The organism is Hymenobacter sp. AT01-02 (genome assembly GCF_000961955.2).
In the GTDB taxonomy this organism is placed as follows: Bacteria; Bacteroidota; Bacteroidia; order Cytophagales; family Hymenobacteraceae; genus Hymenobacter; species Hymenobacter mucosus.
On sequence record NZ_JZIR02000002.1, the window covers coordinates 1 to 115,343 of the forward strand.

A 115,343-nucleotide genomic window follows, 5' to 3' on the forward strand; every position below is an offset into this window, starting at 1 on the left:
CCCGGTCAGCTAGCTGACCGGGGCTTTTTCTCGTTAGTAAGCTTAGTTTGTACTCTGTATAGCACTTCTCATGACCTCTGTTTCTTACCGCACGCTGTTTATCGTCTTACTTGTTGGCTTGGGGCTAATGTTACTGGCTAGCTACCTCAAAACCCAGCAGATAGCTGCCGCTGGTATAGTGGTGCTCATGGGGCTAGTGGTGCAATTTGTGGCTGGCGTGCTGATGATCTGGAAATTCGCCAGCCGCTTAGATAAGTCGGAGGACTGACAAGTGGAGGTAACGCCCGGTAGCGCCTGCATGCGGCTAGTGCATACTAGCTGCTCTGGGTGGCACTGCTTCCGCTAGGTTATTCTTGCGCTACGGCCACCACTGGTTGGGGCTTGGGCTTCCGGCTTACCAGGAATACACCGACGAAAATGAGCAGGGCTTGTACGGCCTTAGCCGTGGTAAGGGTGTCTTTGCCCAGGCTTACCGCAATAAGCACGGCCAAGGCCGGCTGTAAGTAGATATAAGCCCCCAGCAGGGCCGGAGAAGCGTATTTCAGTGCCCAGTTGTTAAGCAAGTAAGCCAAGATGGTCAGGCAAATGACCATATAGAGAATGGCAGCCCAGATGCTAGGTGGAAAGTTGGCGTAGTCGGGTTGCTGCACTTGCTGCCAGCCGGCCGGTACGGCCAGCACCGCGCCTACCAGAAAGATGCGGGCCAAGACCGTAAACGGATGGTACTTCCGCATCAGGGGCATTACCAACACCAGGTAAATGCCGAAGGCAGTAGCATTGAGCAAAATGAATAGGTTGCCTAGCATGGTGTCTTGGCCTGGTGCCGCCGCAGGGCCGTGCCCGCGGCCCAAAATAATGAGAGCCGCCCCAAGGCCCGCTACGCCAAGACCCAAAACGCGCGGCAAGGTCATCTTCTCGCCCAGCAGTACCACCGAGGCCAGCACCGTGATAATGGGGGCTACCGTTTGAATAAGCGACGCATTAATGGGCGAAGTGAGGTTGAGGCCGGAGAAGAACAGCAGCTGATTGAGCCCGATGCCCAGCACTCCGCAGGCAATGGCCCGCAGGTTATCGGCGCGGCCGCTAATACGGTCTTGGGGCGCTACAATGCGGCTTACAACGCCAAAAAACAGGGTGGCGCCCACTATGCGCAGCAGCACCAGCCCGAAAGGACCCATGTAGCGCGGCATCACGTCTTTCGAAATACTGTAGTTGGCGGCGTAAATAAGGGCCACCACAAACAAGGCAGTGTGAACCCGCAGAGCGTTCTTCATGAGCAAAAAATAGGGCGTGGGCAGCGCGCCTGCACCAAGCAGCAAAGAGTTCGTAGAACTCGTAGGAGTACCAACCCGGTGAACTAGCTTGCCAGGTCTGCTTTCACTACAGCGAAGGTACTCCGACCTTTGTCATTCTGCGCAGCTTTGTTGCGGCGCTGGCTCCCTAGCCGCTGGCTTCCTATTTCCTTTCCCATGTCTATTGGTTCTCTTTTCGATTCTGACCCGACGCCTACCCCACCGCAGCCTGCGGGTCCTCGTCCGGGTGCTCCCCTCGCCGAGCGAATGCGCCCCCGGTCCTTGGAGGAGTACGCTGGCCAGCAGCACCTTATTGGGCCCGACGGCGTGCTTCGGCGCTACCTCAACGCCGGCCGCCTTCCCAGCCTTATCCTGTGGGGCCCGCCCGGCGTAGGCAAAACCACGCTGGCCAACCTGCTCGCCCAGGAGCTGGGGCAGCCCTTTGCTTCCCTGAGCGCCGTGAATGCCGGCGTGAAGGACGTGCGCGACGTCATTGAAAAAGCCAAGCGCCAGCGTGGCACAGTGCTGTTTATTGACGAAATTCACCGCTTCAGCAAAAGTCAGCAAGACGCCCTGCTGGGGGCCGTGGAGCAGGGCATTGTTACGCTCATTGGGGCTACCACCGAAAACCCTTCCTTTGAAGTTATTCCTGCCGTGCTGAGCCGGGCGCAGGTATATGTGCTAGAGCCCCTGAGCAAGGAGGTGCTAATGAGCCTGGTGGATAAAGCACTGGCCGAGGACGAAGTGCTCAAGCAGAAAAACGTGCGCATGCAGGACTACGGTGCCCTGCTCACCATCAGCGGCGGCGATGCGCGCAAGCTCCTCAACCTACTCGATATTGTGGTGGAGGCCAGCCGCCCCGACCCCAAAACCGGCGAAATCGTCATCACCGATGAGGGCGTGCAGCAACTGGCCCAGCAGCACCTCGCGCGCTACGACAAGGGCGGCGAAATGCACTACGATGTTATTTCGGCCTTTATCAAAAGCATCCGCGGCTCCGACCCCAACGCGGCGCTGTACTACCTGGCCGTGATGCTGGAAGGAGGGGAGGACCCCAAATTTATTGCTCGTCGCCTGCTCATTCTGGCTTCCGAAGACGTGGGCAACGCCAACCCCAACGCGCTGATGCTGGCCCAAAGCTGCTTTCAGGCCGTAACGGTTATCGGCATGCCGGAATCGGATATTATTCTCGGTCAGACGGTAGTGTACTTGGCTACTTCGCCCAAGAGCAATGCCAGTTACAAAGCCATTCGGGAGGCGCGCGCTACGTGCGGCAGCACGGTCCTGCGCCCGTGCCCATCCCCCTGCGCAACGCGCCCACCAAGCTGATGAAAGAGCTGGGCTACGGCAATGAGTACCAGTATTCTCACGACCATGCCGGCAACTTTGCTTACCAGGAGTTTCTGCCTGACCAGCTCAGCGGCACCGTGTTCTACCACCCCGGCGACAATGCGCAGGAACACAAAATGCGCGAGCGGCTTCAGCAGTGGTGGGGCCAGAAGTACGGCTACTAAACTACCCGTCTCGGTGGAGTGGCGCAGTTGAGCGGGGCTTTCTAGCGCGGTTTTATCCTGCTTTCACCGCCCAAATGTGCCTGTTGGTTGAATAGGCGGCAGGGCACTCCAAAAGCCTTTACATTTGTTTAGAGACCAAACGCGCTATTTCTTTTTCAATGAGACAATTCTTTAAGTATGTGCTGGCCACCATCACCGGCATATTCATTCTCGGCTTGCTGAGCATTATTCTGCTGGTTGGAATAGTTGTCAGCCTAGCTTCTTCCGACAAGGAAGTAACCGTAGCTAGCAACTCCGTACTGGAGCTTACCCTCGACAAACCCCTGGGTGAGCGGAGCTTTGATAACCCATTGTCGGGCTTCACGGGCGGGCAAGCTAGCAGCATCGGGCTAGATGAGCTGAAGGCAACCATTCGCCGCGCCAAAGAAGACGAGGATATCAAGGTATATTCCTGAACCTAGAGCTGGTGCAGGGGGGTATGGCTTCCCTGGAGGAAGTGCGCCAAGAACTTGTCGACTTCAAGAAGTCGGGTAAGTTCATTGTTTCGTACACCGATGCGCAGTCGGAAAAAAGCTACTACCTCGCTTCCGTAGCCGATAAGCTGTACCTGAACCCTCAAGGCACGCTGGAGTTCAATGGCCTCAGCTCCGAGACCATGTACTACAAAAACCTGTTCGATAAGCTAGGGGTGCAGGCACAGATCTTCCGGGTGGGCTCGTTCAAGAGCGCCGTGGAGCCGTACTTCCGCACCAACATGTCGGACTCGGCGCGCCTGCAAACCAAGTCGTTTTTGACGTCCATCAACGATGCTGTGCTGGCTGATGTGTCCAAAGCTCGTAAGCTGAGCCTGGGCCGCGCCAAAGTCATTTCCGACTCCATGCTGGTGCACAACGCCGACGATGCCAAGCGCTTGGGCCTCGTGACAGACCTAGGGTATTACGACCAAGCTACCGACTACATGAAGGGTAAGCTGGGCGTAGCGAAAGACAAAAAGCTAAGCCTGATTAGCTTAAGCGACTACTCAAAAGGGGAGGATACGGATGCCGAGCTGGGTAGCAACCGCATTGCGGTGGTGTACGCGGAAGGCGACATTGTAACGGGCAAGGGGGGCAACGAAAGCATTGGTAGCACCCGCTTTGCCGAGGCTATCCGCAAGGCCCGCCTCGACGATAAAGTGAAAGCAGTAGTGCTGCGCGTAAACTCGCCCGGAGGGTCTTCCCTAGCTTCCGACATCATTTACCGCGAGGTGATGCTAACGAAGAAGGTGAAGCCCATCATCTGCTCTATGTCTGATGTGGCGGCTTCTGGGGGCTACTTCATTGCCATGGGCTGCGACACCATTGTGGCGCACCCAACTACCATTACGGGTAGCATTGGCGTGTTTGGAGTACTGCCCAACATCGAACCCTTCCTGCGCGACAAGATTGGCGTAACCACTGACCGCGTAACGACGGGCAAGTTCTCCGACTTTCCTACCATCACCCGGGCCCTCACTCCCTTCGAGCAGCAGCAGTTTCAGGCGGAAATCAACCGCATCTACGCCGACTTCACTACTAAGGCCGCTGCGGGCCGCCATATGCCCGTGGAGCGTCTGCGCCGCTTGGCCTCGGGCCGGGTATGGTCGGGTTCCGAAGCCAAGGCTCGGGGTCTAGTTGATGTGCTCGGCTCGTTCGACGATGCGCTGCGCATTGCGGCCCGCCGTGCCAAGCTGAAAGAAGGTGACTACAGCATTCAGAAGCTGCCCCGCCAGAAAAGCTTTGCCGAAAACCTGTTCACTTCCTTCAGCGAAGAAGCCCGCCTGCACTTCGTGAAGGAGGAAATGGGACCCATGTACCCACTGTACAAGCAGTACAAGACGCTCAGCCAAATGAACGGCGTGCAGGCGCGGATGCCGTTTGAGATGAATGTGCAGTAGCTCGCCTCGTGCATAACTAGAAAGGTGGCTGGTACGGTACCAGCCACCTTTTTTATGTACCTCGTAGTTCATAGGGTAGTACTACCTTGCAAGCCCAACCTCAACTACTCTCCATGCACGAACTTCACGAAGCCGCCGCTTACCTCCGCCAACGCCTACCAGACTTCCAGCCCGAAGTAGGCATTATTTTGGGTACGGGCTTGGGTGCCCTGGCCAAGGAAGTGGAGGTGCACCAGTCTTTTTCGTACGCCGATATTCCCCATTTCCCGGTATCAACGGTAGAAAGCCACGCGGGTAAGTTGCTAGCCGGTATGCTGGCAGGCAAGCGGGTGCTAGTGATGCATGGCCGCTTCCACTACTACGAGGGCTACACTATGCAGCAGGTAGTGTTTCCGGTGCGCGTGATGAAGCTGCTAGGTATTCAGAAGCTCTTCGTGAGCAATGCCGCCGGTGGCCTGCATCCCGATTTCGACTACTCCGACCTGATGCTGATTGAGGACCACCTCAACCTACAGCCCACTAACCCCCTGATCGGTAAAAACTTTGACGAGCTGGGTCCTCGCTTCCCCGACATGATGGAGCCCTACGACTTGGGCCTGCTCCGGTTAGCTGAGGAGGCTGCCCAAGAGCTAGGTCTAAGCCAGTACATGCGCCGCGGGGTGTACGCCAGCCTCTCCGGACCCATGCTGGAAACTCCTGCCGAGTACCGCTACCTGCGCACTATTGGCGCCGATGCGGTAGGTATGAGCACCACCCCAGAAGTTATTGCCGCAGTGCAAATGAGCTTGCCCGTGCTGGCTATATCCGTCATCACCGACCTAGCCTCGCCCGGCAAGCTCAAGAAAGTGGACATAGCCGACATTCTGCGCACGGCGGCCGTAGCCGAACCCCGCCTTACGGCGCTGTTTCGGCGGGTGCTGGAGCGCCTGTAGTACGCTAGATGGTGAGCACAAAAAAGGCTGCTACGTATGCGTAGCAGCCTTTTTTGTGAGAGTATAGGAAGCTATAGAGTAGGCTTGAACAGATACATCTCGGTTTTTCCATCTTTGCCAGCGCGCCAAAAGAATAGCGAGTTAACAGTGGCACTTGCTATGGTGTACTCCTGCTCAGTGCCCTTGTGGTCTGTAAGGTGCAGGGTGCGATTTTCGGTGCCCATGAGCATCCATTTGCCCTTGAACTGCGTGCTGTCTTGTAGCAAGGTTTGTACGTAGCTACCATCCGCTTGGAACCGTATGGAGTACCGGTCCTTGATATCGGAACCGATGGCAGTTTTGCCCGAGGTAGTGGCCGAGTTCAACCACCACGTGTTCACTTGGCTTATGGAAGCAGGTATGAAAGGCTCTTGGGGTGGTGGCGTGCAGCCACACGGTCTAGCGTCTTCTTGCTTTTCGCAACTGCTCAATGAAAGACTGCCCACCACAAGGAGGAGGGCCGGGAGGAGGGTAGTAATAGTACGAGACATACTAACATGAATAAAGATGGATAGGTAATAAGGTGAGCCTAGCCGCAATCAGAAAGTTGCCTGCCGCTCGAAATTTATTTCTACCGCACAATGATGCGCTGCCGCTGGTAGCTCAGCACGGTGAAAACGCCAATGCCACCCTCTACCGTACTACGGACTGCAGAAGGCTGCGCAAACGGGTTGCCGTTGGCATTGCGTGCTTCCTCTACCGATTGCAAAAACTGAAAATAGGGCTGGTTGAGGTGGTAGAGCGTGACAAACAGCGTGTCATTTGTTTGGAACTCGTAGCTCGTGCCCAGGGTATAGTTGGTGCCATTGTTGAGCCGGTCCTCAATAGTATATTCCACCTCCGGGTCGGTAGCCACAGTGCTCTTGTGAATCTGGAAGCGGTAGAAGTCGACCGTATTGCCAGGGTCTCGAAACTGGGTGGTCACGTAGGCTTTGCGCTGCTCCCCACTCAGGTCATTAAACTTCCACTCTACCTTGTCGATGGGCACAATGGCGGGCATGGTGGCCGAGCCCGTAACCCGGCGACCCTGGGTGTCATAGGCCTCCAACTGAAAGGTTTGGCCCGGTGAGGCACTAATGCGGCTGCGCCCAATGTGCGTGTAGGCCTTTCCGGTAGCTAGGTTAATACCGGGCTTAAAGTCCAGGGTATCGTGGCGGCCCGAGGGCAGGGTAAGTACCACTTTCACATCCTGGGGGATTTTTGGCGTCGGTTCAGCGAGGTAAGAGCTGCTTTCCGTCACCGACATGCGCGGTACTCGGTTAGGCTCTAGGTAGCACTCTACCACCAACTGGGCGGGGTAGGCTGGCAGTTCTACGTCAATGTCTTTCTGCAAGCCGCAGCTCGCCAGCAACACCCCCGCCAGCGTGTAGCCTAAGCCCCGCCGCGTAATCATCGGCGCTAGAGTTTGGAAGATCGACCTAGTGAGCATGCGGGGTGCTTAAAATTTGAAGTTGTACGTCACCGAGGGGATGACTGGAAACAGGGACACCTGGCGGGCACGGTAGCTCGTCACGGTATTAGTGGATTTGTCCTTCACTTGGTCGAAGTACACGAAGTACGGATTGCGCCGGTTGTAGGCATTATACACGCTGAAGGTGAAGTCAGACTCGCCTCCTTCACGCAGGGGCTTTACCTTGTATACCAGGCCTAAGTCGAGGCGGTGGTAGGGAGCCAGGCGGTAGGTATTGCGTTGGGGGTAGATGGGCACTGCTGAGGCATCGGAACCGTAAACATCTTGCAAGACGAACCGGCCCAGGGGTAGGGTAGTAGCTTGCCCAGAAGTGTAGACCAGGGAGCCCGTGAGCTGAATCCGGTGATTGAGCCGGTGCAGGCCTACCACCGTAAGGTTGTGACGCCGGTCGTAGTTGGGGTAAAACGGGTTGCCGTTGTTGATGCCCGCCGTGCCTCGCTGGGCCGGAAACTGCCGTTTGGTCCACGACAAGGTGTAGCCAATCCAACCGGTGGTACGGCCCGTTTTCTTCTCCACGTAAATTTCGTTGCCGTATGCCCAGCCCCTGCCGAATAGAAATTCCGAGTCCAGGTCGGGGTTCACAAATAGCTGTGCGCCGTCTTTGAAGTCAATTTGCCGTTGCGCCCACTTGTAGTATACCTCGTTGGTGAGCAAGTAGCGGCCGTTGCCCAGCAAGAAGCTCACGCCGGTAGCTACCTGCTGGGAGCGTTGCGGTTTCACCGACCCGCGCGAGGGGTACCAAATATCCGTTGGCAGCGAAGCCCCGGAGTTTGACACCAAATGCACATACTGGTACATTAGGGCGTAGCTGGCTTTGAGGGAAGTGCGCGACGTAAGCGAGTAACGGCCCGATGCCCGTGGCTCTACCCCAACGTACCGGTCACTACCGCTTTGAAAGCCGGAAAGGCGCACCCCATAATCCAGTTGTAGCTTATCGGAAGCGCGAAAGTTGTCTGACGCGTACAAGCCTGCTTCCTGCCCGCGGTAGTTAATGTTGGAGCCCAAGTTGAGGGAGCCATCCTCGGCACCTGCCCGCAGGCGGCCCGTACCAAAGCGGTGGTCAGTAAGGGTAGCGCCAAATTTTACCGCGTGTCGGTCGTTAAGCGCGTAGTCGAAATCCGTGCGCAAACTCAAATCCCGGATGTCAGAGGCTAGGTTGAAGCTAAACTGATCGAGGGCGTTGCTGATGTTGTACTCGTAGCGCGTAATTGCTGCCGTCGTGTTTACATACAGGCGCCGGTTGAACACGTGGTTCCACCGCGCTGAGCCAACGGTATTCCCCCAGTTGAAATTAAAGTCGAACCCGTTTTGTGAGCCAAACCCAAACACGTCGCGCCCTAAGTAGCCCGTAATAAATAGGTTGTCTTTGGCTCCCAACTGGTAGTTTACCTTGGCGTTGAGGTCATAGAAATAGTAATCGGGGATGGGGTTGTAGTCGTCCTGCCCCTCATTAAGCTTGTTGATCTGGCGCGTAAACACGTCGAAATAAGTGCGGCGCCCCGATAGCAGCCACGAGCCCTTTTTGTTGGGTAGCGGGCCCTCCAACGTCAGGCGGGAAGAAATCAGACCCAGGCCGCCGCTGACTCCCAGCTTCTCCGGCTCCCCCGGCCGCATCTTCACATCGACCACCGACGATAGCGCCCGCCATACTGAGCCGGAAATCCTCCCTTGTACAAGTCCACGCTTTGCACGGCGTCGGGGTTGAACACCGAAAACAGCCCGAATAAATGGCTTGGATTGTATACCACGGCATCGTCCACCAGAAACAAGTTCTGATCGGCGGAGCCACCCCGCACAAACAGGCCACTAGTACCTTCGCCGCCATTTTGCACGCCCGGCTTCAGCTGCAACGTTTTCAGCAGATCTACTTCCCCGAAGAGGGCTGGTAGCAGCTTGGCTTCCCGGGTGGTGAGGCGCTCCAAGCTCATCTGCGTGGTTTGTAGCTTCTGCTCTAGCGTACCCGAGCCTTGTACCACTACCTCTCCTAAGGTATTAGTAGCTTCGGCTAAGTTGAAGTTTGTCCGCTGATTGCGGGTAAGGGTGATAGTCTGCGGCTGATTTTGGTAACCAATAAAAGAAGCTACTACCTGCTGGGGCCCGCTGGGTAGGGTGAGCACATAGTAGCCTTTGTCGTCGGTAGTAGCGCCTAGGCCCAGGGAAGGAGCCGCCACGGTAGCGCCGGGCAGTGCTTCACCAGTGTTTGCCGCCCGAACGTAGCCGCTTATCGTGTATTGCACCTGCGCCCATACGGGAGCCGGCAACAGCATAAACAACAGCCCTGATAAACAGATAATAAACCGTAGAGTCATCGGCAAAAGGAAGGGTAGCAGGGCAAAGGTAGCCCTGCCTAGCCCAAACGCGGGAGCCGAACAGTTAGTTTATCAGCAGGGGATGTGGCAAGTAGTACTGGTAGCGGTTGGCTACTGTAGCACGCCTTGCACTACTTGGCTAAGCTGGGCGGCGGGCACTACACCTGCCTGGCGCCACACGGGCTGGCCCTTGTGAAATAAAATCAGGGTAGGAATGCTCTGCACCCGGAATTGCTGGGCCGCGGCTTGGTTACGGTCAACGTCGACCTTGACAACTTTGAGCTTTCCTTGATGCTGAGCGGCAACCTGCTCCAGGATGGGGGCCATGGTCTTGCAAGGGCCACACCAGTCGGCGTAAAAGTCAACTAGCACGGGCATACCAGGACTATTAATCAGCTCAGAAAACGACTTTTTAGCCATGAGGCGAGAATGCTAAGAGTGAAACAACGCAGTGTTTCTGTACGCAACTGCCCGCAAAAAGAGTCATCCTACACGTAGTTTCACCGCACAAAAAAGCCCGACGCTGCAACGTCGGGCTTTGGGTAATGAAGTGAGTGAAGGGAAAGCAATTTAATTTTTCCCTACCAAGGTAACATCATTCGCGACTTCAGAAAAATTAAAACGGCCGCCAACTACTTTTTTTCCGCCTACGTGGCACTCCCAGGTGTAGCGGCCGGGTTTTGCTTTGGCCGCTTCGCCGGTTTCGGTTTTGAAATAATCTGCCTCTGCCGGCTCCGACGGGAAGATTACGTCTATGCCGTGCTGGCCGGTAGGGATTTGCTTTGTCAGCGCGTATTCCTTGCCAGTAGTTTGATCGATGACGATGAACTTGGCAGAATAGGTGCCGAGCTGTCCAAACTTATCCATCACTCCTAGCTTAACATACGCATCAGTTGACACCAGCCAAGTTTGGGCGTGCGAGGTCGACGGCTTCAGCACAAGCAGGGCTAGCAGCAAACCCGCTACCCGTAATACACGCGAAAAAGAGAAGGAAGTAGAAATGGGCATACGCAAAATGGAGAAAGTGAAAAATCAAAAGATATAGAAGGTGCAACCCCTTCGTCTACATAGCCGGAAAAAGAGATGAACAAACCATACTCACCGCTCCTTCAAGTAGCCATATACCTGGCCTGCAACCAAATATAGAAGTAAATCGGAAGTGCTAACAAAACTTTGTTCTCTTTTTTGTTCAACCTTTATAGTAGAATACTAATTCTTGGTAAAAGAACATTTTAGTATTTTGCCATCAAGCTCGCTTTACGATGACTAGGCGCCGCGCAGCCCCACCCATAGCTACTTTGGTGGGGTCAACTCCTACACACTGTGAGCTTTGCCAACGCGAGGTTCGGCACGTATCACGTCACCACCTGGTGCCGCGCGAGGAGGGCGGGCGGCACGGCCCCACCGTCGATTTGTGCCAGCCATGCCATAGTACTGTTCATTTGCTGCTGAGCAACCGAGAGCTTGCCCGGCGTTACGCTACCATTGAAGCATTACAGTCGGCGGAGGAGCTACAGAAATACTTGCACTGGATTCGTAGGAGCCGGGTTGAGCATATTTCAAATCGGCGCGGCAAAAAGCTCCGAGGTTGAGGGCACAGACTACATTTGCTGGTATACAACGTACTCCCTAAAGTAGGGGTACTTCATATCTCGTTTTTGAAAACTTTTGTTCCTTTCCGACAGCTGCGGCAGCAGCCAACCATAGTAGTAGACAGTACGGGCCTGGGAGCTACCCTAACCCTGGCGCATTGGCGCGGCGCCGCTACACCCGAGGCACTCCGCGACGATACCAGCGCAGGTTCGGCCTTGCGGGCGTTGCATGCCCCCCACACACCAGGCTGGAAGCCTGGGCCGTTACGGCCAATCACTTTGATGTGGATGGGTTTGTGGGCGTATGGGCGTTGCTACATCCGCAAGCGGCTGTGCAGTACGAAGAGTTGCTGCGCTTGGTGGCTACCCTCGGCGACTTTCGGGAGCTGGATTGGCAGCACCCGCTCGCCGACCAGGCGCTAAAGCTAGTGTGCTGGCTTAATGCTGAGGAAAAAGCCCGTTTCTACGAGCCCTTTGGGGCGCCTGCCCGGCGGCGGCGGGAAGATGAGGCATCGGCCGAGAAGTTTGAATGGTTTCTGCCCCGTTTCCAGGCCGTGCTAGAAGACCCTGAGGTGGGCCAAGCGAGCTGGGAGCCGGAATATCTGCGCGTGCGCCAAGCACTAGAGGTAGTGCACAGCCCCGCTACCATCCGTACCAGCTACCCTGCTATTGGTCTGGTAGTAGTGCGTACGCCCGAGCCCTTGCCGTATTACGCGTTGTTCGGGCCCACTGCTGGTGCTGATATGGTCCTGAGCATCTACGATGGACAGCGCTACGAGTTTGAGTACAAGTACACTACCTGGATTGACCTGGAAAGCCGACCCACACTACCCCGACTCCCGCTGGATACCTTAGCTGCTTGCCTCAACGAATTAGAACAAGGCAGCCGCCGCTGGACCTTTGACGGAATTACCGACACGGGGCCACTACTACGCCTGGGTGGAAAAGGCCTCACGAAGGCCCAGCGCTACGCCGACCCCGACCAGCGGCCGATTTATTCGTCTTCCATTTTGCCCCAGCAAGTGGAGGATGAGGTAGTCCGCTTTTTCGAGAGCCGCTACGCCACCATCACACCGCGTCGCTACTGGAGCTGGGCCGAAATTAGAGCTGCGGGCACCCCGGAATAGGCTATTGCTCCCGCTATAGCTCCTCCCCAAAGCCCACAATTCGGAGGGAGCTGATGCCGCCGGCGCCTTTCCGCACGTTGATCTGAGTGGTGACGCGCTCCTTCAGCGCCTCCACGTGCGAGATGATACCAATGGTTTTGCCCGTGCCTTGCAGCAACTCCAAGGCCGAAATAGCCACATCCAGCGCATCCGGATCAAGGGTTCCGAAGCCTTCATCAATGAACAACGTATCGATTTGGGTTTTGTGACCGGCTAGCTCCGAAAGGCCGAGTGCTAAGGCCAAGCTCACCAAGAAGCTTTCACCCCCCGACAGCGAATTCATGGAACGGGTGCTGCCGGCTTGGTACTCATCCTGCACCAGTAAATCGAGGTGCTCATCGGGGTTGCGTAGGATGCGGTACCGGTCGGTGAGGCGGTGCAGGTGGCGGTTGGCCAAATCTACAAGGCGGGCGAGGGTAAGGCCCTGGGCAAACTCACTGAACTTTTTTCCGTCGGCAGAGCCAATTAGCTCCGTGAGCTGGCGCCAGCGCTGGGACTCTTGTTGCTGCTTGTCTAACGCAGCTGCCAACGACGCGTGCCGTTCCAGGCTAGCCTGGTGGTCGTGGAGACGTTGCTGGCGCTGCCCTAACTGCTGGTTGAGCGTGGCTATTTGCTGGTTAGCGGCGGCAAGTTGCTGCTCAAGTGCTTCGAGCGGCTCGGTGGTAAGATTCCGGGCCTCTTCTGCCGCTAGCTGCTGCGTAGTATCCTGAATAGTCTGCTCTACCAGAGCTACTTCCTGTTCGTAGCGGCGTAGCTGATCTTGCAGGGTAGTAACCTCGGCAGTTGGTAAAAGCAAGGCAGGTAGCGTGGCAGGGTCGGGGTTGAGGCCTGCTGCGGTTAAGGATGCTGTAAGGGTAGTATGGCGGGTAGTTTGGGCCTGCTGTTGCTGCTCAGTGTCTTGCTCGTGCTGGCGCAGGCGAGCCGTGGCTACTGAGTGCGCGGTTTCGTGCTGCTGCGCTTGCTGCTCGGCCTGCTGGCGGCGTGCATCAGCAACCCGAACGGCCTCGTCAAGCTGTTGCCGCACGCGGGCTAGGTCGGCATCGGGGAGGAGCTGCTCGCGCTGCTGCTGCTGGCGCATAATATCCTGGTGCTGATCAACAAGGCTTTGCTTACGGGTGCGCAGCCACGTTTGCAGGTCCTGCTGATCGTCCGCTGCCTTTTTTGCTTCTACACTCACTCCGCTTAGCTCTTGTTTGGCTTCGTTGAGCCTACGGTAGTAGTCGTCAAACTCAGCAATACGCTGGCGGGCCGTTTCCATAAGCGCCCGGCCATTTTCGCCCGTGAAGGGTAAGCCAAAGCTTTGCGCGTGGCTTTGAATCATTTCCCGAGCGGGCTGAAGCTGGTCTTCCGCGTCGCCCAGCTCCTTTTCCAGTTGGTGTACTATGAGCGCGTAGTCCTGTTGCTGGTGGCTGGTGGTTTGCTGCTGCACCATGGCCTGATGGGCACGCTGCTGGGCCGCGGCCACCTGGTCGCGCAGTTCGCGCAGGGTGTGCACCAGGGTCTTCACTTCCTCAGCTGCGGCTTTCTCAGCTGATTCCGGTAGCAGCTGAATGGTGGCGGTAGGGGCCGCCGCGGGTTCCGGGCCTGCCTGCTCCAGCATCGTTACGTAGGTATTCAAGCGGTTGAACCGGGTTCCTAAAGCTCGTACGCGTTGGCTAAGGTCCTCCTCGCGTTGCCGGTCGCGCTGAAAAGAGTCCTCGCTTACGCCCAATACACCCGCCATATAGGGGTGTTCGGTAGCGCCGCATACGGGGCAGGGCTGGCCCGCTTCCAGCAACGCGCGCGTATCGGTGTGGGAGAGAATAAGCTGCTGCATTTGCAGGCTGCGGCGCAAATCGTCCCAGTGCTGTTGCTCGCGCTCCTGCTCCTGTTGTAGGCTGCTAATATGGAAGCGCAGGCGGTGCAGCCATACGGTGCGGGTGCGGGTGGTTTGCTCTTGCTGCGCCACCAGGCGAGCCAACTGCTGCTGGGCAGCTTCCACGGCCTCTTGTTGGGTGCTGGCATCGGCGGCGGCTTTCTGCTGACGCTGGCGCGCTTCCGCCAAGCGCTGCCGCAACTGCCCTAGCTGCCCTTTCAAGTGCTCCCAGTGCTGCAAGCTAGCCGACAGTTCGGGTAGAGAAGAAGATAGCTCGCTCACAACGGCGTTTACAAGCAGCCATTTTTCTGCTTCTGCTACATGCTCACGCAGCACCTGCTGGCGCTTACCTGCGTGCTCGGCCGTTGCCTTTAGGCGCTTGCATTGCTCGTTCTTGTCTTCATACTCTGTCTTCCCTTGGGTGAGAACCCGCCGCGCCTCCGTGATACGCAAGTCGAGTTGCTCGGCTTCGCGTAGCTTGGGCTCTTGAGTTTCTTTAGTGGCAGTAGCCTGCTCGTGGGCCTGGCGGGCCGCTAGGCGGGTTGATTCAGCAGTAGCTTGCCGGTCAGCTAGCTGGGGCAACTGTTCGCGCAGGCGGGCTGCTTCGTGGCGGAGGTGGGTTAACTGCTCATCGGCTTGGCGAAGCAGGGCATAGTCCGTTGCAAAAGGAGCGGCTTGCTGATGCAACGCCAGACGCTGGCGCAGGGGGGCGAGCGAAGAAGCCTGGGCGGACAGCTGCTGCCGGCGTTGTTGGGCCGCTTGCTGGCGCTGGCGCAAGTCGGCTAGCTGGCGCAACCATAACCGCGCTTCTTGCTGGCGCTGCTGGGCAGCCACAATGGTGCTGAGCTGTTGTTGCAGGTCACCAATCTCGCCTTCCAGAGCCAGTACATCCTCCGGGGAAAGCAACACGACGCCCGCCAAGCCTTGGCGCAGCTGCTCGGTCCGCTGATTTTCCTGCTTGGCCCGTTCAAAAGCCGCTTTGGAAATATCAGAGTACTTCTTCGTGTCGGTAATTTTCTCCAGCAGCTGAGCCCGCTCGCCCGCCGTCGACTTCAAAAACCGGGTAAAGTCGCCCTGGGCAAGGAGTACGGAACGCAGAAACTGTTTGTATTCCAGCCCGCTGAGTTCGGCTACGCGAAAGGGTACTTGGCGCTTCATGGTTTCCAGAAACGGCCACGATACTTCCCCGTCCTCGGCCACTTTCCGCTCGCTAAGCTCCATGCGAGGGTCTTGCAGCTTGCCGTCGGCGCGCTTGCGGGCGCGGTACTGGCCCCACTTGGAGCGGTACTGCTGGCCATTTACCTCAAACTCTACTTCTGCCCAGCTTTCCCCCGTGCCGTGGCTCATTACCTGCTCGGGGCCGCTGCCTTCGTGGCGCGGAACCTGCCCATATAGGGCCAGCGTAATGGCGTCGAGAATGGTGGTCTTGCCCGCGCCAGTAGGACCAGTAATAGCAAACAGCCCCGATTCTGACAAGGGAGCATTGCTAAAGTCTACCTCGTGCTCCCCGCGTAGGGAGTTTAGGTTAAAGAAACGGACGCGGAGAATTCTCATAGGGCAGAAGCGGCAGCTTGCGCCGAAGAAAAAAGTCGCGGCGCGGCCGAAATATGGGACAAGTTACGGGTTCGGGGCAGGGTTACAGGCTTTCCAGCAGCTCGTCGAAGGTGCGCAGTAGCTCAGCGCGGCCGTGCTCAGGCTCGGTTTCCAGGCGCTGAGCAAACACTTCGCGCTCGGTGAAGTCGTGCAGGCTGCGGGTGAGGGGCTCGTCGGCCGCTTCAGTTTCACCCAGGGCGCGCAGCTTTACCAGCCGGAAGTGGCGGCGAGCCAGCACTTCCACCTGCTTGCGGTCTAGCTCCTGAATTACTTTTAGTAAGGCTTCTGCCACTTCTAGCTGGGTCAGCTCGGAGTGAATCTGCACATCTGCCCAGGCTGGCAGCAGGTAGCCCGCGTTATCATACGTTGTAAGGCCCTGCGTAACTTCTTCCAGGGAGCCATGAAACCGCACGAGGCGCCGGGCACCCGGTACGGGCAGCGAGTCGAGGGTTAAAAGCTTGCCAGCGGCAAATTCCAGCAGCAGCACTTCCTTAGGGTGGTCTACCTCTGAGAAGGACAGGGGGATAGGGGAGCCCGAATACCGAATGTGTTCCCGGCCGCCCACGCGCTGGGGGCGGTGCAGGTGCCCTAGGGCCACGTAATCAAATACCGTTGGGAAATGGTCAGCCGTAATCTGGCCCAGGTTGCCCACATGAATGGTCCGCTCCGAGTCGGAGGGGGCTGCCCCGGCGGCGTAGAGGTGGCCAGTGGCTACTACGGGTAGGCCCGTGTCTTTGAGCTGCCATACGCGCTCTACCTCCGCTATGCGGGCGTAGTGGTCGGCAATGCCTTGTTTGATGCGGGCTTCCCGATCCTCAGCTGTTTCGCCGGGTACTGAGAGGCGCACATCCCGGTCGCGCAGAAAAGGGATGGCGCACACTACTAGGCCGGGGTTGCCGGCAGCATCATCCAGCACCAGCACCTGGTCTTCAAAGCACTCCGGCACGCAGCCTACCACGTGCACGTGCAGGTGGCGCAGCAGCCGGGCTGGGGCATTTAGCGTAGCGGGCGAGTCGTGGTTGCCGCCGACCACCACAATATCGCGACAGCCGGTGCCACGCATGTTCAGCAGAAAGGAATAATACAGCTCTAGCGCTTGGTTGGAGGGCGAGCCGGTATCAAAAATGTCGCCGGCTACTAGCAGCACTTCCACGCGCTGCTCGCGCACTGTAGCTACCAGCCACTCCAGAAAGTGACGGTGCTCATCGGTTCGTTCGTGGCCGCTAATAAAGCGCTGGCCCAGGTGCCAGTCGGCGGTGTGTAGTACGCGCATAACTACGAAGATACTTCGGCCCGCCGGAAGAAGAAAGCCCTGCGCTGCGCGGCCGTGGCTACCTAGCTCGCAAGCAGCCAGCAGCGTCTACTTCAACGGCTACTGTTCCAAATAGTGCGCTTGAACTCGGCCGTGCTAAAGTCTAACCCATTTACTTGAGTATTACCCCACAAGCCACCCAAGTATCCTACAGTGTTGCAATCTTCGTCCAGCACTTCGGAGCTAGCATCGGCAATGCAGCTGCCGGGGATAAACAGATACACCGTTTTACCCTGAAAGAAGTATTCTCGTACGCTAGCTCCTTCCTTACAGGGAGATTCCTCCGTCACCTTATTTATCCTCTGCCGGATGCAGCTAGGGGTCCCTTTTGCTACATCTGTTTTGTCGCAGGCAGTGAAGGTAAAAAGAAGGCTGGTGGCTAGTAGCAATGAGTAGGTCGTCTTCACAGGGCGAAAAGATTTGTAGTAGTCGTAGGCCGTAAAACAAGAATGACCAAGGCAGCTGCCTTGGTCATTCTAAGAGGTCATATAAGGCGCAAAGGTTGCACTACCTCGTACTAGGTATCGGTAGGCTAGGTGTGCGCTGGTTGCGGCTGAAAGGTGGAGATGGCCTCACCAAGGTCAAACACCTGTACCCCCGGCAGCGCTGCCTCCAAGATGCTGGCTCCCGCTGCGGAGCGGTAGCCGCCAGCGCAGTGCACCAGCACGGGCTTATTTGTAGTAGGCACTTCGTGGGCTCGTTCGCGCAGCTCGGGTAGCGGAATCAGTAGCGCATTGTCGAAGATGGGCTGCTGAGCTTCGGTGCGGTTACGAATATCAACGATGGTGAAGTCCTGGGGCCGGTGACGAACGTGCTCCACATCAATGGTTGGACTAGTAGCGGACAGCTCGCGGGGCGTAAGCAAAGCCCCTTTGATGGTAGTCTCATACCCAATCTTAGCCGTTTTGCGAATTACCACATCAAGGGCAATTTGTGAGTCGGCAATGAGGTAGAACGGCTCGTCCGGGCCCACAATGGAGCCCAGCCAGGTTTCAAACTTGCCGCCATCCATGAGGTTGATGGCGCCAGGCAAATGGCCCGCGCGGAACTCGGCGGCCGGGCGAGTATCAATAACTACTACCCCAGGTTCTAGCGCCGTGCCGGGCTGCAGGCGTGGTACCGCCCGAATGCTGTCTTCGAAGGGTAGGGCGCCGTGTTTGTTCAGCAACACATCATGCCCGAAGTACTTAGGCATGAAGGGCTGATCTTCGAGCAGCACTTTAATAAACTCGGCCTGCGACATAGGCTGAAGCGCATAGTTGGTTTTCAGCTCTTTGCCAATGGTGCTGTCGAGGTCGGGGGAGGTAGTCTTGCCACAAAGCGAGCCGGGGCCGTGCGCCGGGTACACACGCGTAGTGGCGGGTAGGGTCATGAGCTTCTGGCGGGTAGACTGATACAGCTGGGCGGCCAGGTCTTGGCGGTTGTGTCCGCCCACAGTGCCATCTTCCCGCAGATCGGGGCGGCCCACGTCGCCCACAAATAAGGTGTCGCCAGTAAAGACGGCGCGCGTTTGCGCAAGGTCGTCGATCAGCAAAATGCTGATGGAATCGGGGGAGTGACCGGGCGTGTTAATGGCGTGCAACTCCACCGTGTTCAGGACAATACGGTCGCCCTCGTCAAAAGGCTGGTGTTCGTAGCTGGCCTGTACCAGCTTACTTACATAAATAGTGGCTCCTGTTTCCTGGGCTATTTCCAGGTGGCTGCTCACGAAGTCGGCGTGGGGATGCGTTTCGATGACGGCAACAACCTTGGCGTCGTGCTCATCGGCGAAATCATAGTACTGCTGAGGGTCGCGGGCCGGGTCGATAATGGCTACTTGACGGCCGCTGCGGATGGCGTAGCTCGCGTGAGCTAAACCCTTGTCGTAAAACTGCTGAATCTGTACCGACGCGGTACTACTGGGCAGAGGACTCATGGGGTGGTAGATGTAGTGGCTGCCTACCCGTCAGCTCAACTGATACGGGAGGCATATTGTCAAATATAAGCAGGTGCTGGTTTTTCGCTACTGCTATTTGCGCCGGGTACTATGAATTGTGCTGGCTACTGTTGTGATACTGAGCCTGATTTGGATACAACTAAAAAGCTGGAATGTTCTAGTAGCCGGTACCTCGTAACGCATAAATAGGTAGTGACTGAGGTAGAATGCTGTCCACTAAAAAAGCTCCGGCCGCACAGGCCGGAGCTTTTTTTACTTAATGGTACGAGTAAGATGAAGGCAGCTTAGCTCTTCATTTTAGCTTTCATCTTGCCACCTTTCATCGTGTCTTTGCGCTTGTCCATTTTTTGGTCGCGTATTTCGGTGTATTTCGTAGCCTGGGCGGGGGTAAGTACGGCATTCAGCTGTGCGTCATACTTCTCGCGGGTGGCTTTCATCTGTTGCATAGCAGCTTGGCGGTCGGTGCTAGCAGAGGCGTTGGCACGCATTGTTTTTGTTTCCTGCGCTTCAGCCAGGGCAATAGCCCGCACCTGGGCTGTCTGATCGGCCGACAAGCCGATCTGTTTGGTGAGGCGTTGGGCCTGCCTATCAGCGTGCTGCTCAGGCGTCATGTTCATGCGCCCCCCGTCCCGCTGGCCCTGGCGGGCACCCAGGGTAGTGGGGGTTGTAGCAGTTTGGGCAGTAGCAGTGCCAGCCGTCAGAAAAGCAACGGCGAGGATGGCAAGCATCTTTTTCATGAGCAGAGAGTCTTTGGAATGGAGGTATGCTGGTTGGATAGTCGAGCCTACGCCAGGTTTAATCTGGCTCTGCAATTCAAGCCAGCAACCGTAGCGCCAATGCATGCACTCAACAGAAACGGCTATATTCGGGCCACGTGGCTGCTTGCAGGCGGCTGTCGTTGCCATTTTTACACCTCACACCTCTCTTTTTTTACTCCTTCATAACCTGTATGGCAAATATTTTCGCCAAAAAACCGCTGTCCCAGCTGCTGGGCGAGGCCAACTCCTCCGGAGAAGGCTCGCTAAAGCGCACCTTGGGCGCGGCTAACCTCGTGGCTCTGGGCGTCGGGGCTATTATTGGAGCCGGCCTATTCGTGCGCACGGCGGCCGCTGCCGCCCAGGCTGCCGGTCCGGGCGTAACGCTGGCTTTCATTGTGGCCGCCATTGGCTGCGCCTTTGCCGGGCTGTGCTACGCCGAGTTTGCGGCCATGATTCCAATTGCTGGTTCGGCGTATACCTACGCCTACACTACCATGGGCGAATTTGTAGCCTGGGTAATTGGCTGGGCCCTGATTATGGAGTACGCCCTGGGGGCAGCCACTGTAAGCATTGCCTGGAGCGAGTACCTAAATAAGCTGCTGGAGGTGTTTGGAACCCGAATACCCTTTGAGTTGTGCCACGCGCCCAGCGAAGGGGGCTGGCTAAATCTGCCTGCCCTGTTGGTAATCGTGGCCCTGAGCTTGCTCCTAATCAAAGGCACCCAAGAATCGGCTACGTTCAACTCCATCATTGTGGTGGTGAAAGTGGCTATTGTGCTGGTGTTCATTGCTATCGGCTGGCAGTTCATCAACCCTGCCAACCACACCCCCTACCTGATTCCGGAAAATGCCGAGCCCGTGCGCAACGCCGCCGGCGAAGTAGTGCGCGAGTACACTGACTGGAACAAGCATGGCATTTTCGGCATTCTGGGTGGCTCGGCCATCGTGTTCTTCGCCTTTATTGGGTTTGACGCCGTATCGACGGCCGCACAAGAAGCCAAGAATCCTAAGCGCGACATGCCCATTGGTATTCTCGGCTCTTTGGCCGTCTGCACGGTGCTCTACATCTTGTTTGGCCACGTGCTGACGGGCGTGGCTAACTGGCGCGAATTTGCTGACCCTGCTAAGGGCGGTGAGGCGTCAGTGGCTTACGCTATTAAAGAGCACATGCCCGGTTACGAGTGGCTTTCCACGGCCGTAACGGTGGCTATTCTGGCCGGCTTCTCGTCGGTAGTACTGGTGATGCTGATGGGCCAGAGCCGCGTGTTCTTCTCCATGGCCAACGATGGCCTGATGCCCAAGGCTTTCTCCGAGCTGCACCCCAAGTTCCGCACCCCTTATAAGTCGAACTTGGTGCTGCTAGTGTTTGTAGGCGCGTTTGCCGCCTTTGTGCCTGGCTCCTTGGCCGGCGACCTGACCTCGTTTGGTACGCTGTTGGCTTTCGTGTTGGTGTCGGCGGGCGTATGGATTATGCGCAAAACCGATCCGGCGCAGCCCCGTCCGTTCCGTTCGCCTCTCTCAAATCCTTCGTTCCCCTTCGTGCCTATCATGGGCATTCTAGTATGCCTGGCCATGATTGCTGCCCTCGATACCTTCACGCTGAAAGTGGCCATGGGCTGGATGCTGTTGGGCTTTGTGGTGTACTTCCTGTATGGCAAGCGCAACTCTAAGCTGCAGCAGGGCATTGTAGTAGTACCCAAGGAAATGGAAGAAGAAGCCTTCATCAAGCCAGACAGTAACAATCTGTAGGCTTTACCAGCAAAATCTGCTTAAAAAAGGCTCCGTTGGACTATCCAGCGGAGCCTTTTTTTGCGAGTAGTACCCTGGCATTCTACCTAGCCGAATGGCTATTTCTTAGCGGCTGAGGTGGCTTTTACTTCGCTTTGCAGCTTTAAAACCCGGTCGCCGTTTTCTTGCACAATAAGAAAAGCCGGGTTATCGGGGGTGCCGTGGCGAGTAATTTCGGCCCCCTGCAGCTTACGGGTTACGCTTTCCTTGTGGGTTTCTTCAATTTTGCCAGTAGCAGTGCCGGTTCCGTACTTCCAGCTGACGTTGGTGCCTTTGCGCATGAGTAGGTAAGTGAAAGAGTGGAGAATAATGCACATACTGATGAGGTATGTACAAGGTTGAGGCAAGGTGCTGCAACCTACTGTAGCTGGTGGTTTCTTTCTTTACATTTGGCAGTAGGCCTTTGGCTCTACCACCTGCACGCTAGCCTTTCTACATATTTCCTGAACTCTACCCTGTACTCTTATGCGAATTGACCTGCGCCAGCTAGGCCTGGCGGGCGGCCTCTTCATGGGCAGCCTTTCGGCTGCGTATGCACAGTCGGCTACGTTTCCACGCAACGGTGTGTACGATGATCGGCCCGGCCTGTACGCCTTCACGCACGCTACCATCTTCACCGACTACAAAACCCGGGTCAACGACGCCACTCTTATTATTCGGGATGGCAAAGTGGAAGCCGTGGGTACCAAGGTTAAAATTCCAGCCGGTGCCGTCGTTCAGGACCTGAAGGGCAAGTTCATTTACCCCGGCTTCGTAGACCTGTACGCCAGCTATGGCGTGCCCGAGGTAAAAACTCTCGAACGCCGCGGCCGCCGCGGTGGTCCGCAGTTTGAAAGCACCAAAACCGGCGCCTACGATTGGAACCAAGCCGTGCACCCGGAAGTAAACGCGGCGGAGCTATTTGCGGCTAATGATGAGCAGGCTGATGCCTTGCGCAAGTTGGGCTTTGGGGCGGTGCTTACCCACCAGCCCGATGGCATTGTGCGCGGCACGGCCGCCCTGGTAAGCCTGAACACCAACCGCCAGGAAAACGAACTGATTCTGCAGGATCGAGCAGCCACGGCCTACTCGTTCGATAAAGGCACTAGCACCCAGGACTATCCCTCTTCTCTGATGGGGAGCATTGCGCTGCTGCGCCAAACCTACCTCGACGCCGACTGGAACCAGCGCAACCCCACACGGGAGCAAAACCTATCGTTGCGGGCCCTAAACCAGCAGCGCAGTTTGCCGGCTATTTTTGAGGTGCGCGACAAGCAAAGCGCCTTGCGGGCCGATAAAGTTGGTGATGAGTTTGGCGTGCAATACATTCTGAAGGGCCGCGGCGACGAGTACCAGCGCCTACCCGACATTCAGGCCACGGAAGCCCCGCTTATTGTAAGCCTCAATTTTCCCGATGCCTACGTGGTAGACGACGTGTACGATGCCATACGCGTGCCCTTGCAAGACCTGAAGCACTGGGAAATGGCCCCCGCCAATGCTGGGCTACTTGCCAAGGCCGGGGTACCCATTGCCCTAACCGCCGCCGACCTGAAAGACAAGAAGAAGTTCTTGCCCAACCTGCGTAAAGCCATTCAGTACGGCCTAACTGAGCAGCAGGCATTGCAAGCGCTTACGGCTACTCCCGCTTCCTTGGTAAAAGCTCAGGATAGGGTAGGGGCCTTGAAGCCGGGCATGCAAGCTAACTTCCTGGTGTGCTCTACCCGCCTGTTTGCCGAAGACAACGTGATGCTGGACAACTGGGTGCAGGGGGTGCGGTACCAGCTCAGCGAAATTCCCAACGACTACCGGGGAGTGTACACCCTGAAGCTGGGCAACCAGCCCGAAACCAAGTTGCTGCTGGCGGGCAAGCCCGAAGCACCCGAGCTGAAGATCGTAGCCGCCCCCGGCGACACCGTGAAGGGCAACCTGACAGTGTCCGGCGACCTGACAACCATTGTGTATAACCCAACTCCGAAGAAGAAGGGCAGCGGCTCCGTGCGGCTGGCTGGCTACTACACTCAAGAGGGGCGCGTGTTTCAAGGCGACGGCCAACTGCCCGATGCTACTGCTATTAAATGGAGTGCCCGCCGCCTAGACGAAGCCAGCCGGGCCGCTCGCCGCGACTCAGCCAAGGCGCCCGAGCCGGTGCAGCTAGGGCAGTTGCAATTTCCATTTGTAGCCTACGGCCGGCCGGCTCTACCCACCCAGCAAACGGTGCTTATCAAGAATACAACGGTATGGACCAGTGAGGCCGCCGGCAAGCTGGAAAATACCGACGTACTGCTGCAAAACGGTAAAATTGCCAAAATTGGCCGCAACCTTTCCGTGCCTAGCGGTGGCCGCACCGTGGATGGCACCGGCAAACACCTCACGCCCGGCATCATCGACGAGCACTCCCACATTGCCATTTCGGAAGGCGTAAACGAAGGTACCCAGTCGGTAACCAGTGAGGTGCGCATTAGCGACGTGGTAGATGCCGAGGATGTGGATGTGTACCGCGACTTGGCTGGCGGCGTAATAGCCGCACAGCTACTGCACGGTTCGGCTAACCCTATTGGTGGGCAGTCGGCGCTGATTAAGCTGCGGTGGGGCCAAACCGCCGAGCAGATGAAGATTCAGGGAGCGCCGGGCTTCATCAAGTTTGCCCTGGGCGAAAACGTGAAGCAAAGTAACTGGGGCGAGGCCAACGTGTTGCGCTTCCCCCAAACCCGCATGGGCACCGAGCAGGTGTTTGTAGATGCCTTCACGCGGGCAAAGGAGTACGAGCAGCAGTGGAAAGCCTGGAATAAGCTAAGCAAAGCCAAGCAGAGAAAAGGCGAAGCCCCGCGCCGCGACTTGGAGCTGGAGGCCCTAGTAGAAATTCTCAACGACCAGCGCTTCATCACCTGCCACAGCTACGTGCAGTCAGAAATCAACATGCTGATGAACGTAGCCGACCGCATGAATTTTAAGGTGAACACCTTCACCCACATTCTGGAAGGTTATAAGGTGGCCGATAAGATGAAAGCACGTGGCATCAATGCCAGCACCTTCTCCGACTGGTGGGCCTACAAAAACGAAGTGCGCGACGCCATTCCGTACAACGCGGGTATCATGCACGACGTGGGCCTGAACGTGGCTATCAACTCCGATGATGCCGAGATGAGCCGTCGCCTCAATCAGGAAGCCGCCAAAATGGTGAAGTACAACGGGCTGTCGGAAGAAGAGGCCTTGAAGCTGGTAACGATTAACCCGGCCAAGATGCTGCACCTCGACAAGACGATGGGTAGCATCAAGGAAGGGAAGGATGCCGACGTAGTGCTGTGGAGCGATAATCCGCTGAGCATCTACGCTCACGCTGAGCGCACGTTTGTGGATGGCCGCTTGCTATTCGACGTGGAAAGCGACCAGCAGATGCGCCAGGATATGCAGAAGGAGCGCCTGCGCATTGTGCAGCTGATGCTGGCTGCTAAGAAGGGTGGTGCCCCTACCCAAGTCCCAACCGCTAGGCCCACCAAACACTACCACTGCGACACCCTAGGCGAGGCCAAGGAGCTAGACCAGTAAATCAGCCAGATTAGTGCTCTACTCAGTGCGATACTCGGCCGTTCAGCTCAGGCTCCCGCGCGTAGGTGCCGCCTTGCGCTGCAACGGCACTTACGGGAGTACCCTCCGCACAAACGGCCCAGACAACTAACGACAACACTTCCATGAAGCATATTCTTCTTTCCCTAGGTCTGCTAGCGGCCACCACTGCCGCGGCCCAGGTGCCGGCTCCGGCCCCGCCCCAAAGCAAACCTGTGCTACTAGTGGGCGGCACCTTGCACGTAGGCAACGGCACGGTAGTGCCAACGCGGCCGTAGCATTCGACAAAGGTAAAATAACGTACGCTGGCGCCCAGAGCGGCTTTCAGCAAGACAAAGCAGGCTACGAGGTAGTAGACGTGAACGGTCAGGAAATTTACCCTGGCCTGATTCTGCCCAACACTACCCTGGGTCTTACGGAGGTAGAAGCCATTCGGGCTACCGTCGACGAGCAGGAAGTGGGCATTCTCAACCCGAACGTGCGCAGCATCATTGCCTACAACACCGACTCTGATATTCTACCCACAGTACGGACCAACGGCGTGCTGCTGGCGCAAGTGACGCCCCGCGGTGGTATGCTCTCGGGGCAAAGCAGCGTGGTGCAGCTAGACGCCTGGAACTGGCAGGATGCGGCCGTAAAAACGGACGATGGCCTGCACCTGAACTGGCCGGCTATGGTCATCAAAACCAGCCCCGCCGAAGATGCAAAGGCACTAGAGATGCGCGAGAAAAACCGCACGGAGCAGCTCCGCCAGCTAGAAAGCTTGCTTACGGAAGCCAGCGCCTACCGCCAGCAACCTACCAGCCGCAAGGAAAACCTGCGTCTGACGTCGATGGGCGGCTTGTTCGACGGTTCTAAAACCTTGTTTATCCACGCCGACTACGGTAAGGAAATAGTGGAGTCGGTGCGGTTTGCTAAGCGCCTGGGCGTGCAGAAGGTGACGCTGGTAGGCGCCCGCGATGCCTGGATGATGCTGGACTTTCTGAAGCAGAACGACGTAGCCGTAATCTTATCCCGCATTCACGCCCTACCTCGCCGGGAGGGCGACGACTACGACCTGCCTTACAAACTGCCTAGCTTGTTGCAACAGGCCGGTGTTCGGTTCTGCCTTGATTATGAAGGTGGTATGGAAACATCGGGGGCGCGCAACTTAGCCTTCATTGCGGGCACTGCGGCTGGGCACGGCCTAACCAAGGAGCAGGCCCTTACGGCCGTAACGCTCAGCCCGGCCCGCATTCTAGGGCTTGATAAGGAATACGGGTCCTTGGAGGCGGGCAAGAGTGCCACGCTGGTAGTGAGCCGCGGCGACTTATTGGATATGCGTACCAATAATGTAACGCAAGCCTACATTGATGGCCGTGCATTTCGTCTCGACACTAAGCAAACCTATTTGCGCGACAAGTTTCGGGCGAAATATGGTCTGCGCTAGCGTTTTCCGACTCCCTTAAACACCACGGGCCCGCCAATTTGGCGGCCGTGGTGTTTAGAAAAGCCGAAGTACAGTTCTGGGATGACATTGGAAAAGATAACGGGGAGGACCGATGATTTCCTTTGAAAACCAAATTAGAAAGTAATATCTTCCTACTTCATGTGCTACGCATATTGTGTTGGGGCGTGCTCTTTCCTTTTTACGGCTTTTTAGAGCTGGCTCTTCTGTGTTTACCCTATGAGTGTACCATTACTACCCCTCACCCGTATTCCCTTGCTTCTGGTAGATGACCATCCGGTGGTGATTGAAGGAATCAAGTCCTTGTTAAAGTCAGAAGCCGACTTACCCGTGGTGGCGCAAGCTGTAGTGGCCAGGAAGCCTTGGATGTACTAGCTATGCACCCCGAAGTGCTGGTGGCCGTACTCGACCTTAACATGCCAGGCATGAGCGGAACGGAACTGGCCATTGCTATCCGGGCCCAGCGGCCACAGGTACGCATCCTGATTCTGAGTATGTTCCATGATCATGCATCGGTGGCAGAGGTTCTGGAAGCGGGCTGCGCCGGGTACGTCCTCAAAACCTCTACTAAGTCGGAGCTTACGCTTGCTATTCGGGAAGTAGCGGCCGGGCACAATTATTTCAGCGGCGAAGTGGGCGCTACTATGCTACAAAACCTGCAACTCTCGGGGCTGCGGGAGAGGCCTCAGGAGCCGCGAGCTAACGAGCTAACGAACCGGGAGCGCGAGATTCTACAGTTGATTGCCCGTGAGTACTCCAACTCCCACATTGCCGAGACGCTCTTTATCAGTGAGCGGACAGTAGAAACCCACCGCAAAAACATCCTGACCAAAACAAACTCTAAGTCGGTAGTGGGGCTGATTCAATATGCCATGCGCCACAAGCTAATCGGCTGAATGCTTTAGTAGGGGAAGGGAGCGGGGCTAAAGAAGCAAAGTTAAGTCAGGCATAAGCTAGACTACCCTTGCTTTTTACTGGTGTATTGCCCTGATAGCTAAGTGCGTACTAGATTCAGGATATTTTCAGAGTAGGATAGTTCTCAGAAAGAATTGCCCAAATGAACCTAAATATGGCACTTTTCAGTAATAATAGGTGTATACCATGAACGCTCAATAGGAATAATCAATAAAAGAATTGATTTTTGCTTTTGAATAGTCATATATAATCGTTTTTGGTACATATGGCGAAGAGTGCGCAGTGTCTGTTCTGATATGAGGCAGTATGTGAACTTTTTGTTGTATAAAAAGACGAGTGGTATACATGCTTTTGCGCTCATTGGTAGGCTGCACTTTGAATCTTCGGACCGCTAGTATCTCCTGGTTATAGAGGAGAGTATTCAGTAAGTAAGTAGAACACAGTCAGATTACTAAGTGCGTAGCTAAGGAGTTTTCTTTTCACGCGTCTCACCTCTCACATAAGGATTTTCAGCGGTGTAAGTAACATCCGTACTAGCACGGATAAAAAATACGGGCTACCACGGATTTACATTATACAAAGAAAAATTATACCTTAGCATCGTTCAAAATAATGGCGATATCTTCATATAGGAGTCATTCGCTGTACTATGTTTTCCGAGCGGCCTTGAGCCCTCGCTTTCTTCGACTTTCGACACCCATTGTACAACATCAAATTTTTACCAACCATGGCTTCTAAAATTCTATCCTTCATTTGCCACGTACCCGGCATGATGCCCGGTGCATATCCTGCAGTACCAACTACTAACTCTACCTCAAGTGCTCCATCTAAGAACGCGGAGCGCAAGAGCGAATCCAAAGTTGCGGGCGGTCATTTCACCGCCATCTACGAGAACGAGCGGTTCGTCCGGTTTAAGTACATCAGCAACCCTAGCTAGATATTGCTAAGCCAGGTAGCTTTGTTGGTGCACTACGAAAAACGCCGCCTCCCTAGCTTATAGGGGGGCGGCGTTTTGTTATACAAACCCCCTGAGGGAGGATTTCGGCTAACTTGCGGCCCGGTCCATCCGTTTTGCTTGCATGATTACTTCGTTGATTCGCTTTTTGCTGCCTTGTGTAGCCTATTGCCTGTTGCTGACCTTGCCTGCCCAAGCCCAGTCGGCTTTTACCCCTGACGAGGACGCGTGGTACGGCGTAGTAGCCCGCAGCAGTGGCCGCAGTTTAGATATTACGGGTGCTTCTACGGAGGCTGCTGCCCCGGGCATCCAATGGGAGTTTACCCACGCCAATAGCCAGCAGTGGCGCTTTGTGCGGGCTGCCGCTGGTAGCGACTTCTACCGGATTGAGGCCCGCCACAGTGGCAAGTGCCTCACCCTCGACCGCCCCGATGAAGGAGCTCCCCTGGTGCAGCGGCCCTGGACAGGCAGCTTCTATCAGCAGTGGAAGCTGGTGCCATCGGGCCCTATTGGCAGCTTTATGCTCGTGAGCCGAGGCAACGACAAATGCGCTGCCCTGGCCGCGGCCGACAAGTTTAATGGTACACCAGTGGTAGGGCAGCGCCCACAAAACCGCGCCACGCAACAGTGGAAGCTATTTAAACTGCGCCTAAATGTCGATCCGCAGCAGCCTGGCTTCGGGCAACCCGCTCCGCTGGCTAACCTCAATACCAACGGTAATGAATTGCAACCCGTGGTGACCCCCGACGGTCAGACATTGTATTTCGTGCGTACTCGCTATGCTGGCAACATGGAAGGCGTATCGGAGTCGGGAGATATTTGGGTGAGCAGCTCGGCCGATGCCGGGCGAACGTGGGGAGCGGCTACACGCCTTATTACCTTGAACACGCCCCAAAACAACGGGATAATGGCAGTAACGGGTACATCTGGCAACACCCTGCTGGTGCGGGGAACCTATGAGCGGGACGGTAGCTACCGCGACGAAAGTGTGAGCCGCATTGCTCGCAATGCTCAGGGCAAAAACGCGCATCCTGTGCCACTAGAAATTGCTAACTATTACTCTGCTGGCCCCGCAACCTCCTTTTTCCAAACGGCGGATGAGAAGATTTTGCTCCTCTCTTTGGAGCGGGGCGACTCCCAGGGCCTCAACGACCTGTATGTGAGCCGCCCCACTGCCGACGGCCTCTGGACGGAGCCGCTGAACCTGGGAGCCGTGGTGAACTCACCGGGCTTTGAGTTTGCCCCTTGGCTAGCGGCCGATGGCAAAACGCTGTATTTCAGTTCGTACGGTCATGCTGGCTACGGCAGCGCCGATATATTCGTGAGCCAGCGCCTCGACGACACGTGGACCCGCTGGACTGAGCCGCGCAATTTGGGCGCCCCCCTGAACGGACCGGGGTTTGACGCATATTTGTCGCTCTCCGGGGATGAGAAGCAGGCTTTCTACGCGTCGTCGCCCACGGCCAACGGCCCTATTGATTTGTTCCGCACAGTTACCGGAGTAGTGTCCGTGGATACGGCTCGGGCACCTGCCCCCGCCCCGGTAGCGCCCGCCGTGGCCGCTCGCATTTTACTTACTGGTCGCACCATAGATGCCAAAACGCGGCAGGCCTTAGCCACGGAAGTAAAAGCAATTCGGCTCGGTAATGATATGGCCTTCAATGCCACTATGCGCACCGATGCAGCCGTGGGCGGGTTCCAGCTCTCCTTGCCCCCGGGCAGCTACCGCCTGCTCGCTACCCGGGCTGGCTACCTCACCGCTACCGATACGGTGACGCTAACTACTGGCTCCTTGAGCCGTGAGCTGCCTTTGGTACCAGCCGCTGTGGGTTCTAGTTTGGAATTGCCTACCCTTATTTTCGCCCAGGGTAAGTTTAGCTTGCTGCCCGCCTCCTACACCGAGCTGAACCGCTTGGCCCGTACCCTGCAAGATAACCCTGCGGTAAACATCCGGCTAGAAGGCCACACCGATAACCAGGGCGATGCTAAGCTAAACCAGGAACTGTCCGAAAACCGGGTGGCGGAGGTAAAACGCTACCTTGTAATGCGCGGCGTGCCCGAGCGGCGCATCAGCACTATTGGTTTTGGAGGCAGCAAGCCCCGCGCTAGCAATGCCAAAGAAGAAACCCGCAAGCTCAATCGGCGCGTAGAGTTTACCATCGTCAAGTAAGTAGCTGCCAGGACGACTCAACCACGGTATAACGCTCTCAGGATATGCAAGCTCTTATTCAGCAGGAAACCGCACTGCCTAATCTGCCCTCAGCTTCCGGGGTAGAGCTGGTCGGCAATGTAGCCTACGTAATTGGCGACGATGCGCCCTTTCTGTATCAGCTAGACGCCGCCTCAATGGTAGCGGGTGAGCCGACGCCGCTATTTGAGACAGCACACTTTAGTACCGGCCGCATCCCCAAGGACAGAAAGCTGGATCTGGAATGCCTCACGGCCCTGACTACTGCTAGTGGCGAGAAGGGCTTGCTGGCCCTGGGCTCAGGAGCTACATCCGTGCGGGAGCAGGGCTTCTGGGTGGTGCTTCCGCATGGGCCCGGAGCCGCCGCTACGGTATACCCACTGGCACTCAGCGGCTTGTACGCCGCCCTGCGCAAGCAATTGCCCGCGGGCATTACCCTGAACCTGGAAGCTGCCGCTACCACGCCCCAGGAGTTGCTGCTGTTTCAGCGCACGGTAGGATCAGCCGCCGGCAACTTAGTGTTTCGGCTGCCCCTAGCCGCTACCCTGAGCTTTCTGCAGCACCATACTACACAGGCCCCTGCCGTACGGCACCAGTTCTACCACCTGCCCACTATCGACGGTAAGCCTGCGGGCTTTTCGGGGGCGGCTTTTTTTGAAGACCAGCTATTCATTACGGCCTCCGTGGAAGACACGCAGGATGCAGTACTAGATGGGGCCGTGCTCGGCTCCTTTGTGGGACTACTAGACTTGAAGCGTGAGTCGAGGCAGCCTGTAGCAGTGGCGTGCACCCTACTGACGCAACCCGACGGCCAGCCTTACCGGGGCAAGGTGGAAAGCGTGGTAGTGCGCCGACGCAGTGGCTCTAATCGGTACGAGCTACTGCTGGTAACAGATGATGACCAGGGCGGTTCGACGGCTGTTTCGGTGGTGCTCACGGTGTAAGCGTAGCGCGCAGGTAGCGGGAGAGAAAGCAGAAAGATAATCAGCGAGAAAAATGGCCTTAGTGGAATGTACAGCAGCTAGTTACTGTTTAGCAGCCGTACGTATTCACTCTGGTTTTTTACCGTCGATGATTCTGTTTCAAACCCGATTTTTGTATCCCATCAGCGCCGTTCGGTTGCAGGAAGAACAAGGGATTCTACCCGCCGAATTCTTGCAGACTCTGCACATCCTGCGCCCTTTCCTGGAAAAGGAAAAAGCCTACGGTACGGTCTGCTCCACAAGCGTGGAGTCGCCGCGCGGCCGTCAGCTTACTGTGTATTATCGTAAAACCTACTCCACCGAGACAGGCTACGTAATAGAAATTCTGGAAGCAGAAGTAGCCCGTCCGCAGGCTACTACGCAAGCTGCTTAACTTCCGCTGCTCTGAGGTAAGCAGGCTGCTTAACCGCTTTATTCACTCAACTTATACAAGCCAAGACTAGCAGCGGCTGGTCTTGGCTTTTCTGTGCTTTCTAGGTAGCTGAGGGGGTAGCGCTGGCTTACTGGCCGCGGCGCCAGATAAAGCCATCTAGTACATAGTGCGTGGCTTGGGGCAGGGCAAGCAAAGGAACCAGCAGCATCAACCCCACTGAATCCGTCACGGCGGGTAGACTATGAAACCAGCTAAACACGGGGGCGTGCTCCCGCCATACCAAGCCATCCCATACACCTTCTTCCAGGAAAGCTAGCCCCATGAGTACGGCTAGAAAGCCGATGATTCCGTAGCGGCCCGTCCACCACGGCGCCGTGGCCCGCCGGTGTGGAAGGCTGTTTGCCTGCTTAGGAGCGTCCGGGTGGCTAGCTGCCCATACCAAGGCGAGGTAAGGAATACCGTGGGCAACGACATTGAGCAGAGTGAAAGCCAAGTCGCCGTTGAACAGAACAATACCGCAGTACCAAGACACAAGCGTGCCTGCTACGAGCAAGTTGCGGGGCCAGTTGAACTGCCGCGTCTGCTGCCACTGCCTCACTTCTTTGTAGGCGTAGGCTACCAGCAGCGCCACGTATACGATGGTGGCTGCCAGCCGACCTACTGGCCAGTTGTACTGCACAAAGTCGCCGTCTACAAACCAGTTGAAATTGCGCGGTGCCGACAGGTGCCAGTACAACAGCGGGTAGATAGTGGCATAGTAGATGAGCACCGTATCGAGCTGACGGCCAGCACCCGCGGCTGGTTCTCGGCGGGAATAGAGGCGCAGAAACCCATACTGCTGGCGGATGAAGTGAAAGACGGCCAAGTACGCCAACACGCGCCAGAACCAGAGGCCGCTGGCCGCATACAGGGCAATGCCCACAGCGTAGCAAGCTAGTGGTGCTACCCACAGCAACGTGCGGTGCTGGCGCCGGCGCACGGGGTCAAGGTAGGTGCGAAACAGGGTGCTGTACACGTGCGCTACATCAATAAGAACTACCAGGCCCACCCAGGCCACCAAGGGCATGCGGCTGGTGGTGCGGTAGGTATCAGGCAGTAGCAACACTCCCAGCAAGGCCAAAAAAGGAGGCGCCAATACGTACAGCCCGTCAAAGCTTGCGGAGCGAATCCAGGGCTGGCGGCTGGCTACGGGCGCAGAGGTGGGCGGGGCAAGGGCAGGCATGGGGGAGTAGAGAACGAAGTTTGCTTAGGCGTTGGCCGTGGGTAAGGCCGCCGCTAGTAGCTCAGTAGCCGCACGCAGCCCTTGGTAGAATCCCTCCTCGAAGATAGAAACGCCGCTCAGGTCGGTGTGGGCGAAGAATACCTTGTTTTGCCAGGGCTGCATGGCCGCTTTCCGAACTGGGTTCCAGATGGTGCCGGGGGTAGGAGCTACCATCCCGTGACCCCACACCCACACATCTGCCCGCTGCACAAAGGTGGCGAGGTTGGGGTGAGCAGTTTCCAACTCAGCCAAGATGCGGGCCACCCACTCGTCGTAGCTGGTGCGATAGGCGGCTTGGCGGGTGGCAGTGGCATGGGGGCCCGTCAGGGGCAGGTAGTAGGTAATGACTTTGGGGCCGTGGTTGTTGAGGCTCAAGCTCTGGTGGGTAGCATTGACGTAGCCCACGGAGGCCGTACCATACAGCACGTTGTCCCAGCACAAGGGCCGACCAGGGCCTTGGGGCAGGCCCGCTACCGATAGGTTTGCCACTACCCAAGGCACGTGTTCAAGTGCTAGCGCGGGGCGCGCCAGGTTTGGTAGTCCGGCCACTAGCCGGCGCGTGATAAACTCGGGGGTAGCTAGCAGCACCTGCCGGGCCTCAATCCGCATAGTGTGGCGGGTGGCGGCATCGTAGCACAGCACGGCCAAGCCCGCAGGGGTTTCCTCAAGCTGGTACGCCAGCGTGTGGGGTAAGATGGGGGAATCAGCCTGCTTGCGCAGGCTTTCTGCTAGAAAGTTGTTGCCCTGGGGCCAGGTCAGCACATCGGCTGCGGTGGCGTTGTGGGCGCGGCCTTTGCGCGAGGCAAAGTAGTGCAGTCCCGCCCACGCCGACGTATGAGCGCCAGGGTGCCATAGTCATCCTTGCAGCAGTAGTCGAGGTACCAGCGCAGGTGAGACGAGGTAAACCCTTGCTGATCCAGATACTCAGCAAACGAAAGGGCATCCAACTGACGAAACTGCACATCACCCGACGACGCATCCAGCGGAATGCGAAAGGCATCTAGCCCATCGGCACCAGTGGCGTGACGCAACTCCTCAACCAGACGGAAAAAGCGCGCTATTTGGTTTTTCTCCGCCGCCGGTACTCCCAAGTCCGGCACTAAGCCTTGCTGCCAATGGCCATGGAGGAGCAGGCGTTCTTCGGGGTCGTGGCACAGGTGGTACTCATTATAAATAGGCAAGCCCGAGGTGGCATCGTACCCGCTGATTGTGCCTGCCTCCTGCAAAAAAGCCAGCAGTTCACGGTTGCGCGGGTCGGGTACGGGGAGGTAGTGCGCCCCCCACGGATAGGCTGATACCTCATTGCGGCCCCCGGCTGAGTTGCCGCCTACGTGCTCATCTAGCTCCACCAGCAGTACCTCCTGCTTTCCGCGGCGCGCTAGTTCGCGCCGCGCTGCCAAGCCCGCCACGCCACCGCCCACAATCAGTACATCCGTCTGAAGTGTGCGCGTGGGAGGAGGTAGGCGGTCTGGTTGGCGTAGTACGTGCCCCGTTGCGTGGTTGGCCCCGTGCAAACTGCCCTGAATATGGGCCCGCGCCGTGCCAGGCCGGCAGGAATGCAGCAGGCTCGTGGGGGCTAGCAAAGTGCCCGCCAGCCCCAGCCCGGAGCGTTGCAGAAACGTGCGCCGGTTAATCATCAGTGACAGTCAAGGGAAAGCAAGTCAATCAAGGTAGTTAGTGCAGTACCTATGCTTTGTGCTGCACGGTTTAGTTAATAGCCATGAGCAGTAGTCGAGGTAGTATTTCAGCGACAGAAATCAGTGCGAATAGGGACCCCAATCTTCCTCGAAGTAGCGCACCAACGCTTGGTTATTCAGTTGGTTGATTTCGGTGGGTATCTCGGTCATGTCGGGGGGGAAGTAGAGCATGTCGCGGATAGTAGCGGTAGTCACGTAGCGCAGCCCTCGAGGTAGGGGGCCGCCGTTGGGGCGCCAGTGCGAGTTGCGGCCCGCCATCACAAAGCCCCACTCCCCAAAGGAAGGCACGTAGCAGTGGTAAGGAATGGTTTGAAAGCCGGCCGCTTGCAACGTGTGGGCCACGCACCAAAACGACTGCCGAGCCACGTAGGGCGAGGTGCTCTGCACCACAATGCGCCCCCCGGGGGCCAGCAGATGGTCTAGCTCTCGGTAGAAGGCTACCGAGTATAGCTTTCCAATAGAGTAGTTCGAAGGATCGGGAAAGTCCACCACAATGTAGTCGTAGCGGGCAGTATCTTGGCGCACCCACTGGTAAGCGTCGCCGTTGAGTACCTCTACCTTTGGGGACAGTAGGGCGCGCTGGTTGAGGGATACCAGCATGGCGTTGTGCTGAAATAGGCGGGTCATGCCGGCATCGAGGTCCACCAGCCGGATGTGGCGCACCTGCGGATACTTCAGCAGCTCCCGCACCGCCAGGCCGTCGCCTCCGCCCAGCACTAGTACCTGCCGCGCCTGGGGCAAGGCTTGCAGGGCCGGATGAACTAGGGCCTCGTGGTAGCGGTACTCATCCTGAGAGCTGAACTGCAAGTTGCCATTGAGGAAAAGGCGTAGCTCTCGGCTGTTTCTGGTAAGCACAATGCGCTGGTAGGTGGTGCTCTTGCTGAAAATCACCTGGTCTTGAAAGGCCATGCCCTCCGTATAGGTCTGAATGCGCTCGGCAAAGAAGATGCCTACCCCCAGGGCCAGGAGGGAGGCTACCACTGCTCCCGTGAGGCTGCGCCGGAAGGGCCGCGTTTCGGGGAAGCGGTAGAGGGCCACGCCCGCCACAATGATGTTTAGCGCGCCCACGAATAGGGAAGTCCGGATGAGACCCAACTGCGGCACCAGCACCAGCGGAAAGATGAGGGAAGCCAGCAGCGCCCCAATGTAGTCGAATGTGAACACGCGCGAAACCAGGTCCTTGAACTCGAAGCGCCCTTCCAGGATGCGCATGAGCAGCGGAATTTCCAGTCCCACCAATATGCCCGTAAGGCCTACCAGCAGGTAGAGAATGAGCCGAAACGACGTTACGTACTCAAACAGCACGAACAGCAGCGGAGCCGAGAAGCCGCCCACCAACCCCACCAGAATTTCGAGCCGGATAAACCAGCGCAGCAACGACCCACCCAGGTAGCGCGACAGCCAGGAGCCGATACCCATCGAAAACAGGTAGACGCCAATAATGGTGGAGAACTGAAGTACCGAGTCGCCGAGGAGGTAGCTGGCTAGGGTGCCCGCAATCAGTTCATACACCAGCCCGCAGGTGGCAATGACGAACACCGAGCCCAGCAGCAGGGCCGGTTGTACCCCGGCCGTAGCGGCCGCCGCCTCGCGGCGCGGCCGAGCCAGGGTGGCATTATCCATGAATAGCGGAACTGATGATGAGGGCCACGGCCAGGATGAAAGCTGCTCCCATAATAGCCAGGGCCGTGTTGTGCTCCTCAATAATCTCCTTCCAGAGCGTGCCTGGGGTAAGCTTATTGAGTACTACAAAGCTCAAAACCAGAATAAGAATGCCCAGAACGGAATAGATAATAGAGGCGGCAATGAGCTTGAAGTTGAGGTATTCCATGAGGCGAGATAGTAAGGAGTAGAGAGGCAGGGCGCCGGCCAAGGGGCTAGCGTGCCACGTTAGAGCAAGTAGGCTGCGAGTTAGGTGCTACTTGTGAAAGTAGGTGCTGCGGCCGTGGCTGCCGGAGCTGTGGCCGCCGGTGCCATTGATGTTTTCCGTGCTGTCGTTGTCGTCGCCAAGCCAGCGCCAACCGTGCAGACCTGACCATACGAAGGCGCCGTAGCCGAGCAAAGCCAAGGCCGCGTAATACTGAATGGAGCGAAAAGAAAGAAGCATACGCAGAGGTGCAGATTATTGGTCTTGAGGGCCGTAGTCGCTGTTTTGCCAGCGGCTGTGCTCGTAGTTCTGGCGCCGTAAGTACTGTACCGCCGGGTAAGCCAGCAGAAGAGCCAGGAATAGCACCACATTGGAATGCAGCGGTGTGTTGATTGCTACTCGCAAGTTGCCCGTCACGATTTGGGTAATGTCGGTGGTGGGGTAGAGGTTTACGTGGTAGCGGCCCGCAGGAATGTCCGCCAGCACGGCGTCGGCTGTTACGCTGCCTTCGCTCCAGCTTTCCCCGTCTTCCACCCCGGAGTAGTATTCCATGGTTTTAGCAAAGTCGTAGGTGCGGCCGGTTTGCTCGTTTACTAGCACCACGGGCACCTCTACCCATTGGTTGTTGAGGTTGGCGCGCAAATCAAACTCCAAGGCCGTGTTGTACGGCACCTCAAAGGGCGAAGAAACCTTTACTGCTTCGAGCACGGGTGCCGTGCTCGAATCGGGTGGCGCTGCGGCAGCCGGAGTAGTGCTAGAAGTAGCCCACGACAAATCAGCCAGGGTAGTTTCTGGGCGGAGCAGCGAGAAGAACACGTGGGTGAAAGTAACCAGCACGGCCAGCCCCAACGAAAAGTTCTTGAGGGCGTCCCAGTTAGCGCCTGGAGCCGGCTGCACGGCCCCTGTGCCCATGCGAAATGGCATTCGGGAAGGTGGCACGTTGAAGCCTTCCTGCACCTCGGCCGGTTCCACATGCTCGGCCAAGTACCAAGTAGCCGAGCGCACCTTCTTCTCTTCCACGAGCATCAATGGCGGGTCGATGAACTCGGCAATTTTAAGTCCTTCGTCGTCTAGGATGTTCCAGTCAAACTCGCCCTCCGCGTACAAAACCCGTGGCGAGTAGCGGTTGTAAAGTTCATAATAGTGGTCATCAGTATCAACCGTAGCTCGGTTTCCTTGCCGGGTAATAATGGTAAACTTCTGGTCGGTAGGGGTGATGTACGTCCAGTGGCCTTCGTACAGGGCTAGCTGGGCGTAGGTGTGGGTTTCAGGGTTGAGCAACTGGTATTCTTCCCAGGAAGCGCGCGTTCTGGCCTCCTTACGAATCATGTAGCCCGTTACCCGGAAGGGCTGCCCGCGTAGGCTACCCAAGGTGCCTACTGGCAAGGCCAGCGCGTGGGCTGGCTCCTGCGTGAACTTGCGTAGCTTTTTCGGGGTGTGCAGATTGCCTTCTTTCAGCCCAAAGAACATATGGCAGGTAGGGCAGCTGAAATGGGTGCTTTGCTGCTCATCGAAGCACGGCAAGGGCGCCTTACACTGCGGACAAGTTACGTGGGCGGGGGCTGCGGGGGCGCTCATCGGCAGACTTCCGTTTTGGCTTGTTCCTCTCCACCAAAGAAACGTAGGGTTTCGGCATACAGCAGGCGCACCGTGTCGGCATTGTTGCGCCGGTAGCTGGAGAGGAATACGTCGAAGGTGGCGTGTCCGTATTCGGGCCAGGTATGGATGCTCAAGTGTGATTCCGTGAGGCCTACTACCGCCGTAAAGCCTCCGTTGGGGAAGGAGTGGTATACCTCGCCCACCTTAGTTAGCTGCTGCTGAGCTATCTGCTGGTTAAAAAATGCCCGGCAAGCCTCTACATCCGTAAGGGCGCCACGGGGGCTGTAAAAGTGGCTAGCACGTGCAAGCCGGGGGTATAAGAATCCATCAACTAGTATCGAAGCACTGACGCCTTCTCAAACTTACAGGCTGAACAGCAGAAGCCCAAGGTCATTTTTACCGGATGCTGAGTAGCCAGCTACGGGCGGCTTGTTCCTGATCAAACTCAAAAGTAGCCACGGGCAGGGCTTGCGCATGGTTCATGGCTAGCTCAATGCACGTGCGGGCGGGCCAGTCCATGGCCGTGACCCAGGCAATGGCTTCCACTCCCGCCTGTCCTAGAATTTGAAAAAAGTCTTTACCAACCCACTGGCTAGCCTCCTGCCAGCCATCAAACACTTCAGCGCTGTCGTTGAAAATCTTGGTGGAGCAGGTAGTCCGTACGAAGTCAAGCAGCAAGTAGCAGTGCGTAATGGCGGAAGCGGCTGTGTATGTGCCGCGCCAGGTAACATGCAGTAGCTTGTGGCGGCAGTCGTGCGTGACGGTGAAGCCAGGGGTATCAAACAAAAGTTGCAGGGTCATAAAATAAGATGGCACGCTGGTTAATAGCCCTTGAGCTGTGGGCTATAACTGGGCAAAGCTAGGGCGTTTGGGCCGATACTAGCTAGTAGGAAGGCGCGGAAGGTACAAGTAATCAAATAGATACAGAAATATCTTTGCTTAGTCCAGTGCCGAGCACCGAAGCGGCCTAGTATAGTCGGTTGCCATTGTTCAGGTGTTTTTCGTAGAATGGGCTTTCCAACAGACCACCCTTCTATGCAAACCACCCGCGTTGAGCACGACTTTCTAGGCGAACGAGCTATTCCAGAACACGTCTATTATGGTATTCAGACCCTAAGAGCCATTGAGAACTTCACTATTACGGGCATTCCACTGCGGGTGGAGCCGCTATTTGTGCAGTCGCTGGCTTACGTGAAGAAGGCGGCTGCCATGGCCAACCGAGACCTAGGCGTATTAGACCCTACTATTGCTGACTACATCCTGCGGGCCTGCGACCGGGTAATTGCGGGAGAGATGGACGACCAGTTCCTGACGGATATGATTCAGGGCGGAGCCGGTACTTCCGTCAACATGAACGCCAACGAGGTTATTGCCAACGTGGCCTTGGAACTCATGGGCAAAGCCAAAGGCCAGTATGAGTTTTGCCACCCCAACAACCATGTCAACTGTTCGCAGTCTACCAACGATGCCTACCCGACGGCTTTCCGCATCGCGCTCAGCAATAAGCTCATCGGCTACAGCAAGGCGCTAGGCGAACTAGCCGATGCCTTTGCGGCCAAAGGCGACGAGTTTCGCAATGTGCTGAAAATGGGCCGCACCCAGCTGCAGGATGCGGTGCCCATGAGCATGGGCGACGAGTTTCGGGCCTTTGCTACCAACCTGCGCGAGGAACTGCTGCGCATTGAGGATAGCCGCCGCCTCATTAGTGAAATCAATATGGGCGCTACGGCTATTGGAACGGGGGTAAATGCGCCGCATGGCTACGCCGAGCTGGTAACCAAACACCTGCGGGATGTAACGGGCCTCGACCTGATCCTGGCCGGCGACTTAATTGAAGCTACTTACGATACGGGCGCCTACGTGCAGCTTTCGGGTGTGCTGAAGCGTACGGCGGTGAAGCTCTCTAAAATCTGCAACGACCTGCGCCTGCTGTCCTCAGGGCCCCGCGCGGGCCTGTTTGAAATCAACTTGCCGCCCTTGCAGCCCGGTTCCAGCATTATGCCCGGAAAAGTAAACCCGGTAGTGCCCGAAGTAGTCAACCAGACGGCGTTCTACGTCATTGGGGCCGACCTGACCGTGACCATGGCTGCTGAAGCTGGGCAGTTGCAGCTGAACGTGATGGAGCCGGTTATTTCCTTTGCTCTGTTCACCTCTATTTCCTACATGACCAATGCTTGCCACACCCTGCGCGAAAAGTGCGTGGTTGGCATCACGGCCAACGCGCAACACGCCGAGAATGTGGTGCGCAACAGTATCGGTATCGTGACCCAGCTCAACCCCGTCCTAGGCTACGAAACCGCGGCAGAAATTGCGAAGGAGGCCTTGAAAACCGGCAAGTCGGTGTACGAGGTGGCCGTGAAGGAGCGCCAGTTGCTGACCCAGGCAAAGTGGGACGAAATATTCACCTTCGAAAACCTCATCCGCCCGGATTTTATCCGCTAGCTACCCCCTAGTGGCAGATAGTAGAAAGGCCCCGGACTGGTACAGTCCGGGGCCTTCATATTTTCAAATTGTTGGGTTTGCCTAGGTACAAGTACCCGCAAAGGCTCTACGATGCATAGCCCAGGCTGCTTCTGTCTAGGCTGCCTAGCGGGGCTGGGTAGGTGGCAGCTGGCTGGGTACGTAGCAACAAGTGCAGGCCCGTGTCGGAAAGCTGCTGGGTTACTTGCTCGTTAAAGTTACACCAGTACAACCGCAGGCCCGCTTGCTGAGCTTCGCGCTCAAGCTGAAGCATAGTTTGCTGTCCTTCACTGCTGATAGCAGCTAGGTGCTGGCAATCTAACCAAAGGGTGGTGATGGTACCGCGTAGCAACACCTGGCGTACTGCCTGCAACAACTGAGTTGCTTCGGCAGACCCCGAGCAAGTGCCATGCAGGCTCAGCCCGATTCCTCCCCAATTGCCTCCTACATAAATAGTTAAAGCTGTCCTCTGCATATTCCACACGGGTTTGGCCACCACCTGAGGCTCATCTGTAAAACTACAGAAATGAGTACGCTTGTTCAAAATATATATAACGAAAATACGGATTTTTTGAATAAAACTATACAAGGTTAAATACGTTACTTAGATACATACCATTTATTCTATTTATGTCTAGCTTGTGTATTCCCGTGCTTCTGTTCAGTCCACTTGCCTCATGGACGATTCCATTCAAAATGAAGCAGGTGTGCTTCGACAAAATTCTGCCGGGTATTTTCACTTAACATGGCTGCCTGGCTCTACCAACCAAACAGCGGTGCAGCAGCTTCTGGAAAAGCTTTTGCAACAGCTGCAGCAAACCGGCTGCACACGGCTGCTTTCCGACCAGCGTCAGCTAGGTGCGTATAAGGATGAGCTAGTGAGTTGGTTAGTAGTGGATTGGCTTCCTCGCACTGTGGCAACGCCCTACCTTCAGCGTACGGCTATTCTGCCGCCTACCCAGTTGTATGTGCGCATGCAAACCATGAAGAAGCCTTTAGTCGCTACGGGTTGGTCAGCCGCACCTTTCAGAAGCAAGAAGATGCCATTGCCTGGCTACTAGAGTAACTAGTGCCGAAACCATTCTAGCGCAGCACTGCGCCTGCCATCATCTAAAAGTAAAAGTCTCGCTGCACACAGTGCAACGAGGCTTTTGCGTAGTAGGCACGCTAGTGCGGAAGGATTACCGCCCAGCTTCCATCAGGCTGATGGCGTAGCCGCCGCCAGGGGCGCAGTACTGCGTCAGCTTGGTTTTGTTCGTGACGTTAACCTTGCGGATTTCGTAGGCCTGCGGGTTCTTCTCGTAGTGAGCATCCTTTTTGTCGGCGTAGATGGTTGCCACGTACTTCTTACCAGGGTCCAGGAAACTCAGGTTGATTTTAGAAGTGCGGCCGTTCTCATCACACGTGCTGCCCACAAACCAGTTGTTCTTGCCCTTGGCTTTACGAGCATAAGTGATGTAGTCGCCGGGCTCGGCTTCCAATACTTTTGTGTCGTCCCAATCTACAGCTACGTCCTTGATAAACTGGAAGGCTTCGAGGTGCTTGTTGTAAGTTTCGGGTAGGTCGGCGGCCATTTGCAGGGGGCTATACATCGTCACGTACAAGGCCAGTTGTCGAGCCAGGGTGCTGTGCACGAAGGACGTATTGCTGGGGTTGTAGGCGCTGATCTTGGTTTGGAAGATACCAGGTGTGTAGTCCATGGGGCCGCCAATGAGGCGGGTGAAGGGCAGAATGGTCGTGTGGTCGGCATTATTACCACCAAACGACTCATACTCGGTACCGCGGGCGGCCTCGTTGCCGATTAGGTTGGGGTAGGTGCGGGCCAGGCCAGTAGGGCGCACGGCTTCGTGGCCGTTCACCATGATTTTATGCTCAGCCGCCTTGGTCAGCACGTAGTTGTAGTGGTCTACCATCCACTGGTCGTAGTGGTGGTGGCCCAGCGGCACGATGTCGCCCACGTAGCCGGTTTTCACCGCGTTGTAGCCGTACTTGTTCATGAACTGGAACGCCGTGTCCAAGTGCCGCTCGTAATTGCGTATTGAGCCGGAGGTTTCATGGTGCATAATCATCCGAACGTTCTTGCTAGCGGCGTAGCGCTGCAGCTCCTGCACGTCGAAGTCGGGGTAGGGCGTCACAAAGTCGAACACGTAGTCTTTGTGCTTGCCAAACCAGTCTTCCCACCCGGTGTTCCAACCTTCCACAAGCACAGCATCAAACCCGTGTTTGGAGGCAAAATCAATGTACTCCTTCACGTGGGCCGTGTTGGCGCCGTGGGTGCCATTGGGCTTTACTTTGGAGTAGTCAATAGAGTCGAGCTTGATGTTTTCTTGGTTGGTGTACGACCAGGTGCTTTTACCCGTAATCATCTCCCACCAAACGCCCACGTACTTTACGGGCTTAATCCAGGATACATCCTTGAACTTGGTAGGCTCGTTGAGGTTCAGCACTAGCTTCGATTCCAGAATATCGCCCGCCCGGTCGCTCACAATCACGGTGCGCCAGGGCGAGTTGGCCGGCGTCTGGAGCAGTCCTTTGTCGCCCACGGCATCAGGCGTCAGGTGCGACTCCAGCACGAAGTTCTTGTCTTCCAGCTCCAAGTGCATGGCCGAGTAGTCAATCAGGGCCGCCTCGTGGATGTTGATATACAAGCCGTCTTTGCTCTTGAGCATGAGCGGGGTTTGTACTCCCGTGGCCGAGAAGGGAGTTTGAGAGGCGTTGGGCGTGGTAGCTGCTTCATCTTCCCGCGTATCTCCGACAGGTTCGACGTGACGGTGCTGTACTCCTGGGTGTCGTAGTCGCCGGGGAGCCAGAAAGCCTTATGGTCGCCGGCCAGGGCAAACTGCGTGCGCTCCTCCTTAATGGTGAAGTAGTCGAGGCCTTTCTGCTGAGGAAACTCGTAGCGAAAGCCCAGGCCATCGTCGAACACCCGGAAGCGTACCCGCATCACGCGGTTGGTTTGGGCCTGGGTGAGCGTGACGGCCAGCTCATTGTAGTGGTTGCGGATGTTCTTAACCTCGCCCCATACCGGCTGCCACGTTTCATCGAAGGAGCGGCGCTGGGCGCTAGTTTGGGTAAAGCCGCTAGTCAGCGAGGTTGTATTTTTTAGGTCCAGGCCGAGGCGGCTGGTTTTAAGCACCGGCCGTCCTTTGTAGGTGAGGCTATAAGTAGGCACGCCGCCTTCCTGCACATTTACGCTGAGGGTGAACTGCTTATTGGGCGACTGAATGTCCTCGGCTTGGGCTAGGCCCGCAAGCAGGGACAAGCACGCTACTAGCATGGTGCGCCCACTCCGGCGAGCGGAGCGCGATATCCAGGAAGAAGAAACGACGGGGCGGTTTCCAGAGGAAGCCGACCGGCTGATGCGGTCAAAAAGCATGGTGGGAAGGGGAAAAGAAGGGTTCGGCGTATCTTGACTGTGCTAGGACAAAAGCCCAATAACATCTGTAAGGTACGCCGTCGCAAGTTGTTGCTCTTCCCGCCGGTTTGCTACAGCGTAGTTGCCTGGTTTCCGTGCGCTATTGACTAACAGCCATTTTGTACACCTGGCTTGCACCGTATAGCGCCCGTAGTTTTTAGTAGGGTTCCCTAATGGGTAGCCGCGCACCACAGGTTCGGAACAACTACGCCATACTAAGTTTGCTTACGTACCTGCGGGCGGTGCCTGGGGCGTGCTGCGCAGGGCCTGCTTCATCTCCTGCTCCTTCAGTTTTTTGCAAGTCAGCACAATCAGGGCATCATTGCTCATGGCATTTTCGTCGTAGCTCATGTGTACCTTCTGCCCGTTCCAGGCGTAGCGCTGAATGTAGGGGCTGCTCTGCACCCCTGGGCCTGCCTGAGCCTGCAAGGCCTCCAGCACAGCACGGCTGTTGTGCAGGCCGCGGGTCTTGACGAGGATTACGGCGAGCCTGCCCTGGTAGAAGCCGTACGTCACGTCGGCTACTTCGCCCGTGCCGAATTGCTTTTGCTCGCCCTTGCGGCGGTAGTAACTCGTCTTGCCCGCTTTTTCGGCCAGGGCCAAATCCCGGTATGCAGAAGGAGCTGTCTCGAAGCGAGCACCCCGAAAGCCATACGTTTCGTCTAGGGTAGTGAGGCTGGGCGTGGGCTCCTGGGCCAATACAACACCAGAAAAAGCAATTAGGGAGACGAACGTAGCAACGACTTTCATACGGATAATACAGCTATGACTTGGCTCAACGGGTATAAGTGAGTAGGTCATGAAAGAATACAATACTGCAAAGAAAGTTATAAGTCGCGTATGTGCGGCACTGCCGTAGGCGTAATCTGGTTACTTTAGTAAGTGGTAGCCTTGCAGTAAGTAGGTGTTTAGCAGACGGCGGCGGTGGTAGCTTCTGCCTGTTCGTAGCATGACACGCTGTACGTGGCCTACATACTTATTTTCTGGCAGAGCATGTACCTTGTTGCTCTATTCCACTTGCGCTTTTCGTTTATGAGTTCCGATTCTCGCTTCTCCGCTGCTCTTGCTCAGTTTGATGCCGCTAACGCCGAAGACCCCCATCAGGAAACAGACGCCGACGGGCGGGTATGGCCAAAGGAACTCCTGTACGGCCAACGGATGAGTGACTGCCTGGCCCGCGTGGCGCCTGATGCCCCGGAGGCCGTGCAACTAGCTGCTCGCTGTCAGCACATCCGCCGCTGGACCATTCCGCGTCACGACTTTCCTATGGATCGACCGGGCTACCACCAGTGGCGCAACACGCTTAAGAAATTCCACGCCACCCTGGCCGGCGAAATCCTGACCGGAGTAGGATACGATCAAGCAACCATAAAACGCGTGCAGGCCTTACTCCAAAAGCAGCAGCTCGCCCACGACGCGGATGTGCAGCTCTTGGAAGACGTAATCTGCCTGGTATTTTTGGAGTACTACTTCCTCGACTTTGCCCAGCAACACCCAGAAGAGAAAGTTATTGACATTGTGCAGAAAACGTGGAAGAAAATGACTTCTAATGGTCATCAACTGGCCCTGCAACTGCCCCTGCCGGCCCCCGCCCATGCTTTGGTGGCCAAAGCCTTGGGGGCAGCCTAGGGTACTATTCTTTGACAACGGGGTGCCCCAAAGCCACTACCTCGCCGATAACGATAAGCGCCGGATAGGTAATGCCATGTGTAGCTACTAGCTCGGGTAATTGAGCTACGGGACCCACTACCAGTTTGCGGTGGGGGAGGGAGAGGTGCTGAACCACGGCTGCTGGCGTGTCGCCTTTGCCCATGTCGCGGTAGGTCCGGGCAATTTCTTCGGCTTTCATCAGCCCCATGTAGAGTACAACGGTAGAGTTGCTGTGCATGGCCAGCCGCAGGTCGGCGGAAAGCGAACCGTCTTTTTTAGTACCCGTCAGCAGCCAAACGCCCTCGCTGATAACGCGGTGCGTCAGCGGAATATCTTCGAAGCCCAGCGCCTGCATACTGGAAATGCCCGGTATGTAGTGGCTGCAATGCCGTGGGAACGGGCGAATAAGACTTCCTCAAACCCCCGCCCGAAAATGAAGGGGTCGCCGCCCTTCAGGCGCACTACCCGCCCATGAGCCAAGGCCTTCTCCCGAATGAGCTCGTGAATAGTCTCCTGGGGCGTATACTCGCCATAGGGCTTTTTACCTACGTAAATGCATTCGCAAGCTGTAGGGGCCAAGGCGAGCAACTCCTGGTTGGCTAGGTTGTCGTAGAGAATAACTGCGGCCGTTTGAAGCACTTTGTAGGCTTTGATGGTCAGCAATTCCGGGTCGCCGGGGCCGGCGCCCACTACGTATAGCTCGGGCGTTGGGGCAGGCATCATATGGTAGGGTCAATTACGGGCGGCTATCTGTTTGCTTGCGTCCTCTGCCACCGGGCGGCAGCCAGCATGCCGGTAGTGAGCAAAGCGCCCAAGGCCACCAGCCGCCAGCGCCGCGTGGCCGGTGCTTCGTAGCCGGGGGCACCGGTTAGGCCGGCTGTTACGGCATCCAGCGCCCGCACTTTGGCTGCAAAGTCGCCGGCTAACTGCTGCCGAATAGCGGGCATCTTCTGAAGCACGGCATCCAGCTCGTCGGGAAGCGCCGTTTCAAGTACGCTCCGCAAGCGCTTCGCCACCGTTGGCGACTGCCCGTTGGTAGATACTGCTACTTTGAGGGCGCCCTTTTGCACCACCGATGAAAGGTAGAAGTCGCACAATGCGGGCGTATCGGCCACATTCACCAGCAAACGCCGGGCGTGCGCAGCCTCCCGGATACGGCGGTGCAGCGCGGGGTCATCGGTAGCGGCAAATACTATATCGGCTTCGTCGAGGTAGGCATCTGTGTACTCGCCCTGGTGCAATTGCACGGCCGGATGGCGGGCAGCAACCTTCTGCAATTCCGGCAGAAAAGTAATACTCACTACAGTAACGGCGGTGTTCGGGCTGTTTCGTAAAATAGCCGACAGCTTTTCCAAGCCTACGTTGCCCCCGCCCACCAAGAGTACGCGCAACTGTTCGAGCTTCAAAAAAACGGGAAAAAGCGGATTGGCAATGGGGGGGGATGACATGAAAACAGAACTAGTGAAATAGGTACTTCATACGTATGCCCGGCGCTTAGGGCGACATTATAGAAGCATCTTCTGGCAGCGCCGCCGGGTCGTGCCACTGTTCAAACTCGGTGGCCGGCGCTTCGCAGGTAGGGCAGTGGTAGGAAGGTAAGCTAGCCCACGGGGTGCCCGGGGCAATGCCCTGGCCCGCGTCGCCATAAGATTGGTCGTACACAGTCAAGCAGCGGCGGCAGCGCGGCAGCGGGGTACTCGCGGCTCCAGGCAGGGGCAGATTATGGGAAGCGGCCGATTGCTCTGGTGCTGGTGCGGCCGTAGCATCGCGCTGGGCATAAAACTGGTGGCACAGCTCGGCAAGGTACCAGCCAAGCTGGTCGCGGCGTACTTGCTGGCGGAAGAGCACGAAGTCGCGGGAGTTAGGGTTGAAGTCGCGGGTATACAGAATTTCGTACTGGGTACCAACGCGGGCCGCCTGCGTGCGGATGATGATGGAGCCGAAAAGACCCGTTTGGGGTTGCGTCTTAATGGCGAAGCACAGTTGGTAGGTGCGCACATCTTCCTCATTGAGGTAGCGCACTAGCTCATGCTTGAGGGCTAGGCCGTCGGGGCAACGATCTTCCACCTGCCAGTTGAGTTCGTTGGCGGCGTGGCGTACATTGAGGCGATGGCGCTGCAACACAGTGTCCCACTGAGCGCGGTCAGGGAGGGCAATGCCTTTTATCACCAATGATTTCCAGGGAGTGGTGCACAACTGCCCGATGCGAGTATGCAAACACAGGCGACACACATCCTGCAAAAAAGCTACGGCAAATTGCTCATTGCGCCGGTAGATTCCCAGCCACAGTTGCTGGCCGCTGCGGTTAAAGCCCTCGTAATAAGGCAGCGTGAACGTAGGCACCAGCAAAGGACTGGCCTCGGCGGTAGGAGCAAGCGGTTGGGTAGCGCTGATATGCGCGAACAACCGAGCTCCGGCCGTTGCGGGGGCGCCATCGTAGTCTATGGCAGTGCTTAGCAGTGCCTGCTCGATGGCTGCACTCAGGATGGGAACGTCCTCGGAGTAAACCAGCTGAGGCCATGTATACAGGCCGCCCGCACGTGGAAACCGCACGTACAGGTGCCAATGGTTGCTAGTTTCGGCGGCAATGAAGTTGAGGTGGCCCGTGAAAAATGGCACGAACGTTTGTCGGCTATCAACCAGGTTAATTTTTAACTGGGGCTGGTAGTCAAATAGGTCTAGAATGTCCTTATACACGCCTTCGCGTAGCCACGTAGCGTTGTAGAACACGTCCTCGCCCACGTACGAGCTCATGATGTTGGGATGCGCCTCCTTGTAAGGCTCGCCGGGCACGCCCACGGCCGCAAGTGCTTGCAGCAAGGTCCAGCGGCGGCTTGGCTCCACCGCCAACAGGAGTTGTTGCCGATGGCCGAACTGCACATGGTCAATGCCGGCCGCCTCGGCAGCAGTCAGCACGGCCAGTAGGTCGCCGGCGGGCACAATGCCGCCCGGTAAGTTTACAGCGACGATGGAGAGGGGAGAGGCAGCAGTCATTGGTAGGGGCAAGGGTAGTTAGCCAGCAGTAGGCACCAGCAGAGCTAGTTCGGCGGCCAAAAGCTGTTGCACTTCCGGCCGGCACGAGCCGCACCCGGTGCCCGCGCCCGTGGTAGCGCACAGCTCCGGCACGGTATCGCAGCCGGCGGCAATGGCTTGGCGCAGGTTGTCGGCTCCCACGTTGTTGCAGCTGCATACCAGCTTGCCCAGCACGGGCGTTGGCGTGCGGCCACTGCGCAGCAGCTGGAGGCGTTTGTCGCTTAGCTCGGTGCCGTTCGCAATCAACTCCCGAAATTCCTGAAACTCACTTTTGTCGCCGATAAGAATGGCCCCCACCAGGCGGTCGTGGTGAATGATGCACTTCTTGTAGTAGCGCTGGGCCTTATCAATGAAAACAATCTCTTCGTACTCAGTCGAGTTCGGGCATTCGGGGAGGCCAATGCTGCACAAGTCAAATCCGTGAATCTTGATGATGTTCATGAAGGTGCTGCCGCGGTAGTAGCTGCTCACGTCGCCGCTGAGGTAGCGCGCCACTACGGCTGCCTGCTGCTCGGCCGCCGCCGTGATGCCGTAGAGAGTGCCCTCAAATTCGGCAATTTCACCTAGGGCATAGATGTGTGGGTCACTGGTTTGCAGCCGTTCGTTTACCAGTACCCCCCGGCGGCACTCTAGTCCGCACTCGCGCGCCAGCTCCAGGTTGGGCACTGTGCCAATGGCCATGATGAGCGCATCGCAGGACAAGCGGCGCCCACTCTTCAGGCCTATCCCTGTAAGACGCGCGCGGCCGTAGTACAGCTCAACTTCGTCGTTGAAGTACAAATCACAGCCCTGATCTAGCATTTCCTCCTGCAGAAGCTGGCTGCCTAGGGCGTCGAGCTGCCGGTCCAGAAACCGGGAGATGCGCTGCACAATGGTAACGCGGGTGCCTATTTCCCGCAGAGAGGCCGCCATTTCCAGCCCCAGCAGGCCGCCGCCCACAATTACTACGTGCGCCTGAGCCGGCAAGTGGCGCTTAAACTCATCGGCATCGGTGCGGCTGCGCATGGTGAAGATACCCGGTAGCGTAGGCACGTTGCGGGGCACATTGGCGCGGCTACCCGTTGCCAGCAGCAGCACGTCGTACTCGGTGCGCTTGCCTCGCGAGTCCACCACGTATTTCTCGGTCCGGTTTATTTCCTCTACGCTCACGCCGCGCAGCAGCCGGATATTATAGGCGGGCTCCTCGTGGTCTTGCATCTTCACCAGCTGTTCCCATGCCTGGTGCCCGCTGATGTAATCGGGTAGCATCACCCGGTTGTAGAAAGGAAAATCCTCCTTGCTGAAAATCGTAACCTCGTCTTCCTGGTTAAGCTCCCGATAAGATTTGACGAAGCCGTAGGCGCCCGCTCCGGCGCCCACTACCACAATGCGTTGCTTAGGCTTACGATACTTTTCTAGCTGTACGGCGCAAAACTTAAAATCGGGCTCCTTAGAAATAGGGTCTAGCGTGGCCGAAGTCACGTTGTTGGCGCGGTTCAGGTCGGAGCCCAGAATTTTCCCCCAGTGCATGGGCAGAAATACCACGCCCGGTCGGATGCCCGTTGAGAGCTGAGCTGCCACCCGTACCGTACCCCGGCGCGACTTCACAGTCAGTAAATTACCTTCGCGTACGCCCAGCGCCGCGGCGTCTTGGGGGTGTACTTCTAAGTAGGCCTGCGGGGTGTGCTGGTTGAGCTTACTGACTTTGCCCGTTTTGGTCATGGTGTGCCACTGGTCGCGGATGCGGCCGGTGGTGAGAATAAACGGGAAGTCGTCGTCGGGTGCCTCGCTACGGAAGGTGGCCGCTACCGGATGAATGATGGCCCGGCCCGAGGGCGTGTAAAATTGCTGATCGGTGAACAGCCGGGCGGAGGCCTGTGGCTGACCGGACCGGTAGGGCCACTGCACGGAACCTTGCTCTCGGAGTACAGTATAGTTCAGGCCCGAAATATCGAGGGTAGTGCCGGCCGTGAGGCGGGTATGCTCTTCGTATATCGCCTCCGTGGTTGGAAAGTCGAACCCCGGGAAGTTCAGGGCGCGTGCAAAGCGACAGATGATTTCGGCATCGGGCAGGGCCTCGCCCGGCGCTTCCACTACCTTGGGCAGGTAGCTAATGCGGCGCTCCGAGTTAGTCATGGTGCCTTCCTTCTCGGCCCAGGCCGCAGCGGGTAGAATTACATCGGCGTACGCCAGAGTTTCGGGCTTGGTGCTAATGTCTTGCACTACCACAAACTTGGCCTTAGCCAGGGCAGCTTCTGCCTGGCGCACCTGGGGCAAACTCGTGAGCGGGTTGGTGCAAATAATCCAGATAGCTTTGAGACGACCGTCTTCCAGGGCCTCAAACATTTCGGTGGCGGTGTAGCCTGGCTTCTCAGCCAACGGACCACTGCCCCAAAACTGTTGTACTGCCGCCCGGTGCTCAGGGTTAGCTAGGTTGCGGTGAGCCGGCAGCAAGTTGCTGAGGCCGCCTACCTCGCGCCCACCCATGGCGTTGGGCTGGCCAGTAAGGGACAACGGGCCAGCGCCGGGTTTGCCAATTTGCCCGGTGATAAGGTGTAGGTTCAGCAAGCTAAGGTTCTTATCCACCCCCACGGCACTTTGGTTGAGCCCCATAGTCCACATCGACAGAAAGCCCTTGGCGGCCCCAATGTAGCTGCCGCCAGCCGAATATCGGCTTCGGCTACTCCGCATAATTGAGCTGCTTCTTCCAGGGTGCGCGCAAACACCAGCTGCCGGTAGGCCTCATATCCTTCGGCGTGCTGCTCAATGAAGGCTACATCAATGTCCCCGTTTTCGATGAGGGCCCGCGCCAAAGCTTGGTGCAGCACTACGTCGGTACCGGGAAGAACTTGTAGGTGCACGTCGGCTAGGGCAGATGTGTCCGTAGCGCGGGGGTCTACCACTACAATTTTGACGTGGGGGTTGGCGGCCTTGTGGGCTTCTACCCGTCGCCACAAAATGGGGTGGCACCACGCGGGGTTGGCGCCCGTCACCAAAAAGCAGTCGGCCAGTTCAATATCGTCGTAGCAAACCGGTACGCTGTCTTCGCCCAAGGCCATTTTATACCCCACCACCGCGCTACTCATGCACAAGCGGGAGTTGGTATCAAGGTTGTTACTGCCAATGAACCCCTTCATCAGCTTGTTGATGACGTAGTACTCTTCTGTCAGGCACTGGCCCGAAGCATAGAAGGCTACCGAGTCGGGGCCATACTGCTCAATAAAAGTGCGAAATACGGCCGCGGTGCGGTGCAGAGCTTCCTCCCAACTCACGCGCTGTAGAGGCCGACTTTTGCTGTAGCGCATGTGTGGGTACAGTAGCCGGTCGCTCCGGTCGTTCACGGTGTATTGCAGGTTTAGGCCTTTGCTACACAAGGCACCTCGGTTTACGGGGTAGGCAGGGTTGCCAGTGACGGTGACGTCACCGTTCTTTTCCAGCTTAACTAGCACGCCGCAGCCCACGCCGCAGTAGCAACACGTAGAAGGAATAGCAGGGGAGGCAAGGGGCATACACAGGAGGCGCTAGGGTATTGGAAGCTGCAAAAAATGGCTTAAGCGCCGGCCAGCGCCATTGGGGCCGTTTCGGTTGCTTCTTTCAGCACTAAGCGGAGCAGCAGCACGAGGCCTCCTACCACGGCCACGCCAACACCGATGTACAGAAACGCCGTAGTGTAGCTGATGGTAGCTGACTTGAACAGAAATCCTACCAGCATAGCGCCTAGGTTGCCACCAGCGCCTACAATGCCGCTTACGCTACCAATGGCCTTGGTATTCACGAATGGCACGATGGAGTAGGTGCAGCCGTTGGCCATTTTTAGGAACAAGGCAAACACCAGCATGGCCGCAATAGCCAAGGGTAGGCTAGGTGCCAGCGCAAAGGCGGCAATGCCTGCCCCCTCCAGTAACAGCAAGCCGCCCAGCAACATCCACTTGCCCTGAATGCCGTAGGCACGGCCGGCCCGGTCGCTTACCACACCGCCCAGGCCGCGAGCAAAGATGTTCATGAAGCCAAAAATGCCCGCTAGCATACCAGCCGCTACCAGTGTAGCCCCAAAGTGGTCCACGAAGTACACGGCGGCTACATTATCAATGGTGATTTCGATGCCAAAGCAGGCCCCGTAGGCAAGCCCCAAGATCCAGGTGCGGTAATCACGCAGGGCTACCATAAAGGTGCCCTGGCTTTTCACGGCTGCATTGCGCTGAATGTCGGCGTAGTTGCCGCGGGGGGTGTCTTGGGTGTACTTGTAGTACAGGGCCGCCATCAAAAGCAAAATCACGCCGGGTACTACCATAGCTAGGCGCCAGGAGTTGGCCTTATCTACGTAACCCAGGCTCACGAAACCCGCGGCCACCAGCGGCATCACCATGTTGGCAATGCCCCCTCCCAGGTTACCCCAGCCACCCGCTACGGCATTGGCTGTGCCTACCACGTTGGGCGCAAACATCATGGAGGTGTGAAACTGCGTGATGACAAACGAAGCTCCAATGATGCCAATGGCTAGCCGGAATAGCAGGAAGCTTTCGTAGCTATTGCTTAGGCCAATGGTTAGCACCGGAATGGCGCCTACCCCCAGCAAGATGGTGTAGGCGAGACGCGGCCCAATGGTATCGCACAGCTTGCCCATGATGAGGCGAGCCAGGATAGTAGCGGACACCGAGGCAATAACGATGTTGCCGATTTGCCCCTTATCAAGGTGAAGCTGCTCACGAACCAGAGGCATAAGCGGGGCAATGCCAAACCACCCAAAAAAGCAGAAGAAAAACGTAAGCCACGTCAGATGAAACGTGCGCATTTGCACACCCTTCGTAGCAAAGATATTGAGCCGGTTTAGGGGCTGCTGAGCAGCAAGGGAAGCGTCCATGTGGGGGAGTAGGGCTAGGAGATACAGCAGAAGAAAATATTGGCGAGCATTAGGCTAATCCGATGTATACAACATCGCCCTCCACCTTGATGGGGTAGGTTTGGATGCTGCACTCGTCGCCGTTGAGGCACTCTCCCGTGCGCAGGGAAAAGGTGCGCTTGTGAAACGGGCAGGCCACCTTGGGCTCACAGGTTTCGCCGGTGCTTCCAATCATGCCCCGCGCCAGCGCCATCTGTTGCTTATGGGGGCACAGGTTTTGGGTAGCAAACCACTCGCCCCGACGGGCAAAGTTGAAAATAGCTACCTGCTCGCCCTCTACCAGGGCGCAGGCTCCGCCATCGGCGGGAATGTCGGTAGTATGGCACACGGGTAGCCAGGCTACGGCAGTGGTAGTCTCCATAAAAATCTATCCGTTAAGTGGTTGTGGTTGCTGAGCTAGGTAGGGGCAAAGAAGATGGAAGGGAAATAGACGGCCGGTTTTACCAGGCTTTTACCATCTTCTGTCCCCGCATTTCCTCAAATTCCATGGTAGGGTCTTTCACCTTCGGAGCATTCACGAAGTGGGTGAATTGCTTGCGCAGTTCAGGATTTTCTACCACTTCCTTCCATTCGCAGTGGTAGTTCTGGATGAGCAGGGCCATTTCAGCCTCCAGCTCAGCGCAAATACCGAGGCTGTCATTAATGACCACGTTCTTTAGATAAGCCAGGCCCCCCTCCATCTTGTTAAGCCAGGTGGCCGTGCGCATCAGCGGATCGGCAGTTTTGATATAAAACATCAGGAACCGGTCGAGGTACTTCACCACAGTATCCTTGTCGATGTCGGTCGCCAAAAGTTGGGCGTGCTGGGGTTTGGAGCCACCATTGCCACATACAAAGAGGTTCCAGCCCTTCTCCGTAGCGATAATACCGAAATCCTTGGCCTGGGCTTCCGCGCACTCGCGCACACAGCCGCTCACACCGCTTTTCAGCTTGTGGGGGGAGCGGATCCCCTTGTACCGGTTCTCTATTTCGATGGCAAATGATACGCTGTCGTGCAGGCCAAACCGACACCAGGTGCTTCCCACGCAGCTTTTCACGGTGCGCAATGACTTACCGTAGGCGTGTCCGCTCTCAAACCCCGCGTTAATCAACTCCTCCCAAATATCGGGTAAGTCGCTCACGTGGGCCCCGAACATGTCGATGCGCTGACCACCCGTAATCTTGGTATACAGGCCGTATTTGTGAGCTACCCTACCTATTACCATCAACTGCTCGGGCGTTACTTCACCACCCGCAATGCGCGGCACTACCGAGTAGCTACCACCTTTCTGGATGTTAGCCAAGTACCGGTCGTTGGTATCCTGAATCGTGTTATGCTTGACAATCAGATCATTCCAGAGTCCCGACAAAATGCTGCCAATGGCAGGCTTACAAGTTTCGCACCCGTCGCCTTTCCCAAAATGGTTGAGGGCCGCGTCGTAGGTACGGATGTCGTTGATCCGGAGTAGGTCGAATAGCTCCTGGCGGGAGTAGTCGAAATGCTCACACAGCACGTTTTTGATATACGCCCCCTGCGCCGTGAGGGTACCATTAATTAGGTCTTTTACCATAGGAATGCAGCCTCCGCAGCCTGTGCCGGCCTTGTTGCACTTCTTCATGGCATCTAGGGAGGTAACATTGAGGTCGGTGACGGCAGCGCAAATTGCACCCTTGGTCACGGCCTCGCACGAACATACCAGGGCATCATCGGGTAGGCTCAGTACACCGGCTCCTTCGGCTGCCTCGGCTCCCCGCGCCCCTAAAATGAGGTCTTCGGGATGGGGAGGAAGCGCAATCTTGTTATTGACGGTTTGCAGTAGCATGTTGTAGGCCTCCGCGTCGCCGATGAGTACGCCTCCGAGTAGCAGTTTACCGTCGGGGCTGATATTGATGCGCTTGTACACCCCGTTGTGGGCATCCTCGAATACAATGGAGCGGCTGTGTGGCTCAGCAATGAACGGGTCGCCGAAGCTGGCTACATCTACCCCAATAAGCTTAAGCTTGCTACTCATGTCGTACCCCGTAAAGGCACGGGTGCCCTGCGTGAGCTGGCTGGCTACTACCTCGGCCATGTCGTAACCTGGCGCCACCAATCCGTAGATCATGCCGCCGTGCAAAGCGCATTCGCCAATGGCAAAGATGCGTGGGTCACTGGTTTGCATCTCATTGTTTACCACGATGCCGCCGCGCATCCCCACTTCCAGACCCGCCAGCTTGGCTAGTTCATCCCGTGGGCGGATACCTGCCGAAATAACCAGCATATCAACTTCCAAAATAGAGCCATCGCCAAAATGCAAGGCCTCTATTTTTCCTTCCCCGGCAATGCTCGACGTAGCCTTGCTCAAATGAATTTGCAGTCCTAGCGCTTCCAGCTTGGTTTGCAGCATCTGACTACCAGCCGCATCAATCTGCCGCGGCATAAGCCGTGGAGCAAATTCTACCACGTGAGTCTCGGGCACGCCCAAATCGAGCAAGGCTTTTGCTGCTTCCAAGCCAAGCAGTCCGCCACCTAGTACTGCCCCGCTTCGAGCAGTAGCTGCACTGGCTTTAATTTCTTCAAGGTCCTCAATGGTGCGGTATACCATCACACCTTCTTTCTCAACTCCGGGAATGTCGGGCACAAAGGCCGACGAGCCAGTAGCCAGTACCAAGTAGTCGTAGGGCTGCACAAGGCCACTGCGTGAGTGTACCGTTTGGCTGGCGCGGTCAATTTCCAGCACGGGGTCGCCGAGGTGTAGCACTACCCCATGGTCGTGGTACCATTGTAGGGGCGCCATCAACAGATCGTCGGCCGTTTTGCCCCCGAAGTACTCGCTCAGGTGCACCCGGTCGTAAGCCACTCGCGGCTCCTCCCCAAAAACAACCAACTTGAAAACCGACGTTTTGGCTAGAAGCTTTTCACAAAACTTGTAGCCAACCATGCCATTGCCAATTACAACGACGGTAGGAACGTGCTGCGGTACCATAGGACCGAGAGGTTAAGTATACAAAAGAAGAAAAGTAAAGTGTGGGTGGAGCAGTAACTAGGAGCAGTACACACCTCTCAAGAAATAAGACTTTTGAAAAAGAGCCTTAAATTATGATGGGTGTAGGTGTGTATATTCACAAATCTAGCAAAATACACCTCTCATGCAAGGGTATTATTTGAAAAAAAGCAATTATTATATCAAAGTGACATAAAATTTATAGGTGGTGCAATTGTAAGCAGGTATAGGTGCCTGCACTACTTAGGTGATTAGGAACAGCTGCACGCGCAATACACTCTTGACAAACCAACTGGAGTAGCACACGCAAAATGCGTCCATCCATCTTGTATGAGGGCAGTATGCCTATGCGGTGAATAGGTTCTCCTTAAGTGTAAAAACGTGCTTACCCTAGTGCCGCACTTCACGAAGCAGAATAATAATAAGGTAAACTCAACCTAACGAATAGGTTACAGTGTGCGTAAGCCTAGCCACATACCATACTTTCTTTTAGCTATGAATCAGTCTTCAACTTCAACATCGCGCTCTGGTGGTCCCCTGCTCGACCAAGCTCTGCAATGGCTCAACCAAGGCAGCATGGCCGATATGATTGGACGAATCTCCCCTTCCTTGAAAAATGCGGGCAATAAGGTGACTACTAGCTATGACAAGCTGAGCACTACGCAAAAGGTAGTAGGCGGAGCCTTACTAGTAATAGGAGTGGGCTACCTCGCTAGCCGCAACAAAAATGCTGCGCAACCTACCAGCCAAGCTAGCACATTGCAGGAACTGCTATACTTTGTAAATGACCGCATTGAAGGATATCAGCGGGCCGTTGACGAAAGTGAGGATGCAGAACTACGGGGCTATTATAAGCAGCTAGTAAGCCAAAGCCAGAAGTTTGCCAATGATCTAAATACTGCGCTGCGTCAGCAAGGAGCGGAGGAGCAAAACGCTACTACTCTCAAAGGAAAGCTGTACCGCCGCTGGATGGACGCCAAAGCAAGCCTTACGGGTCAGGACGAAAAAGCCATCCTCGGCGCCAATATATATGGTGAGGAATGGGCACTGAAAGCTTACGAAGACGCGCTTAGCCAGGGCACTTTGGAAGGAGGCGTTCGACTAGCAGTAGAACGTCAGTACGCCTTGTCGCAGAAGACCTACGACAAACTGAAAAAATTGGAAGCGAAATAGGGTTGCCAGCCGATGTTGCGACGCATTGCCCGTCGGCCTTTCACTTGCGAAAGGAAAATATCATAAAAAAGCGAGGCCGATACTTCACTGAAGTATCGGCCTCGCTTTTTTACTCTAGTACCCAGAGCCGGGGTCGAACCGGCACATCTTTCGATATTGGTGTTTGAGACCAACGCGTCTACCGATTCCGCCATCTGGGCATTTCAACCGTCCCTGTTGGTAGATCAGGAACGGGCTGCAAACTTAGCTAGACTTTCGCGAATGCGCAAGAGGTAGCGCTTTTTCAAATAATAAGTTCTGATCTGCTGTAGGGCTTGTGGGCGAGCATCTGCTGGTAGACCTTCGTACCCAACTAGCACTGGTTCAATGCCAGCATCTAGTGTGTCAGTCAGAGCGTTAACTTCTGTTTCTACCTTGGTGGTAGTAGCAGGATCGGGGTCAAATTCGAGCTCCATGAGTTGCTCATTCAGGTCCATAACTTCCATTAAAAAATCTGGTGGAAGCTCCTGTTTTCCTTCCTCTAGCAGACCGTGGCGGCTTAAAATGTATGCCATTCGGTGGTCAAAATCGGAAAGCGTGCGGTACGCATTCGTGTTGAGCGTGGCGAGGTCTAGGATTTCCTGTTGCCTCTCGGAGCTTTCAGTGGCGTGGAAATCGGGATGGTACTGGCGGCTGAGCGCGTAGTACTGGCGCTTGAGTGTCGCCTCGTCCGGACGAAATGTTTCGGGCAGGCTGTAAAAGCCAAAATAATCGGGAGTCATATGGGAAAAGAAAGGCAGTTGCTTCCGAAAGGTTTGGATTCTTCTACGCACGTAGGCACGGAGAGGATAAGAGGAAGCAGCAGTAGAAGCCGAAACGCGCGGCTTTGTTTATCTCTGTACTGAGGGTAACCAGGCCAGCGGAAGGTGTTTGGGCCCACCTACACGACTTTTTGCCCAGCAGGAGAAGTCGTTCGATGAACTGAAAACGCTAGAGGAGGAGTTGCGAACAGCCGCTTGGTAGCGGGCCACACCTCACCGAATAACTCAGAACGACGGTAAGTATTCAGCGCGTCGGCAGATTCCCAATGGCTATGGGTGCAGTAGATATGGGGCTGGTCGGCATCCTGCCAGAGTTCCAGCAGCTGACACCCCGGCATTTGACGGATTTTATTTTCCGACTCATGGAATAGGCGCAGAAAACTCTCTACTTGCTCAGGAAGAAAAGTCATGCGCACAATGCGTATCAACATAAGAAAAATACAAGTAGTGGGAATGCTGTAAAACAGGTGACAGGTTGTCACAACCTACTTAACATAATAAATATATAGTAAAAATACTCTTGCTTAGCAACATGAGGAGTGATTGTAAAGGATGCTAGGACTCGGTAGGGTAGCGTACATCCACCTGTGAATCGAAGTGGAGTCCTAGTAATTCTGAGGCGTTGCCTTGGTTAATTCCAATACACAATTGGTCTTGACTATTGAAAATGCAGACCACTTCGCCGGGAGTAGTAGCTTGGAAGTGCGGAAATATGTCGCGCACGGTTTCGCGGGCGAAATGAATGGTGAAGCTGCGGTTGCGACCAATGACTTCCATGGCCGTGCGCGTGATATCGGTGACGAGGTTGCCGTAGTGGTCAACGTGCACTACGTGACCCATAATGCGGTTATCCTGAAGGCGCAACTGCCTATTGAGTAGCTGATACACATCCGTTGTGAGTGGGCCCAGGTCTAACAGCCCGCCGCCCTTGGCTAAGTGCACCGCAGCTGGCACGAGCAGGTCGCGGGTGGGGGATGAAGTTGGCGACTGCCCAGCGGCCAACGTCACGAGGGCATCGGGCTGGCCGTCGCAGAGCAGAGGCAGAAGCCCATTATCAGCGGCAACGAAGAAGTGGCCCTGAAAGCTGGCGGCGTGCCATGCGGCGCGCGGAGCTCCCAAATCGTTGACGCCCACTAAATGCACGGTACCAGCAGGAAAATCTCGGAATACTGCATTGAGCACATGTACTGCGTGTGCAATGTTGAAGGGCTCAACACCATGCGATATATCCAGTACCGGAACTTGAGGGGCAAGCTGGAGAATACGCGCTTTGACGGCCGCCACATAGTGGTCACGGTAGCCAAAATCGGATAGAAACGTAATCAACCCCATAGCCGGAAATTGTGAGTTCTTCGTACTATTGCCAGTACCCCTGCGCGGGCGGCAAAAGTAGGCGTTTTGCCGTGAATCGGGAATAGCAACGATTAGCGAATTTTTGCTGTTCTCCTACGCAGAGGATGGTATGGGCTCAGCCCGCCGGCTCTTTTCCTTCCCATTCGTTTTTAAATTCCCTCAGATTGGTCGAGAAAGTCATCACGCTCGAAAACGTGTCCCTCGTTGAGTTCTTGGGGCCCGATAACCAGAATATCCGCCAATTAGCGGCTGCTTTTCCGGGCAGTAAAATTATTTCCCGCGGCAATGAGATTAAAATCCAGGGGCAGACCCAGGTAATCAGCCGCATCAACGACATCCTGTCGGCATTGCTGGAGCATTACCATCAATACGGACAGATTACCGATAAAACGGTAAGCCAGTACCTAACCTCTGCCGATGAGGACCAGCAGGACCGGATACTAGCGGCTTCTCCGGATGTCATCTTGTTTGGTGCCAAAGGCGGCGTTATTAAAGCCAAGACTGCTAATCAGCAGCGCCTCGTAGATACGGTGCTGAAGAATGACTTGGTGTTTGCGCTGGGGCCGGCCGGTACGGGCAAAACCTACATCTCGGTAGCGCTGGCCGTGCGGGCACTCAAAAACAAGGAGGTCAAAAAGATCATCATTTCCCGCCCCGTAGTAGAAGCAGGAGAAAGCCTGGGCTTCTTGCCCGGCGACATGAAGGAGAAGGTTGATCCGTATCTGCGGCCCATCTACGATGCGCTGGAAGACATGCTGCCGCCCGAGAAGTTTAAGTTTTATCTTGAGAACAAGACCATTGAAATAGCTCCGTTGGCATACATGCGCGGCCGTACTCTTAACAACGCGTTTGTGTTGTTGGATGAGGCCCAGAACACCACGCCTTCGCAACTGAAGATGTTCCTGACTCGGATGGGGCCCTCGGCTAAGGTGATGGTAAACGGTGACCGTAGCCAGATTGACCTACCTACTAAACAGAAATCCGGCCTGATTCAAGCCCTTGATATTCTGCGCGATGTAAACGGCATTGGGTTCGTGGAAATGACCTCCGAGGACGTCGTGCGCCACCGCTTGGTAAAGCAAATTGTGCAGGCCTACGACAAGTTCGATGTGCAAATGCAGAAGGACCAAGCTAATCAAGCCAACCGTGCTCCGCGTGAATACCAGCCCTACCGCCGCCCCAATGGCCCCGGCATGGCTGCTTCTGACCCAGGGCGCCACCCCGATGCCCGCCGTGAGGATGACGGCATGCAGGAGCTACCCGTCAATCACGAGCAGTAAGTTTGTCGTCTGCTTGGAGCCGCTGAATTACGGTGCGTAGATACCAGTGTATTTCGCATAGAAACAAAAAGGGCTGCCTTGAGCAGCCCTTTTTGTTGGGTAATATTTTCCGTCCAATGTTACTGGTGTGGTACTTTTGTGGTGCTGCCCACGGGCGGCACTACTACCCACGTGTGCGCCGGGCAGCAGTTCATTGTTTACTCTGTTGATTATGAAAGCTCACCGCATTACTGCTCCCCAAGACTTGGAATCTGCTTTTGCCATTCGCCATGAGGTGTTCGTGCAAGGGCAAAACGTACCGGCCGAAGACGAACGTGACATACACGACCATACGGACGCCATTCATTACCTCGCCCGTACGACTGATGGTACTGCGTGTGGAGCGGCCCGCTGGCGCCCCACGGAGAAAGGGGTAAAGCTGGAACGCTTTGCCGTGTTGGCCTCCCACCGTAACCAAGAGGCCGGGGCAGCTCTCTTGCGGGCCGTGCTGCATGATGTACGGGCGGCGCATCCTGCTGCCACGGTGTACTTGCACGCCCAATTGCCCGCCGTACGCTTCTACGAGCGTCATGGCTTTGAGAAAGTAGGGGAGAAGTTTGCTGAGTGCGACATTGACCACTACAAAATGCAGTGGAAACAACCTGACTAAAAACTGCCCATTTAAAAGCAGAAGCCGCTTTGCCACCAGCAAAGCGGCTTTTTTATGAAGAATAAGTAATTTGTAATTTGCCTAGGGCGATTGAATTATGACTTCTTTTTACGACTTTACTTCTTGTATCCCTACCCCTAAGTGGCGGTAGTTATTCTCGATTATCAACTATACATTATGGGTATCACTTGGGCCCCCAATGCCTTTGTTCGGCTAGTGCTACCACTGATGGGTGGTATCGTAACCTACCTCTACCTAGGAGCCTCTTTGCCCGACTTACGGCTGGTAGTAGTGCTATTGGTATGCGTATATGGCGTCGTGCACGGGTGGGCGGCCCGGCAGCGCCACAGTGGTCCAATCGATATTGTGGGCTTGCTGGCAATAACGACCCTGTACGTAGCGGGTGTGGCCCTAACTCAGCAAGCCACCGAAAGCCAAAGTGCGGTTCACCTGTATCGTTTTGGGTCCCGCGTTGAGTTCTACCGAGCCGTGGTGGATGACTACACTGTAGTGCGGCCGCTAACCTATGCTACTACCGTGCGGGTATCGGCGGTACGGGTGGGTGGTAAGTGGCAAGCGGCAGTTGGTGGCATTCGAGTATCTATCCCGCGCGACTCAGCTGTGGCCGCCCCGCAGTACGGCGAGGTGTGGTTGGTTCGGGGCGCGCCAGCACCCAGCAAAGCGCCTCTCAACCCCGGCGAGTTCGATTATCGACGCTACTTAAGTTACCACCAAGTATATCATCAGCAGTTCGTCCACCCCGATCAGTATCGGGTGCTTGCCCTGGAACCGCCAAGCGTGCTGCGGGCTATAGCCATGCGGGCAGCGCGTGTACTGGATGGGGTATTTCGTCACTACGTGCAGGCCAAACGAGAGTATGCGTTGGCTTCGGCTCTTGTGTTAGGTATTAAAGACGATGTAGATCAGGAAACCAAGCAGGCCTACGCCAACACGGGTACCACCCACATCATGGCCGTATCGGGCTTGCAGGTAGGCTTGTTGTTTGGCGTTGTGATGTGGCTGCTAAGCAAGGTGCCCGGCCGCCGGGGGCCAGGGCTGCGGCTGCTGACGGTACTAGTGAGCTTGGGCGTTATTTGGACCTACGCATTTCTTACTGGTTTATCAGCCTCGGTGCTGCGGGCCGCCGTTATGTTCTCCTTCATTATTGTAGCACGCGCCACGGCTCGGCAGACGTCTATGTACAACTTGCTGGCCGTGGCGGCGTTTGTGCTACTCTGCTACGACCCCTACCTGCTATGTGACGTCGGGTTCCAGCTTTCCTTTCTGGCTGTTCTGAGTATTGTATATCTGCAGCCGCGCATTGTGGCATGGCTAGAGCCCAACGATTTTTTCCTGAGCAAGCAGCGGCCGTGGCAGCCGCAGGCCTTGCAGAAGCTATGGAAGGGAATGGGCTGGATGGCAGAAAAAACATGGCAAGCCACGGCGTTGTCGTTGGCCGCCCAAGTAGCCACGTTCCCGCTGGGCTTATTTTACTTCCATCAGTTTCCGCTCAGCTTTCTGTTTTCTAATCTGATTGCCGTGCCCATCTCTAGCGTCGCCGTGTATGTAGGGCTGGTGCTGTTGGTATTGCATGGATTAATAACAGCAGTGGGCAGTATAGCACCTGGCTAGCAGCGTTGCTTGCCTATGGGCCTAAGGGGGTGGCATGGGTGTTTGAGAAACTGATATGGGCGTTTAACGAGTATATTTTTTGGGTAGGGCGCACAATGCCGGGGGCCTTGATTTCGGGAGTACACGTGACGGCCCCGCAAACTTGGCTGATCTTCACTGTCATCTTCGCGCTGCTGGTTTTCTTTGCCGTCAAAAAGCTGCCCTGGCTGGGTATAGCCTGTGCCCTGTTGGGCGTTTTTGCGGGTAGCCGGGTGTGGGCCGCCCAGCAAGTGGCCCCCGATGAGCAACTGGTAGTGTATAGCATACCGCGGCGGTCCGTAGTGGGCTTCTGGCAAGGAGCCGCCGCGGAGGTAGTCACGCTCGACTCTTTGCCCCTAACTGAAACGGAACGTACCTACCGCATTGTGCCCGGTATTATTCAGCGGGAGGCACGACGCGTGAACTACCACGCCGGGTGGCGCAGTTGCGGTGTGCCTGCCCGCGTAGCTGAGCCCGGCCTGGTATTGGCAGCTTGGCGGGGGCTGCGAATAGCCATCATCAACGGCCGACTTAGCGGAGCCCATCAGCCAGTGCCAGTCGATGCCGTGGTGCTGCGCCGGAATGCGCGCGTGCAACCGGCTGACCTAGCGGCTACGTTTGGCACCCGCGAATTAATTGTATTTGATTCTTCTTGCAAAAGCTGGTACGTAGCCCGGCAAGATTCACTGCTGCACCAAGTTGGTTTCCAGACGCATGACGTCACAGCGCAGGGTGCGTTCATCGTGCGCCCTGTGCAGTAGGCGGGGCCAAGAGAAACGTTGGTCGAAACCCGGCGGCTATTCCTGCGCTATAGAGTGTATGGCCAGCGGCTTTTTGTTACGTTTAGCGACTGTGTTCCTCGTGGGCACAATGTTGTTGGCGGGCAAAAGCCCGTATGTGCTGTTCTTTTCACCGATTTGCAAAGCCCCTGACTATGGAAAATATGCCGACTCAGGAATTGGAAGCCCTGCGCTATATCCGCTATGATGCTCAGGATTCTATCGGTTACATTACCCTTAACCGCCCCGACAAGCGCAATGCCCTCAGTGCCGACATGGTAACGGAGCTGAAGCAGGCCTTTGAGTTTGCAGAAGATGATGAAGCCTGCAAAGTGATTGTGCTGAGAGCCCAGGGCGACGTGTTTTGCGCGGGCGCTGACTTGCAATACATTCAAGAATTGCAGGGCTTCGGCTACACGGATAATCTGGCCGATTCCACTCATCTCATGCAGTTGTTTCATCAAGTGTACACCCTGAAAAAGGTGGTGATTGCTCAGGTCCAGGGTCATGCCCTAGCCGGTGGGTGCGGCCTAGCTACCGTGTGCGATTTTGCATTTGCGGTACCTGAGGCCAAATTCGGGTACACAGAAGTGAAGATTGGCTTCTTGCCAGCTATTGTAAGTGTATTCTTACTGCGCAAAATAGGAGAGGGACGTACCAAGCAGTTGCTCTTGACGGGCGATACCATTACGGCGCAAACGGCCCTCGATTTTGGCTTGGTTCAGTTTCTCGTTCCTGCCAGTGAACTAGCCGATAACGTGTATCGCTTTGCTCGCCGCTTGTGCGTGGAAAACTCTGCCCAAAGCATGGAAGCAACCAAGGAAATGCTGGCCCGGCTTCCGGAGATGCCGTTGGAAGACAGCCTCCGCTACGCAGCGCGGATGAATGCTGAGGCGCGCGGATCGGAGGACTGCCGCCGTGGCATTGCTGCTTTTCTCAGCAAGCAAAAAATAGCTTGGGACAACTAATAGTTACCTCAGTACTAGCTAATCAACAGGCAATAGCAAAGAGCCAGTTAGCTAGAAGCACACATTCTTAATGCGTAGCTGTGGAAGCCTCGTGGTAGTGCTCAGTAGCTTGAGTTGCTATTAGGAGGCTTTTGCGTCACAGAGTTATTTCTAGGTTGGTAGCACAAAGAGGCAGCCCATAGCCTCAATTCTTGTTAACTTTCTCCCTGCTACCCATTTCAAACCTTCTTACTAGTACGCTAGTTTCACCTGTATGACAACGCTGGCAGCCGTGGCCGTTCTAACGGCTACCTTTCTGGGAATGGAGTTTGTGGCGTGGTTTATGCACCGCTTTGTGCTGCACGGACCTCTATGGTTTTTGCACCGCTCGCACCATGTGCGTCACCCACACCGCTTTGAGCGCAACGACTTTTTTTTCCTGTTCTACGGGTCACTGTCTATGCTGCTTATTATCTACGGCTCGCCCGCCAAGGACTACCGTTTTTGGATGGGGGCTGGCATTGCAACCTATGGCACACTATACTTCTTTGTACATGATGTGTTGATCCATGGGCGCCTACGGTTTTGGCGAAAGTCGCGGAATACATACTTGCGGGCTCTGAATATGGCGCACAAAATGCACCACAAAACAACTGGTCGCGACGGTTCTGAAGAGTTTGGATTGCTGTGGGTGTCACCCAAATATTTTGCACTGGCCCTGCGCAAGCCTGCTCCCACGCGGGTACTACGTCAGCCGCCCAATGCGTCTGTTTAACTTGACTAGTAGAGGGAGAACGTAACCGTGGGACATTTTTCAATTAGCGACCTAGAGCAGCTTTCTGGAGTTAAGGCGCACACCATTCGTATCTGGGAGCAGCGCTACGGAATTCTGCGTCCGGTGCGCACCGCTACCAATATCCGCACGTACTGCGACGACGACTTGCGTCGTCTGCTCAATGTAGCTACTCTATGTGGCCGTGGATACCGGATTTCGCAAGTAGCGCGCCTCTCAGAGCAAGAACTGGCTGACGCTGTTATTTCCTGCTACAACGATACGAACGACTGTTGCCAGCAAGTACATGCTCTGTTGGCCGCCATGCTTGCCATGGACGAGCAGCAACTCACCTACTTACTCAATCGAGCTATTCGGCAGCGGGGCTTCGAGGAGGCTATCTTACATATTGCTTACCCCTTCCTGCAGCGCATAGGGGTAATGTGGCAGGCCGGAACGGTAAATCCTGCGCAGGAGCATTTGGTCACCAACCTACTGCGCCAGAAGCTGCTGGCCGCTACCGATGCTTTGCCCCCTGTACAGCCTGCTCAGGCTCGGCGCTGGGTACTGTTTCTGCTGGAGGGAGAAATGCACGAGATGGCACTTCTCTTCATGAACTACGCATTGCGGGCACGTGGTCATCATGTGTTGTACCTGGGTCAGAACTTGCCCATTCAGGAGTTAAAGCCCGTGTGTGAAGCGTACGAGCCGTACGCGCTATGTACGGTAATGACGGCGGTGCCCGAGCGCGACCAAGTACAACATTTTGTGAATCAAATGGCCGACCTCTGCCCGGATACTACGCTGTTTCTGTATGGTCCATTGGTACAAACAGATACACTACAAGTACCCGTAAATGCAGTACGTATGCACGTTATGACTGATTTTCTGGCCTTGGCCGATGGCTTGGTGCATCAAGCACGAACTGAGGCGCTAGCATCATAAAAACATAACATCACTTGTTTAACCTTACCGGAGCCCGTTCGTTAGAATCTTTCTAGCGAACGGGTTTTTTCATGGCGTAGAACAAGCGGTTTGTGTGGCATTTGGGGCTGTTGGTCGGAATTATTGAATGTGCTAGCAACCTTGTTACTAATTGGACGTCAATGCATTGTGCTATTGTGGGCGAGGTAAGGCCGTCGTGTTGAGCTAGAGAAAAATAAATAGGGCTTGGTAAGTCGACTTCCGGAAACGCTCGTATATTTGTTTAACTTTTTGCCACGAAAAGCTAAACAGTATGACCTCTTTGGAATTCACCGACCAAGTACAAAAGATTTCTTACTCGCTAAAGCCCGTGGCGATGAACCTGACCCGTGACGCCGATGACGCCAAGGACCTAGTGCAGGAAACGCTGTTGAAAGCGCTCCTAAATAAGGACAAGTTCAAGACGGGCACCAATCTGAAGGCATGGTTGTACACCATCATGCGCAACACCTTCATTAACAATTACAACAAGATCACCAAGCGTAACAGTAATATCGACAGCACAGAGTACTTCCAGTACTTTAATACTGACGAAAACTACATTACGCACAACGGAGCAACCTCAGACTTCGTAGTAACAGATATAAACGAAGCCATTGCCAGTCTCTCCTCTGACTATCGGACTCCGTTTATGATGTACTACATCGGATATAAGTACCTGGAAATTGCGGAGAAGCTGCAAATTCCGATTGGCACCGTTAAGAACCGTATTCACATCGCCCGCAAAGAGCTTAAGCAGGCGCTGACGACATACGCCCCCGGCGTGTAGGGAATAGGGAGAGAGTACAGACCCGCCCCGGGCGTATCGCGGGCCGCGGACGACGCAAGCCTTTGGCTGCGTGGTTCGCGGCCCGATTGTTTGTGGAGGTACCGTTGGTAGCTACCTCCCATTGGCGGCCATCACTGAAACATTTGCGTATGCCCATCAAATTGTAGCTTGCAGTTCAGCTTCCTCAAACGCCCTTTCCGTTGTCATCTACTACCCCCACCACTACCAAAAACGTTATCGTAATCGGAGCTGGCTTTGCCGGACTGGCGGCGGCTACTTCGCTGGCCCAACGCGGCTACCACGTCACCATATTAGAGAAGAATGAGGGGCCAGGTGGTCGAGCCAGAGTGTTTAAGGCTGCGGGCTTTACGTTTGACATGGGGCCAAGCTGGTACTGGATGCCCAATATTTTTGAGCAGTACTTTGCCCGATTTGGCAAGAAGGTAGCTGACTACTACGATTTGGTGCGCCTGGATCCATCATATCAAGTAATTTTCAAAGGCGCCGAAACGGTTGACATCCCAGCCGCTATGAGCGAGCTGCGCCAGTTGTTTGAGCGCTATGAGCCCGGGAGTGGGGCGCGCCTCGACGAATTTCTGCGGCAGGCGGCGTATAAATATGAGGTAGGCATTGGCAAATTTGTGCACATGCCGGGGCGCTCTTTGCTTGAGTTTGCCGACCCCCGTCTCTTGGTTGACGCTCTGCGCCTCGACATCTTGCAGAGCATGCACAAGCACGTGCGCAAGTTCTTCAAGAACCCGCGTCTGTTGGAGTTAGTGGAGTTTCCTATTCTATTTCTGGGAGCCACATCAGAGAATACGCCGGCGCTGTATTCGCTGATGAACTACGCCGATTTGGCCTTGGGAACGTGGTATCCCTTGGGAGGCATGCACAAGATTGTGGAAGGTATGGTTGCCTTGGCTCAGGAGCGAGGCGTGCAACTGGAATACAATACGCCCGTGCAAGAAATAGTAGTGGAGAATGGCCGGGCTACCGGTGTGCAAACCTCCGCGGGCTTCCGGCCGGCCGACGTGGTAGTAGCCGGGGCCGACTACCACCACGCCGAGCAGCACCTACTGGCACCCCAGTGGCGCCACTACAACGAAGCCTACTGGGATTCGCGCACGATGGCGCCCTCGTCGCTGCTCTTTTACGTGGGCGTAAACAAGCGCCTTCCCAAGCTGCGCCACCACAACTTGTTCTTCGATGAAGACCTGACCGTGCACGCTCAGGAAATCTACGATGACCCTAAGTGGCCCAGCCGACCGCTGTTCTACGTTTCGGCGCCGTCGCAAACCGACTCTACGGTGGCGCCGGAGGGCTGCGAAAATCTATTTCTGCTGATTCCGGTAGCTCCCAACTTGTCTGATCCGGAAGAAACCCGGGAGTACTACTACAACCTGATTATGGCCCGCTTGGAGCAACACTGCGGCACCACCATCCGCGACGCGGTAGTGTACAAGCGCAGCTACGCCCACCAGGACTTTGTGCAGGACTACAACAGCTACAAAGGCAATGCTTATGGGCTGGCGAACACCTTGCGCCAGACGGCGGTGCTAAAGCCCACGCTCAAAAGTAAAAAGGTGCGGAATCTGTATTTTACTGGCCAGCTTACCGTACCCGGACCAGGTGTGCCACCTTCGCTTATTTCCGGCCAGGTAGTGGCCCAGGAAGTAGAGAAGGAGTTCTCTCTCAGGAAGTAACCGCCGCCGTATATCCCTGCCGTGAGGCGTTGATATTAGCTGCTTGACATTTCTTCCTATTGAGGGGCTTATCAGTAGCACTTCACCCCGTATGCTTCTCCGTTTTTAATTACCATCAAGTGGACCACGTTCAGCTATTTACGGAAACCAGTTTAGCGTGCAGTAAGCTAATTACTACGCGTTATAGTACCTCCTTCACGCTGGGCATCCGGACCCTCGACCGGCGGTTTCATCTGCCCGTGTACGCCGTGTATGGATGGGTGCGCTGGGCCGATGAAATCGTGGACACCTTTCATGACCGCGACAAAGCGGCTCTGTTTGCCGAGTTTCGACAGCAAACGGATGCCGCCTTGGCTACGGGGTTCAGCCTAAACCCCGTGTTGCACGCGTTTCAGCACGTCGTACACCAGTACCGGATCGACCGGGAATTTTTGGATGCCTTTCTCTATAGCATGGAGATGGACCTTGACGACCGCAGCTACAATCAGTCGTTGTACGAAAAATATATTTACGGCTCGGCGGAAGTGGTAGGACTGATGTGCTTGCGCATTTTCTGCGAGGGCGACGAGGCCATGTTTACCCACCTGCGCGCGTCGGCTTGCCGGCTGGGAGCTGCTTTTCAGAAGGTAAACTTCCTGCGCGATATCCGCTCCGATTACGAAGAGCGCGGCCGGGTGTACTTCCCCGGAGTACAGTACGAGGCCTTCGATGACCAAGTAAAGCGCGAAATTGAAGCTGATATTCGGGCTGATTTTGAGGCGGGCTACGCGGGCATTGTGCAGCTGCCGCGAGCAGCTCGGCTGGGCGTTTACTTGGCTTACGTGTATTACCTCAAGCTCTTCCATAAGATTCGCCAGCTGCCAGCTCAACATATCCTTGGCCAGCGGGTGCGCGTACCAGACAACACGAAACTGCTGTTGTTGCTGGGGTCATACTTCCGCTACCGAATGCGCGCTATCTAAGGGCCTGGTTTGGTAGATGAGTAGGGGAGTGTGAATTTTGGGCACGATTCCAGCAGTTCCGGTGTACTGCCGGCATGTTGCTGTGCTCATCTCGTCACGAATTCCTCCATCTGTGAAGCTGCTCCTTTCCTTTTTCCTTACACTGTTTTTGCTCCTTTCCACCCTCGTGTCAGACGCCAATCCATATTCCGTCACTAACCTCCGCCGCCAGTATCAGCAAGCCGCTACGAGTAAAGAGGCTGGCGAGAAGTTCTACAAGCTTATGGCTGCCTACGACAAGCAGGATGCCGTGGTGCTAGGATATAAAGCTGCCGCCGAAGCCATTCGGGCCCGCGATGCTTCTATGTTCAACAAGCTCACTTACGTGCAAAACGCAAATAAGCTGTTTGACCAAGCTGTGAAGCTAGACGCGGATAATCCGGAAATCCGCTTTCTGCGCTTAAGTGTAGAAAGCAACTTGCCCGCTTTCTTGGGCTTGAGCCCGCATGTAGAGGAAGACCGCCAGTTCTTGGTGAGCATGCTACTACAGCATCCTAAGTCGGGCCTCGATGCCGAATCGTTTGCGCTAGTACGCAACTTTATGGTAGACCGCGGCCACGTATCAGAGGCCGATGCTCAGAAGCTGACGCAACTGTAAGACGGCCAAGGTTGCCTTTACACTTAGCGTAGTTTTAATTGAAGAAAGCTCCCGTTATGGGAGCTTTTTTTATATCTAGCAGGCTCTATACTGTAAGTGCTATTCAACCGATGCGTACGATTCTGAGTGTGATATTGCTGCTCCTACTACAGCTGCCGGGGCTAAGCCAAACAGTGGTGAAAGGTAAAGTAGTAGATGAACAACAGCAGCCCGTTCCGTATGCTACTGTAGGGTGGGTAGATGGCTCCACGGGGACAGCTACCAATGAAGTAGGTGAGTTTAGCTTGCAGGCTCCGGCCTTGCCCCAGCGCATGGTGGTGCTAAGCATGGGCTACGGCCGGGCTGAAGCTGTGGTGACCACAGCCCAAACTCCAGTACACGTAGTGCTGAAGGCCAGCGCTGTCGCTCTACCCGAAGTAACAGTGCGTAACCCCAACAAAGTAGCGGAGGAACTAGTAATGCGGGCCGCCGCTAAATTGCTACGCCATCAGCAAGACTTGTATTACGGCAAAGCCTTCTACCGCCAAAAAACCCGGCAGAATGGGCGCTACCGAGAATTCTTCGATGCCTTTTACGACGTAAAGTTTTCTAACCGCGTAATTGAAGGCTGGGACTTAGGTGAGTCGCGCTATGCATATGTGCCGGGAGGCTTCGTGTTTCGCAACTTTTCGACTATTATCCGTCGGGTGCCGGTATATAGTCGCCACGCCTTTCGCGAGAAGCTGCTCGTGCCCCTAGGGCAAGATCCTACCAGCAACTTTCGCTTCACGTTGCGCACCATACTCAGTGAAGCAGGCCGCGAAACGGCGGTTATCGACTTTGCACCCCGCCCGGAAGTGCACAAGCCGGCCAGCTCAGGCACACTTTACATTGACATGAAAACGGCTGTGGTGCGCCGCCAGGAACAAGCCCTGCCGCTGACTAGCATGATTACTATGAAAAGCAACGGCGACTATCAGCGCCTGAGCGACAAATTCTGGCTGGCGGCGGAGTTCACCCCCGTGGGCGATTCCCTCTCACGGCTGACGAGTACCCGCGCTGAGGCTACCATCGTTATGGGCCGGGCCGGGGGGCAGCCAGATAGTACCCGCATATCAGCCTACCTCTTTTTCTACCAGTATACCGGGCGCTTGCCAGGCCATGCCTACGAGGATGTAGGTAGGCACTCCGATGATATGGAGCAGGTAAAAGCCAAGGCGTACAATCCCCAGTTTTGGCAGCAGAATGAAGTATTGCTGGCTAGCCCCGTAGAGCAAGAGGTAATTCGGGATTTCGAGGGTAGAAATACATTCGGAAAATTCTGATCTGCGGCTACATAGCGGGGAAGTTGGGGCGGCTGTATATACAAAATCCCGCCGTCAACGTTTCAGGTAGCACTTCGGCACGGTATTAAACGAGCCAACGTGTCGTCCATCCTTTTCCCGGCAGATGAAACAACTCTTTCTCCTTTCCCTTCTCGCTACCACTACTGCCGTACAGGCCCAGCAAGTTCGCATTACGGGCCGCGTCACCGACGAGCAAAAGCGGCCGGTACCGTATGCTACGGTTGGGTTGCGAGGCAATGAGCCCGGCACTTCTACCAACGAAGCGGGCGAGTTCACGCTACGGCTCGCCACCCAACCCCGCGAGATTGTCGTGCTAAGCATGGGGTACCAAACAACTGTTGTACCCGTTCCTGCTGGTGCTGCCCCCTTAAATATTGTATTGAAAGCCAGCACGGTGGCCCTGCCCGAAGTGCGGGTGCGCAACCCCGAGCAGGTAGCAGCAGAACTGGTGCAGCGGGCTTATGCCAAGCTAGTGCGCCACGCCCGCGACGAGCATTACGGCAAAGCTTTCTACCGCCAGAAACAGCGCCATAACGGTCAGTACAACGAGTTTCTGGATGCGTTTTACACCGTGCGCCTTAGCAACCAGCACGTAGAAGGCTGGCAGCTGGAGCAGGCTCGCTACGGCACCGTGCCCAACAAGCAGGGCGTTGATATGATAAATTTTTCGGCCGCAGTGCGGCTGATTCCTGTATTCGAGCCCAAGCCTAGCCGTCGTACGCTGGCGGTACCTCTAAGCCCATTGGCCACCCAGCAGTTTACCTTCCGGCTGCGGGAGGTGTTGCAAGAACGGGGACAGGAAACGGCCGTCATTGACTACGCGCCGCGCCCCAGCCTGGGACAGCCCGCTTCTGAAGGCACCTTGTACCTCGACCTGAACACCGCTGCGCTACGGCGCCTAGAGTCGCGGGTGCCCATTGGTAATTTAACCAGCTACCAGTTTGGGGAGGGTACTACCCTTGACTCGCAGACCTTCCGCATGGTTTCCGATTTCGTACCGGTGGCTGATTCCCTCACGCGCTTGTCGTCTACTCGCGCGGAGGAAACCATTGTGCTGCGTTTTCAAAACAAGGCAGATACGACGCACGTGGAAGGCAATTTCTTCGTGTACGACTACACGGGTAAGCCGGCGGGCCGCGCCTACCGTACCACGGGCGTCAATTACGATGACCTGAAGAAGGTAATGAAGCAGCCGTACAATGCGCAGTTCTGGCGCGACCAGGCCATCTTACGCGCCAGCCCTGTAGAAGAGAAAGTCATTCGAGACTTGGAGGCCCGCAAGGCATTTGGGCCCCTGCAAGGTAAGTAGCTAAGTAGGCAGGACGTAACAGAATGTTTAGATTCTCGTCCTAGTATAGGGCAAGCCAACGGGAGACTGCACAACACAGGCTTTCTGCAGGCTTGCCCTGCGTATTTTTTAGCGCAAAGCTCTCAGCGGGCAGCTTAGCAAATAAGTTGAGTAGTAGAATAATATAGAAGTTGAATCTGAACAATAGAGAATAATCTAACTTTATTAGTACGCAGAGTTGGCTAATGGCTATCCTGAGTCAAGCCGAACCGTATAAGTACACGTAGCTCCCTTCCTAATCTGCAACCTTCTCCCCATTTCTCTGGTTATTTCGCCGTTATGCCGCACCATCTGAGCGTCCGTATCGACCCCAATTCCGGCTTTTGCTTCGGCGTTATTTATGCTATCCAGATGGCGGAGGACCTTCTGGATGAGCAGGGCTACCTGTATTGCCTCGGCGACATTGTGCACAACGATGAGGAAGTAGAACGCCTAGAGCAGCGTGGCCTGCGCATTATCGGCTATGAGCAGTTCAATGAGCTGCGTGATGAGGCCGTGCTCATCCGGGCCCACGGAGAGCCACCCAGCACCTATCAGAAAGCCCTGGAAAACCGACTGACTCTGATTGATGCATCCTGCCCAGTTGTGCTGAAGCTCCAGAACCGCATTAAAACCAGTTACGATAAGCAGGAGCGCATTTTCATTTACGGTAAACATGGCCACGCCGAAGTGCGTGGGCTGCTAGGGCAAACCAGCGGCGAGGCAGTGGTTTTTGAGAGCTTTGAGGAGCTTTTGCGCCACGAGCTACCCGAAAATATCACGCTCTATAGCCAGACGACCAAGAGTACCGATTCATTCTACCGCATTAAAGATGAGCTAGAGCAGCGCGGCTACCAAGTCAATGCCAACGATACCATTTGTCGGCAGGTAAGCAACCGCGACAAAGACTTGCGGCGCTTCGCCGCGCAATTCGACCAGGTAGTGTTTGTGTCGGGCACCAAAAGCTCAAATGGCAAAGTGCTTTACCAAGTGTGCAAAGACACAAACCCGAACACCCACTTTATTTCTAAAGTAGATGAAATCTGCGCCAACTGGTTTTACCCAGGGCAGTCGGTAGGAATTTGTGGTGCCACTAGCACACCCATGTGGCAAATGGAGCAGGTGCGGGATGCGCTAGTAGCACTATAGCCCGTACCTGGCAAAAGGCCTGCGTACTTTTACTGGCACCTTTTTCTGTTTCGCCCGCGTTTCTTAGCTCAATGCTTACTACTTCTGCTCATTCGCAAGTCGCCTCGCCCATGCAACGGGTGAAGCCTGCCCCTCTGGGAAGCAAAGGAGTACTAATGGCAGGCTTGGTGCTAGGAGCTTGGGCTGGGCTGCTTGTGTTTTTGCTGGCTTTCTACCAACCCAATTGGCGTACCCCTTGGCCCTATCTGTTGGCCTTACTGCAAACCCACCTGTATACGGGGCTGTTTATCACTGCTCACGATGCCATGCATGGCGTGGTAAGCCCCAACAAGCGCTTGAATAATGCCGTTGGTACGCTGACAGCCTTGTTGTTTGCCTACAACTGGTTTCCTCGAATGCTACCCAAGCACCATGCACATCATCGGCACGTGGCTACGGAAGACGACCCGGATTTTCACGACGGTAAGCACGTAAGCTTCGTGGCTTGGTTTGTTCGTTTTGCCTGGAATTACGTCACAGTATGGCAGATTGTGCTGATGGCGGCAACCTATAACTTGCTGAAATACTGGTTTCCGCAGGCCAATGTGATTGGTTTTTGGATGGTGCCCGCTGTGCTGGCAACTATGCAACTGTTTTTCTTTGGCACCTACCTGCCCATCGGGGTGAACATGCCGTCGATAACCCGCACAAATCGCGCACGCAGTTTCGGCACCACGTGTGGGCTTTTGCGAGTTGTTATTTTTTCGGCTACCACTACGAGCATCACGATCAGCCTTACCTACCGTGGTGGCGGCTCTGGCGGGCTAAGGAAGCCGCAAGCCAATAACTTGCACTGTAAAGCTTAATGCTGACGCCGGATAAGAGAGCGGTTCACAATGCGCTCCGTCACTCGCTCGCGGTACGTTTGGCCCAGTGGTAACGCGTGCCCGCCCACTTTCACTTCTAGATTGCTAACCGTTTCAATATGAGCGGCATTGACTAGATATGAGCGGTGCGTGCGAACAAATAAGCCTGGTGGTAGCTGCTCTTCAATGTTTTTCAGGTTTACCAGGGCGAGATGGGTACGACCATCTGAAGTGTTGATCTTCGTAAAATCCTTGAGGGCTTCAATGTAGAGCACTTCCCGGTAGTGAAGGCGCACGAACTGCGCATCAGTGCGGATAAAGAAAGACCCTAGCCCCGCGCTTGTATCCACTGCGGGAACGGCCTCCCGAGCGTTGGCCCGCAAGATGCTGCTTACCTTATTAACTGCCTTCAGAAACCGGTCGAGGGAGATAGGCTTGAGCAGAAAATCAATTACATCAAGGTTGAAGCCTTCCATGGCGTACTGGGGGTACGAGGTCATGAGGACTACCAAAGGAGGCTGCTGCAAGGAGCGCACTAAGTCAATGCCTGAAAGGTGAGGCATGGTAACGTCTGAAAACAGCACTTGCACTTGCTGTTCTAGCAGAAAGCGGTGAGCGTCAAGCGGATCAGTAAAAGCAGCCTTTACTTCTAAAATGTCCGTCATGGTGGCGTACGCCTGCAACAGCTCTAGCACAAGCGGATCGTCATCAAGAAGTAGACAAGTAATCTTCATAGGAGCGGGTAAGCACAGAACTGAGGGTGTGAATATACTCTGTAAATCTAATTTGTTCTATGAATTATTAAAAATATAACAATATTGACCTACCTATAGTATGCGTTAATATACCCCTAGGTTAGTTTGCTATATTTCATTCAAGTATTTGCATATCACGTATGTACCTTCTGAATAGGCACCCCGGAGTTTGCTGTTCTGCTTGCTGTTGCTGGTGAAATAGCACCTCGTGCCGTGGTGTCAGATCCTCCACCTGCCTGTTGCACCACGTATGAACCGATTACTCCCGAGTTCTGGCCCCCCACTACCAGCAGTAGTGTTAGGGGTTGACCTGACTATTGCGCATCATGAAGGCCTACGGCGCTCTTTGCGCTCTGCCTTCGGGACCAATACACGCGCTATCAACATGCGTATTGATCCAGGAATGGACTTAATCTTTCTCTGCGAGGCTACGCTGCCGGGCACGCTACCTTGCCTGACGGAGCTGACTCGCCCGGGTATATCGGCGGTGTGGCTACGCGAGGCGCGCTTAGAATGGTCGCCCGATCCGAACTATCCTATTGGGCGGGGCACCCCAACGCTCGGCGCACTTGATACCGGAAGCTGCTTTCTGACGGCAAATAATCAGAAGGTGCCAGTGGCGGCCTTTTCCTCCCGGCAAATACATACCACGCATATTGGCATGGAACTGCTGGGGCAACCAAACCTACTTGAGTTTCTACGGGCCGATTGGTTTACGCTCGAAGTATCCGGAACCAACCGTCGGCGCCTTACCCGGCCGCTTGCATTCACCGCCATTCTGTCGTTTGAAGTGGAGACTAGTCCTGATCTGCCCGCCTGAATCAAGATGTTGTGTCCTCTAGATATCAACAGCAAGGCCCAGAGCGAGAGCCCCGGGCCTTGCTGTTGGCAAAAAACATGTGTGCTTAGTGGCCGCCGTCGGAGTGAACGGCGTTGGTCTTTTTGCAGCAGTCGGGCAGCCGGTCGTACGCGCGGGCGTTGGCCGGCTGATCATCGGCATCATAGCCAGTAGCCTGCACGGCCGTGCGTAGCGCGGTGGGAGTCGTTTTCTCGGGGCGATACGTCACGGTAAGGACTTGAGTAGGTACATCAAGGGAAGCCGCTTGTACACCTTTCTCGTAGGCGAGGCTCTTTTCAAGGCGGGCCTTGCACATATCGCACACGGCCGATGTCTTGAACTTCACTTGCTCAGTAGCGGTGCCCTTAGGCTTAGCTTGCTGGGCTTGGGTAGCCTGCGCGGTGAAGAAGAATAAGGCAAGCAGAAGGGATGAAAGGATTTTCATGAGGTAAAGGAGTGAAGACGCGTACGCCAGGGAAACAACAGAGTAAGGTAAAAAATGCCCGTGCAAAGCTAGGCCGGGCCCACATGTCGTGTGGGGTTAATCGAGGGTAAAGCGCAAGCCGCTATAAACTAGCCGTCCGTACACTGGCCCCCAAATCATGGCCGCATCAAAATCTGGTCCGAACGGTGCGTAGGCTCCACTAATGGGCGTGGGCTGGCGGTAGTTAGTCAGATTCTCGACGCCTGCATACACCTCCCACCGCTTAAAGGCCCGGGTTAGTTGAGTATTGAGCAAAGCATAGCGTGGGGCATAGGGAAGCATGCCCTCCGTGACGCCGTGCTGGTGGCCAGCACTGGCGGGGGAATGCGCCAGGGGGCGCCTCCCAAACCCTTGTACTGTGAAGTCGGCGCGCCATTTATCGAAGGCCGTGGCATAGCCCACATTGAAAAATACGCGGTGCTTAGGCGTTAGTACTTTCGGTAGCAGTTCACCCGCGTAGGTAGTGCGCACATCCAAGTATTTGTAGGCTGCCTTTGCGTGCAGGCCCTTCACGGGCTCTACCTGTACTTCCGTCTGGAAGCTGCGGGAAAAAGAGCGCCCACTGGGCTCAAGGTTCGCAATCAGCATTTGGTCGGCCGCCGTGTAGGGGTCCGCCACTACCTGATTCTGAAATTCAGTGTGGTAATAGTCGGTGACAAACGTAGCCGGGCGGCTGAAAAACGTGAAGTACTGCGTGAAAGAGCCTCCTGAGTTCCAGGCAGTTTCGGGGCGCAAAGCGGGGCTAATCACGAACTCCCGCGAGCTAACCAGCATACCCGCATTCTCGGCAATGGGATTAGCCGTGCGGAAACCACGACCCGCCGCTAAGCGCAGCACGGTATTCTTAGCTGCGTCGTACTTCACATTCAGCCGTGGCGTCAGGTACCAGCCGTAGAGGTTGTGGCGGTCGAGGCGCACGCCCGTTACCACGGTCAGGTTGCGGGCATTCTGGTAAGTATATTCAGCAAAAGCACCCGGCACCTGCTCCAGACGGTTACGATGTTCGCGGGCGTAGCGCTCAGCTGGCGTCTCAGTAGGTGAGATAAATCCAGTCTGGTACACCTCCCGGTAGTTGTCGTGGAGGTAGCTAAGGCCAGCACGGTACGTGTGCGCGGTGGTACTCACAATGCTTTGAAACAAGAGTGTGGCGAAGCCAGTACGCTGGGTGCCGTCGTACGTCCGCAAGCCGTAGCGCGAGTCAAACTGGTGGCTGGTGCCGCTCACGAGCAACCCCAGACTTTGGTAGGGCCGGCCCGGCCAGGTATAGCTAGTTTTGGCGTACCCCGTGTAGCGGGTAGTTGTTTGGGTAGTGCCGTAGTAGCCTACGGGGGCATCCTGACGGTAGGCTACCTGCCCGCCCTGACGGGTTTCGCGCAGGGCACCCAAGCCAACTTCTGTTACGAGCCCCGTGCCCGACTTGTACTTCCACTTATTGAATAGGTTGTACTGCGTGGCAAGGGGAAGATCTAGAAAGCCGTCATCATTACGATCTACGCGGCGACCCAGATGGTCGGTGTGCAGGAGCAGAGTAGTGCTGAGCTTCTTAGTGAGGGGTGTGGCTAGGTTTAGGTTCACGTCGAACTTACCTAGGTCGTTGCCATAGATATTGAATAGCAGGCGCTCGGCAGTGTCGGGCTCTTTAAGGCGCACGTTCACTTGCCCCGATATGCTTTCGTAACCATTCACCACGGAGCCCATCCCTTTGATGATATCGATGCTTTCGATCCAAGGACCCGCCAGGTAACCCAGGCGATATGGCGTGGCTAATCCTCGCAGCGCCGGCAGGTTATCTACGGTGAGGAGGGAATAGGCGCCATCTAAGCCTAGCAGTTGGATTTGCTTCGCCCCAGATACGGCATCGGTGGTAGATACTTCCACCGATGCGTTGGTTTCGAAGCTCTCCGCCAAGTTGCAGCACGCCGATTTAGTTAGGTCGCGGCTGGTGATGACCTGGGTGTTGGTGGGTGTGAGCCCAGAGTAGGACGGAGCCCGGCCCTCTACCACCACACTGTTGAGTTCGGTAGCTGTCCGCAGGGTCAGGCGTAAGTACCCACTGCCACCTACTACCACAGTATCGGCCCGGTAGCCCAGCGAACTGATGATGAGTTGGCCGTTGGTGGCGCGGGCCGGTCGGGTCAGGGAAAAGGTACCTTGGGCGTCCGTAGTGGTAGCCTCGGTAGGAGAGCTTAGCCACCGCACAAGGGCGCCCGGAAGGGGAGCTCGGGAGGCGGCGTCCACCACTTGCCCGCGAATGGCCGCCACGGATGGGTCGGGCGTTTGGGCCATTGCCGTTGCAGCCAGTAGCATAACACCCGGCGCAACCAGCATGCGTAACCCGGAAGAAACGTGCATGTTGTCAGTACATTAGAAGTGCTTTCTGAAAAGGAGGCACCGGCTACCCCAAAGGTAGCTCAGTGACTACTACACGGTAGTAAGCTCTTCTATACAATGAGGGTGCACACGAAAAATAACAGTGCCCGGCCCGCGCGCAGTGGAGGAGAGGTATCACCAGCATGCCACTTTTCAGTGCCCGGTAAGGCGGTGCTAACCGCTAGTGCTGCCCACGAAAAAGCTACAGGCCAGTGTAGAGCAAGAGGGGGCAGGGGAGCCTTCGCCCACGTCCCATCTACCGTCGAGGCATCCAGCTTGTGGAAATGCGCCCCAAACTCGCAGCACGATTTTGTGAGCTGGGCTTTCGTGTTGCGAGAGGACGCAGGTAGGTTCGGGGCTGTTGTGGGCGGGCAGCCATGCCGAGCTGGGCTGAATATTATAGCCGTCGTGTGCTGCCCGCTCTGCCGACAAGTATGCTGCTGCACCGTCAGGCCTACCGAGGAGGCAAGAACTAACAGCGCCAGCCAGACACTGAAGAGCCGATGTAGCAACGGGCGTTTCATGGAGTTGCAAAGATACACACTAAGCGCTAGTACTGCTGGCATAGCAAGCGGGACCAAGCACCACACAGCGTGAGTTTGAGCGTAAGATTCTAGTGAATGATGTTTACCACCAAAGCAGAGAAATAAAGTCTGACATTCTGTCAAGGGTGGATGGTAAGCTATTCGCGTTCCGCGCTATTCGATTTGGCTACCCGGCAAAAAGGGCATTTATGCGTTGCTAATGGCCTTTTTAGTTGGTGGTAGAAAATGGTAAAAGGTGGTTGCCTTTTCCTAGGGGTTCCGTACTTTTGCTATAACCCGCTTCTATGACTACTCCTGCCCATGTCCTTGCTCCTCTCCGGCGAATACGAGTGCAAGCTCGACCCCAAGGGTCGGCTGGTGCTGCCGGCTAAGGTAAAGGGCAATCTGCCGGAAGCGTCCGGCAATCAATTGGTACTGGTGCGAGGGTTTGAACCCTGCCTGGTACTGTACCCGCGGGCAGCGTGGCGCGTGATTCACGAAAAGGTGATGGCGCTGGATGAGTTCAACGAAGAGTACCGGCAATTTCAGCGCAATTTCTTCCGGGGAATGACGGAAGTGGAGCTAGACACCATTGGGCGGTTTATGCTGCCGGGTTCCATGCGCCGCTATGCCGGCATCGAAAAGGAAGCCATTATTGTGGGCCTTGGCAACCGCTGCGAAGTCTGGGACCCTGCCCTCTACGATGACTTCCTCATCAAAGACCAGCAAAGCTTCTCGAAGCTGGCTCAAAAATTTCTTACCACCGACAACGGCCTTGGCGGCCCCCTGGCCGCATGAGCACTACCTTGCCCGACTACCAGAACGATACTGCATACCACCGCCCCGTGATGCTGCGCGAGTGCCTAGAAGGCCTGGACTTGCAGCCTGGTGGCCGCTACGTTGATGTGACCTTTGGGGGCGGCGGCCACTCGGCTCGAATTCTTGAGCGCCTGACCACCGGCCATCTCTACAGCTTCGACCAGGACGCCGACGCTGAACAGGAAGCCCAGAAGCTGGCCCGCCCGCAGTTCACATTTATTCGCAGCAACTTCCGCGACTTGTACGCCGCCTTGCAGCAGCGCGGCGCTCTGCCCGTTGATGGTCTGCTGGCAGACTTAGGAGTGTCTTCGCATCAGTTTGACACGCCCGAGCGAGGCTTCAGCACCCGCTTCGATGGCCCTCTGGATATGCGCATGAACGCGGAGGATGGCGACACGTCGGCTTCTGACATCATCAACGAATACTCCGAAGCCGACCTGCACCGCATCTTCGGCATGTACGGGGAAGTAACTAATGCTCGGACCTTGGCCGCTACCGTGGTGGCGGCCCGGCGTGGTCAAACCATTTCAACCATTGCAGGGCTCAAAAAGGCTATTGCTTCGGTGACGCCCCGCGGTAAGGAAAACAAATACCTCGCTCAAGTATTTCAGGCGTTGCGCATCGAAGCTAACGACGAGATGACCGCCCTCCAGGAAATGCTAACCCAAACGGCCCAGGTGCTACGCCCCGGCGGCCGGCTGGTGGTGATGAGCTACCACTCCTTGGAAGACCGATTGGTGAAAAACTTCATTGCCAAGGGTAAATTCTTTGGCGAAGTAGAAAAGGACCTCTTTGGCCGCACCAATGTGCCCTTTGATGCCCTGACCCGCAAGCCAGTAGAAGCCTCTGACGAAGAAGTGGCCCTCAACCCGCGGGCCCGAAGTGCTAAGTTGCGGATAGCGGTAAAAAATGAATAAAAACAATGGGCTACGAATAACTGCGTTTTGCACTGCAAACCGTCGGAGAGCTAAGCTAATCACCTTGTCTCTTCAGCCATAGCCCCCGAATAACTGACTCCAGTGGCTACCAATACGATCAGACCCGTCGCCAGCCAGCCTCGTACCAATGCGCCCCGCGCCGTGGTGCCTGAACCGGTACGTGCGCCCGAGCCGAAACCGGAGCCCACTCCCGCGTCGGCGCCCAAGCCACCCCGCACCCCTAGGCCCGCGGCCCAAAAGCGGGCTACATGGAGCGTATTTACGCTGCTAGAGCGCATTACGCGCGTTGATGGTCTATTTCGGGAAGGGCTACCGGTGCGCTACCTGCCCCACTTGCTGTTCATCATGTTCCTGACGCTGGTGTACATCGGTAACACGCACTACGCCACACGCATGAACCGCAGCATCCAGAAGCTAAAGCTGGAAACAGAAGATCTTCGCGCCGATTATACCACCCTTTCCTCCGATTATATGGAAGCCAGCAAGCAAAGCGAAGTAGCGCGCAAGGTGGCCGCTTATGGGTTAGTGGAAAGCTCCTCGCCTCCGTTTCGCATTACGGTGCCCGCTGGCCGCATCGACGAAGCTCGGCTCGAAGAAGTGCCATTGCTGACGGCGGACTCCGTAGCCGCTATGTCGGCCCGCGCCAAGGCCGACTCCATTCGTCGCGCTTCTGAGCGCGTGTTGTCCGATGACGACAGCGTAGCGGAAGCCGCGCCGCCTATGCCCATCGGGGTTGACGTGAACGGCAACCCGGTGCCCTCCAGTGAATCTTCATCTTCCAATCGTTCTGCCCATCGCCGCAATGAAAGGAAACGTTAAAAAAAGTATTGTCACCCGCATTCGGCTGGCGTTTTTGGGCGTCAGCCTGTTTTCGTGCGCCATTGTGTGGAAGGTCACCCAAATTCAATTTGCCCAGGGAGAACAGTGGCGTGCCCTGGAGCAAGAGCGGCGTGTAGTATACCAACCGTGTTTGCCACCCGCGGCAACATATTCGCCTCCGATGGCCGCAGCATTATGGCTACTTCGCTGCCTTTCTACCGGGTAGCTTGGGACCCCAGCGTGGTAGATAGCCATCTGTTTGACCGCAAGGTAGACTCCCTGGCACACCTGCTCTCTAACTTCTTCCAGGACAGAACTCCAGGGGAGTATCGGCGTCGGCTGGTGAATGCTAAGAAATCCAAGACGCCGGTGCGCTACCTGCGCCTGAACTCCCGGCAGATTAACTTCCAAGAAAAAAAGGAGCTAGCTCAGTGGCCTATCTTCCGGGAAGGCAAGAACAAGGGCGGAGTGATTTTTGAAAAGGTAGACAAACGCTTCCGGCCTTTTGGCGGGCTGGCGCAGCGTACCATTGGTTTTATCAATGAAGACAAGAACGGTGCGGGGCTAGAATTCACCTTTAACCGCCACTTGGCCGGCAAAGACGGAGAAGCCCTGTTCGAGCGAGTACCCGGCGGCAACAAGCCTATTTATGATGGTACAGAAGTAAAGCCTCAACCGGGCTATGACATCAAAACCACGCTTGATATCAACCTGCAAGACGTGGCCGAAAATGCCCTTTACAAATCCTTGGTAGATAACGATGCCCAGTATGGCTGCGTGATTCTCATGGAGGTGAAGACTGGCGAAATTAAGGCGGTGGCTAACTTGGGTAAAGTAGCTGATGGCGTGTACCGTGAAGACTACAATTACGCCATTGCCGACCAGGGCCGTACTGAGCCAGGCTCTACGTTTAAGCTGGCTTCATTGATGGCTGTGTTTGAGGAAAACCACGACCTAGACCTCACCGATACCGTGAACACCGGCAACACGGGTTCCATGCGAATTGGGGGAGCCGTAAAGACCGATACCCATGCCAACGGCCGCATCTCCATCAAGCAGGTGTTCGAGAAGTCGTCTAACATTGGAGTAGCCGTGCTCGTGGACCGACAGTTTAGCCGCAACCCCGATAGGTACACGGACTACCTAAAGCGCTTTGGCCTTGATAAGCCTCTCGGCTTCCAGATGGCCGGCGAAGCGCGCCCCTACATCAAAGACCCTCAGGATCGTAGCTGGAGCCGTACTTCCTTGACTACCATGTGCATTGGCTACGAACTGAAGCTGGCACCCCTCCAAACTTTAGCGTTTTATAATGCTGTAGCCAACAACGGGGTGAAGGTGCAGCCCATGATTGTAAAGGAAATTAAGCAGGCCGACAACGTGCTGGAACACTTTGAGCCTCAGGTACTCAACCCCAAAATCTGCTCTGACGAGACTTTGGAGAAGGTGCGATCCATGATGGAAGGCGTAGTAAGCGAAGGTACGGCCCGGGGCATCCGCTCCAACGACTACCTTATTGCTGGCAAAACAGGTACGGCTTGGAAATTCAAAAATGGCGCGTACACAAAGATGTATTCCACCAGCTTCTGCGGCTACTTTCCCGCTGACCAACCCAAGTACAGCTGCATCGTGGTAGTTGACTCGCCTAAGCGCGGCGGCTGGTCGGGGGCGGAAGTAGCAGCTCCCGTATTTAAGGAAGTGGCCGACAAAGCCATGGCGCGCGACGCCGCCAGCCTGCGGCCTTTGCTGGCTCGGGCTCCCAAGGCCAGGTCGCGGGTGCCGCAGGTGCAGGCCGGCATGCAGGACGAACTGTCACTGGTATTTACCCAACTAGGGGTTGGCCACGAAGGAGCCACCGAGGGCGATGACTGGGTGCGCACCGCATCTGGCGCGGAAGCGGAAAAGCTGTCCTTGAAGCCGTTGGCAGTACGCCCTGGGCGTGTCCCCAATGTGCAGGGCCTAACACTGCGTGACGCTTTGTTTTTGCTAGAGAATCGGGGCCTGCGGGTGCGTTCTTTCGGAACTGGCCGAGTGAAAACGCAGTCCGTAGCCGCTGGCTCGGCAGTGCGGCGCGGAGCTACGGTACTACTGCAGCTAGAACCCATTGGCGGGCGGGCAACTACTCCGGTCCCGGCTGCGCCGCCCACGCCCGGCATGGCTACGATGGCTGATAGCCACGGCCCGCGTACCACATCGGCTAGCGCCACGGCTACGGCATCGCATGGAGGAAAGACCCAGTCGGGAGCAATGACAAAGCACTAGTAAACTCCGTCGTTTCCCGAAGAAGATAATTCTTGCCGCCCATACGGTAATTGCAACACAAAAACGCGAAGGCTAGCCCCGCCTTCCTTATCGCCCCAACCTACCCTTGAATCAAGCTACTGCTCTTTCCGCTCTCCTCGCTCCTGTAGTTGTGCTAGCCCAGCATGGCGCTACAGATGTTTCTGTTAGCGGCCTCACGCTAGACTCGCGCCAGGCCGGACCTGGCACCGTGTTCTTTGCCTTGCGCGGCACCGCTACCGATGGTCACCAGTTTATTCCGAAAGCAGTAGAGCAGGGGGCCGCGGTAATAATAGCCGAGGAGTTGCCGGCCGACCTGGCCTCTACCACTATCTACGTGCAGGTAGCCGACAGCGCGGAGGCAATGGCCCGCATGGCCGCCGAGTTCTACGGACATCCTTCGCGGAAGCTACAGTTGGTGGGTGTGACGGGTACTAACGGCAAGACCACCTGCGCTACTATGCTGCACAAGCTCTTCCGGGAGCTAGGCTACCACTGTGGCCTGCTGAGCACGGTGCAAAACCAAATCGACGAGCAGGTAATTCCAGCTACGCATACTACCCCCGACGCCATCCGTCTGAACGAGTTACTAGCTCGCATGCTAAAGGCTGGGTGCACCCATGTGTTCATGGAAGTTAGCTCCCACGCCGTAGTGCAGCACCGCATTACGGGGTTGCAGTTTGCGGGCGGTATCTTCACCAATCTTACGCACGACCACCTCGATTACCACGGGACCTTCGATGCCTACCTCAAGGCCAAGAAGGGGTTCTTCGACATGCTACCTAAAACGGCCTTTGCCCTCACGAATGCCGACGATAAGCGCGGTCCGGTGATGCTGCAGAATGTGGTAGGCCGCCGTGAATCCTACTCGTTGCGGGGAACGGCGACGTTTCGGGGCAAGCTGCTAGAAAATGCTGTGCACGGCTTACACCTGGAGGTTGACGGTCAGGAAGTGCAGTTTCGTCTTATCGGAGTATTCAATGCCTACAACTTGCTGGCTATTTATGGCGCGGCGGTACTGCTAGGGGAAGATTCGACGGAAGTGCTCACAGTACTATCGGGCCTGACATCAGCACCTGGTCGGTTCGAGCCGGTAGTATCTTCTAAAGTGCGCATCACCGGCATTGTAGACTATGCGCACACGCCTGATGCGCTGGAAAACGTGCTTCAAACCATTGCTGACATTCGCCAGCCTAGTCAGCAGGTAATTACGGTGGTGGGCTGCGGGGGCAACCGCGACGGGGCTAAGCGCCCCATTATGGCGCGCTTGGCCGCCCAGCTCTCCAACCGCGCCGTGCTGACGTCCGACAACCCCCGCTTTGAAGATCCCAACGATATTCTAACCCAAATGCAAGGCGGTGTGCCCGTCGAGGACTTGGGGAAAGTGCTGACCATTGCCGACCGACGCGAAGCCATCAAGACGGCCGTAGCCCTAGCCCAGCCAGGCGACATTGTACTGGTAGCAGGTAAGGGCCACGAAACCTATCAGGAAGTAAAAGGCGTGCGGGCCGAGTTCGACGACAAGCAGGTGCTAACAGAAATGTTTGATCTACTTGGGAAATAACAGCTCCAAAACAGTCTGCCCAAGGCGCTGGCTACCGTGCGATAGGTCTTGGATAGGCTAAAATCAGCACAAACACAACCTTTGACCCCAACCCAAAAAACGAAACCTTTGCAGTTTGGAATGCCGCTGAAACCCAACTGCTGAACCTCGCGCCCATGTTGTATTACCTCTTCAATTACCTCTACAAAGTGCATCACCTGCCGGGCGCGGGTGTATTTCAATACATTTCGTTTCGGGCAGCGTTGGCCGTAGTTACTTCGCTCATTATTGCTCAGTTCTTTGGGGCGCCGCTTATTCGGGCCCTTCAGCGCCAGCAGATTGGAGAAACCATTCGTGACCTGGGCTTACAAGGCCAGAATGAAAAAAAGGGCACACCTACAATGGGTGGGCTTATCATTCTGCTGGCCATCTTGGTGCCGGTGCTGCTGTTTGCCAAGCTCGACAACATCTACATCGTGCTCATGCTGCTCAGCACCGTGTGGCTGGGGCTGATTGGCTTCGTAGACGACTATATTAAGGTAGTAAAGAAAGACAAAGAAGGATTGGCCGGTCGCTTTAAAGTGTTGGGCCAGGTAGGGTTAGGCGTGACGGTGGGGTGGGTGCTGTTCTTTTCCAACGACGTGACCGTACGCCAGTATGCCTTAGCTAATGGCTCGTTCTCGGCCGTGGATGCCAGCGGCATCTACCAAGATGTGAAGCTGATGATTACGACGGTGCCCTTCCTCAAGAACAATGAGCTGAACTACGGCGACCTGTTTGCTACGGCTGGCGACTTTTTCAATGAGTACTACGCCTTCTTCTACATTCCCATCGTCATCCTGATTATCACCGCGGTGAGCAACGGTGCCAACATCACCGATGGCCTTGATGGCTTAGCGGCAGGTACTTCAGCCATTATTGGCATCACGCTGGCTATCTTCTGCTTCGTGAGTGGTAACGCCCTGCTGGCCGACTACCTCGACGTAATGTTCATTCCGAACTCTGGGGAACTGGTAATCTTCTGCACTGCCTTCGTGGGAGCTTGTGTGGGCTTTCTGTGGTATAACTCCTATCCCGCCCAAGTCTTTATGGGTGATACGGGCTCCCTCGCAATCGGCGGTATCATTGCCGTGCTAGCCATTATCGTGCGCAAGGAGCTGCTGATTCCAGTGCTGTGCGGCGTGTTTCTGATTGAGAACCTCTCGGTGATGGTGCAGGTAAGCTGGTTTAAGTACACCAAGCGCAAGTATGGGGAAGGCCGCCGTTTGCTCCGCATGTCGCCCCTGCACCACCACTACCAGAAGCTGGGCTACCACGAGTCTAAAATCGTGTCGCGCTTCTGGATTGTGAGCATTATGCTCGCCGTATTGACGCTGGTAACCTTGAAACTACGCTAATGAAAGTTCTCGCTGCGGCGAGGATTGCAATCTGAACATCTATGCACATTGTCGTACTAGGAGCTGCAGAAAGTGGGATAGGGGCAGCGCTGCTTGCGCAGGCCAAAGGGCACACCGTGTTTGTGTCAGACAAAAGCCCAATTCAGGAAGTATACAAGCAGAAGCTGACGGCGGCCGGGATTCCTTTCGAGGAAAACCAGCACACGCTAGACCAAATCCTGCGCGCCGATGAAGTAGTAAAAAGCCCGGGTATCCCGGAAAAGGCTCCCATTATCCAGGCACTGCGCGAACAAGACACGCCCATCATTTCAGAGATTGAGCTGGCTGGGCGCTACACGCGGGCCCGGTGCATTTGCATCACGGGTACCAACGGCAAGACCACAACCACCCTGCTTACCTACCATTTGCTGAAGAAAGCAGGTCTGAAGGTAGGACTAGCTGGCAACGTGGGCTATAGCTTGGCGGAGCAGGTTATTGAGGATGTCTTCGACTACTACGTGGTAGAGCTGAGTTCCTTTCAATTAGACGACACGTATACTTTTCAGGCTTGGGTATCTGTCCTACTGAACATCACTCCTGACCACCTCGACCGGTACAACTACTCCATGGCGGAGTATGCGCAGGCCAAGTTGCGGATAGTACGCAACCAGGACAGTAGCGGCTACTTTGTGTACAACGCCGACGACGAGAATATCCAGCAGCACTTCAAGGCCGCCCTACGCCCTGTGCGGCAGATGCCATTTAGCCTGCACAAGCGCCCTGATTATCACTTGGCGGGCTACTACATGGAGGAAGACCGGTTATGCATTGATATGCTGCCGGGTTTCTACAGCGCAACCGAAGAAATTAGTACCACGGCATCACCACTGATTGGGCAACACAACCGGCAAAATACCCTTGCCGCAGTGCTTTGCGCCCGCATTGCCGGGATTTCGGGTGCGGAAATAGAAAAGCACCTGGCAAGCTTCCGAAACGCGAGCCATCGGCTCCAAGTAGCAGGCGAGTTGAACGGTGCCCGCTTCATCAATGACAGCAAAGCCACCAACGTAGAGGCGGCCTGGTACGCCCTCGATGGCATTGACCGCCCGATTATCTGGATTGCGGGGGGCACCGATAAGGGAAATGATTACTCCACGCTGCTGCCGCTGGCGGCTACCCGCGTGAAGGCCCTGATCTGTCTGGGAGTAAACAACGAGAAGCTGACGGCCACCTTTGGGCCGGTGGTGCCGCATGTAGAAGAAACCCGCAGCATGACCGACGCTGTGCAGCGCGCCGCCGCTCTGGCGGCTCCCGGCGATGTAGTGCTACTGTCCCCAGCCTGCGCTTCTTTTGACCTATTTAGGAACTACGAAGACCGGGGCCACCAGTTTATGGCGGCTGTGGCAGCACTCACCGACGACCAAACAAACGCGGAAGCCAACGAGTAGCGGGCCGGCCCTGGTCGGTTGCGCGCGTACTTTACCACTTCATCACTTCACCACATGGAACCCATCACCAACTGGCTGCGGCAGAACCTGAAGGGCGACCCTATTCTGTGGGGCATCGTGCTGCTATTCTCGTTTATCTCCATTGCGGTCGTGTACTCCTCCACTGGTACGCTGGCCTACAAGAAGGGCAATTACAACGAGTACTATTTGCTCAAGCACACTGGGCTCATCTTTGTGGGCTTGTTCTTTATGTGGCTGGCACATCGCATCGACTACCGCTATTACTCCCGCTTGTCGCTCTACGCCCTGCTGGCCTCGGTACCACTGCTGATTTTCACCTTCGTGATGGGTTCGAACATCAACGAAGCTTCGCGCTGGCTTACCATTCCGGTTATCAACCAAACCTTCCAGCCTTCGGACTTAGCCAAGCTGGCCCTGATTTCTCACCTAGCTTCCATGTTGAGCCGTCGTCAGCAGCACGTCGGCGACTTTAAGACCACGCTACTGCCGGTAATGCTATGGGTAGGAGTTATCTGTGGGTTGATTATTCTTTCCAACGCTTCCACGGCGTTGCTGCTATTTGCTACCTGCCTGCTCCTTATGTTTATTGGGCGGGTGCCGCTCAAGCAGATGGCCGTAATGGTAGCCATTGGGGTGCTAGTAGGAGGCGTGGGCTTGGTAGCCGGTCAGCGCTACAAGACGGTAATTTCTCGTATCGAGAACTTCACGGATCCTACTAAACCAGTGCCCTTCCAACTAGAACACGCGTACATAGCGGAGGCTACCGGTGGCATCTTTGGCAAGGGGCCCGGTAAGAGCACGGAGCGCAACATCATGCCCCACCCATATTCTGACTTCATCTATGCCATCATTATTGAGGAATATGGCTTGTTTGGTGGAGTAATAGTGCTGTTCCTCTACCTCGCCTTCCTGTACCGGGGGCTGAAGACCGTAATGAACAGCTACGGCGCCTTTGGGGGGCTGCTTTCTGCGGGGCTGAGCTTTAGTCTTGTACTACAGGCCATGGTGAACATGGGGGTAGCTGTAGGTCTGGGCCCCATTACGGGCTTGCCTTTGCCCTTGCTGAGTATGGGCGGTACGTCCCTCATTTTCACTGGTATCAGCATTGGTATCATCCTATCTGTAAGCCGCGGCGAACGGGAGATTCGCCCTATGGTGGGTGAGCCGGAGGATACGATTCGCATACCACGAGTATCCCAATACGCCTAAGCTGGCCCGGAAGCAGCTAAGCGCTCAGGCACTTATCTGCTTTCTGCCAATCACCATTTAACACATGAAAGTAATCATCAGTGGCGGCGGCACCGGCGGACATATTTTCCCGGCAGTGGCCATTGCCAACGAGCTACGACGTCGTCAGCCCGATGCTGAAATACTCTTTGTGGGCGCCAACGGCCGCATGGAGATGACGCGCGTGCCCGAGGCGGGCTACCAGATTGTAGGCCTCGATATTGCGGGCCTGCAACGCCGCCTCACGCCGGATAACCTGCTGTTCCCTATAAAAGTGATGCGCGCCGTACGAAAGGCGGGCAAGCTGATTGAAGGCTTCCGGCCCGACGCAATAGTAGGGGTGGGGGGCTACGCTTCGGCGCCCGTACTGCTGGCGGGCACGTCGCGCGGTATTCCCTCCCTGATTCAGGAGCAGAACTCCTACGCCGGCCTCGTCAACAAACTGCTGGCCCGCCGAGTCCAGCGTATTTGCGTGGCATACGATGGGATGGAGCAATTTTTTCCGGTGGATAAGCTGGTACTGACCGGTAATCCTGTTCGTATGGAAATAGCCGATGGGCAGCGTGCTGAGGCGCTTTCCTTCTTCGGACTGGATGCCAGCCGCCCGGTGCTGCTCGTCATTGGTGGCAGCCTAGGCGCTCGTACGCTCAACCAAGCCACTGCGGCGGCTCTGCCACGCTTGCGCGATGCAGGGGTGCAGCTGCTTTGGCAGACGGGTAAGGTATACTACCCAGAGGCGCAGCAACAGGCGGCTCCTTTCGCGGCTTACAATCTCAATGCCCTGGAGTTTGTTGGCCGAATGGACCTTGCCTATGCCGCCGCCGACGTAGTAGTAAGCCGCGCCGGAGCCCTATCGGTTTCGGAATTATGCCTCACAGGTAAACCAAGTATCCTAGTGCCGTCGCCCAACGTTGCGGAAGACCACCAAACAAAGAACGCGCTAGCCCTGGTGCGCCAGGACGCGGCGCTGCTGGTGAAGGATGCTGAGGCAGCTACCACTCTGTACGACGAAGCATTACGGTTGCTAGCTACTCCATCTCAGCAGCAAAAGCTTGCCGCCAACATCCGGCAACTGGCTCGCCCGCAAGCCACAACCACTATCGTGGATGAGCTGTTACGCTTGGTTGGTACTCCCGTTAACTCCTGATTTTCTACTTCTCCTTTTCACCTGATCCAATGTCCAGCCCAAGCCCCGTAGCCTCTTTTCCCCACGTCTTTTTTCTGGGTATAGGCGGCATTGGAATGTCGGCGCTGGCGCGCTGGTTCCAAGCCAATGGTCACTCGGTAAGTGGGTACGACAAAACTGTTACGCCGCTCACCGAAGCGCTAACGGCTGAGGGTATTGCGGTGCACTACGCTGACGCGGTAGAGAATATCCCCGCCGCAGTGCGCGAGCATCGCAGCCAGACGTTGGTGGTACTCACGCCCGCTATTCCCAAGGATCATCAGGAATGGGCTTGGTTGCGCGAGCAAGGGTATGACATTCGTAAGCGGAGCCAAGTGCTAGGACTGCTCACGCAAGGGCGTCCCACTATTGCCGTTGCCGGCACCCATGGCAAGACGACCACTAGTAGCATGGTAGCGCACCTGCTTCACCACGCAGGCGTGCCTAGTGCCGCATTCCTCGGCGGTATCTCCGTGAACCTAGGTTCTAACTTGCTACTACCGCCTCCCGGCTCACCCGCCGATACTACCCCCGTAGTGTGGAAGCTGATGAGTACGACCGTAGCTTTCTTACCCTGCACCCAACGGTAGCCATCGTGACGAGCACCGATGCCGACCATCTAGATATCTATGGCAACAAGGACGCACTGGTAGAATCATTCCGGCAATTTGTAGGACAGATTCAACCCGGCGGCACGCTAATTATCAACCATACGGCCGACCCCAGCGTGGCCCAGGCAGCGCCCACGGGTGTGCGTGTCATTCGCTACGGGCTTTCGCCGGAGGAGGGGCCAGAGTTATATGCTGATAGTATAACTGCCCAGGGGCATCAGTTTGGTTTTGCACTCCATGGCCCGCAAGGCACCGTGGAGGAGTTAGCACTTGCTGTACCGGGCTACCATAACGTGGAGAATATGCTGGCGGCAGCCTGTGTTGCGCAGCTTTATGGCCTTACGCCCGCGCAGCTGCGCACAGCAGTAGCGGCCTACCGTGGCGTAAAGCGGCGCTTTGAGTTCATCCTGACGACGGGCTCGGCCATGGCCCCAAAAATTTATGTGGACGATTATGCCCACCACCCACGCGAAATAGAAGCCTTTCTTCGTTCCCTGCGGGCCCTCTACCCAGGTCGTCGGCTGCGCGTGATTTTTCAGCCTCACTTGTTCTCCCGCACCCGCGACTTTGCTCCCGGATTCGCTGAAAGTCTGAGCCTTGCTGATGAAGTAGTGCTGATGGAAATTTACCCAGCCCGGGAGCTCCCTATGCCCGGGGTAACATCTGAATTAATTTTGTCCCAAATAACGGCACCACAAAAATCGGTGCAAACACGGGAAGAAATTTTGCAGAATGCCAAAATCGACCCGAATTTTGACGTACTAGCACTGTTGGGGCTGGAGACGTCGATCAACTTGTGCCTAGATTAAAGAATATTTTGAACATTCGTTGGAATGGAGCTCAAGCGTAAAGCCAACCACTTGCTGTTTGCAACGGGGTGCCTTGCCTTACTGGTAGGGCTAACCTTGTTTGCCGGTATACGGCAGGCTCATCGGCCAGTGGGAGGAGTGATTGTGCGCATTAGCAACGAGTTCAACAACTTCTTTATCAGTGAGCGGGAAGTAACCAACCTGCTCACCCGCCACGGAGAAGACCGCCTAGAGGGAGCGGACCCTGCTGATCTTAACTTGAAAGCCTTGGAAGCTCGACTGAAGGCGCACAGCTTCGTGAAAGATGCGCAGGTGTACCGCGACCTAGCCGGTAACCTGCATGCTGATGTTCGGCAAAACCGTCCCATCGCTCGTCTCGTACACGCAGATTCCCGCCAAGACTTCTACCTCGATGCTGCGGGCGAAAAGCTACCACTATCACCGCTGTTTACGGCCCGGGTAGTGCCGGTAGCTCGATTAGGAGGCCAGCCGCTATCGGCCGGGTTCTTCCGTGACAGCACAGGACAGCGCTACCTGGAATTTCTGCGTTATATTGATGAGAAACCGTTCTGGCGCGCGCAAGTGGCCGAAGTTTTCATCGGTTCTAACGGCAAGCTATCCTTCACTCAACAGGTCGGTGACCAGCGAGTAGAATTTGGCTTTCCTGAGAATATTTCGGAGAAATTTGCGAAACTGATGGTATTTTACCGTCAAATTCCTCCGGTTCTGGGCTGGGACACGTACCACCGCGTCAACGTCGAGTTCAAGGACCAAATCATCTGCGAATAAGATTATCTTTCTAAAACGCCTAGGATCAGCGTTTTCGACTACTACCTACCTGCAAGCAACCTCAACTTCCTCGCCTCTCCTCCCATGCAAAACGATAAAATTGTAGTCGGACTCGACATTGGTACCACTAAAATCTGCGCTCTGGTGGGGCGAAAAAACGAGTTCGGCAAGCTTGAGATACTGGGCATGGGTAAGGCTGTGTCGGAGGGCGTAGTGCGGGGTATCGTGTCGAATATTGACAAGACGGTTGACGCCATTAAGAAAGCCATCCGCCAAGCAGAAGAGCAATCAGGAATCAACATTGGTGTTGTGAACGTGGGTATTGCTGGTCAGCACATCCGTAGTCTGCAGCACAATGGCAGCATCACGCGTGCCTCTCAGGATAGCGAAATCACCCTTGACGATGTGAACCGGCTTACCAACGATATGTATCGATTGGTAACGCCACCCGGCTCAGAAATCATCCATGTAATGCCGCAGGATTACAAGGTAGATTACGAGGAGGGAATTATGGATCCGGTAGGCATGTCGGGAGTGCGCTTGGAGGGCAATTTCCACATTATTACGGCTCAGAGCACAGCTATCAACAATATCAATAAGTGCGTTACGAAAGCGGGTCTAGAAATCGATAACTTGATTCTAGAGCCCTTGGCATCGTCTATGTCAGTTCTCAGCGACGAGGAGAAAGAGGCCGGCGTAGCACTGATTGATATTGGGGGTGGTACTACCGACTTGGCTATCTTTAAAGATGGCATCATTCGTCATGCTGCCGTGCTGCCCTTCGGTGGTAACATTGTGACCAGCGACATCAAGCAGGGCTGCTTGGTAATGCAGAACCAAGCCGAGCAATTGAAGGTGAAGTTTGGAAAGGCTATTGCCGAGGAAGCCAGCGAATACGAAATCGTGAGCATTCCTGGTCTGCGAGACCGGGCACCCAAGGAAATCAGCCTGAAGAACCTCGCCTATATCATTGAGGCTCGGATGGAAGAAATCGTGGAGCTCGTGTACGCTGAGATTCAGCGGCTAGGATTCCAGGATAAACTGGCTGCTGGAATCGTACTGACGGGTGGTGGCTCGCAACTGCAAAACCTGGTGCAGCTCACGGAGTACGTAACGGGTATGGATACCCGGATCGGCTACCCCAACGAGCACCTAGGGAAGAGCCGCATTGAGGCAGTAAAGTCGCCGATGTTTGCTACTACCGTGGGCCTTGTGTTAGCTGGCTACCGGTCCCTCGATGACCGTTTGGCCCAGCGTGGCTACGAGGAGCCCCAGGAGCAGCCTGCGTACCGTCCGGCTCCGGAAGTACGTAATACGCCCGCCCCGGCACCCCAGCCTGCTCCCGTTGCCCAAGCTGCGCCGCAGCCGGCTCCAGCGCCTGAACCGAAAAAGCCTTCCGGTGCGGGCGACTTTTTTCAAAAGATCCTCAGCCGTACCAAAGGGCTGCTGATCGATGATTTCGACGACAAGCAATATTAGGTAACTTGGGTCTTAGGGACTTGGGGTCTTGGTTTATTGTTGATTTGATGATGACTGAACTGACTTCAAGCACCTGTTGCCAAGACCCCAAGTCCCCAAGACCCTAAGACCCCACCACATGAATTTTACTTTCGATATTCCGGCCCAGTCCCAATCCATCATCAAGGTGATTGGCGTAGGGGGCGGCGGCTCCAACGCCGTCAACCACATGTTTGGCCAGGGCATCAAGGATGTGGAGTTTATCATCTGCAACACCGACAAGCAGGCGCTAGCTTCCTCGACGGTGCCCAACCGTTTGCAAATAGGCGCTGACCTGACCGAAGGTCTGGGAGCTGGGGCTAATCCTGAGCGGGGCAAGCAAGCGGCTATTGAAAGCCGTGAGCAGATCCGCGAGTTGCTCAGCAATGGTACCAAAATGGTCTTTATCACGGCCGGTATGGGTGGTGGTACGGGCACGGGTGCGGCCCCAGTTATTGCCAAAGTAGCAAAAGAGCTGGGTATCCTTACCGTAGGTATTGTGACGGCTCCCTTCATGTTCGAAGGCAAGAAAAAGCGTCAGCAAGCTGAGCAGGGTATCAAGGAACTAAGTGATAACTGCGATACGGTACTGGTAATTCTCAACGATAAGCTGCGTGAGATTTACGGCAACTTGCCTATTCGTTCAGCATTCGCCAAAGCCGATAACGTGCTGAGTACGGCGGCAAAGTCAATTGCCGAAATTATTACGGTAACGGCTGATGTGAACGTGGACTTTGAAGACGTGAAAACCGTCATGAAGGACTCGGGAGCGGCTGTTATGGGGAGCAGCATCACGGAGGGCGAGAACCGCGCCCAGCGTGCTGCGGAAGAGGCCCTTGCTTCGCCGCTGCTGAACAACACCGATATTCACGGCGCTCAGCGTATTCTGCTCAGCATCATGTCGGGCGACCAGGCTGAACTGGAAATGGATGAGCTCACCGAAATCACGGAGTGCATCCAAGACAAGGCAGGTCAGAATGCTGAAGTAATCTTTGGTCACGGTATCGACCCTACGCTGGGCCAGAGCATCCGCGTAACGGTTATTGCCACTGGTTTTGCTCGCGATGCGCACAACATCACCAATGTTGTTCCTCGTGAATCGGAATCTGCTGCAACTCAGCATGACCCCCAAATCAACATCTTCGACAGGGACCGTCAAGATGCGCCATCGGTGCCCGTAGTTCCTACGTTTGGCCCGCCTCCTGCGGTGGTTCCGGAGCCCCAGCCGGTTAAGTTCGACCTCGAAACTTCGCCAGCCCCTGTGGCCCATATGCCTCCGGTTGTGTCGGCTCCATCAGCTCCAGCTCCTGATCCAATCTTGTTTCAGCAGCCAGTAGCTCAGCCCGCGCCGCAACCTACTCCTCCTGCTACCACGCATCATACCCTCGCGCGCCCATCCTTGGATGCTCGGGCCGAGGAGCGTCGTCGTCGACTACAGGAACTGAGCAATGGCCTCACGAATGATGCAATTAAAGACCAGCTAGAAACCCCGGCTTACCTGCGCCGCCAAGTGAAACTGGAAAATGTAGTACCTTCTTCAGAGCAGAACATCAGCCGATTTAATCTCTCTGATGATAACGAATTGCTGGGCGACAACCGCTTCTTGCACGACAACGTTGACTAACTAGTCTTGTTATCACTACAACAGAAAAGGCCGCTGTGGTTTTCCATAGCGGCCTTTTCTGTTGTAGTGACTAGCGCAGCCCTACGGACGAGCTGAGGATGGAACGGACGCCGTGTCAGTGACAACAGTATCACTAGATAAGTAGGGACGTTTGGGTTCTCCTATCTCCCGATCAGGCTAAGCGTACGCCCTCTAGACGAGGTAGAGGAGACAGTACTACATGCGGCTAAGCTTGCAAGTAGTAGAAACGGGACTATGATTTTCATAGGGTGCAGTGAAAGGACGAAGCTAGCTGTAATAGGGGAAATACAGGAAAGCCAACGAGTAGTGGCAACTGCTTCTACGGTAAGGCGAGCGAATAACCGATATTATAGGCACGTTTAGACTACTGCGAGAATAATTCTTACCACAAGCTAAGGCAAGTAAACTCCTGCACAAATGAGTTGGTCTATTGTAATAGATTGCTATACTGCTAGTTGATAACTGCCCTTTCTGAGGACTATCTATGGTTTAAATGGGTCAGAAAAACGGGAGTCTTTAATGAAAGTTGTATCGGTAAGGGTGTGCAGAAAAGCAATAAGCTGAGTTTTCTCAGCCGCAGTAAGATCAAGGTGAGTGCCCCCAGGAGTGTTTGACAGCAGGACGTTGGGGTCCACGCCAGGACTATTGACTAGCACGTGCTCATTATAATGGTCCAGTACCTGCTCTAGCGTTTGAAAGCGGCCATCGTGCATGTAAGGAGCCGTAAGTGCGATATTACGCAGGGTAGGAGCCCGGAATTTTCCCCGGTCGGTAGCCAAAGAGGTGACACTAGCCCGTCCTGCATCCGCAAAGGCTACATCTAGGCCGTTGTTAAAGAAATCAGGAGAGCTAAACAGCCCTGTGGCATCAAGGTGACAATGATGGCAGGTGCCACCACGGATAAAGATGCCGCCCACTTCACCGGGGTGGTTGTTGAACACAGCTAGCCCAAGCTGTTCGGTGCGCGTAAGCGTGCCTTCCTTGCGGATATACTTATCGTAGCGGGAATTAGCAGAAATCAGTGTACGCTCAAATTGCGCTAAGGCTTTCAGCACATTATCCTCCGTGATAGTACTACTGCCAAAGGCTTTCTGAAAGAGGGGAGGGTAGAGCTCCGTCTGCTGAAGTTTACGCACCCCGTCGGCAAGCAGTTGATGCATCTCGACGGCATTCTCGATGGGGGTACGGGCTTGTTGCTCCAAGCTGGTAGAGGCGCCATCCCACGTTAGGGAGGTTTCCCACAGAACATTTGCTAGAGACATGGCCCCCCGTGGGTGAGGGGCTCCTTCTACCCCTACCGCGTGCGCAAGCCCATCGGTGAAGGCTTTGCTTTGCTGGTGACAGCTCCCGCAGGATTGTGTACCTGTTCGGGAAAGCTTGACTTCGTAGAACAGTTTCCGCCCTAGCTCTACCCCTTCTACTGTCAGCGGGTTAGAAGCGGGTATGGTTACGGTTTGGGGTAGGTTTTTGGGTAGCGCCAGCGCATAAGGCGTAGGGGCATACGGATTATCTTCTTCCTCAGTGCCACTGCCATCTGTGCCGCATGCACCAAGTAGAAGCCCCGGTATCAGCAAGATCAAATACCGAAACGATAAGCGCGCAAAGGACAGGAGCATACACAGATAAGCAGAAGAGTAAACCTCAAGGTAGCACTTTTGCAGCCCAAACGCCAGGAGTGTCAGGATCGGTTCCTGGGGTAGCGCTCCGAAATGGGTTGCGTACTTTTACTTGCCCGGGGCTTGCCGGGTAACCTCGCACCCTGCGCCGTATGAAGTCTCGTTTGCTGACCTTGCTTACTGAGTATAAGTTGTTGCTGCTCTACCTCGGGCGGTGGGGACTTATCAGTGGTAGCGTATCTATTTTGGCGGGTACAGCATCGGCAGGCTTCCTACTAGCGCTGGACTGGGTAACGGCGTGGCGGGAAGCCCATCTCTGGATTATTGGCTTATTGCCAGTAGGAGGATTGCTGGTAGGGCTGCTGTACTATTACGTTGGCCGCTCAGTGGAAGCCGGCAACAACTTGCTGCTGGATCAAATTCACCAACCGCGCAATGTGCTGCCTCTGCGCATGGCCCCGTTGGTGTTGCTGGGTACGCTGCTTACGCACTTTTTTGGGGGCTCCGCAGGCCGTGAGGGCACGGCGGTGCAAATGGGCGGGGCACTAGCCGATCAGCTTACCCGGCTGCTACATTTGCACCGCCGCGACCGGATAGTGCTGCTTATTGCTGGTATTAGCGCTGGTTTTGCTTCTGTATTTGGTACCCCACTGGCTGGTGCTGTGTTTGGTCTGGAAGTATTCTTCATCGGGCGGCTACGCTATGATGCTATCCTACCCAGCTTTCTGGCGGCTATTGGTGCTGACTATGTTACGCGAGCTTGGGGCGTTGGCCATACTTCCTACCCTTTGTTAATCGTGCCAACCCTATCAGTTTCGTCTTTGCTTGCCGCCGCCGCCGCCGGTATTGCATTCGGAGTAGTAGGGCGGCTGTTCGCAGCTACTACGCACGCTATGGGGGCTGTCTTTAAGCGTCTTATTCAATGGCCACCTCTGCGACCAGTGGTGGGAGGTATGGTAGTGGCGCTAGCCGTGTGGGCGCTGGGAACTACGCGCTACATTGGCCTGGGTGTGCCTACCCTAGTAGCAGCATTTCACGAGCCCCTGCCCGCTTATGCCTTTTTGCTTAAGTTGCTACTTACGGCCCTTACGTTGGGTGCTGGTTTTAAAGGTGGAGAAGTAACCCCGCTGTTTTTTGTGGGTGCTACGCTGGGCAACGCACTAGGTCTCGTATTGCCGCTTCCTATGGCCCTGCTAGCGGGTATGGGCTTTGTAGCTGTGTTTGCTGGGGCTGCCAACACGCCGTTGGCGTGCATGCTCATGGCCATGGAATTGTTTGGGCACGGTTGCGGGATATATGTCGGCATAGCTTGCGTCGTCAGCTACTTGTTCTCGGGCCATCGGGGCATCTACAGTGCACAAGTTATCGGTGAGCCAAAGCACCGGCTGTGGGTGCGCCAACAGGGCAAACGCCTGCGGGAGGTGTAGCGCTGGTAAAGCCAGAGGTTTTCTTGAAGTGCTACAGCGCTAGGCGCTCAAAAGCCGCAGCAGAGTAGCCATTGTCACCTTGGTTTACAGTTACTCGGCTAATCGAGCGTCAGCTAAAAAAGCGCTATCAGTTAGTGTATGCAGAAAAGCCACTAAGTCGCTCTTTTCCTGTTCGGAGAGGCTAATGCCTAACTGACCGTTGGGGCGGCGAAATTGGGCGTCGAGGGTAGGGGAGTCGACCATATCACTAGCGTAGTGGTTTAGCACTTGTGCTAAGGTGTGAAACCGGCCGTCGTGCATGTAAGGGGCCGTCAGGGCTACATTACGCAAGCTGGGTACTTTGAAGCGACCTGCGTCCTGGGGACGCCCCGTGATATGGGCGCGGCCCGAATCGGCGGGGAACGTAGCGTCCAGACCGTTATTGCGAAACGACTCGTCCGTAAATAGCTCGCCGCCGTGACAAGGTGCGCACTTCTGGCGTGCTGTGGCCAGCCACGTAGCTCTGCTGCGCTCAGTGCGCCATTGGCTTCGTGCCGAACATAGTGGTCGTAGCGAGAATTGGCGGAAGTAAGAGCTGCGGTGAATTGCGCCAACGTCCGCAGAAACTGATAGGAAGTAATGGGCCGCTCTCCATACACTTGTGCAAACCGCTGTTGGTAGGCGGGGTCAGCATTCAGCTTTTGTAACACGTTGTCTAGGGTCTCATCCATTTCCCGTGGGTCGGTGATAGGAGCCAAAGGCATTGTCTCGATGTGGGTAGCGCCTCCATCCCAGAGCAGGCTAGTTTTCCAACGAAGATTCTGCAAAGCAGGAGCATTTCGCGCACCCAACCGGCCTTCTACCCCCTGACTGAGGCGATGATCAGCGTTAGCGAAAGCCCCCGACTGCTGGTGGCAACTTCCGCACGAAACTGCACCAGTACGGGAAAGGCGGGTATCATAAAAAAGGGTACGACCTAACTCGTATGCCTCACGGGTAGGCGGGTTCTGAGCCGCAGCATATACGGGAGCGGGAAAGTTAGCGGGCACCGTAGCGCCGGGCACTTCCCAGGCAGGGCTAGTTCCTTCCTTATTGCAGCCAACAAGGAAAAAACTAGCTAAAGCAATGGCGCAGCGCAGGGCTATCCAAGAATAGCGTGCCATGCTCTTGCCTAGTTGGCGTGTACATAGTCTACCACAAACATGCCCGCAGCTTGGTTGTCGGCAACCACCACTGAGTTAGCCCCGCCCATTGTGTTATAGAGTCGGGCAAAGCGAACGGTAGTAGGGCCGGTGAACATTTTTAACACGTCCGCTTTCAAGTGCAGTGTGGGTGTCTGGGTGCCCTGGACTTGAATGGTAGCGCCTTTTAGCGACGGCGAAATGGTACGGATAGTATTGTGGGGCGCTTTAAAACCACCAATATGGAATACCAACGCCGTATTTGGTGCTTGTGGGGAAGTGCCTTCTAGTTTGGTGAAGATGTAGCCTGTGTTCCACGACCAGAACATGTTCTTCTGCGGGTCGAGGGCACCCGTTTGAGCGCCGGCCACGTTACGCGCACTATCGACACCGATTGTAAAAGATAAGCTAGTGTAGTCCCCGGCCGGAATGCCCGATAAAGTGAAAGCTTTACTTGCTGGCACTGCCTCGTCCACCAAATAATAGCTTTCTGGGACTAGGTACGTTGTGCCATCGGCCTTCTTAAGTGTAAAGTTGGACAAGTAGTATTTGAACGTCGATACGGTGAACTGGTCACCGGCAGGCGTAGCATATGAACCCATATTGAGAGCCAGAGTAGCCGTACCAACTACGTGGTCAATTGCTACGTCTAGCGTGCCAACTTTGGGCTGCATATCACTATCCTCCTTGCAGCTTGTGAGAGCTGCACTGGAGAAAAGCAGGTAAAAGAAAATAGCGGAAATCTTACGGAGTTTCATCTTCACTGAGCACAAACAAGGTTACTGAAAAGCTAGTTATCCTTATTGACGCAAAATAGCTGCACTATCTGCTCCTTATGCACCTAGTGGCCCAGTACTGCCAGCTCTCGACTAAACGTCTGAACTAAGAGAGACACGAACAGAAAATGGGCTGAAAGGCGCGTCACAAGCAGAGAGCTGAACTACGAATTACTAAAGATACAGGCTACTAGGTCAAAAGACCTTTGGCCTTCTCTGTGCGAAAAAGGAGGTGCTAAAAAGCCAACAGATGAGTTACTTGCTCACGAAGTAGTTGTTGATATAATGGCTCGGTGAGTTGCCCCTCAGTAGTTAGATGTTGGTCAATAAAGGGCAGACGCACGCGCTGGGGTAGCACGGCGGTTCCCAGGTACATCAGCACATCCGTGAGGTGGTTAAGCGGCAGCTGCCCTCCTTGCCCACCCGACGATAAGCCACTAGTGCTGCCTTCTTGCCCCGGATACCACCCGGGTAGGGGAGGCCATCAATGAATGCCTTCAGCACACCGGGGAATGAGCAATTATACTCCGGAACAATAAATACGAGCTTGTCAGCTTGCTCAGCAAGTGAAACCAACCGGTTGAACTCATCGTGGCGGCCGGTATTATGATATAGCGCAGTGGTAGTAAAATCTAAGGGAAGCTCGGCTAAATCAAGAATCTGATGCGGTTCGCCCAATTCGGCTAGCAGGTTGGCATAATACTGAGCGAGGCGTAGGGCACGGGAATTGGGCCGGTTAGTACCAGCAATGATGGTTATCATCAACGGGGAGCAGTTAGAAATGAGCGAACTAGGCTTTGCCGCTATACGTGGCGGCGTAGGTATAACAACAAAAAAGCGAAACGGCAGGCCGTTTCGCTTTTTTTGTACCAATAACCGGAAAACTTACGCGAGGTTATTAGAAGTAGCCTTCGCGTTGATGAACTCGCGGTTCATGATGGCAATGTTCTCGAGAGAAATACCTACTGGGCATTCAGCTGCACAAGAGCCGATGTTGGTGCAGGCACCAAAACCTTCCTTGTCCATCTGCGCAACCATGTTTTCAACACGGGTTTTGCGCTCTACGTGGCCCTGAGGCAACAAGGCCAACTGGCTTACCTTGGCCGAAACGAACAACATAGCCGAGGCGTTTTTGCAAGATGCCACGCAAGCGCCGCAAGCAATGCACGTAGCGGCTTCAAAAGCACGGTCAGCAATATCCTTGGGAATCGGAATTTCGTTGGCGTCTGGGGTACCCCCAGTGTTTACCGAGATATAACCACCAGCTTGAATAATCCGGTCGAAGGCAGAGCGGTCTACGCTCAAGTCTTTGTTAACCGGGAAAGCGGTAGCACGCCAGGGCTCAATGGTGATGGTATCACCATCATTGAATTTACGCATGTGGAGCTGGCAGGTAGTAGTGCCTTTCTCCGGACCGTGCGCACGGCCGTTAATAAACAAGTTACAAGAACCACAGATGCCTTCGCGGCAGTCGTGGTCGAATGCTACTGGCTCTTCGCCCTGACGGAGCAGGTCCTCGTTGAGCACATCCAGCATCTCTAGGAAAGACATATCTGGCGAAATATCCTTCACCTTATAGTCTACGATGCGACCTTCGGTGTTGCGGTTACGCTGCCGCCACACTTTCAGGGTAAGATTCATCGGTTTGGCATTGGGGTTACTTCCAGCCATTGTGGTATGGGTCTTGGGATTCGGCGCTGAGTAGCTTGGCAAAAGCCTCAGCACCGTCCCTATTTTTCTAAAAATTGAACCTGTCAAACGGGTGTTGATATCCTGAAGCGCTAGGGCAAAACCAAGACCCTATTACCGCAAGGATGCTTCCCTTACTTGTAGCTGCGCTGAGTGAGCTTCACGTTTTCGAAGTGCAGCTCTTCCTTATTGAGTTTCTCGGGCTGGTTGTCGCCTGATATTCCCAAGCAGCTACGTAGGCATACTTTTCGTCGTCGCGGAGAGCTTCACCTTCAGGGGTTTGGTATTCCTCCCGGAAGTGACCACCGCAGCTTTCGTTGCGGTTGTAGGCATCATCCACCATCAACTCACCGAGTTCCAGGAAGTCGGCCACCCGGCCGGCCTTTTCTAGCGCTTGGTTCATTTCGCCTTCAGTGCCTACTAGTTTCAAGTCGCTCCAGAACTCCTTGCGCAGCTTCTGAATTTCCTTTTTGGCGTGCTGCAGTCCTTCGGCCGTACGAGCCATACCGCAGTACTCCCACATGATGTGGCCTAGTGCTTTGTGGAACTCATCGGGAGTACGAGTACCATTGATGCTCATAAGCTTTTGTACACGAGCGCGCACTTCAGCCTCGGCTTCTTTGAAAGCAGGGTGGTCTGTAGTTACCGGCTTAGGAGCGGTTTGGGCCAAGTAATCACCTATGGTATAAGGAATTACGAAGTAGCCATCTGCCAATCCTTGCATTAGGGCCGAGGCACCAAGGCGGTTAGCGCCGTGGTCAGAGAAGTTACACTCGCCTGTGGCGTACAGGCCAGGAACAGTGGTTTGCAGGTTGTAATCTACCCACAGACCGCCCATAGTATAGTGCACGGCTGGGTAAATGCGCATGGGCTGCTCATACGGATCTTCACCCGTAATCTTCGCATACATCTCGAAAAGGTTGCCGTATTTGGAGCTTACCCATTCGGCACCATTGCGCTTGATAGTATCGGCGAAATCGAGGTACACAGCCAGCCCCGAAGAGCCTACGCCGCGTCCTTCGTCGCACATCATCTTAGCGTTGCGCGAGGCTACGTCGCGTGGAACTAGGTTGCCGAAGGCAGGGTACTTGCGCTCAAGGAAGTAGTCGCGGTCCTCTTCACGAATGTCGGATACTCGAATCTCTCCTTTGCGCAGACGCTCAGCAGTTTCTTTAGAAGCTGGTACCCATACCCGACCATCGTTACGCAGCGATTCCGACATTAGTGTCAGCTTCGACTGGTAGTCGCCCGATACGGGGATACAGGTGGGGTGAATCTGAGTGAAGCAAGGGTTAGCGAAGAAAGCTCCCTTCTTGTGCGCCCGCCAAGGAGCGGTTACGTTGCAGTACTTAGCGTTAGTGCTTAAGTAGAACACGTTGCCATAGCCACCCGTAGCCAGTACTACTGCGTGAGCCGAATGCTGTTCAATCTCGCCAGTAATGAGGTTACGCGTAATAATGCCGCGTGCCTGTCCATCTACAATTACCACGTCCAGCATTTCGGACCGGGTATACAGTTTCACCTTTCCGTAGGCTACCTGACGTGACAAAGCCGAGTAGGCACCTAGCAGGAGCTGCTGTCCGGTTTGGCCGCGGGCATAGAACGTGCGGCTAACCTGAGCACCACCGAAGGAGCGGTTGGCGAGAAGTCCGCCATATTCTCGTGCGAAAGGTACTCCTTGCGCTACGCACTGGTCAATGATATTAACCGATACCTGAGCCAGACGGTACACGTTGGCTTCACGGGCGCGGTAGTCGCCACCCTTGATGGTATCGTAGAACAAACGGTACACCGAGTCGCCGTCGTTCTGGTAGTTTTTAGCAGCGTTGATACCGCCCTGTGCCGCAATAGAGTGGGCGCGGCGGGGAGAATCGTGGTATGTGAAAGCCTTTACGTTGTAGCCCAGCTCTGCCAAGGAAGCCGCAGCTGATGCGCCTGCTAAGCCCGTGCCTACTATAATAACGTCGTACTTCCGCTTGTTAGCGGGGTTAACCAGCTTTACGTTGAACTTATGCTTATCCCACTTTTCGGCCAAGGGGCCTTCGGGAATTTTGGAATCCAGTATCATAAGCAGAGAAGAAAAAGATGGGATGGCTAGCGGAGAGCAGGCTCCTCAGTTAAGGAACGCTCAACCGTGTTGCCAGTGGCAGGGCGCGGTTGGTAAGCGGAGCTAAAGAACATAATCAGCGGAATCACTGCGAACAAAACCGAAATGATTACCGAGAAGGCGTAGCCAGTTGCGTAAACAGCCGGCGTGTATTTGCGGTGGTTGAGGCCCAGGGTTTGGAAGCCGCTGCGGAAGCCGTGCCACAGGTGATAGCCAAGCGCAATTTGCGACAAGGCGTATAAGGCTACGTACCACGGAATCTTAAAAGAAGCAGCCGCCACTGAATACAGGTCGCCCACGGGATGATCTAGGTTCGGTACTTTTACTTCAGCTAGTCCGCCCATTGCATCAAAACGTGAACGGATCCAAAAGTTCATCAAGTGAACAATCAGGAAGATAAGCAGTAGTGTGCCGAGCAGAGCCATGTTGCGCGAAGCCCACTGAGAGTTCTGTTCGGAGTGGTTCACTACGTATCCCTGGGTGCCGCGTGCTTTCTTGTTTTTTACTGCCAGCGCGAGGCCCTGATAAATATGAATCAACAGGCCTAGCATCAGTACAACCTCCATGGCACGGATGACGGGATTAGTACCCATGAACTCGGCCCAGAAGTTAAAAGAAGCGCCGCCGTCGTGGCGCAGCATCTGCAAGTTGATGAGCAGGTGCACTACCAGGAACGAGCAGAGAAACAGGCCAGTAAGGGCCATAATTATCTTACGGCCGATGCTGCTGGAGAAGGTTTTGGTAATCCAACTCATATGAGCTACTGAAGGGTTTGGGAAGGACGGTTATAGCGGTCAAAGGTAGGGTCCAACCCAATAGGAAACAATCTGGACGGAGCTTTACCGTTGTAGTGAATCTATCCCCTGACAACTCCGTTAGTACTTTGCGACACCGTAATAACCCAAGCCACTCGCTTTTTGTTAGCATTTTAGCCTACTTCTGCCGACATTCTTCTTAGTTTCTCTGCCCTCCCAATAACCTGACAGTATGAACCTTCAGTTACCAAACCGCGCCGTGCGGCTGGTGCTGGCACTTGCTATCCTTGTTCTAACTTCCTGGGGCCTCGCGCCTGGTGCGTTTGCTACGCACTTACGCGCTGGCGACATTCAGGCGAAGACGGATACCACTGCTGCCCGCAATCCGCGCCGGATCTTCTTCAAGATGGTGCTCTACCAGAGCAATGTAAACACGAATGTGGATGAAGAGGCAGTCACTATTTTCTATGGTGATGGAAAGACTTCTGGCCGCAATGCTATCCGTCGAGTAAGCAAAACTCCCGTCGGCTGCGATGGTACTACCTTCCGCATGGTGTACTATTTTGAGCATACCTATGATGCAACTGGTACTTACACGGTGCATTACATTGGAGAAAACCGTAGCCGAGATGTACGCAACATGGCTGAGTCGGCTAATCAGTCTTTCTACATCTCAACTACTATTGTTATAGACCCTACGTTGGTTGTAAACCGCTCACCGGTGCTCAATGCTCCTGCGTATGATCGGGCGGGTCGTAACCAAGTTTTTTTGCAGAACCCAGGTGCTTCCGATGCAGATGGGGATTCACTTGTATACCGCCTAACCCCCAGCCAACAGGTACCCGGTGGGGTAGATGCAGTCTTGACGCAAACGGGTGCTAACCTCAACACCCCGCGGCCACAAGTATGTACAGGATATGTAACGCCTGAGCGAGTAGGCAGTTCACCACGACAGGTAGCCTATGAAGGCCCACCAGTAGGCGTTCCGAATGCCCCTGCCATTTTTCAAATTGACTCTCGGGGCCAAATTGTTTGGAACGCTCCACTTGAAGTTGGAGACTATAACATTGCTTACGTAGTAGAAGAATGGCGCCGGATACCGGGGGCGCGGGCTCGTCGTATTGGCATTGTTATTCGTGACCTGCAGATTACGGTAGGAGCAAATAATAACCTGCGGCCTACTATCCGGATACCAAACGACACTTGTGTTATTGCTGGTACTCCTATTCGACGCATTATTACTGCCACAGACCCCGAAAATCAAGGCGTCACTCTTACTGCCTTCGGTGGTATTTTGCCACGTCCGGCCATTTTCACCCAGACTCAAGTTGGTCCTCCAACTCGCGCTACTTTCTCATGGACGCCTACTTGTGAAAACATTCAATCTGATCCGCACCAAATTCTGTTTAGAGCGGAAGATAGGCCTCTCAACAACTGTGGGGCTACTCTTATTGACGAACGAGCGTGGCGAGTAACGGTAATAGGCCCTGCTCCACAAAATTTACGCGTTGCGCAAACTGGTAACAATGCCCAACTCAGCTGGGATAGTTATATCTGCCAGGTGCCAGGCGCCCAGATTCTCATTTTCCGTAAGGAAGGCTCCGGTAACGTGCCAACGGATGCGTGTCAAACCGGCATTCCTGCTTCGGCTGGCTACACGCAAATTGGAAGTGTATCGGTGGGCACGCGCAACTACATTGATGACCGCAACGGACTAGGCTTAGAGCGGGGTAAGACGTATTGCTACCGCATCTATGTACAGTTCCCACGTCCGGCTGGTGGTGCCAGTATAGCTTCTCAAGAAGCATGCTTGACGCTAGTAGGGCGCTCGGCTCGCTTTACAAACGTGACGGTTGACCGCACGGCTGCCACCAACGGCCAGATCACCGTACGCTGGACCCGTCCGGCTCCGGTTAGCAACTTCAATGCTCCCACTGGCTACCGGTTGTACCGGGCAGTGGGCCAGAATCCGGCTGCTACTGCGTATGATGCCCCTCGCGTCATCAATAATATCAACGATACTACATTTATTGATAACGTAGGACTGAACACGCTCACTAACGCATATACATATAAGCTGGAATTCTTCAGCAACTCGCTGCCTACTCCAGGGGCACCGGTGCTGGTGGAAATAGCTGCGCCTGCATCGAGTGTACTACTGAATGCTACGCCAGATCCGTTGCTTAAAACAGTTGCGCTGTCTTGGACCTACAATGTGCCATGGGATAATACCCGGCGGCCAACTACTATCTACCGGCAGGTAGGCAGCCAGTTCTTGCCCATTGCGAAAGTAACCGGTACCGCTACTGGTGGCACGTACGTAGACCGCGGAACCACTGCCAATCCTTTGGTAGTAGGCACCACCTACTGTTACTACGTAAAAACGAATGGCACTTACAACCCAGCCCTGCCTGACTCCTTAATTAACCTTAGTCAGCAGCGGTGTGTGGCCTTACAGCCTGTTCTGTGTACACCGGTACTTACGCTCAAGCCCACAAACTGCGACAGTTTGGCCAGTCGTTTGTTTGATTTGCCTACTACTCCCGCCAACGGTGAAATTTACACCAACAACGTTAGCTGGACGCTAAGCAACCAACCCACCGCCGATTGTAGCCGCAACGTGGCATCTTACGTGCTGTACTACGCACCTACGGCTGCTGATTCGTTGCGGGTGCTGACAACCTTGCCCGGCACGCAAACTAGCTACGCCCATACTGGGCTGCGCTCAGCTCAGGGATGCTATGCAGTGCAAGCCGTAGATGCCACGGGCGCTACCAGTGCCTTGAGCAATAAGGAATGCAAGGATGACTGCTTACTGTTCCTGCTGCCTAATATCTTCACCCCAAATGGTGACGGCAAAAATGATACCTTCCGGCCGAAGGTGTTTAGTCCCATCAAGCGCACGAAAGTGCAGATCTTCAACCGCTGGGGTGTTAAGATCTATGAAAGCGACAAAGACCCACTCATCAACTGGAATGGCGGCGGAAGCGCTTCTGAGTCTGGTTCTGGTCCGAGGGTGTCGGAGGGTATGTACTACTATCTGGCCGACGTAGAGTTTGGTGATGCTGGTGGCACGAAGCGTACCTTCAAAGGCTGGGTGCAAATCAATAGGTAAGCCCATTTTTATCATTACTGCATAAATAAAAGGAGCAGACGTACATTCGTCTGCTCCTTTTATTTTGTGGCATGATTAAACGTCTATTCCCTATCCTAGGCTGGTTGGCATCCTACTAGGTTGCCAGCAGCAAACTGCGCCGACTACGGTGCATTCCGCCGCTACTGAAGAACAAGCGCGGGCGGCCGTCAAGCGTTACTTGCAGGCTCAGCCCAACGCTGCGCTGTACGTGCCCGACTCGGCCAGCGTACTTGAGGTAGAAACACGGTGGCAAATACTGGTGCCGCGCCGAGACTGGGCTGATCGGATGCCCAATCGGGCCGCGTTTGAGGTGGATAAGCTTACCGGAGAAGTGAGCGGCGTGCCTCTGAAATAGCATAGGAGCCAAGACTATTTTGCCGGAGCCCTCCATTTTGTGCAGCTTGCAGGCTAAACGGCCTCGCTGCGTAGCAGCAGCAAGGTCTGTTGCTATCCTTCCACCCGCCATACTTTCTTCGCTCTAGTGAAAGCAGTTATTTTTCCAGGCCAAGGCAGCCAGTTCAGTGGCATGGGCCGCGACTTGTACGAGCAGCACCCTGCCGCCAAGCACTTGATGGACCAAGCCAACGAGCTACTCGGATTCTCGCTCACTGACGTTATGTTCACCGGCTCTGATGAAGATCTGCGCCGTACCGACGTAACGCAGCCGGCTATCTTCTTGCATTCAGTAGCCTTGGCCGCAGTAGTACCTAGCCTCAACCCCGATATGGTGGCAGGTCACTCGTTAGGGGAGTTTTCGGCACTAGTGGCAGCTAAGGTTCTTAAGTTCGAGGACGCCATGCAACTGGTAGCACAGCGCGCCCAAGCTATGCAGGCTGCCTGCCTGGAGCAGCCCGGAACTATGGCCGCCATTTTGGGGCTCGACGATGAAACTACAGCCCGCATCTGTCAGCAAATCAGCCAGGAGGGTAATGTAGTAGTAGCAGCCAACTACAACTGCCCCGGCCAGTTGGTCGTGTCTGGCTCCCAGCGCGGTATTGAGCTGGCTTGTGAGCAACTGAAGGCTGCAGGCGCCAAGCGGGCCCTGCCGCTACCCGTAGGTGGCGCGTTTCACTCTCCACTAATGCAATCGGCCGAGGCCGCGCTGGCACAGGCCATTGCTTCCACCACGTTCTCGGCTGGCATCTGCCCAGTGTATCAGAACGTGGATGCGGCTCCGCACACCGACCCCGATGAAATTCGTGAGAACCTAGTGCGTCAGCTGACGGCTCCGGTACGCTGGACTCAAAGCGTGCAGCGCATGGCTCAGGATGGCGCCACTGAGTTTGTGGAATGCGGCCCCGGCAAAGTGCTACAGGGACTTGTGAAGAAAATTGCACCGGAAGCAGCCGTTAGCTCAGCTGCGGTGTAAACATGCTTTCCTGTGTACAACAAGAAGGCCTCCTGACTGCAGTTCAGGAGGCCTTCTTGTTTTGCTATCAGGTAGGATAATCCTCCGTAACCTGGTGTACTTCTAACGCATCTGTACACGCTGTTAAGAGTTCAGCCACAGTACACCTTAAGGTAGGATGCATTACCTCCGCTCCAATTTCAGTTAATGGGACCAGGGCAAAGCGTCGTTCGGGTAGGCGCGGGTGGGGCACCTGTAGGCGCGGGGTATCTAGTATAAGGTTATCGTACAGCAGAATGTCCACGTCAAGGGTGCGAGCTCCCCACCGAACTAAGCGCTGTCGGCCAGCGAGCTGCTCAGTAGCGAGGCACGCATCCAGCAGCTGCTCGGGGGGCAGGAAAGTGCGTAGTTGCACCGCTTGGTTGAGAAACGCGGGTTGATCTTCGAGGCCCCACGCCGCCGTTTCGTAGAAATGAGACAGCGCCTCGATGGGACCCGCTACGGCGGTGAGATGGCGCACTGCTTCCTGTAGCAGCGCAAACCGGTCGCCTAAGTTGGAGCCAAGCAGCAGGTAGGCAGTAGGCATGATAGAGCTACAGCACGCGCCGTAAGAAGTCGCGGGTTACTTCGGCGGCTTGCTGAGCCTGGGTGGGTAGCGTACTACCCGACCACGGATGGGCACCCCCAAAATTGTGGGTCACGCCGGGGAGGATGGCTAGCTCCGCATCGGGTTTGTGAGTGTGCAGCTCGTGAGCCCGGCCCACGGGTACGGTTTCGTCTTGGTCACCGTGCAGCAGTAGCAGCGGCTGCGAGATTTTGCGGCGTAAGTTGTGCGCAATATCAAGGCGCAGACGGTTCTGCTGGTAGTCTTCCACCATTTGGAAGTAAAGGGGAAGTTGTTGCTTGGTACGGCTATTTTCTACGTGATATACTCCCTGCTGCTGCCAGTGCTGCATGAGCTCCTCCGTCCAGCCCGGGTTCACATTGCTAATAGCGGCCCAGGTTACTACGGCCTTTACACGGGCGTCTTCGGCCGCCTTTAGTAGCACTAAGCCGCCGCCGCGGCTGTGTCCAATCAGGGCCAGCCGGGAAAAATCCGTTTCGCTGTCGGGTAGGGGAGAGGTAGCTTCTAGGCAGTCGAGAAGGGTGCCAATGTCGTTCAATTCCAGGCTGAAGTTATTCTGCCCAAAAGCTTCCAAATCTTCAAGGTCGCCGGTGCCACCCACTACTACCCCGTTGTGGGAGAGGTTCAACTTCACAAACACGAAGCCTTGCTGAGCAAACCATTCGCCCAACAAGTTAAAATGCCCCCAGTCCTTGAAGCCCTTAAACCCATGTACAAATACCACAAGAGGCTTGGGCTGCCCAGTAGGCAGGTAGTGCGCATCGGCGGCAAATGGCCGGGAATGGTGCGAACTGCTGAGTAAGAAATCGAGGTGAACTGGCTGAACTGGCATAGGGGCGAAGGTACGGCTTGAGAGGAGGAGTTTATTGTTCAGTTAGGACTCTGGGCACGTGTTAAGCCACAACCCATCAAACTCCCGCTTTCAACATCTCACCATTTTACCTTTTTCCCCGTATCATTGCAGCGCCCAAAATACCCGCATGACCGTTACGCTGGACCAAATACAGGCTCCTATTGCCGCCGAGATGGAGGAATTTGAAAAGAAATTCCGCCAGTCCATGCAAACGCGGCAACTGCTGCTCGATAAAATCATGGGGTATATTGTGAAGCGCAAGGGTAAGCAGATCCGGCCCATGTTTGTGTTCTTCACGGCCAAAATAAGCGGGGGCGACCCTCTGCCCGAAGCTACGTTTCGGGGCGCGGCCCTCATTGAACTGCTGCACACAGCCACCTTGGTGCACGACGATGTAGTAGACGAGAGCAACTACCGCCGCGGGTTCTTTTCCATCAATGCCCTCTGGAAAAACAAGATTGCCGTGCTTGTGGGCGACTACTTGCTCAGCAAAGGCTTGCTCCTGAGCTTGGAAAATGACGATTACGAGTTGCTCAAAATTGTGAGCAATGCCGTGAAGGAATTGAGTGAGGGTGAACTACTGCAAATTGAAAAAGCGCGCCGCCTCGACATCACGGAGGATGTGTATTTCGATATCATTCGTCAGAAAACGGCTTCGCTGATTGCATCCTGCTGCGCCGTGGGGGCCGCTTCTGCCGGCGCCGACAAGGAAACTATTGAACGGGCCCGCCTCTTCGGCGAAAAGGTAGGGATGGCCTTCCAAATCAAAGACGACTTGTTTGACTTCGGCACGGCTGAAATTGGAAAGCCCGTGGGCATCGACATCAAGGAGAAAAAGATGACCTTGCCCCTGATCTACGCTCTAAGTCAGGCTGATTGGCTGACTAAGCGCCGCGTCATCTACAACGTGAAAAACAACGATGGCCGCAAAGACCGAGTGCAGGCTGTTATCGACTTTGTAAAGCAATCGGGAGGTCTCAACTACGCCATCAAAGTAATGGAACGCTACCGTGACGAGGCATTGCAAGTGCTACGGACTTTCCCTGCTTCTCCTTCCCGCACTTCTCTGGAACAGCTCATCAACTACACAATCGAGCGGGAAAAGTAAAAATTTGCCTACGGGTTAGGCGGTCAACGTCTACTACCAGAAAACAGAACAGGCGCCTCTCAGGCGCCTGTTCTGTTTTCGTAGCCATACACGGTCTATCCGACCGTTGCTGTGTTTATTTTAGTGCTGTACTTGGTAGGATACGCTACCAGGAGCAACTTCCGATACATCAAATTTTACGCCGTCGAAGGTACTCTTTACGGTGATTTCGTGCGTCATTTCACAGCCTGGGCATTTGATTTCTTCTTTCTCAAACTGGCCGTCGTCCTCCATGGAGTTGGCCAGATGATCGGGGGCTGGCACACCAATGGAGTCGGTGAACACTTCGGTATGACACTGATTGCACTCAAACTTCAAGCCTACCGTGTGGCCTTGTAATTCGTCAATGGGGGCAAGGGCATCGGGTTTCTGCTGAATCCACATAGTAAGGGAGGTTGGTTATGGAGAGATAGGGAGAGCGAAGTGATGGGCATGCCTACAAAAAGCAGCGCCCCACTCGGTCTTGTACGAGAAGGGCGCTGCTTTAAGTTACTCCAAGGGTTGCTTACTCGGCAAGAAGCTGGTCAATGGTCTTGTTGAATTCGGCCACTTCCTGCTCGTAGTATTTGCCCGTGCCTGGGCCAGAATAGCCCGTATGAATCTTACGTACCTCACCCTTTTTGTCCAGAAAAATAGTGGTAGGGAAGGCAATAACCTTGGCAAGCTGTGGCAATGACTTGCTGGCTTCGGCCGCCGAGGCCTGGCCCGCCACGGCTAGATCGTAGCCTACCTTCATGCGTTCCTTCATCTTCAGCAGCTTCTGCGACGCTAGCTTCTGGTCGGCCGTACGCTCGTAACCCAGGCCAATGATTTCTACGCCGCGCTGCTTGTTCTTCTCGTACCAAGGAGCCAGGAAGTTGGTTTCGTCCATGCAGTTGGGGCACCAGGAACCCAGAATCTGCACCACTACTACCTTGCCCTTGTATTTTGGGTCAGAAGGGGAGAT

At 55.5% G+C, this 115,343-nt stretch carries 104 protein-coding genes, 1 tRNA gene and 5 pseudogenes (1 of these 110 running past the window's edge); 55 read left to right on the forward strand and 55 right to left on the reverse strand.

Features of this window, described 5'->3' with window-relative positions:
* Nucleotides 1-70 precede the first annotated feature (70 nt).
* A complete protein-coding gene (locus VI25_RS24520; RefSeq protein WP_143437176.1) occupies nt 71-268 on the forward strand; it encodes a hypothetical protein in 198 nt (65 codons plus the stop codon).
* 79 nt (nt 269-347) lie between these two features.
* Here the strand turns inward: VI25_RS24520 and VI25_RS00340 are convergent, their stop codons facing one another.
* Entirely contained in the window at nt 348-1,274 is a 927-nt protein-coding gene (locus VI25_RS00340) for a DMT family transporter (RefSeq protein ID WP_045688754.1), read from the reverse strand.
* Nucleotides 1,275-1,559: 285 nt separating this feature from the next.
* On the opposite strand from VI25_RS00340, the pseudogene VI25_RS00345 reads away from it, so the two are divergent.
* From VI25_RS00345 to VI25_RS00355, 4 genes and pseudogenes are all read left to right on the forward strand, one after another.
* Nucleotides 1,560-2,806: pseudogene (locus tag VI25_RS00345) on the forward strand (replication-associated recombination protein A).
* A gap of 158 nt (nt 2,807-2,964) precedes the next feature.
* Nucleotides 2,965-3,261, forward strand: a complete 297-nt coding sequence (locus VI25_RS28120; protein WP_316934206.1) for a hypothetical protein — start codon at nt 2,965-2,967, stop codon at nt 3,259-3,261.
* Nucleotides 3,262-3,284: 23 nt separating this feature from the next.
* Nucleotides 3,285-4,721 (forward strand): signal peptide peptidase SppA, encoded by a 1,437-nt coding sequence (sppA, locus tag VI25_RS00350; protein ID WP_316934207.1) that lies wholly within the window; start codon nt 3,285-3,287, stop codon nt 4,719-4,721.
* Between the two features lie 113 nt (nt 4,722-4,834).
* Nucleotides 4,835-5,653, forward strand: coding sequence for a purine-nucleoside phosphorylase (locus VI25_RS00355; RefSeq protein WP_045688751.1), 819 nt, complete (start codon nt 4,835-4,837; stop codon nt 5,651-5,653).
* Between the two features lie 71 nt (nt 5,654-5,724).
* Here the strand turns inward: VI25_RS00355 and VI25_RS00360 are convergent, their stop codons facing one another.
* The 6 genes from VI25_RS00360 to VI25_RS00380 all read right to left on the reverse strand — a co-directional run bounded on the left by VI25_RS00360 (nt 5,725) and on the right by VI25_RS00380 (nt 10,480).
* Nucleotides 5,725-6,033, reverse strand: coding sequence for a hypothetical protein (locus tag VI25_RS00360; RefSeq protein WP_045688752.1), 309 nt, complete (start codon nt 6,031-6,033; stop codon nt 5,725-5,727).
* A 230-nt stretch (nt 6,034-6,263) separates the two neighbouring features.
* Nucleotides 6,264-7,121: a DUF4249 domain-containing protein gene (locus VI25_RS00365; RefSeq protein ID WP_082455332.1), complete on the reverse strand. Its 858-nt coding sequence runs from the start codon at nt 7,119-7,121 to the stop codon at nt 6,264-6,266.
* A 9-nt stretch (nt 7,122-7,130) separates the two neighbouring features.
* A complete protein-coding gene (locus VI25_RS00370) occupies nt 7,131-8,777 on the reverse strand; it encodes a TonB-dependent receptor plug domain-containing protein (protein WP_236704818.1) in 1,647 nt (548 codons plus the stop codon).
* A gap of 2 nt (nt 8,778-8,779) precedes the next feature.
* On the reverse strand, nt 8,780-9,472 hold the full coding sequence (locus tag VI25_RS26220) for a carboxypeptidase-like regulatory domain-containing protein (protein WP_236704812.1): 693 nt from the start codon (nt 9,470-9,472) through the stop codon (nt 8,780-8,782).
* A gap of 111 nt (nt 9,473-9,583) precedes the next feature.
* Nucleotides 9,584-9,892 carry a thioredoxin gene (gene trxA, locus VI25_RS00375; protein ID WP_045690199.1) on the reverse strand — a complete coding sequence of 103 codons (309 nt, stop codon included), beginning with the start codon at nt 9,890-9,892 and terminating at the stop codon, nt 9,584-9,586.
* Between the two features lie 150 nt (nt 9,893-10,042).
* Nucleotides 10,043-10,480, reverse strand: a complete 438-nt coding sequence (locus tag VI25_RS00380; RefSeq protein ID WP_045690200.1) for a hypothetical protein — start codon at nt 10,478-10,480, stop codon at nt 10,043-10,045.
* A 650-nt stretch (nt 10,481-11,130) separates the two neighbouring features.
* Here VI25_RS00380 and VI25_RS00385 point away from each other — a divergent pair.
* Nucleotides 11,131-12,191: pseudogene (locus VI25_RS00385) on the forward strand (DUF6687 family protein).
* Between the two features lie 13 nt (nt 12,192-12,204).
* Here the strand turns inward: VI25_RS00385 and VI25_RS00390 are convergent.
* The 5 genes from VI25_RS00390 to VI25_RS23810 form a co-directional block, all read right to left on the reverse strand.
* On the reverse strand, nt 12,205-15,639 hold the full coding sequence (locus tag VI25_RS00390) for an AAA family ATPase (protein WP_045690201.1): 3,435 nt from the start codon (nt 15,637-15,639) through the stop codon (nt 12,205-12,207).
* 82 nt (nt 15,640-15,721) lie between these two features.
* Nucleotides 15,722-16,951: an exonuclease subunit SbcD gene (gene sbcD / locus VI25_RS00395; RefSeq protein ID WP_045690202.1), complete on the reverse strand. Its 1,230-nt coding sequence runs from the start codon at nt 16,949-16,951 to the stop codon at nt 15,722-15,724.
* 92 nt (nt 16,952-17,043) lie between these two features.
* The gene (locus tag VI25_RS00400; protein WP_055562160.1) at nt 17,044-17,397 is read right to left on the reverse strand and encodes a DUF6970 domain-containing protein; all 354 of its coding nucleotides are present in this window, start codon (nt 17,395-17,397) and stop codon (nt 17,044-17,046) included.
* Between the two features lie 125 nt (nt 17,398-17,522).
* Nucleotides 17,523-18,905, reverse strand: a complete 1,383-nt coding sequence (locus VI25_RS00405) for an MBL fold metallo-hydrolase (protein WP_045690204.1) — start codon at nt 18,903-18,905, stop codon at nt 17,523-17,525.
* 305 nt (nt 18,906-19,210) lie between these two features.
* The gene (locus tag VI25_RS23810) at nt 19,211-19,663 is read right to left on the reverse strand and encodes a hypothetical protein (RefSeq protein WP_152981428.1); all 453 of its coding nucleotides are present in this window, start codon (nt 19,661-19,663) and stop codon (nt 19,211-19,213) included.
* A 212-nt stretch (nt 19,664-19,875) separates the two neighbouring features.
* On the opposite strand from VI25_RS23810, the gene VI25_RS00415 reads away from it, so the two are divergent.
* Nucleotides 19,876-21,432, forward strand: a complete 1,557-nt coding sequence (locus VI25_RS00415) for an amino acid permease (protein ID WP_045690207.1) — start codon at nt 19,876-19,878, stop codon at nt 21,430-21,432.
* 98 nt (nt 21,433-21,530) lie between these two features.
* On the opposite strand, the gene VI25_RS00420 is transcribed toward VI25_RS00415, so the two are convergent.
* Complete coding sequence (locus VI25_RS00420) at nt 21,531-21,788, reverse strand: DUF2945 domain-containing protein (protein ID WP_236704814.1); 258 nt, start codon at nt 21,786-21,788, stop codon at nt 21,531-21,533.
* Nucleotides 21,789-21,936: 148 nt separating this feature from the next.
* On the opposite strand from VI25_RS00420, the gene VI25_RS00425 reads away from it, so the two are divergent.
* From VI25_RS00425 to VI25_RS00455, 9 genes are all read left to right on the forward strand, one after another.
* A complete protein-coding gene (locus tag VI25_RS00425) occupies nt 21,937-24,996 on the forward strand; it encodes an amidohydrolase family protein (RefSeq protein ID WP_082455333.1) in 3,060 nt (1,019 codons plus the stop codon).
* 143 nt (nt 24,997-25,139) lie between these two features.
* Complete coding sequence (locus VI25_RS26225; RefSeq protein ID WP_236704815.1) at nt 25,140-25,292, forward strand: hypothetical protein; 153 nt, start codon at nt 25,140-25,142, stop codon at nt 25,290-25,292.
* 80 nt (nt 25,293-25,372) lie between these two features.
* Entirely contained in the window at nt 25,373-26,443 is a 1,071-nt protein-coding gene (locus VI25_RS00430; RefSeq protein ID WP_236704816.1) for an amidohydrolase family protein, read from the forward strand.
* A 237-nt stretch (nt 26,444-26,680) separates the two neighbouring features.
* A complete protein-coding gene (locus VI25_RS24970; protein ID WP_161806851.1) occupies nt 26,681-26,836 on the forward strand; it encodes a response regulator transcription factor in 156 nt (51 codons plus the stop codon).
* Entirely contained in the window at nt 26,824-27,357 is a 534-nt protein-coding gene (locus tag VI25_RS00435) for a LuxR C-terminal-related transcriptional regulator (RefSeq protein WP_055562162.1), read from the forward strand. The genes VI25_RS24970 and VI25_RS00435 overlap by 13 nt, the downstream gene beginning before the upstream one ends.
* 746 nt (nt 27,358-28,103) lie before the next feature.
* Nucleotides 28,104-28,313 carry a hypothetical protein gene (locus tag VI25_RS00440; RefSeq protein WP_055562163.1) on the forward strand — a complete coding sequence of 70 codons (210 nt, stop codon included), beginning with the start codon at nt 28,104-28,106 and terminating at the stop codon, nt 28,311-28,313.
* Between the two features lie 142 nt (nt 28,314-28,455).
* Complete coding sequence (locus tag VI25_RS00445) at nt 28,456-30,501, forward strand: RICIN domain-containing protein (RefSeq protein ID WP_045690210.1); 2,046 nt, start codon at nt 28,456-28,458, stop codon at nt 30,499-30,501.
* 44 nt (nt 30,502-30,545) lie between these two features.
* A complete protein-coding gene (locus VI25_RS00450) occupies nt 30,546-31,463 on the forward strand; it encodes a DUF6929 family protein (protein WP_045690211.1) in 918 nt (305 codons plus the stop codon).
* 127 nt (nt 31,464-31,590) lie between these two features.
* The gene (locus VI25_RS00455) at nt 31,591-31,875 is read left to right on the forward strand and encodes a hypothetical protein (protein WP_045690212.1); all 285 of its coding nucleotides are present in this window, start codon (nt 31,591-31,593) and stop codon (nt 31,873-31,875) included.
* A 127-nt stretch (nt 31,876-32,002) separates the two neighbouring features.
* Here the strand turns inward: VI25_RS00455 and VI25_RS00460 are convergent, their stop codons facing one another.
* The 9 genes from VI25_RS00460 to VI25_RS00500 form a co-directional block, all read right to left on the reverse strand.
* Nucleotides 32,003-33,097 carry a hypothetical protein gene (locus VI25_RS00460; protein WP_045690213.1) on the reverse strand — a complete coding sequence of 365 codons (1,095 nt, stop codon included), beginning with the start codon at nt 33,095-33,097 and terminating at the stop codon, nt 32,003-32,005.
* Between the two features lie 24 nt (nt 33,098-33,121).
* Nucleotides 33,122-33,898, reverse strand: a complete 777-nt coding sequence (locus tag VI25_RS26230) for a hypothetical protein (protein ID WP_055562164.1) — start codon at nt 33,896-33,898, stop codon at nt 33,122-33,124.
* Nucleotides 33,892-34,773, reverse strand: a complete 882-nt coding sequence (locus VI25_RS26235; RefSeq protein ID WP_052695304.1) for an NAD(P)/FAD-dependent oxidoreductase — start codon at nt 34,771-34,773, stop codon at nt 33,892-33,894. The genes VI25_RS26230 and VI25_RS26235 overlap by 7 nt, the downstream gene beginning before the upstream one ends.
* Before the next feature lie 120 nt (nt 34,774-34,893).
* Entirely contained in the window at nt 34,894-36,456 is a 1,563-nt protein-coding gene (locus VI25_RS00475) for a polyamine aminopropyltransferase (protein ID WP_082455334.1), read from the reverse strand.
* Nucleotides 36,449-36,664, reverse strand: coding sequence for a DUF350 domain-containing protein (locus VI25_RS00480; RefSeq protein ID WP_045689076.1), 216 nt, complete (start codon nt 36,662-36,664; stop codon nt 36,449-36,451). Before VI25_RS00480 ends, VI25_RS00475 begins: the two co-directional genes overlap by 8 nt.
* 87 nt (nt 36,665-36,751) lie before the next feature.
* Nucleotides 36,752-36,940 carry a hypothetical protein gene (locus VI25_RS00485; RefSeq protein WP_045689077.1) on the reverse strand — a complete coding sequence of 63 codons (189 nt, stop codon included), beginning with the start codon at nt 36,938-36,940 and terminating at the stop codon, nt 36,752-36,754.
* Nucleotides 36,941-36,955: 15 nt separating this feature from the next.
* Nucleotides 36,956-38,278, reverse strand: coding sequence for a DUF4178 domain-containing protein (locus VI25_RS00490; protein ID WP_045689078.1), 1,323 nt, complete (start codon nt 38,276-38,278; stop codon nt 36,956-36,958).
* Entirely contained in the window at nt 38,275-38,637 is a 363-nt protein-coding gene (gene speD / locus VI25_RS00495) for an S-adenosylmethionine decarboxylase (RefSeq protein ID WP_316934215.1), read from the reverse strand. Before speD ends, VI25_RS00490 begins: the two co-directional genes overlap by 4 nt.
* A 58-nt stretch (nt 38,638-38,695) precedes the next feature.
* On the reverse strand, nt 38,696-39,100 hold the full coding sequence (locus tag VI25_RS00500; RefSeq protein ID WP_045689079.1) for an STAS/SEC14 domain-containing protein: 405 nt from the start codon (nt 39,098-39,100) through the stop codon (nt 38,696-38,698).
* A gap of 234 nt (nt 39,101-39,334) precedes the next feature.
* On the opposite strand from VI25_RS00500, the gene aspA reads away from it, so the two are divergent.
* The gene (gene aspA / locus VI25_RS00505) at nt 39,335-40,741 is read left to right on the forward strand and encodes an aspartate ammonia-lyase (protein ID WP_045689115.1); all 1,407 of its coding nucleotides are present in this window, start codon (nt 39,335-39,337) and stop codon (nt 40,739-40,741) included.
* Between the two features lie 106 nt (nt 40,742-40,847).
* Here aspA and VI25_RS00510 read toward each other — a convergent pair whose 3' ends face one another.
* Nucleotides 40,848-41,234: an STAS domain-containing protein gene (locus tag VI25_RS00510; protein ID WP_152981430.1), complete on the reverse strand. Its 387-nt coding sequence runs from the start codon at nt 41,232-41,234 to the stop codon at nt 40,848-40,850.
* Between the two features lie 202 nt (nt 41,235-41,436).
* Here VI25_RS00510 and VI25_RS00515 point away from each other — a divergent pair, with 202 nt between their 5' ends.
* Complete coding sequence (locus VI25_RS00515) at nt 41,437-41,820, forward strand: hypothetical protein (protein WP_045689081.1); 384 nt, start codon at nt 41,437-41,439, stop codon at nt 41,818-41,820.
* Nucleotides 41,821-41,940: 120 nt separating this feature from the next.
* Here the strand turns inward: VI25_RS00515 and VI25_RS00520 are convergent.
* Nucleotides 41,941-44,036, reverse strand: a pseudogene (locus VI25_RS00520) (glycoside hydrolase family 97 protein).
* Between the two features lie 363 nt (nt 44,037-44,399).
* Complete coding sequence (locus VI25_RS00525; RefSeq protein ID WP_152981431.1) at nt 44,400-44,924, reverse strand: hypothetical protein; 525 nt, start codon at nt 44,922-44,924, stop codon at nt 44,400-44,402.
* Nucleotides 44,925-45,206: 282 nt separating this feature from the next.
* Here VI25_RS00525 and VI25_RS00530 point away from each other — a divergent pair, with 282 nt between their 5' ends.
* On the forward strand, nt 45,207-45,803 hold the full coding sequence (locus tag VI25_RS00530; RefSeq protein ID WP_045689116.1) for a DUF4202 domain-containing protein: 597 nt from the start codon (nt 45,207-45,209) through the stop codon (nt 45,801-45,803).
* A 4-nt stretch (nt 45,804-45,807) separates the two neighbouring features.
* Here VI25_RS00530 and VI25_RS27505 read toward each other — a convergent pair whose 3' ends face one another.
* The 9 genes from VI25_RS27505 to nirB form a co-directional block, all read right to left on the reverse strand.
* Nucleotides 45,808-46,179, reverse strand: coding sequence for a uroporphyrinogen-III C-methyltransferase (locus VI25_RS27505; protein WP_201783243.1), 372 nt, complete (start codon nt 46,177-46,179; stop codon nt 45,808-45,810).
* Nucleotides 46,146-46,547 carry a uroporphyrinogen-III C-methyltransferase gene (locus tag VI25_RS27510; RefSeq protein WP_201783244.1) on the reverse strand — a complete coding sequence of 134 codons (402 nt, stop codon included), beginning with the start codon at nt 46,545-46,547 and terminating at the stop codon, nt 46,146-46,148. The genes VI25_RS27505 and VI25_RS27510 overlap by 34 nt, the downstream gene beginning before the upstream one ends.
* A gap of 23 nt (nt 46,548-46,570) precedes the next feature.
* Nucleotides 46,571-47,272 (reverse strand): bifunctional precorrin-2 dehydrogenase/sirohydrochlorin ferrochelatase, encoded by a 702-nt coding sequence (locus VI25_RS00540; RefSeq protein WP_072144719.1) that lies wholly within the window; start codon nt 47,270-47,272, stop codon nt 46,571-46,573.
* Between the two features lie 46 nt (nt 47,273-47,318).
* Complete coding sequence (locus tag VI25_RS00545; RefSeq protein WP_045689084.1) at nt 47,319-48,818, reverse strand: rubredoxin; 1,500 nt, start codon at nt 48,816-48,818, stop codon at nt 47,319-47,321.
* 18 nt (nt 48,819-48,836) lie between these two features.
* A complete protein-coding gene (locus VI25_RS27515) occupies nt 48,837-51,449 on the reverse strand; it encodes an FAD-dependent oxidoreductase (protein WP_316934209.1) in 2,613 nt (870 codons plus the stop codon).
* Nucleotides 51,398-52,345 (reverse strand): molybdopterin-dependent oxidoreductase, encoded by a 948-nt coding sequence (locus VI25_RS28125; protein WP_316934210.1) that lies wholly within the window; start codon nt 52,343-52,345, stop codon nt 51,398-51,400. Before VI25_RS28125 ends, VI25_RS27515 begins: the two co-directional genes overlap by 52 nt.
* Before the next feature lie 41 nt (nt 52,346-52,386).
* A complete protein-coding gene (locus VI25_RS00555; protein ID WP_045689085.1) occupies nt 52,387-53,697 on the reverse strand; it encodes an MFS transporter in 1,311 nt (436 codons plus the stop codon).
* A gap of 49 nt (nt 53,698-53,746) precedes the next feature.
* Nucleotides 53,747-54,097, reverse strand: coding sequence for a nitrite reductase small subunit NirD (gene nirD / locus VI25_RS00560; RefSeq protein ID WP_045689086.1), 351 nt, complete (start codon nt 54,095-54,097; stop codon nt 53,747-53,749).
* Between the two features lie 79 nt (nt 54,098-54,176).
* Nucleotides 54,177-56,681 carry a nitrite reductase large subunit NirB gene (gene nirB, locus VI25_RS00565; RefSeq protein ID WP_045689087.1) on the reverse strand — a complete coding sequence of 835 codons (2,505 nt, stop codon included), beginning with the start codon at nt 56,679-56,681 and terminating at the stop codon, nt 54,177-54,179.
* A gap of 513 nt (nt 56,682-57,194) precedes the next feature.
* On the opposite strand from nirB, the gene VI25_RS00570 reads away from it, so the two are divergent.
* Nucleotides 57,195-57,872: a PA2169 family four-helix-bundle protein gene (locus VI25_RS00570; protein WP_055562166.1), complete on the forward strand. Its 678-nt coding sequence runs from the start codon at nt 57,195-57,197 to the stop codon at nt 57,870-57,872.
* Nucleotides 57,873-57,990: 118 nt separating this feature from the next.
* On the opposite strand, the gene VI25_RS00575 is transcribed toward VI25_RS00570, so the two are convergent.
* From VI25_RS00575 to VI25_RS00590, 4 genes are all read right to left on the reverse strand, one after another.
* Nucleotides 57,991-58,072 (reverse strand) — tRNA-Leu (locus VI25_RS00575).
* A 24-nt stretch (nt 58,073-58,096) separates the two neighbouring features.
* Nucleotides 58,097-58,633 carry an iron-sulfur cluster co-chaperone HscB C-terminal domain-containing protein gene (locus tag VI25_RS00580; RefSeq protein ID WP_045689088.1) on the reverse strand — a complete coding sequence of 179 codons (537 nt, stop codon included), beginning with the start codon at nt 58,631-58,633 and terminating at the stop codon, nt 58,097-58,099.
* Between the two features lie 158 nt (nt 58,634-58,791).
* Entirely contained in the window at nt 58,792-59,103 is a 312-nt protein-coding gene (locus tag VI25_RS00585) for a putative quinol monooxygenase (protein ID WP_045689089.1), read from the reverse strand.
* 124 nt (nt 59,104-59,227) lie between these two features.
* Nucleotides 59,228-60,004, reverse strand: coding sequence for an S-adenosyl-l-methionine hydroxide adenosyltransferase family protein (locus tag VI25_RS00590; RefSeq protein WP_045689090.1), 777 nt, complete (start codon nt 60,002-60,004; stop codon nt 59,228-59,230).
* A gap of 185 nt (nt 60,005-60,189) precedes the next feature.
* On the opposite strand from VI25_RS00590, the gene VI25_RS00595 reads away from it, so the two are divergent.
* The 15 genes and pseudogenes from VI25_RS00595 (at nt 60,190) to VI25_RS00665 (ending at nt 75,784) form a co-directional block, all read left to right on the forward strand.
* Nucleotides 60,190-61,305, forward strand: coding sequence for a PhoH family protein (locus VI25_RS00595; RefSeq protein ID WP_082455342.1), 1,116 nt, complete (start codon nt 60,190-60,192; stop codon nt 61,303-61,305).
* Nucleotides 61,306-61,516: 211 nt separating this feature from the next.
* A complete protein-coding gene (locus tag VI25_RS00600) occupies nt 61,517-61,954 on the forward strand; it encodes a GNAT family N-acetyltransferase (protein WP_045689091.1) in 438 nt (145 codons plus the stop codon).
* Nucleotides 61,955-62,131: 177 nt separating this feature from the next.
* Entirely contained in the window at nt 62,132-63,586 is a 1,455-nt protein-coding gene (locus VI25_RS00605) for a ComEC/Rec2 family competence protein (protein ID WP_152981432.1), read from the forward strand.
* Between the two features lie 95 nt (nt 63,587-63,681).
* Nucleotides 63,682-64,365, forward strand: a complete 684-nt coding sequence (locus tag VI25_RS00610) for a hypothetical protein (protein WP_152981433.1) — start codon at nt 63,682-63,684, stop codon at nt 64,363-64,365.
* A gap of 182 nt (nt 64,366-64,547) precedes the next feature.
* The gene (locus VI25_RS00615) at nt 64,548-65,351 is read left to right on the forward strand and encodes an enoyl-CoA hydratase-related protein (RefSeq protein WP_045689120.1); all 804 of its coding nucleotides are present in this window, start codon (nt 64,548-64,550) and stop codon (nt 65,349-65,351) included.
* 253 nt (nt 65,352-65,604) lie between these two features.
* Nucleotides 65,605-66,105, forward strand: a complete 501-nt coding sequence (locus tag VI25_RS00620; RefSeq protein ID WP_045689094.1) for a sterol desaturase family protein — start codon at nt 65,605-65,607, stop codon at nt 66,103-66,105.
* A gap of 27 nt (nt 66,106-66,132) precedes the next feature.
* Nucleotides 66,133-67,047, forward strand: coding sequence for a MerR family transcriptional regulator (locus VI25_RS00625; RefSeq protein ID WP_045689095.1), 915 nt, complete (start codon nt 66,133-66,135; stop codon nt 67,045-67,047).
* A gap of 292 nt (nt 67,048-67,339) precedes the next feature.
* Nucleotides 67,340-67,855 (forward strand): RNA polymerase sigma factor, encoded by a 516-nt coding sequence (locus VI25_RS00630; RefSeq protein WP_045689096.1) that lies wholly within the window; start codon nt 67,340-67,342, stop codon nt 67,853-67,855.
* 200 nt (nt 67,856-68,055) lie between these two features.
* A complete protein-coding gene (locus tag VI25_RS00635) occupies nt 68,056-69,558 on the forward strand; it encodes a phytoene desaturase family protein (protein ID WP_236704817.1) in 1,503 nt (500 codons plus the stop codon).
* 119 nt (nt 69,559-69,677) lie between these two features.
* Nucleotides 69,678-70,520, forward strand: coding sequence for a phytoene/squalene synthase family protein (locus VI25_RS00640; RefSeq protein WP_045689097.1), 843 nt, complete (start codon nt 69,678-69,680; stop codon nt 70,518-70,520).
* A 112-nt stretch (nt 70,521-70,632) separates the two neighbouring features.
* A complete protein-coding gene (locus VI25_RS00645) occupies nt 70,633-71,157 on the forward strand; it encodes a hypothetical protein (protein WP_052695307.1) in 525 nt (174 codons plus the stop codon).
* Between the two features lie 110 nt (nt 71,158-71,267).
* Nucleotides 71,268-72,461 carry a carboxypeptidase-like regulatory domain-containing protein gene (locus VI25_RS00650; protein ID WP_045689098.1) on the forward strand — a complete coding sequence of 398 codons (1,194 nt, stop codon included), beginning with the start codon at nt 71,268-71,270 and terminating at the stop codon, nt 72,459-72,461.
* 124 nt (nt 72,462-72,585) lie between these two features.
* Nucleotides 72,586-73,791, forward strand: coding sequence for a carboxypeptidase-like regulatory domain-containing protein (locus tag VI25_RS00655; protein WP_045689099.1), 1,206 nt, complete (start codon nt 72,586-72,588; stop codon nt 73,789-73,791).
* 318 nt (nt 73,792-74,109) lie between these two features.
* Nucleotides 74,110-74,958 carry a 4-hydroxy-3-methylbut-2-enyl diphosphate reductase gene (locus tag VI25_RS00660; RefSeq protein ID WP_045689100.1) on the forward strand — a complete coding sequence of 283 codons (849 nt, stop codon included), beginning with the start codon at nt 74,110-74,112 and terminating at the stop codon, nt 74,956-74,958.
* A 110-nt stretch (nt 74,959-75,068) separates the two neighbouring features.
* Nucleotides 75,069-75,784: pseudogene (locus VI25_RS00665) on the forward strand (fatty acid desaturase).
* A gap of 15 nt (nt 75,785-75,799) precedes the next feature.
* Here VI25_RS00665 and VI25_RS00670 read toward each other — a convergent pair.
* Entirely contained in the window at nt 75,800-76,537 is a 738-nt protein-coding gene (locus VI25_RS00670; protein ID WP_045689101.1) for a LytR/AlgR family response regulator transcription factor, read from the reverse strand.
* 271 nt (nt 76,538-76,808) lie between these two features.
* On the opposite strand from VI25_RS00670, the gene VI25_RS00675 reads away from it, so the two are divergent.
* Nucleotides 76,809-77,378 (forward strand): hypothetical protein, encoded by a 570-nt coding sequence (locus VI25_RS00675; RefSeq protein ID WP_152981435.1) that lies wholly within the window; start codon nt 76,809-76,811, stop codon nt 77,376-77,378.
* Between the two features lie 85 nt (nt 77,379-77,463).
* On the opposite strand, the gene VI25_RS00680 is transcribed toward VI25_RS00675, so the two are convergent.
* From VI25_RS00680 to VI25_RS24525, 3 genes are all read right to left on the reverse strand, one after another.
* Nucleotides 77,464-77,841 (reverse strand): heavy-metal-associated domain-containing protein, encoded by a 378-nt coding sequence (locus VI25_RS00680; protein ID WP_045689103.1) that lies wholly within the window; start codon nt 77,839-77,841, stop codon nt 77,464-77,466.
* A 96-nt stretch (nt 77,842-77,937) separates the two neighbouring features.
* Entirely contained in the window at nt 77,938-80,232 is a 2,295-nt protein-coding gene (locus VI25_RS00685; RefSeq protein WP_055562167.1) for a TonB-dependent receptor, read from the reverse strand.
* Nucleotides 80,233-80,321: 89 nt separating this feature from the next.
* On the reverse strand, nt 80,322-80,774 hold the full coding sequence (locus VI25_RS24525; protein WP_152981436.1) for an HYC_CC_PP family protein: 453 nt from the start codon (nt 80,772-80,774) through the stop codon (nt 80,322-80,324).
* A gap of 321 nt (nt 80,775-81,095) precedes the next feature.
* On the opposite strand from VI25_RS24525, the gene mraZ reads away from it, so the two are divergent.
* The 14 genes from mraZ to ftsZ all read left to right on the forward strand — a co-directional run bounded on the left by mraZ (nt 81,096) and on the right by ftsZ (nt 97,737).
* Nucleotides 81,096-81,572 carry a division/cell wall cluster transcriptional repressor MraZ gene (gene mraZ / locus VI25_RS00690; protein WP_045689104.1) on the forward strand — a complete coding sequence of 159 codons (477 nt, stop codon included), beginning with the start codon at nt 81,096-81,098 and terminating at the stop codon, nt 81,570-81,572.
* Nucleotides 81,569-82,510, forward strand: coding sequence for a 16S rRNA (cytosine(1402)-N(4))-methyltransferase RsmH (gene rsmH / locus VI25_RS00695; protein ID WP_072144720.1), 942 nt, complete (start codon nt 81,569-81,571; stop codon nt 82,508-82,510). The genes mraZ and rsmH overlap by 4 nt, the downstream gene beginning before the upstream one ends.
* A 102-nt stretch (nt 82,511-82,612) precedes the next feature.
* Nucleotides 82,613-83,350 (forward strand): FtsL-like putative cell division protein, encoded by a 738-nt coding sequence (locus VI25_RS25695; RefSeq protein ID WP_072144721.1) that lies wholly within the window; start codon nt 82,613-82,615, stop codon nt 83,348-83,350.
* Nucleotides 83,351-83,497: 147 nt separating this feature from the next.
* Complete coding sequence (locus tag VI25_RS00705) at nt 83,498-85,609, forward strand: penicillin-binding protein (protein WP_072144722.1); 2,112 nt, start codon at nt 83,498-83,500, stop codon at nt 85,607-85,609.
* A gap of 106 nt (nt 85,610-85,715) precedes the next feature.
* Nucleotides 85,716-87,191, forward strand: a complete 1,476-nt coding sequence (locus VI25_RS00710; protein WP_045689105.1) for a UDP-N-acetylmuramoyl-L-alanyl-D-glutamate--2,6-diaminopimelate ligase — start codon at nt 85,716-85,718, stop codon at nt 87,189-87,191.
* Nucleotides 87,192-87,346: 155 nt separating this feature from the next.
* Nucleotides 87,347-88,567: a phospho-N-acetylmuramoyl-pentapeptide-transferase gene (mraY, locus tag VI25_RS00715; RefSeq protein ID WP_045689106.1), complete on the forward strand. Its 1,221-nt coding sequence runs from the start codon at nt 87,347-87,349 to the stop codon at nt 88,565-88,567.
* 41 nt (nt 88,568-88,608) lie between these two features.
* Nucleotides 88,609-89,994, forward strand: a complete 1,386-nt coding sequence (murD, locus tag VI25_RS00720) for a UDP-N-acetylmuramoyl-L-alanine--D-glutamate ligase (protein WP_045689107.1) — start codon at nt 88,609-88,611, stop codon at nt 89,992-89,994.
* A 54-nt stretch (nt 89,995-90,048) separates the two neighbouring features.
* A complete protein-coding gene (locus VI25_RS00725; RefSeq protein WP_045689108.1) occupies nt 90,049-91,224 on the forward strand; it encodes an FtsW/RodA/SpoVE family cell cycle protein in 1,176 nt (391 codons plus the stop codon).
* Nucleotides 91,225-91,288: 64 nt separating this feature from the next.
* A complete protein-coding gene (murG, locus tag VI25_RS00730; RefSeq protein ID WP_045689109.1) occupies nt 91,289-92,389 on the forward strand; it encodes an undecaprenyldiphospho-muramoylpentapeptide beta-N-acetylglucosaminyltransferase in 1,101 nt (366 codons plus the stop codon).
* A gap of 29 nt (nt 92,390-92,418) precedes the next feature.
* Nucleotides 92,419-92,997 (forward strand): Mur ligase domain-containing protein, encoded by a 579-nt coding sequence (locus VI25_RS28130; RefSeq protein WP_316934211.1) that lies wholly within the window; start codon nt 92,419-92,421, stop codon nt 92,995-92,997.
* Nucleotides 92,946-93,827 carry a UDP-N-acetylmuramate--L-alanine ligase gene (locus VI25_RS28135; RefSeq protein ID WP_316934212.1) on the forward strand — a complete coding sequence of 294 codons (882 nt, stop codon included), beginning with the start codon at nt 92,946-92,948 and terminating at the stop codon, nt 93,825-93,827. Before VI25_RS28130 ends, VI25_RS28135 begins: the two co-directional genes overlap by 52 nt.
* A 24-nt stretch (nt 93,828-93,851) precedes the next feature.
* Nucleotides 93,852-94,616 carry a cell division protein FtsQ/DivIB gene (locus VI25_RS00740; protein WP_045689110.1) on the forward strand — a complete coding sequence of 255 codons (765 nt, stop codon included), beginning with the start codon at nt 93,852-93,854 and terminating at the stop codon, nt 94,614-94,616.
* An 84-nt stretch (nt 94,617-94,700) separates the two neighbouring features.
* A complete protein-coding gene (ftsA, locus tag VI25_RS00745; RefSeq protein WP_045689111.1) occupies nt 94,701-96,095 on the forward strand; it encodes a cell division protein FtsA in 1,395 nt (464 codons plus the stop codon).
* Nucleotides 96,096-96,213: 118 nt separating this feature from the next.
* Nucleotides 96,214-97,737 carry a cell division protein FtsZ gene (ftsZ, locus tag VI25_RS00750; protein ID WP_045689112.1) on the forward strand — a complete coding sequence of 508 codons (1,524 nt, stop codon included), beginning with the start codon at nt 96,214-96,216 and terminating at the stop codon, nt 97,735-97,737.
* 503 nt (nt 97,738-98,240) lie between these two features.
* Here the strand turns inward: ftsZ and VI25_RS00755 are convergent.
* Entirely contained in the window at nt 98,241-99,374 is a 1,134-nt protein-coding gene (locus VI25_RS00755) for a cytochrome-c peroxidase (RefSeq protein WP_052695071.1), read from the reverse strand.
* 152 nt (nt 99,375-99,526) lie between these two features.
* Here VI25_RS00755 and VI25_RS00760 point away from each other — a divergent pair, with 152 nt between their 5' ends.
* Complete coding sequence (locus tag VI25_RS00760; RefSeq protein WP_045687781.1) at nt 99,527-100,801, forward strand: voltage-gated chloride channel family protein; 1,275 nt, start codon at nt 99,527-99,529, stop codon at nt 100,799-100,801.
* A 90-nt stretch (nt 100,802-100,891) separates the two neighbouring features.
* Here the strand turns inward: VI25_RS00760 and VI25_RS24530 are convergent, their stop codons facing one another.
* The 8 genes and pseudogenes from VI25_RS24530 to VI25_RS00795 all read right to left on the reverse strand — a co-directional run bounded on the left by VI25_RS24530 (nt 100,892) and on the right by VI25_RS00795 (nt 107,288).
* Complete coding sequence (locus VI25_RS24530) at nt 100,892-101,131, reverse strand: hypothetical protein (RefSeq protein ID WP_052695070.1); 240 nt, start codon at nt 101,129-101,131, stop codon at nt 100,892-100,894.
* The gene (locus tag VI25_RS23135) at nt 101,119-101,943 is read right to left on the reverse strand and encodes a cytochrome-c peroxidase (protein WP_072144723.1); all 825 of its coding nucleotides are present in this window, start codon (nt 101,941-101,943) and stop codon (nt 101,119-101,121) included. The genes VI25_RS24530 and VI25_RS23135 overlap by 13 nt, the downstream gene beginning before the upstream one ends.
* Before the next feature lie 8 nt (nt 101,944-101,951).
* Nucleotides 101,952-102,635, reverse strand: coding sequence for an MbnP family protein (locus tag VI25_RS00775; RefSeq protein ID WP_152981437.1), 684 nt, complete (start codon nt 102,633-102,635; stop codon nt 101,952-101,954).
* Nucleotides 102,636-102,972: 337 nt separating this feature from the next.
* Nucleotides 102,973-103,119: a hypothetical protein gene (locus VI25_RS28140; RefSeq protein ID WP_316934213.1), complete on the reverse strand. Its 147-nt coding sequence runs from the start codon at nt 103,117-103,119 to the stop codon at nt 102,973-102,975.
* Complete coding sequence (locus tag VI25_RS00780; RefSeq protein ID WP_316934214.1) at nt 103,113-103,499, reverse strand: NAD(P)H-dependent oxidoreductase; 387 nt, start codon at nt 103,497-103,499, stop codon at nt 103,113-103,115. The genes VI25_RS28140 and VI25_RS00780 overlap by 7 nt, the downstream gene beginning before the upstream one ends.
* A 123-nt stretch (nt 103,500-103,622) precedes the next feature.
* Entirely contained in the window at nt 103,623-104,378 is a 756-nt protein-coding gene (locus VI25_RS00785; RefSeq protein WP_045687796.1) for a succinate dehydrogenase/fumarate reductase iron-sulfur subunit, read from the reverse strand.
* A gap of 182 nt (nt 104,379-104,560) precedes the next feature.
* Nucleotides 104,561-106,494 (reverse strand): annotated as a pseudogene (locus VI25_RS00790) (fumarate reductase/succinate dehydrogenase flavoprotein subunit).
* A 26-nt stretch (nt 106,495-106,520) separates the two neighbouring features.
* Entirely contained in the window at nt 106,521-107,288 is a 768-nt protein-coding gene (locus VI25_RS00795) for a succinate dehydrogenase cytochrome b subunit (protein WP_045687779.1), read from the reverse strand.
* 232 nt (nt 107,289-107,520) lie between these two features.
* Between VI25_RS00795 and VI25_RS00800 the strand changes: the two genes are divergently transcribed.
* From VI25_RS00800 to fabD, 3 genes are all read left to right on the forward strand, one after another.
* The gene (locus VI25_RS00800) at nt 107,521-110,403 is read left to right on the forward strand and encodes a gliding motility-associated C-terminal domain-containing protein (protein WP_055562168.1); all 2,883 of its coding nucleotides are present in this window, start codon (nt 107,521-107,523) and stop codon (nt 110,401-110,403) included.
* A 148-nt stretch (nt 110,404-110,551) separates the two neighbouring features.
* Entirely contained in the window at nt 110,552-110,779 is a 228-nt protein-coding gene (locus tag VI25_RS00805; RefSeq protein ID WP_045687777.1) for a hypothetical protein, read from the forward strand.
* Nucleotides 110,780-110,905: 126 nt separating this feature from the next.
* A complete protein-coding gene (gene fabD / locus VI25_RS00810; RefSeq protein ID WP_045687776.1) occupies nt 110,906-111,793 on the forward strand; it encodes an ACP S-malonyltransferase in 888 nt (295 codons plus the stop codon).
* Between the two features lie 67 nt (nt 111,794-111,860).
* On the opposite strand, the gene folK is transcribed toward fabD, so the two are convergent.
* On the reverse strand, nt 111,861-112,358 hold the full coding sequence (gene folK, locus VI25_RS00815) for a 2-amino-4-hydroxy-6-hydroxymethyldihydropteridine diphosphokinase (RefSeq protein WP_045687775.1): 498 nt from the start codon (nt 112,356-112,358) through the stop codon (nt 111,861-111,863).
* Nucleotides 112,359-112,365: 7 nt separating this feature from the next.
* Nucleotides 112,366-113,229, reverse strand: a complete 864-nt coding sequence (locus VI25_RS00820) for an alpha/beta hydrolase family protein (RefSeq protein WP_045687774.1) — start codon at nt 113,227-113,229, stop codon at nt 112,366-112,368.
* Between the two features lie 148 nt (nt 113,230-113,377).
* Here VI25_RS00820 and VI25_RS00825 point away from each other — a divergent pair, with 148 nt between their 5' ends.
* Nucleotides 113,378-114,358, forward strand: a complete 981-nt coding sequence (locus VI25_RS00825) for a polyprenyl synthetase family protein (protein ID WP_045687773.1) — start codon at nt 113,378-113,380, stop codon at nt 114,356-114,358.
* A 120-nt stretch (nt 114,359-114,478) separates the two neighbouring features.
* On the opposite strand, the gene VI25_RS00830 is transcribed toward VI25_RS00825, so the two are convergent.
* Entirely contained in the window at nt 114,479-114,781 is a 303-nt protein-coding gene (locus tag VI25_RS00830) for a hypothetical protein (RefSeq protein ID WP_045687772.1), read from the reverse strand.
* A gap of 121 nt (nt 114,782-114,902) precedes the next feature.
* Nucleotides 114,903-115,343, reverse strand: partial view of a peroxiredoxin family protein gene (locus VI25_RS00835; RefSeq protein WP_082455337.1) — the 3' end only. The gene runs 855 nt beyond the window's last position; the window shows 441 of its 1,296 coding nt (coding positions 856-1,296); the start codon falls outside the window, past its right edge; it ends in the stop codon at nt 114,903-114,905.

What these genes read in the sequence shown, in the direction of transcription:
- VI25_RS00760 (WP_045687781.1), top strand. Translation starts at nt 99,527, where the DNA reads ATGAAGTCTCGTTTGCTGACCTTGCTTACTGAGTATAAGTTGTTGCTG.
- VI25_RS00580 (WP_045689088.1), bottom strand. Translation starts at nt 58,633, where the DNA reads ATGACTCCCGATTATTTTGGCTTTTACAGCCTGCCCGAAACATTTCGT.
- murD (WP_045689107.1), top strand. Translation starts at nt 88,609, where the DNA reads ATGCACATTGTCGTACTAGGAGCTGCAGAAAGTGGGATAGGGGCAGCG.
- VI25_RS00425 (WP_082455333.1), top strand. Translation starts at nt 21,937, where the DNA reads ATGCGAATTGACCTGCGCCAGCTAGGCCTGGCGGGCGGCCTCTTCATG.
- VI25_RS00775 (WP_152981437.1), bottom strand. Translation starts at nt 102,635, where the DNA reads ATGCAGCCCAAAGTTGGCACGCTAGACGTAGCAATTGACCACGTAGTT.
- VI25_RS00545 (WP_045689084.1), bottom strand. Translation starts at nt 48,818, where the DNA reads ATGACTGCTGCCTCTCCCCTCTCCATCGTCGCTGTAAACTTACCGGGC.
- VI25_RS00610 (WP_152981433.1), top strand. Translation starts at nt 63,682, where the DNA reads ATGCCGGGGGCCTTGATTTCGGGAGTACACGTGACGGCCCCGCAAACT.
- VI25_RS00680 (WP_045689103.1), bottom strand. Translation starts at nt 77,841, where the DNA reads ATGAAAATCCTTTCATCCCTTCTGCTTGCCTTATTCTTCTTCACCGCG.
- VI25_RS23135 (WP_072144723.1), bottom strand. Translation starts at nt 101,943, where the DNA reads ATGGCACGCTATTCTTGGATAGCCCTGCGCTGCGCCATTGCTTTAGCT.
- VI25_RS00420 (WP_236704814.1), bottom strand. Translation starts at nt 21,788, where the DNA reads ATGTGCATTATTCTCCACTCTTTCACTTACCTACTCATGCGCAAAGGC.
- VI25_RS00515 (WP_045689081.1), top strand. Translation starts at nt 41,437, where the DNA reads ATGGACGATTCCATTCAAAATGAAGCAGGTGTGCTTCGACAAAATTCT.
- VI25_RS26235 (WP_052695304.1), bottom strand. Translation starts at nt 34,773, where the DNA reads ATGATTAACCGGCGCACGTTTCTGCAACGCTCCGGGCTGGGGCTGGCG.
- VI25_RS00365 (WP_082455332.1), bottom strand. Translation starts at nt 7,121, where the DNA reads ATGCTCACTAGGTCGATCTTCCAAACTCTAGCGCCGATGATTACGCGG.
- VI25_RS00570 (WP_055562166.1), top strand. Translation starts at nt 57,195, where the DNA reads ATGAATCAGTCTTCAACTTCAACATCGCGCTCTGGTGGTCCCCTGCTC.
- VI25_RS00370 (WP_236704818.1), bottom strand. Translation starts at nt 8,777, where the DNA reads ATGCGGCCGGGGGAGCCGGAGAAGCTGGGAGTCAGCGGCGGCCTGGGT.
- VI25_RS00655 (WP_045689099.1), top strand. Translation starts at nt 72,586, where the DNA reads ATGAAACAACTCTTTCTCCTTTCCCTTCTCGCTACCACTACTGCCGTA.
- VI25_RS00755 (WP_052695071.1), bottom strand. Translation starts at nt 99,374, where the DNA reads ATGCTCCTGTCCTTTGCGCGCTTATCGTTTCGGTATTTGATCTTGCTG.
- nirD (WP_045689086.1), bottom strand. Translation starts at nt 54,097, where the DNA reads ATGGAGACTACCACTGCCGTAGCCTGGCTACCCGTGTGCCATACTACC.
- VI25_RS28130 (WP_316934211.1), top strand. Translation starts at nt 92,419, where the DNA reads ATGTCCAGCCCAAGCCCCGTAGCCTCTTTTCCCCACGTCTTTTTTCTG.
- VI25_RS00390 (WP_045690201.1), bottom strand. Translation starts at nt 15,639, where the DNA reads ATGAGAATTCTCCGCGTCCGTTTCTTTAACCTAAACTCCCTACGCGGG.
- VI25_RS00490 (WP_045689078.1), bottom strand. Translation starts at nt 38,278, where the DNA reads ATGAGCGCCCCCGCAGCCCCCGCCCACGTAACTTGTCCGCAGTGTAAG.
- VI25_RS27505 (WP_201783243.1), bottom strand. Translation starts at nt 46,179, where the DNA reads ATGCAGGCGCTGGGCTTCGAAGATATTCCGCTGACGCACCGCGTTATC.
- VI25_RS00380 (WP_045690200.1), bottom strand. Translation starts at nt 10,480, where the DNA reads ATGCCCATTTCTACTTCCTTCTCTTTTTCGCGTGTATTACGGGTAGCG.
- VI25_RS26220 (WP_236704812.1), bottom strand. Translation starts at nt 9,472, where the DNA reads ATGACTCTACGGTTTATTATCTGTTTATCAGGGCTGTTGTTTATGCTG.
- nirB (WP_045689087.1), bottom strand. Translation starts at nt 56,681, where the DNA reads ATGGTACCGCAGCACGTTCCTACCGTCGTTGTAATTGGCAATGGCATG.
- VI25_RS00830 (WP_045687772.1), bottom strand. Translation starts at nt 114,781, where the DNA reads ATGTGGATTCAGCAGAAACCCGATGCCCTTGCCCCCATTGACGAATTA.
- VI25_RS00685 (WP_055562167.1), bottom strand. Translation starts at nt 80,232, where the DNA reads ATGCACGTTTCTTCCGGGTTACGCATGCTGGTTGCGCCGGGTGTTATG.
- sppA (WP_316934207.1), top strand. Translation starts at nt 3,285, where the DNA reads ATGGCTTCCCTGGAGGAAGTGCGCCAAGAACTTGTCGACTTCAAGAAG.
- VI25_RS00795 (WP_045687779.1), bottom strand. Translation starts at nt 107,288, where the DNA reads ATGAGTTGGATTACCAAAACCTTCTCCAGCAGCATCGGCCGTAAGATA.
- VI25_RS23810 (WP_152981428.1), bottom strand. Translation starts at nt 19,663, where the DNA reads ATGAAAAAGATGCTTGCCATCCTCGCCGTTGCTTTTCTGACGGCTGGC.
- VI25_RS00500 (WP_045689079.1), bottom strand. Translation starts at nt 39,100, where the DNA reads ATGACCCTGCAACTTTTGTTTGATACCCCTGGCTTCACCGTCACGCAC.
- aspA (WP_045689115.1), top strand. Translation starts at nt 39,335, where the DNA reads ATGCAAACCACCCGCGTTGAGCACGACTTTCTAGGCGAACGAGCTATT.
- VI25_RS00405 (WP_045690204.1), bottom strand. Translation starts at nt 18,905, where the DNA reads ATGAGTCCTCTGCCCAGTAGTACCGCGTCGGTACAGATTCAGCAGTTT.
- VI25_RS00530 (WP_045689116.1), top strand. Translation starts at nt 45,207, where the DNA reads ATGAGTTCCGATTCTCGCTTCTCCGCTGCTCTTGCTCAGTTTGATGCC.
- VI25_RS00820 (WP_045687774.1), bottom strand. Translation starts at nt 113,229, where the DNA reads ATGCCAGTTCAGCCAGTTCACCTCGATTTCTTACTCAGCAGTTCGCAC.
- ftsZ (WP_045689112.1), top strand. Translation starts at nt 96,214, where the DNA reads ATGAATTTTACTTTCGATATTCCGGCCCAGTCCCAATCCATCATCAAG.
- VI25_RS00620 (WP_045689094.1), top strand. Translation starts at nt 65,605, where the DNA reads ATGACAACGCTGGCAGCCGTGGCCGTTCTAACGGCTACCTTTCTGGGA.
- VI25_RS24970 (WP_161806851.1), top strand. Translation starts at nt 26,681, where the DNA reads ATGAGTGTACCATTACTACCCCTCACCCGTATTCCCTTGCTTCTGGTA.
- VI25_RS00485 (WP_045689077.1), bottom strand. Translation starts at nt 36,940, where the DNA reads ATGCTTCTTTCTTTTCGCTCCATTCAGTATTACGCGGCCTTGGCTTTG.
- VI25_RS26225 (WP_236704815.1), top strand. Translation starts at nt 25,140, where the DNA reads ATGAAGCATATTCTTCTTTCCCTAGGTCTGCTAGCGGCCACCACTGCC.
- VI25_RS00585 (WP_045689089.1), bottom strand. Translation starts at nt 59,103, where the DNA reads ATGTTGATACGCATTGTGCGCATGACTTTTCTTCCTGAGCAAGTAGAG.
- mraY (WP_045689106.1), top strand. Translation starts at nt 87,347, where the DNA reads ATGTTGTATTACCTCTTCAATTACCTCTACAAAGTGCATCACCTGCCG.
- VI25_RS00475 (WP_082455334.1), bottom strand. Translation starts at nt 36,456, where the DNA reads ATGGATAATGCCACCCTGGCTCGGCCGCGCCGCGAGGCGGCGGCCGCT.
- VI25_RS28125 (WP_316934210.1), bottom strand. Translation starts at nt 52,345, where the DNA reads ATGCCCCTTGCCTCCCCTGCTATTCCTTCTACGTGTTGCTACTGCGGC.
- VI25_RS00525 (WP_152981431.1), bottom strand. Translation starts at nt 44,924, where the DNA reads ATGAAAGTCGTTGCTACGTTCGTCTCCCTAATTGCTTTTTCTGGTGTT.
- VI25_RS00450 (WP_045690211.1), top strand. Translation starts at nt 30,546, where the DNA reads ATGCAAGCTCTTATTCAGCAGGAAACCGCACTGCCTAATCTGCCCTCA.
- VI25_RS27510 (WP_201783244.1), bottom strand. Translation starts at nt 46,547, where the DNA reads ATGATGCCTGCCCCAACGCCCGAGCTATACGTAGTGGGCGCCGGCCCC.
- VI25_RS00780 (WP_316934214.1), bottom strand. Translation starts at nt 103,499, where the DNA reads ATGATAACCATCATTGCTGGTACTAACCGGCCCAATTCCCGTGCCCTA.
- rsmH (WP_072144720.1), top strand. Translation starts at nt 81,569, where the DNA reads ATGAGCACTACCTTGCCCGACTACCAGAACGATACTGCATACCACCGC.
- VI25_RS00540 (WP_072144719.1), bottom strand. Translation starts at nt 47,272, where the DNA reads ATGTCATCCCCCCCCATTGCCAATCCGCTTTTTCCCGTTTTTTTGAAG.
- ftsA (WP_045689111.1), top strand. Translation starts at nt 94,701, where the DNA reads ATGCAAAACGATAAAATTGTAGTCGGACTCGACATTGGTACCACTAAA.
- VI25_RS00355 (WP_045688751.1), top strand. Translation starts at nt 4,835, where the DNA reads ATGCACGAACTTCACGAAGCCGCCGCTTACCTCCGCCAACGCCTACCA.
- VI25_RS27515 (WP_316934209.1), bottom strand. Translation starts at nt 51,449, where the DNA reads ATGGGGCTCAACCAAAGTGCCGTGGGGGTGGATAAGAACCTTAGCTTG.
- VI25_RS00650 (WP_045689098.1), top strand. Translation starts at nt 71,268, where the DNA reads ATGCGTACGATTCTGAGTGTGATATTGCTGCTCCTACTACAGCTGCCG.
- VI25_RS00675 (WP_152981435.1), top strand. Translation starts at nt 76,809, where the DNA reads ATGAACCGATTACTCCCGAGTTCTGGCCCCCCACTACCAGCAGTAGTG.
- VI25_RS00660 (WP_045689100.1), top strand. Translation starts at nt 74,110, where the DNA reads ATGCCGCACCATCTGAGCGTCCGTATCGACCCCAATTCCGGCTTTTGC.
- trxA (WP_045690199.1), bottom strand. Translation starts at nt 9,892, where the DNA reads ATGGCTAAAAAGTCGTTTTCTGAGCTGATTAATAGTCCTGGTATGCCC.
- VI25_RS00445 (WP_045690210.1), top strand. Translation starts at nt 28,456, where the DNA reads ATGATTACTTCGTTGATTCGCTTTTTGCTGCCTTGTGTAGCCTATTGC.
- VI25_RS00555 (WP_045689085.1), bottom strand. Translation starts at nt 53,697, where the DNA reads ATGGACGCTTCCCTTGCTGCTCAGCAGCCCCTAAACCGGCTCAATATC.
- VI25_RS00785 (WP_045687796.1), bottom strand. Translation starts at nt 104,378, where the DNA reads ATGAATCTTACCCTGAAAGTGTGGCGGCAGCGTAACCGCAACACCGAA.
- VI25_RS00590 (WP_045689090.1), bottom strand. Translation starts at nt 60,004, where the DNA reads ATGGGGTTGATTACGTTTCTATCCGATTTTGGCTACCGTGACCACTAT.
- VI25_RS00740 (WP_045689110.1), top strand. Translation starts at nt 93,852, where the DNA reads ATGGAGCTCAAGCGTAAAGCCAACCACTTGCTGTTTGCAACGGGGTGC.
- VI25_RS00800 (WP_055562168.1), top strand. Translation starts at nt 107,521, where the DNA reads ATGAACCTTCAGTTACCAAACCGCGCCGTGCGGCTGGTGCTGGCACTT.
- VI25_RS28120 (WP_316934206.1), top strand. Translation starts at nt 2,965, where the DNA reads ATGAGACAATTCTTTAAGTATGTGCTGGCCACCATCACCGGCATATTC.
- folK (WP_045687775.1), bottom strand. Translation starts at nt 112,358, where the DNA reads ATGCCTACTGCCTACCTGCTGCTTGGCTCCAACTTAGGCGACCGGTTT.
- VI25_RS00725 (WP_045689108.1), top strand. Translation starts at nt 90,049, where the DNA reads ATGGAACCCATCACCAACTGGCTGCGGCAGAACCTGAAGGGCGACCCT.
- VI25_RS24525 (WP_152981436.1), bottom strand. Translation starts at nt 80,774, where the DNA reads ATGAAACGCCCGTTGCTACATCGGCTCTTCAGTGTCTGGCTGGCGCTG.
- murG (WP_045689109.1), top strand. Translation starts at nt 91,289, where the DNA reads ATGAAAGTAATCATCAGTGGCGGCGGCACCGGCGGACATATTTTCCCG.
- mraZ (WP_045689104.1), top strand. Translation starts at nt 81,096, where the DNA reads ATGTCCTTGCTCCTCTCCGGCGAATACGAGTGCAAGCTCGACCCCAAG.
- VI25_RS00415 (WP_045690207.1), top strand. Translation starts at nt 19,876, where the DNA reads ATGGCAAATATTTTCGCCAAAAAACCGCTGTCCCAGCTGCTGGGCGAG.
- VI25_RS00510 (WP_152981430.1), bottom strand. Translation starts at nt 41,234, where the DNA reads ATGCAGAGGACAGCTTTAACTATTTATGTAGGAGGCAATTGGGGAGGA.
- VI25_RS00460 (WP_045690213.1), bottom strand. Translation starts at nt 33,097, where the DNA reads ATGCCTGCCCTTGCCCCGCCCACCTCTGCGCCCGTAGCCAGCCGCCAG.
- VI25_RS00670 (WP_045689101.1), bottom strand. Translation starts at nt 76,537, where the DNA reads ATGAAGATTACTTGTCTACTTCTTGATGACGATCCGCTTGTGCTAGAG.
- VI25_RS00615 (WP_045689120.1), top strand. Translation starts at nt 64,548, where the DNA reads ATGCCGACTCAGGAATTGGAAGCCCTGCGCTATATCCGCTATGATGCT.
- VI25_RS00455 (WP_045690212.1), top strand. Translation starts at nt 31,591, where the DNA reads ATGATTCTGTTTCAAACCCGATTTTTGTATCCCATCAGCGCCGTTCGG.
- VI25_RS00340 (WP_045688754.1), bottom strand. Translation starts at nt 1,274, where the DNA reads ATGAAGAACGCTCTGCGGGTTCACACTGCCTTGTTTGTGGTGGCCCTT.
- VI25_RS00825 (WP_045687773.1), top strand. Translation starts at nt 113,378, where the DNA reads ATGACCGTTACGCTGGACCAAATACAGGCTCCTATTGCCGCCGAGATG.
- VI25_RS00480 (WP_045689076.1), bottom strand. Translation starts at nt 36,664, where the DNA reads ATGGAATACCTCAACTTCAAGCTCATTGCCGCCTCTATTATCTATTCC.
- VI25_RS24520 (WP_143437176.1), top strand. Translation starts at nt 71, where the DNA reads ATGACCTCTGTTTCTTACCGCACGCTGTTTATCGTCTTACTTGTTGGC.
- sbcD (WP_045690202.1), bottom strand. Translation starts at nt 16,951, where the DNA reads ATGCGCGTACTACACACCGCCGACTGGCACCTGGGCCAGCGCTTTATT.
- VI25_RS00600 (WP_045689091.1), top strand. Translation starts at nt 61,517, where the DNA reads ATGAAAGCTCACCGCATTACTGCTCCCCAAGACTTGGAATCTGCTTTT.
- VI25_RS00630 (WP_045689096.1), top strand. Translation starts at nt 67,340, where the DNA reads ATGACCTCTTTGGAATTCACCGACCAAGTACAAAAGATTTCTTACTCG.
- VI25_RS00605 (WP_152981432.1), top strand. Translation starts at nt 62,132, where the DNA reads ATGGGTATCACTTGGGCCCCCAATGCCTTTGTTCGGCTAGTGCTACCA.
- VI25_RS00440 (WP_055562163.1), top strand. Translation starts at nt 28,104, where the DNA reads ATGGCTTCTAAAATTCTATCCTTCATTTGCCACGTACCCGGCATGATG.